The following is a 115,343-nucleotide window of genomic DNA, read 5'->3' as shown; positions in this document are numbered from 1 at the left end:
GGTATATATGGGAACAATACTAAGAGGTGGAACTATAATTACCTCTGATAAAACTTATATAAGTGATTTAAGGATAGAAGATGAGAAAATAGTTGAAATAGGAAATAATCTAGAAATAAATGATGATAAGGTTATTGATGCTACAGGGAGAATTGTAATTCCTGGAGGGATAGATACACATACTCATTTTGATATGAATGCAGGTTCTATTATTACTGCTGACAATTTTGAAACAGGAACAAGAGCAGCTATAGCTGGAGGAACTACCACTATACTAGATTTTGCAGAAGCTAGTGAAGGCGAAAATCTGTTGCAAGGGGTAGAAACATATCATAAAAAAGCAAGTGGAAATTGTTATTGTGATTATGGATTTCATATGACAATTACATGTCTGGATAAAGATACATTTGCTCATATGGAAAAGCTTATTTCAGATGGAATAGTATCTTTTAAGATGTATATGGCATATGATGGCATGAAAGTAGATGATGGAACTATATACAAAGTTTTAAAGAAAGCTAAAGACTTAGGTTGTATAGTTGAATTTCATTGTGAAAATGGTGATTTACTAGATGTATTGATAGAAGAAAACATACAAAATGGTAATTTAGAACCCAAATATCATCCGCTTACTAGACCTAATATAGTTGAAAAAGAATCTGTTTCAAGACTTGCTGATATAACTAAATTATCAAATTCAAAATCCTATGTAGTTCATTTAAGTTGTAAAGAGTCACTTGAGACTGTGAAAATTGCTAGAGAAAAAAATATAGATATGATAGTAGAAACATGTCCACAGTATCTACTATTAGAAGATGATTTATATGATAAGGCTGAATTTGAGGGTGCTAAATATGTAATGTCTCCTCCTTTAAGAAAAAAAGAAGATATAAGTTACCTTTGGGAAGGTTTAGCTAATGGAGACATACAAACAGTTGGTACCGACCATTGTTCGTTTAATTTTAAGGGTCAAAAAGATTTGGGAATTAATGATTTTAGTAAGATACCAAATGGGGCGCCTGGTGTTGAACATAGGTTATCTCTTTTATATACATATGGAGTTTTAGAAAATAAGATAAGTGCAAATAAATTTGTAGAAGTCACTTCAACAAATGCTGCAAAAATATTTGGGATGTATCCTAAAAAAGGCGAAATAGCTGTAGGAAGTGATGCAGATATAGTTATTTTGAATACTGATAAAGAAGAAACAATTAGCTATCAAACTCAAAAACAAAATGTAGATTATACTCCATATGAGGGGTTTAATATCAAATGTAAAGTAGAAGATGTGTTTTTGAGAGGAAACCATGTAGTACAAAGTTGTAATATTAAAGAACAAGCAATGGGTCAATACATTAAAAGAAAAATTACTAAATAATGCGGGGGGAAATAAGAATGATGGATATACTTATTAAGAATGCCATAATAGTAACTGTAAATAAAGAGAGAGAAGTTATTTTTGATGGGGCGTTAGTAGTAAAGGATAACAAGATTGCTGATATTGGGAATTCTAAGGAAATAGAAAGTAAATATACAGATGTTAAAAAGGTAATAGATGCTAAGGGTAAAGTTCTATTCCCAGGTTTTATAAATACACATAATCACTTATTCCAGACTTTATTAAAAGGATTGGGAGATGATATGGTACTTAAAGACTGGTTAGAAACTATGACTTTTCCAGCAGCTAACTATTTAGAACCAAAAGATACTTATGATGCTGCAATGCTTGGATGTATTGAAGGACTTAGAAGTGGTATAACAACTATGGTTGACTATATGTATCCTCACAGTAAACCAGGTCTTTGCGATGGAATAATAGATGCTTATAAAGAATTAGGAATAAGAGGAATACTTGGAAGAGGATGTATGAATACAGGTGCTCAATTTGGAGTTCATCCTGGAATAATGCAAGATGTAGAAACGGTTGAAAAAGATGTAAGAAGATTATTTGAAAAACACCATAATACAGAAAATGGAAGAATCAAAATAGGAGTAGCTCCCGCAGCAATATGGTCAAATTCTCAAGAAATGCTTGAGATGCTATGGAGAGTAGTAAAAGAATATGATGATGCTTTATTTACAGTACACATATCAGAAACTCCTTTTGATAGAGAAGCTGCAAAAGAATTGCATGGGCAATATGACATAGATGTTTTAGAAAAATTAGGAATACTTGGACCAAATGTACTTATGGTACATTGTGTGTATTTAACTGAAAAAGATATGGAACTTACTAAAAAATATGACATGAAAGTATCTCATAATACAGCAAGCAATATGTACTTATCTTCAGGTGTTGCACCAGTACCAGAAATGCTTAAAAAAGGAATAACAGTTAGTTTAGGAGTAGATGGAGCTGCTAGTAATAACTCTCAAGATATGCTTGAACTTATGAAATTAACAGCACTTCAACATAAAGTTAATAAGTGTGATCCATTGGCAATGTCAGCAGAAAAAGTTCTTGAGTTAGCAACTATAGATGGGGCAAGAGCTATTGGAATGGAAGATGAGATAGGGTCATTAGAAATAGGTAAGAAAGCAGATTTACTAATATTTAATCCAATGCTTTCACCAAAAGCAATACCTATGCATAATCCAGTATCTACATTAGTATATTCTTCTAGTATGAAAAATATAGAGGGAGTTATAGTAGATGGAAATATAATAATGGAAGATTCAAAAATATTAACAGCTAATGAAGAGAAAGCATTAAAAGATGCTCAAGATACAGCTGAGAGACTTTGTGTAAGAGGAACTATAAAGAATAGAATGGAAGGTCATAAATGGAATAGCCTTTATTAATAAATTTGATTTTATTCATAAAGAAGTAGAATAAAAACTTTGGCTTAAAAATATGAGTTTTGAGGTGATTTATTTGATTATCAAATGTACCATAAATAATAAAGAAAAAGAATTAAGTATAAGACCAGATGATTTTTTAGCAGATACACTAAGAGAAAATGGGTATGTAAGTGTTAAAAAAGGATGCGATACAGGTTCATGTGGACTATGTACAGTAATGGTAAATGACAAGGCAGTACTTTCTTGCAACTATCTTACTGCAAGAGTAGATGGTCAACATATAACAACGCTTGAAGGTGTTTTGGATGAAGCAAAGAAATTTGGGGATTTTCTTGCAGATGAAGGAGCTGACCAATGTGGATTTTGTGCTCCTGGATTTATAATGATGGTTTTGGCTATGAAAAGAGAACTTCAAAATCCAACTGAAGAAGAAGTTATAGATTATGTAAATGGCAACCTTTGTAGATGCACAGGATATAAAGGTCAATTAAGAGCAATACATAAATATTTGAACACTTAAGTTTTTAAGTGAAAATTAAATTGATATGGGGAGAGAATATGATAACTATAAAGGAATATGTAGTTCCAAAAAGTTTAGATGAAGCTTATGAACTGCTAATATCAAGAAAAAATAACATAATACTTGGAGGCTGCGGATTTTTAAAGTTAGGTAATAAAAATATTGGTTCAGCAATAGATTTAAAAGACTTGGCTTTGGATTATATAAATGAAACTGATGATAGCATATTAATTGGAGCAGATACAAGTTTAAGAACTTTAGAATTAAATAAGGTTATTAAAAATTACTGTAATGGAGTAATTTCAAATGCTGTTTCTAATATAGTAGGAGTTCAATTTAGAAGTGGAGCTAGAGTAGGAGCTAGCGTATTTGCTAAGTATGGATTTTCAGATTTAATACCTTCATTACTAGTAGTAGATGCAAAGGTTAGGTTATATAAAAAAGGGGTTATGAACTTAGCTGATTTTTTAGAAAGTGAACTTGAAAAAGATATATTAATAGAAATTATATTATCTAAAAAAGATGCTATAGGTGTATTTGATTCTATAAGAAAATGTACAGGTGATTTTGCAGTATTAAATGGAGCAATGTTAAAAGAAGGAAGTACTTATAAAATTGCAATAGGAGCTAGACCAAGAAGAGCAAAAATTGCCTATAAAGCAAGTGAAATATTAAGCTTAGAAAATGATATAGAAAAAGCTGGAGAAGTATCAAGTGAAGAACTTTCATTTGGAAGCAATATAAGAGGAAGTAAAGAGTATAGAAAAGACATGGCAAAAGCTTTAGTAGTAAGAATGTATAATAGTATTGGAGGTGAGTGTGATGGTAAATAAAGAAGTAAGAAAAATAGATAGTGAAGCCATTATTACTGGAAAACCAATATATACAGAAGATTTAATCTTTCATAAAGATGTTTTGACTATTAAACTTCTTAGAAGTCCACATGCTTTTGCAAAGATAAAAAACATCGATATAAAAAATGCATTAAAAGTAAAAGGTGTAGTAGATATATTCACTTACAAAGATGTGCCAAATTATAGATATTCAATGGTTGGTGAATCATATCCAGAAGCCTCACCTCATGACCAATTAATACTTGAAGATATAGTTAGATATGTAGGAGATGAGGTTGCTATAATAGCTGCTGAAGATGAAAGGTCTGCTATTAAAGCTATGAAACTTATAAAAGTAGAATATGAAGTAATGACTCCTATATTGGATGCAAGAGAATCAGAAGGAAATAAAACCTTAATCCATGAAGAAGATGATTTGTTTTGTCCATTTGATTTTGGATTAGATGCTACAAAAAACATTGTATCAAGAGAAAAAATGGGTAAAGGGGATGTAGAAAAAGAGTTTAAAGAAAGTGATGTAATAGTAGAACATTCTTATATGACTCAATCACAAGCCCATTGTATGATGGAAACTCATAGAGCTTATACGTATATAGATACGAATGGTAGATTAGTAGTAACTTCTGCAAATCAATCAGCTTATCATATGAGAAGACAGGTTTCTAGAGCATTGGGAATACCTCTTTCAAAAGTGAGAGTAATAAAACCAAGAATAGGTGGAGGTTTTGGTGGAAAAAATATAGCTGTAACGGAGATATATGCATCATTTGTGACTTGGATGACAAAAAGACCAGCAAAGCTTATTTATACTAGAGAAGAAACTTTTGCAATGACTAATACTAGACATCAGATGTTTTTTGATATAAAGATTGGGTCAGATAAAGAAGGAAATATAAAAGCTATAGATATGAAAGCCTTGAACAATACAGGTGCTTATGGAGATAATGGACCTTCAGTTTGTTCTGAATCAGGGCATAATGTACTTCCAACATATAACAATGTACCTGCAATAAAATTTGATGGAAGAACTGTCTATACTAATTTAGTTCCAGGGGGAGCATTAAGAGGATACGGAGCAACACAAGGTACATTCGCACTTGATTGTGCAATCGATGAATTAGCACATAAACTTAATATGGATCCAACAGAAATAAAATTGAAAAATATTATAAAAAAGCAAACTGAAGGCGGAATAATGAATTTTCCAATCAGAAGTTGTGCACTTGATGAATGTATAATTAGAGGAAAGAAACTTATTGGATGGGATGAAAAATATCCTGTCAGAGAGATTGGAAACAATAAAGTAAGAGCTGTTGGAATGTCTGTGGGAACTCATGGTTCTGGTATAGCTAACATAGATATGGCAATAGTAAATATGAGAATGGATGAAGATGGAACTTATAAGTTGTTTTCTGGGTCTTCAGACTTAGGAACTGGTTCTGACACAATACTTGCTCAAATAGCTGCAAAAGCATTGAATACATCTATTGATAGAATTTCTGTTTATACAGGAGATACAGATATGTGTCCATATGATACTGGTGCATATGCTTCTTGTACTACTTATGTAACTGGAAATGCTACAATAAAATCTGCTGAAAGTTTAAAACAAAAGATATTAAAAGTAGCACAGAAGAAACTAGATTTACCAATAGATGATTTAATACTATATGAGGATAGAGTTTGCTATAGTGAAGATGTAGATAAGTTTGTATTGTTAAGTGAATTAGGAAGAGAATCTGTTGGTGGTGGAAATCAAGAGGTTTTATATTCATCTGAATCATATGGAATACAAGAGAGTGCGAAACCATTCTTAGCAGGATTTGCTGAAATTGAGTTAGACAAAACGACAGGTGAGTTTAAAGTAATAAATTATGCCTGTTCTACTGATTGTGGTACAGTTATGAATCCTGCACTTGCTAGAATACAAGTTGAAGGTGGTGTAACTCAAGGTATAGGGCTTGCAATGTATGAAGACCCTAGACATGGTTCTGATGGAAAGCTTCAGACTTCTAATTTATTACAATACAAAGTTCCAACAAAAAAAGATATAGGAAATATATTTGTTGATTTTGTAGATAGTTATGATCCAACAGGTCCATATGGAGCTAAATCTTTAGGGGAAATAGTTATTCATACACCAGCACCAGCAATAGCAAATGCAATATATAATGCTACTGGAGTTCGTGTAAGAGAACTTCCTATAACTTCTGAGAAAGTTTATATGGCTATGAAAAAATTAAATCAGGGGGGGAAATAAATGATTGCTATAAAAAGTAAATACTTAATATCTTCTGCTGATGAAATATATACAAATTATGCTGTTGTAGTAGAAAATAACATTATAAAAGATATATTACCAAATGAAGAAGTTGAAATAAAGTACAAAAATATTGAACGAATAATAGATAAATCGGATGCTATAGTAATGCCAGGATTCATTAATGGTCATATGCACCAATATGGAGTGCTTTCTAGAGGAATACCTGCAAACGTACATTTTACTGATTTTGAAGGTTTTTTAAATGATTATTGGTGGCCATTTATAGAAAACAGAATAGGATTAAAAGAAGTAAAGGCAACAACTAAAGCATCAGCAATAGAGCTTATAGAATCTGGTGTAGTAGCTTTTTGTGATACTCTAGAGGCTCCAAATACAGAGGTAGGAACTTTAATTGAGCAAGGTAAAATATTAGAAGAGATAGGGATGAAAGCGGTTTTATCCCTAGAAAGTTGCGAGAGAATAAGTTATGAAAACGGGCTTAGATGTTTAGATGAAAATTCTAATTTGATAAAGTGGAGTAGAGAAAATAGTAAATTAATAAATGGAATAATGTGTACTCATACAAGTTTTACATGTTCAGATAAATTTATTAAGCAAGCTAAAGAAGATGCAAAGAAATTAGATGCGCCAATGCAATTCCATTTATGTGAGAGTATATATGAACCAAACTATGCTGAAAAACATTTTGGTAAAAAAGCTGTTGAATACTATAATGATTTAGAAATATTGGATGAAACTGTATTAGCTTCTCAGTGTGTAAAAGTAAATGATGAAGAGATAGAGATATTAAAAGAAAAAGGCGTAAAAGTGGTTCATATGCCTCTTAGCAACTGCGAAGTAGGTGGAGGTTTTTCTCCAGTACCAAAAATGATTAAAAAAGGTATAAAAGTAGCACTTGGTACAGATGGATATATAAATGATTTTTTTGAAGTTATGAGAGGTGCATTCTTAATGCACAAATCAGTCGAAGAAGATGCATCTGTAATGCCAGCAAATATGGTCTTTAAAATGGCAACAGAGTATGGTGCTCATGCACTAGGTCTTCAAAAATCTGGTAAAATAGTAGCTGGCAATAAGGCTGATATAATAGTTATGGAAGATGAATTCAAAACTCCTGTAACTCTTGATAACATATTTGACCAGATAGTAGTACAAGGTAAAAAAGAATTTATATCAAATGTATACATAGATGGTAGACATATTTTAAAAGAAAAACAATTAGTTGATTTAGATAAAAAAGCTATTGTTAAAGAGATGAAAGAAGTTGCTTGTGAATTTTGGAAATTTTAATGAATGTAAATATAAATGAATGTAAATATAAATGAAAAGGGGAAGCAGATAATGTACAATTTTTTAGGTAAAGAATTAAAATCACCACTTATAATAGGTTCAGGACCATTAACATATAGTGCAGCTGGATGTAAAATATTAAGTGATGCAGGAGCAGGGGCAGTTGTTACTAAGACTATAAGAAAAGAAAGAGCTATAAATCCAGCACCACATATGGTTAGAAATACAACTAATGCTCTTTTAAATAATGAGAAATGGACAGATTTTGAACCAGAACAATGGATAGATTTTGAAATACCACAAATGAAAAAAGATGGGACTGTCTGTATAGCTTCAATAGGTCATACAATCGAAGAAAGCAGTGAATTAGTAGAGAAAGTTGCAAATGCAGGAGCTGACTTTATTGAATTAGTATCTTATGACTATAGAGATTTGATACCAATGCTTAAAGATGCTAAAGAAAAAGTAAATATACCAGTAATAGTTAAACTTCCTCCTATGATAGATGAAATAGGAGCTTTTGCTAAAAAATTAGAAGAAGCAGGAGCAGATGCAATAACTGCTTGTGATTCTGTAGGACCAGCATTTAGAATAGACATAGAAACTGGTCAACCTTTATTAGGTGGAAATGGAATAGGATATCTAAGTGGAGAAACTATTAAGCCAATAACTTTACAAAGAATCTATGAAATAAAAAAAGAAGTCAATATACCAATAATTGGTTTAGGTGGATGTGTTAGTGGAGATGATGCATTAGAAATGATTATGGCAGGTGCTGACTTTGTTGGTATATGTTCAGTGGTAATTTTAAAAGGTGCACAAGTAATATCTAAAATACATGATGACTTAAAATCTAATCTTAATAGACTAGGGTATAATACTATAGAAAATGCTTGTGGTATAGTACATAAGCATATGGGCGACGTAAATGAAAGACTTAGCTTTGAATTTACTTATGATGAAGAAAAATGTACTAAATGTAAGATGTGTGAGAGAGTATGTGCATATCAAGCAAGAAAATTAAATGATAAGATGGAGTTAAATGAAGAAGAGTGTAGATACTGTGGTCTTTGCATATCAGTTTGTAAACCAAAAGCACTTGGAAGAAAAATTTCATGTTCAGAATTGAATGCATAGGTTATTTTGTAAAGAATAATTAAAAAATAAAACTTTATATAGAAATAAAAAGGTGTGTCTCAAGATGAACTTTTTAGTTCATGAGGCACCCTTTTTGTATGAAATTAAGTATATTTTCATCATTTCAACAATGAAAAATAGGTTTATTTGAAATTATTTTATATTTTGATTAATTATTAATAATTGTTTTATAGATATGTTAACATTGTATAGCATTTGTATAAAATGTTATAATAATTAATAGGGATGGTGATGTAAGTGCAAGATAAGATTTTAGAATTATTACATATTATAAATAAAGATGTAGTTAGTATAAAAGAAGATATGTCTGAAGTAAAACAAGAAATAACTGCATTAAAGAGCGATATGTCTGAAGTAAAACAAGAAATAACTGTGGTAAAAGACGATATGTCTGAAATGAAACAAGAGATAACAATGTTAAAGGACGATATGTCTGAAATGAAACAAGAGATAACTGTATTAAAGAGTGATATATCTGAAGTAAAACAAGAGATAACTGTTCTAAAAGAAGATATGTCTGAAGTGAAGCAAGAGATAACTGTTCTAAAAGAAGATATGTCCAAAGTAAAGCAAGAAATAAGTGTATTAAAAGAAGGCATGTCCGAAGTAAAACAAGAGATGAATATGTTAAAAGAAGATATATCTGAAGTAAAGCAAGAAGTAAATTTAATGAAAAAAGAAATAACTGGATTAAAACAGGAGATAAGTGTGGTAAAAGAAGATATGTCTGATGTAAAACAAGATATGATTGTGATGAAAGAAGATATATCTGGAGTTAAATCAGAGATGAACTCTATGCAAAGCAAAATAAATAATATTAGTGAAGATATGAGTGGAATTAAGGACGAAATATCTACAGCAAATGAGAAATTATATGGAATTGAAGTAAAGATTGATGTTCTAGAACGTGAAGAGAAATCAATGAAAGAGATACAGGAAGAGCAGAGCAATATTTTAGGAAGCTTATTACATAATTCTGAAATAAATAAAGCTACTCATGATAGTATGGAGCATAATATAGCATATATAAAAGGTGATACAAATGCCATAAAAGAAGATGTTTCTGAAATAAGAAGAGATTTAAATTTAGTAGAGTTAGCTACTAGTAAAAATTGGAGTGATATTGTTAAACTAAAATCAGTTAGATAATATCTTAATTCACTAATTTATCATCCACTAAATAAAAAATATTATATAAAAAAGGCTTATAATGTTACTGTTATTTATTATAAATTTTAGAAATGAAAATAAAAATTTGAGAAAAGACCGTTAAAATTTTATTTTAAGGTCTTTTTTTTATGTAGATATATTGAAATTATAAAAATAAAACTTAAAATTTAAATGCGAAAATTTGATAGAACGGTTGAAATAAGTAAAATTTTATCAATAAAATTACAAAAATTTTATAACAAATAAATATACGTAAATATTGGCATTAAAATTGCTCTATAAAAACTGTAAATAGTAATGTAAATAAAGCTCTTATTACACAAACAATATTACTATTTTAATTATAGATATTAATATATATCTATAAAATAGATAGAAACTTGTATGTTTTATGTTGCAGGTACAAATATAGTAAAGGAGAGTACATTGATACAACTGAGATACATAGCTTATTAAGTTTTTCTGTCTTATGAGAATTATATTATAAAATATTCATAAATATTTTGAGTTTAAATTAAAAAATTATTTTATGCTTAGATTAATTATTATTTAATTAATTTAATAACAAAAACAGTGAAAGAGTAAATAATATTATTTACAGGGGGTAAAGCAAAGTATATTAAATGAGTTGTACTTTTAGCCCCGTACATGGAGAAATCTATGTAGGACACAACTTTAAAACCAGTAAATCCTAAAGCCTTGCAACTACAATAAAAGATAGAAAGAAACTTTTATGAATGTGGTGAAAACCAGAAACAATAGTGAGGATGGTATATGGTGAGAGCCTAAGTACTTAATAATGGACATTTGGTCGCCAAGCCTAGAAATAGGAAGGTCAAACGACTATCTCGAGAGAGAGTACACTATAAGCTATTGATAGTGGAAACGGGTTGCTCTTAACAGGTAATGCTGAAGATGAAGAAATAGTCTACGCTCATATGAAAGTATGAGGTCACTGGGTTTAAAGTGGCATCTATAAAGTAGCGTTTATAGGTAAATGTTTAAAACTTACAAAATATAAATACTTATGAAAACTTATAACTTATAATTATTAAGATTGAAAGATTTAACTTGGATTAAATTTATTGTAAAAAATTAAAAATTCATAGCTGTAATATTCTTATGTTTGTAAGCTACTGTATAATAACATATACAAAATGATAGAATAAGTTTATTTGTTAATAATTAAATTTATTGTACGTATTCTTTAAGAGTAGAGACTTAAATGTATAAGTAAGTGTAATCAAAATTTATAAACGTCATTTAATTTAATATATTAGATTTTTAAGTATTTATATAATTCAATAAGTTTTATGTAACGGGAGTTTTTATTATGAAAGCAAAAAGTACATCAAAATTTGAATTAGACGGAATACCACCACTAAAGGAAGCCGTACCTTTAGGGTTACAACACTTAATGGCGATGGTAATAGGAAGTTGTTTACCAGCTATATTGGTTGCAAATGCAGCTGGGCTTGATCATAAAATGTCAACACTCTTGATTCAAGCAGCACTAGTTTTTGCAGGAATATCAACTTTATTACAATTATATCCAATACCTCTATTTAAAGGATTTAAATTAGGGGGAGGGATACCAGTTATAATGGGAGCTACAGCTATGTTTATAGGAGCTGGAGTCTCTGTTGCAGGAAAGTATGGGTTGCCAGTCTTATTTGGTTCTCAAATAATAGCTGGAATAGTAATAATTATAATTGGTTTTGGTCTTAAAAAAATACGATTTATATTTACTCCAGTTGTATCTGGAACAATAGTCGCATGTATGGGCCTTGGACTTTTTCCAATAGCTATAAAAAACTTAGCTGGAGGTATGGGAAATGAAACTTTTGGACAGCCAATTAATTTTATAGTTGGAATCGCTGTATCTCTTATGATATTAGGATTAAACAAGTATGGAAGAGGATTGTTTAAAGATGCATCAATATTAGTTAGTATAATTTTTGGATACATTTTATCACTAATGTTGGGTATTGTAAATTTTTCTTCGATTCAAGAGTTTACTTTGGTAGCGCTTCCAAAACCACTTATTTTTGGTCTAGATATAAGAATCGAAGTTGTAGTGATGTTTTCAATAATATATTTGGTTGAAATAGCAGATATTATGGGTGCATGTACGCTTTCTGCAGTAGGGGGACTCAATAGACAAGTAACAGATGAAGAACTTTCTTCTGCTGTTTTAGGAAATGGAGTACTATCTACGATAGGTGCATTATTTTCTGCAACTCCAATGGGGATGTTTGGTCAAAATTCTGCAATCGTTTCCAATACGAAAATTGTAAGTAAATTTGTATTGGCTATTGGGGGAATTGGGCTATTTTTGGCAGGAATATCACCTTTGCTAGCTAATTTAATAAGAACCATTCCTCCTTGTGTGGTTGGGGGAGCAACACTTGTTATATTTTCAACCCTTACAACATCTGGTTTAAGACTTGTTAGTATGGATGGGTTCAATCAAGAAAATAGCATGATATTAGGTCTTTCTATGGCTTCTGGCATAGGATTTATGGTGGCTCCTCAAGTTCTTGAAAAGTTTCCAAAGTTTATAGAAACCTTATTTGCAGATTCAAGTGTAGTTTCAGGAGCAATGGTAGCCATAATAGTTCAAGCTTTGTATATGGTAAAATTTCCTAAAAGTAGGAATAACAAAGTTGAAGATAAAAAGGAAAATTTATAATGTAAAGAGTTAATAAATGTGAATCAGACATATCACATTTATTGACATAAATTAAAAGATATATTTAAAAGTTTCAATTTTTAATAAGTATAATGACAGGGGGATAAGATGGTTACTATAAAAGAATATACAGTTCCAGAAAGCTTAGAAGAAGCATATAAAATTTTAACTTCTAAAAAGAATAATGTTATTCTAGGTGGGTGCGGATTTATAAAATTAAGTAATAAGAATATAGGAACAGCCATAGATTTAAAGGCGATAAATCTAAATTATATAAGGGAAGATGAGAAAAATATTCTTATAGGTGCAGATACATCTCTTAGAAGTTTAGAAATTGATAAAACTATTAAAAATTACTGTAGTGGAATAGTTTCAAGTGCTGTTTCTAATATAGTAGGAGTTCAATTTAGACAAGGTGCTAGAATTGGTGCTAGTGTATTTTCAAAGTACGGTTTTTCTGATTTAATACCAGCACTTTTAGTTGTTGGAGCAAAGGTAAGATTATACAAAGAAGGAGTCTTAGAATTAAATGAGTTTTTAGATAATAAGTTAAGTAAAGACATATTAGTTGAGGTAATACTTCCAAAAAGAGATGCAATAGCTGTTTTTGATTCAATAAGAAAATGTACAGGAGATTTTCCTGTACTAAACTCAGCCATGTTGAAAGAAAATAATACTTACAAAATAGCAATTGGAGCGAGACCTCAAAGGGCAAAAATAGCTCTTGGAGCAAGTACTATATTAAGTGAAGAAAAAGATATAGATAAGGCATCTATTATTGCAAGTGAGGAATTAACTTATGGAAGTAATATGAGAGCTAGTAAAGATTATAGAATAGACATGGCAAGTGCACTAGTTAAAAGGATGTATAATGTTATTGAGGGAGGAAACTAATAATGATTACTAAGGGGATAAGAAAGATAGATAGTACAGCCATTGTTACAGGGAAGCCTCTATATACTGAAGACCTCATCATGCATAAAGATGTTTTGACATTAAAATTACTTAGAAGTCCACATGCACATGCAAAAATAAAGAATATAGATACATCAAAAGCTGAAAAAATTCCAGGTGTTGTGGGCATTTATACTTATAAAGATGTACCACAAGTTAGATATTGTGTTCCAGGTCAAACAGAGCCAGAAGCATCTCCTTATGACAGAGTTTTGCTTGAAGATACAGTTAGATTTGTTGGTGATGAAGTGGCATTAGTGGCAGCAGAAGATGAAAAAACAGCACTTAAAGCGTTGAAGATGATAAAGGTAGATTATGAAATTTTAAAACCTGTGTTTAATGCAAAGGAAGCAGAAGGAAATGAGGTTGTTATACATCCAGAAGACGATATAGTAGAGCCATACCTTTTTGGATTGGATGCAAAAAATAATATAGTATCTAAAGAGTTTTTTGAATTTGGAGATGTTGAAGCAAAACTTGAAGAAAGTGACTTTGTGGTTGAAGCTTCATATAAAACTCAAAGTCAATCGCATTGTATGATGGAAACTCATAGGTCTTATTCGTACAAGGATATAAATGATAGGATTGTTGTAGTTTCATCATTACAATCACCACATAATGTAAAGAGAATACTTAGAAAAGTACTTGGCATACCATCTTCAAAAATAAGGGTGATAAAGCCTAGAATAGGTGGCGGCTTTGGAGGAAAGAATATAGCGGCTACAGATATATTCACTGCATTCGTTACTATGAAAACTGGTAGACCGGCAAAATTCGTTTTTACAAGAGGTGAAACTTTTGTAGGGTCTAATAGTAGACATGAAATGTTTTTTGATGTTAGAGTGGGTGCAGATAAAGAAGGAAATTTAAAGGCAATAGAATTAAAATCATTAAACAATACGGGTGCTTATGGTGGTAATGGTGTTTCTGTTTCTTCCGAATCTGGACATAATACATTACCAATATACAATGATATTGATGCTATTAGATTTGATGCTAGAACAGTTTATACTAATAGGTTACCAGCAGGAGCTCTTAGAGGATATGGTGCTACACAAGGAATATTTGCAATAGATAGTGCTATTGATGAATTAGCCAATAAGATTGGAATGGACCCGCTTGAATTTAGAGTTAAAAATATAATAGATAGATACACTACTGGAAAAGCAGCTGAAGAAGAAATATTAAGTTGTGAGTTAAAACAATGTATAGAAAAAGGTAAAAAATTAATAAATTGGGATGCTAAGTATCCATGTAAAGATATAGGAAATAACAAGGTAAGAGCAGTAGGTATGGCAGTTGCAAATCATGGTTCTGGTATACCACGTGTAGATATGGCAACAGTGACTATACGCATGGATGAAGATGGAACATACAAGTTGTTATCTGGTCTTGCTGATTTAGGTCAAGGAGCTGATACAATTCAAGCACAAATTGCTGCTGAAACTTTGAATACTACTGTAGATAGAATATCTGTTTATACGGGGGACTCAGATTTATGTCCATACGATACAGGAGCATTTGCTTCTTGTACAACAACAGTTACAGGAAATGCAACTATAAAGACAGCAAATAAATTAAAAGAAATATTACTTTCAGTGGCAGAATTAAAGCTAGGATTTAAAAAAGAAGATTTAGAGTTGGGAAAAGATAGAGTTTTTGTTAAAAATGATAATAGTAAATTTGTGTTATTGGAAGAATTAGGTAGGGAATCAGTAGGAGGCATAGGCTTTGCTAGTGATGATGTGCCAGTAGTCTTGGAAGCGACAGAGTCTTTTGGTATGTTAAAAAGAATAAAACCATTTATAGCAGGATTTGCAGAGATAGAATTAGATAAAAATACAGGTGAATATAAGGTAATAAATTTTGCATGTGTACCTGATTGTGGAACTGTTATAAATCCAACTTTAGCTAGAATACAAGTAGAAGGTGGAGTAATGATGGGTATAGGGTTTGCAATGTATGAAGACCCTAGATTTGATAAAGATGGAAGATTATTAACAGATAGTTTTTTACAATACAAAGTTCCTACAAAAAAAGAAGTAGGAAATATATTGGTAGATTTTGCTGATAATTTCGACCCAGGAGGCCCTTATGGTGCTAAATCATTAGGAGAGATAGTAATACACACACCAGCTCCAGCAATAGCAAATGCAATATTCAATGCTACTGGAGTTCGTATAAGAGAGCTTCCTATGACATTTGAAAAAGTTTATATGGGAATGAAAAACAATAACAAACCATTATAATATGTAATATAATATATAAAAATATGTAAATTTAAATTATTTTGTAAAATAAAGTAACTAAATAGACATTATATATGGCGTTTTGTAAAAATACCATATATAATGTCTAGTAGAGTATATTCTAAAGGAGGTGAGTTTATGCCAAGTAGAATAAAAAATATACACTATGGAACTCAAAGACAACAATTAAAAAACTTAACTAAAAAAGAATATCAAGCTCTACGAGAGATGTGTTTCTTAGCAAAAAATTTATATAATGTTGGGACATACAATGTTAGACAGCACTATTTTAATCAAGGAGAACATCTTAATTATGAAGCCAATTATCATGTATGTAAAGAAAACGAAAATTATAAACTTCTCAATAGTAATATAGCTCAACAGATATTAAAAGAAGTTGATAGTTCTTTTAGGTCCTTTTTTGGATTAATTAAATTAGCTAAAGAAGGTAAGTATGATTTTAGAGGAATAAAATCACCTAAATACCTTGATAAGGAAGGATTCTTTAGCATAATAATAGGTCAAATAAGAATTAAAGAAGATGGTACTCTAAATGTACCTATGTCTCCAGCATTTAAAAAATTATATGGGAAAGTAAGTATAAAAGTTCCTCAAAATATATTAGAAAAAAAGATTAAGGAAATAAGAATAATACCTAAACATAAGGCTAGGTTCTTTGAAATTCAGTATTGTTATGAGATACCAAAATCAGAGGAAGTTTCAAATCAAAAAAATGCACTAGCTATAGATTTAGGTTTAGAAAACTTATGTACATGTGTTACAAATTTAGGTGATAGTTTTATCATAGATGGAAAAAGGCTTAAATCTGTGAATCAATGGGCAAATAAACAGAATGATAAAATAGAAGCTTTAAAATTAAAAAAGAATGTAACAGCAATTACAAGAAAGCAATTTAAAGTCTGGAATAAAAGGAATAATCAAGTTAAAGATTATGTAAATAAAACTTGTTTTTACATAATTGATTACTGTATAAAAAATAATATTGGAAACTTAATAGTAGGATATAATGCTAAATTAGAGAAAAGTGATAATGTGGAGAGGAAAATATATAGAAATTTTATAAGAATTCCTTTTGGAGAGATAAAAGGAAAGTTAGAATATCTATGCAAAATAAAAAATATTAATTTTATTAGACAAGAAGAAAGTTATACTAGTAAATCTGACTTTTTTGCTGATGATTTTCTGCCTGATATCAATTTGGATAATGCACAAAAATATGATTTTAAGGGAGAAAGAATAACTCGAGGTCAATATAAATCCAGTGTTGGTATGATTATAAATGCAGATGTAAATGCTAGTCTTAATATATTAAAAAAATCACAAATAGTTGACTTATCCAAGTTGAAGGATAATCCTCAAATATTAAAACAACCACAAAGAATAAGAATATCTTAATTATATTTAAAAGATAAACTGATAGCGTAGGCTTACAGCTTAGCGGCGAATTGGATCCGCCTTGTTGTTTACAACAGAATCTATTTACTTTCGAGTTTATGGAATTTCAAAAATCACTTTTACTAAAAAAGTTTAATTATAAAAAATTAAGAGATTAAAAAATTAGTTACAAGAGGTGAAAGTGTGGAATTATCAAATATAATAGGAAAGAACGAAATAATAACTGTAGTTGGAGCAGGAGGTAAAACTTCATTTATAAACTATTTTGCAGATTTTTATAGATGTAAATTAAGAGTTCTTCTTACAACAACAACTAAAATATATGTACCAGATAATTATGAAAATATAATTATGACAATAGATGGAACTGTTATTCCATCTATTTGTCATGGAGTAACAGTATGTGGAAGCTATATAAATAATGAAAATAAAATAGTAGGTATTGATTCATCTATTTTGGATGAAATTGTAGATAAATTTGATATAGTATTAATAGAGGGAGATGGTTCAAAGAAAAAAAGACTTAAAGGTTGGAATGATAATGAACCAGTAGTATATCACAAAACTACAAAAACTGTAGGAATATTAGATATAACCTCATTTGGAATGAATATTAATGAAGAAAACATACACAGATTAGACCTATTTAAAAAAATAGTAAATTTAGATACATATAATACTAACAATGATTCTACAGTAAATCTCGAAAATTTAAAAAATATAGTATTAAATCCAAATGGTTTATTTAAAAACTATTGTGGAGAAAAAATATTATTCATCAATAAAGTTGAAGATGAAAAATATAAAAAATTAGCTATAGAATTAATAAAAAGTATTAAAGAAGATGAAAGTAAAATGGAGATATTTTATGGAAGTATAAAACAAAAGTTTTGTACAAGATATTGAAGTATTAAAATAGTTTATATGATATTATATATATAGATAATATCAATAGTGATATTATAAAATCATAGAACTATCAATACATTATAAATACTAAGGATGATATATATGATAAATGCAGTAATAATGGCATCGGGCTTTGCCAGAAGAATGGGAACGAATAAACTTTTATTAGATTATAAAGGATGTTCTATAATAGAACATGTATTAAAAGCAGTTAGTAAAATTAATTTTCATCAAGTTGTAGTTGTAAGTCAATACAAAGAAGTTTCATTGTTGTGTAATAAATATGGTTTTAAATATGTGGATAATAAAAATGCAAATATAGGTCAGAGCGAATCCATAAAATTAGGTATTTTAAACAGTTCAAAATGTGATGGCTACATGTTTTTTGTAGGAGACCAGCCATTTATTGATAGTTTATATATAGATAAAATTATAAATACTTTTAAATTAGATAGAGATTTTATAGTAATTCCACGATGTAAAGATGTATGTGGAAATCCAGTTATATTCCCATACAGCAAAAAAGAAGAATTATTGGCACTTAAAGAAGATGAAAAAGGTAAAACCGTTTTAAAAAATGCATCAAAAATAAAGTATGTAGAAGTTCCTAGAGAAATATTATTAGATATTGATACAAAAACGGACTATGAAAGAATTGGGGGTAAATTATGAAGTTAATAAAAACTATAGATGCTATTGGACAAGTTTTATGTCATGACATAACTCAAATAATACCTGGAGAATTTAAAGGAAGAAAGTTTAAAAAAGGTCATGTAGTAAAAGAAGAAGACATTCCAGTTTTATTATCTCTTGGTAAAGATAATTTGTATGTATGGGAAAAATCAGAAGGCATGATTCATGAAAATGAAGGTGCACTATTTTTAAAAGAATTAACTGCTGGAGAAAATTTAAATTTTAGTGAAATAAAAGAAGGAAAGATAGATTTTATAGCTGCCTGTGATGGGCTTTTAAAGATAGATGTTGATGCACTTTTTGATTTGAATTGTGTTGGTGAAATAATGATGGCTACTCTTCATAATAATTTTATAGTAAATAAAGGTCTGAAAGTAGCTGGAACAAGAGTTATACCTCTAGTCATAGATGAGAAAAAATTAGAAGAGGCAAGAAAAGTAGTTGGAAATAGAAAAATAGTAAATGTAGTGCCTTTTAAACCTAAGAAAGTAGGGATTGTTACTACTGGAAATGAAGTATTCTATAGCCGAATTGTTGACAAATTTGGACCAGTGATAGAAGAAAAAGTAAAGGGCTTTGGATGTGAGGTTATAGGACAAACTATATGTCCAGATGATAAAGAAATTATAAAAAATGCAATAAAAGAATTTATAAGTCAGGGGGCAGAACTTATCTGCTGTACTGGTGGTATGAGTGTAGACCCAGATGATGTCACACCAACAGCAATAAAAGAAACTGGAGCTGATTTGGTAACATATGGGTCACCAATATTGCCAGGAGCAATGTTTTTACTTGCTTACTATGAAGAAGTTCCAATTATGGGTATACCAGGGTGCGCAATGTATCATAAAACTACAGTATTCGACATAGTTCTATCTAGAGTCTTGATTGATGAAAAACTTGATAAGTATGATATAGCTAGATATGGTCATGGAGGACTTTGTATGAACTGTGATGTATGTACTTACCCTGCATGTAATTTTGCTAAAATATAAAGATATTAGAAAAGAGTATTTACAAATTAAGTACTCTTTTTAAATATGAAACAAAACAAACTAAAATACTTTATAAAAAGCATAATTGGTTTATAAGCTATAATAAAGTAATTACAGTATGTAAAAGAATGAATAAAGTTGCAATTTAATTTCTTTATAAGTATAATATAATAGATTGTTAATTTTTATAAATTTACAACTTGTAGTATACCTTAAATAAATATTTCACTAACTTAGTATAAAAAATATACGGTTTAAGTGATAATAGATAATAAAAGTGTTATCAAAATTTTATGATAAAATAAATTATGAGCAAAAAGAAAGGAAAATATATTAATGTTACAAGTTACAGGTGTTGGACTTAGATTTGGTGATAAGGAATTATTTAAAGATGTTAACTTAAAATTCACTAAAGGGAATTGCTACGGAATAATAGGAGCCAATGGTGCGGGAAAATCTACTTTTTTAAAAATATTATCAGGAGAGATAGAGCCAAATACAGGTAGTATATCTATAACTGATAAAGAAAGAATGTCAGTTTTAAAACAGGACCACTTCGAATATGAAGAAGAAACTGTGTTAAATGTTGTCATAAGAGGGCATGAGAGACTTTGGAACATAATGAAAGAAAAAGATGCCTTATATATGAAGGAAGATTTCAATGAAGAAGATGGAATCAAAGCTGCTGAACTTGAGGGAGAGTTTGCGGAACTTGATGGATGGGATGCAGAAACTAATGCTGAGAAAATACTTATGGGTCTTGGTATAACTAAAGAGATGCATTACAAGCAAATGAAAGAATTAGTTGGTGGGGAAAAGGTTAAGGTATTGTTAGCACAATCACTTTTTGGTAAGCCTGAAATACTATTAATGGACGAGCCTACTAACCACTTAGATTTTAAATCAATAAACTGGTTAAATAATTTTATTATGGATTTAGAAGAGTCTATAGTTATAATAGTATCGCATGATAGACATTTCTTAAATCAAATATGTACTAATATAGTTGATGTAGATTTTGGTAAAATACAAATGTATGTTGGAAACTATGACTTCTGGTATGAATCAAGTCAATTAGCTTTACAACTTGCTAAGGACCAAAATAAAAAGACTGAAGAAAAGATAGCTCAATTAAAGGAATTCATAGCTAGATTTAGCTCTAATGCTTCAAAGGCTAAGCAAGCTACATCAAGAAAGAAACAATTGGATAAATTAGAAGTTGAAGATATACAACCATCAAGAAGAAGATATCCATATGTAGGGTTTACACCTGCTAGAGAAATTGGTAATGAAGTTTTAGAAGTACACAATTTGACTAAAACTATAGATGGAGTAAAAGTTCTTGATGATGTATCATTTAGATTGGATAGAGATGACAAAGTAGTATTTATGGGTGATGAAATAGCTACTACTGCTCTTTTAAATATAGTTATGGGAGAACTTGAACCAGATAGTGGAGAGTATAAGTGGGGAGTAACTACTTCTCAAGATTATCTTCCAAAGAATCATAATAAGTTTTTTGATGGAGTAGAATATTCTTTAGTTGACTGGCTTAGACAATTCTCTGAAGAAAAAAGTGAGAGCTTTATAAGAGGATTTTTAGGTAGAATGTTATTCTCTGGAGAAGAAGCTTTAAAAGAAGCTCAAGTTATATCTGGAGGAGAAAAAGTTAGATGCATGCTTAGTAAGCTAATGCTTTCAAATGCAAACGTACTTGTTCTAGATGACCCTACTAACCACTTAGACCTAGAAAGTATAACTTCTGTTAACAAAGGACTTGAGAAGTTCCCTGGAGTGCTTTTATTTACTTCTCATGACCATGAGTTTATATCTACTATAGCAAATAGAATTATAGAGATAACTCCAAATGGAATAATGGATAGAAAGATGGACTTTGATGAGTATTTAGAAAGTAAAGAAATACAAGAACAATTAGCTAAAATGTATGGAAAAAGTAAATAAATTATTAATGTAAATATTATCATTTTACAAATTTAATTGTCAGTATAAAACCTTTTAATATTTGAGAACATGCTATGTACAAGTGTGTAAGTTTTTAATCAAATATTAGGAGGTTTTTTATGTTATTAAAATATATGAAACAATAAAAGTATAATGTCAGAAAGAGAAGTATGAACTCAATTAAATATATCTAAATGGATTATAAATTGTGTTTGTTATTAGAATAATGTATTTCTTTGTATCTTAAGAGTTTAAATATACTATAGTAGATGCTATAATAAAAATAAAAAATGTTTTAGGGGGGATATATTATGTTTAAAAAAAAATTAGTAACTATAGTAATGAGTTTAGCCATGATTAGTGTAGGTAATTTTTCATATGCTCACTCAGGAGGACATAGTTCATCAGGAAATCATCATAACAAAAATAAAGCTGAATTAAGACATTATTATTGCGGAGGACATTCAGCACACCTACATAATAATGGAGCATGTCCTTATGCCAGTATAGAAGGAAATTATGAAGCAACAACATCTTCAGTACATAATGGAAAAAATCATAAAAATTATGTTGCAGAAAAAGGGTATAATAAAGGTTATAAAGATGGGTGCAAGGGAAATTATAATTTAGGTCTTACAGGATTCAAACCTGATAATACATATGAAAAAGAGATTTTAAAAAATGCTTATGAAAAAGGATATTTAACTGGACATAATGAATACAAAGCGAAAAAGGTAGATGATGTAATGAAGAAGATGCTAGATATTCCAATGTTAACTAGCATATAATAAAATAGTATTTTAAAAGACATCTTTTATAAGAAAGTATATTTTTTGTTACAAAAATATAAACTTTTATAGAAAAAGTATTATTGATAATTTTAATAAAGTGAAACAAAAAAATTATTTAGATGTTGTCAATTAGAGATAGATACATTTAATATTATAAAAATGAAGACAATAAAACTTGTATTAGTTCATCAATTGATATTTTAATGAATCTATCTCAATAGACTAAGCTAATTTAATCTTAATTAGCATTAAATAAACTTTCAGAAATTTTATCAGAAGCTTCTTTATCCATTTCTTTAAGGACGTGAGAATAAACACTTAAGGTAGTATTTATGTTTGAATGTCCAACTCTTTCAGATATAACTTTTATAGGTACCTTAGAATTTATAAGTAAAGTAACATGTGAATGTCTTAAATCATGGAATCTAATATGAGGTAAATCATTTTTTTCTAAAAATCTTTTAAATCTTTTACTCATAGCATCTTCAGCAATAGGTTCACACTTCTTATTAAAAAATAACAAATTACTATTATTTCTAGTAGAAGATTTTAATAAATTTTTATTTTGCTTTATTTTATGCTCTCTTAACAAAGATATTAATTCTTTTGGAGCTGATATTTTTCTAACAGAGTTTTCTGTCTTTGGTTCTTTAAGAATTACAGAACCATTAATTCGAGATGTTATCTTGTTTACTGTTATTGTATTTTCTTCAAAATCAATATTGTCCCAAGTCAGACCTAAAACCTCTGAAATTCTCAGACCCAATCCAATTGCCAAATTAATAGGTAACTCCATATCTGTATCTTTTGCTAAATCTAATAATTTTATCATTTGTTCTCTATCATAAATTTCACTTTTAAATTTTTTATATCTTGGAGTCTCTATATTATCCATAATATTTTCTTTTATCAATTTGAGTCTATAAGCTCTCCTTATTGCAAGTTTCAATATATTTATATGAATCTTAATTGATTGAGGATTTAATTTATAAGATAGATTATCTATGTAATTTTGTATGTGAATAGGATGTAAGTCTTGTATTTTATATTTACCAATAGATGGATTAATGTAATTTTTACAAATACCAACGTAATTATTGTATGTAGCTAATGAAATATTTTCGTTGTATTTATTTAGAAAATCTAACATAAATTCTGAAACGGTAATCTCATTTGGAACTAAGAAACCATCTTTATATAAGCTTTCCTTTACCTCATTTAGTCTTTTACTTGCTTCTCTTTTTTTATCAAAGGTACCCATATTTTTTTGCTTCCTTTTGCCAGTATCTTCATCTGCAAATTCAAGGTAAACAATATAGTTCTTATTTCTTTTTCTAATAAATGCATTCATATATAACCCACCAATCAAAATTTTATACATTTATTATAACATATATATACTCAAAAATAGTTTCTGAAATAAAGTTACATTTATTATAAAATATCATGTATATTTATTATAAAATGTATATATTATGTCAAATATTAGAATTTTAATTTAATAATCTGTTATACTTATAGAGAAAAGATATTTAATTTTTATATTAATAGATTATATGTTTGATTTATACTGAAAATATAAATTTTTTATATTAATAAAATTGGATTGAATATTTTAAATAAAACCTTTGACTCTAAAAGTCTATTAATATAGTATTTAATTATATATAAGTTTGAGAGGAGTGTAAAATCATATGACTATTACTAAGATACCACCAGCAGAATTAAAAGTCATGAAATTTATTTGGAGTTCAGATTTTACAGTAACATCAAAAGATGTCATTGAAGCTATGGAAAAACTATATGATTGGAAACAAACTACAACATTAACACTTTTATCAAGATTAGTAAATAAGAAATTCTTAAGTGCAAGAAAAATTGATAGACATACACACTATACAGTTCTTATTGGTGAAGAAGAGTATTTGCATTTTGAAACAAAAACTTTTCTAGATAATATGCATGGTAGTTCTATTGAAAGCTTTATGAAATCATTGTTCAAAAAGGGGGTAAATGAGGATGAATTAAATTCTGTTGAAGAATGGGTTAAAAATATTAAAAAAGATGAATAATTTAATGTAGTTAATTATAATAATTTTGGGTATATATTTTTATTAAAAATAAGATTACATAATTTTAAGTAAATTACATATTTTATATATTTGAATATATAAAAATAAATGGGTTGATAATGTCATGACAGAATTTATATATTTTGTCTGCTTTTGATATGAATTTAATTGTCATAAAATAAATAGTTTTTATAATAATCAGTTAAATGAATATAATGTAAAGTGTTATGTGAAAAGTATAATTTTTTAGAAGTATTTTTATTTTGTTATTACAATGTTAATTTGATAAGTTTGGTGTAAAATCAAACCTATTAGAACTTAATTTTATACTAGACTTATAGTTAATATTAGCATAACTTGATACTAGGTATTAATTTATAAGTCAGAAGTTTTGTTCATTAATTGTGTAAATTAATTGTTTTAGATATATAAAAGGTATAATTTTATTTTTATTTTAATTACTTATAGAGCTTAAAGTATATATTGGGTTATATTAAATATATTTATATTTATAAATTTGAGATAAATATTTAGATACATATTAGAAATTGTTAAAATAAAAAGTTCCTAGTTTTAGGAACTTTTTTATTTATTTAATATAAAGTGTGCGTTTTTGCTTCAGCAATAGCTCTTGCTGTACTCTTTTGTTTTTCAGTATTTTCTTTTTTATAAAAGTTAATCACTTCCTCTAAATCTTTATTTTCAATGTTATCTTTCTTATTTTCAAGAATATAGTTTACAATTGATTCATTTATCAAATCTGTCAAAATCTTATTTTCATCATTAGTTATCTTAGATATTTCTTGTACTAGAATTTCATTAACTTCTACTGTAATTTGTTTTGTATTTTTTATCATATTATTCACCTCTTAAAAAAATTATATCATCTCAAAAAAATAAAATCAATATGTTTTAAAATTATAGAATTTTAATTCTTAAATTCTAAAAAATAGAATCATTAAATAAAACTGATTTTAGGTATTAAAAGATTAATAAAATATATTTAAGCATAAAAGCTCTATTCTATATAAACCTAAGATAGAGGATTTATAAGGAGTTAAGGTGAATTAAATAGAAGACAACTTCTTAAAGCAAATGGGTGTGGTATTTAAATCTAAATGTAGACATATAATATTAAATATGCTAATATATCAAAATAATAAGGGGGGAATTTATGAAGCTTAAAGAAGCATTGATTACATGTGTTGTATGTAGTGTATGTTTAAGTCCATTATTGGTAAATGGAGAAACGAAAATAGATGCAGATCATTGTAAAGAATCTATAGTAAATATTGATACTATAGTAAAGTCTGGTAAAAGCTTTAATTCCAAATATAATCAAGGTATGAAAGACTATAAAAATAGTGATGAGTATAAGTTAAAAGTACAAAAAGAGAAGCTACAGAATCAGTTAGGAATTAAAATAAAAAAGTTAGTACCCATAACTTTTGAAGTAAGTTATTATACAAGTCTTAACCAAGAAAATGGATATGGAGCTATAACAGCTACAGGAGATGATTTAGAAGATGGTTTTGTGGCAAATAATCACTTGAGTTTTGGAACTAAGATTATTGTAGATGGGAAATTAAAAACTGTTATGGATAGGGGGTCTAGTAAGTATTTTAGTAATTCTAATGCAATAGATGTATTTGTGCCCAAATGGAGTAATGAAAGTGAATCAGAGTACTATGATAGAGTTAATAATATGGGAAGACATTATAAAAAAGGCTACATTATTGTTGAAGAATGATGCTTCTTAAAGTAATATGTGTTGATTGTATCGCTTAATAAATATATAATGAATATAAAACTATTAATACAATGAAATATATTACTGGGAGGACAATATGGAAGAATCTTTTATAAATGGAAAAGCAAACTTATTAGTAGAAAATTATAAGGCATTAAATGAGGTTAAAGGTTCTTGGCAAATGGGGTTAATCCAACATAGTTGTGCACTTGCATTTACCCTTAAGAATAAAAGAATAAGCCCTAGATTAGTAGAAGAGAGAATAGAGCTTATTAAAAAGAATACTGGATTATTCTCTAATTTTAGAGGATATAATATATTTTATATGGCAACACTACTTTCGTTTGAATCAAATCCAGAAAGTAGTTTTAAGATGATTTTGGAAATATATAAGGAACTTAAAAATGAAAAGTTTTGGGGCGATACATATTTACCACTTACAGCATCAATAGTCTACGAGAATAGAGAAAAAATGGATTATGTTACATGTATATCAAAGATGAAAACAATATATGAATATATGAGAAAAAAACATCCATTTTTAACGTCTAGTGATGACTATTGTAATATAGCACTTATTGCAATTCATTCAAAAAATTTAGAAGAAGATTTGGAGTATATAGAACAATGTTACGAATTTCTAAATAAAAATGGTTTTTATAAAGGAAATGATTTACAAGCATTATCTCAAATTCTTTTATTTAGTGATGATAGAAGTATGGTTAAATGTAAAAAAACTATTGAACTTAAAAAAGCATTTAAAGAAAATGATTGTAAAATGAATTATTATGGATATCCAATAATAGGAGCAATTTCATTATTAGATTATAGAGAAGATGAAATAATAGAAAAGATAAAAAATGTATCAAATAAACTTAAAGAAGAAAAAGGTTTTGGAAATTGGTCTTTAGGAAAAAGTAATAGAGTGATGATTAGTTCTGCTATTGTAGCTTCTATTTATGCAGATTCTATACAAACTGAGAACAACATAGACTCTATAACTAATAATATATTTTTAAATATTGTTGTTGCTATACAAATTGCATGTGTAATGGCAGCAACAAGTGCAGCTATAGCATCTTCTTCATCAAATTAATAAAATATTGTTGGAGTTGAAGATTGTAAATTTAATAATACAATTTATATGTTTAAAAAAGAATATAATATTACTTTTAAACTAATTGTGATATTTGATGATATGAAACATATAATTAATATATAGATTTTAATAAATATATAATACTACATACAATATAGGGAAAGTGGAAGAAATGTATCTGCTTTCCTTTTTTGATTATAAATTTGAATAAATTTATGTAAAACTTATTCAAGTTTATATTGTATTTTTTTTTAGATGTACTAAAATAAACTTATAAAGAAAATAAAATTTATAACTAATTGATACTATTACAAACAAGGGGGAAGTTAAAATGGATCAAAATCTAAATTGGCTTAATGAAAAAAGAATAGAAAAAACGATAAAATCTCTAGAAAATAATAATATGAGAGGGCATTTAGTAAATAATAAAGAAGAGCTTCTAAAAAAAATTGAAGAAATAGTTAAAGCAGGTTCTCTAGTAGGATGTGGAGGATCTATGACCTTATTTGAAACAGGGGTAATTGATTTTATAAGAGAAAAGTATGATTTTCTTGATAGATATGCAAAAGACATTAAACCAGAAGAAATGAAGGAAATATATAGAAAATCTTTTTCTGCAGATGCTTATTTTACAAGTACTAATGCAATAACAGAGAATGGAGAGCTTTACAATGTAGATGGAAATGGAAATAGAGTAGCTGCTATGATATATGGACCTGACAAAGTAATAGTTATAGCAGGAGTAAATAAAATAGTTAAGGATGTAGATGAAGCTATAAAAAGAACAAAAACGATAGCTGCTCCAGCTAATTGCAAAAGATTAAATACAAATACTGGATGTAAGACTACTGGCATATGTATAGATTGTTCAAGCCCAGGAAGAATATGTTGTAATTATACACTTATAAAGAGACAATTAGCACCAGAAAGAATACATGTAATTTTCTTAAACGAAGATTTTGGATATTAAAAGAATAAAATAAGTAGGGAGAAATAATGAAAAAAGTAAAACTTATATACAATCCTAATTCAGGTGAAAAAAAGATATTATCAAATTTGGACACAATTATAGAATTATATCAGGAGAGAAATTATTTATTGATACCCTATAGATTGAATATTAAAGAACCTGTAAAGAATGCATTTAAGGAAGTGGATAGTTCTTATGATCATATACTAATAGCAGGTGGTGATGGTACCATAGATTTAGTGGTAAATGCAATGAAAGAATTAGACATAAGAATCCCAGTTGGAATTTTACCTACAGGAACTGCAAATGATTTTTCAAATGCTCTTCAAATTTCATTCGATATAAAAGAAGCTATAAAGAAAATCATAAATTTAAAGCCGAGAAAAATAGACATAGGGAAAGTTAATAATAAGTACTTTATAAATGTGGCAAGTGCTGGTATGTTTACAGATGTATCACAAAGGATAAACACAGACTTAAAAAATTCATTTGGAAGAATTTCTTATTATATAAAGGGAATAGAAGAAGCATTGTATATGAGGAAGTTTAAGATAAAAGTATCTTCTGAAGAAATGTATTATGATGGAGATATGTATCTTATGTTGATTTTTAATGGCAAAACAGCAGGAAATATAAATCTAGCATACAAAGCTGAAATAGATGATGGTTATTTGGATGTAATTATTTTTAAAGGAATGCCAATTCCAAAATCAATACCAGTTTTGATAAGTGTACTTAGAGGTGATTACTTAGATCAGTATAATGGAAATGAAATACTTTACTTTAAAACCAAAAAAGTATATATAGAATGTGAAGATTCCCTTATAACGGATATTGATGGAGAAAAGGGTCCAGATTTTCCTCTTAGCATAGAATGTATAAAAGATGGGATAGAGGTGATGGGAATTAGTAGTGAAAAAAGTTAATAATCTAGAGTAAATTGTGAAGACTCAAATAAAAAATTACTTCTAACTAAAGTTATATATAGTAGAAGTAATTTATATTTTAAGTCTTCATTTTTTTATTGTAGGATTATTTAGCTGGTTTAAAAGAACTTTTTAGAGGAACTATTCTATTAAATACAAGTTTTTCATCAGTTGTATACTTGTTATCTATACTAAAGAATCCATTTCTAACAAATTGGAATTTATCAAAAGGTTTAGCATTTTTTACTTGTGTAGGTTCAACAAAACCTTGTAATATTTCTAATGAATTAGGGTTTATTTGTTCTAGGAAATGTTTGCCTTCATTTTCAGGAACATCATCAAGAATTAATGGCTCAAATAATCTAAATTCACATGGTATAGCAGATTTAGCATCCACCCAATGTATTGTAGATTTTACCTTACGACCTGTAAAGCCAGAACCACTCTTAGTTTCAGGGTCATAAGTTCCATGTATTTCAATAACATTTCCATTTTCATCCTTAATTACATCAGTACATTTTACGAAATAAGCACCTTTTAAACGAACTTCATTTCCTGGGAAAAATCTGAAATATTTCTTAACAGGTTCTTCCATAAAATCATCCTGCTCTATATATAGCTCTCTAGAAAAAGGAACTAATCTCTTTCCTTGAGATTCATCTTTAGCATTATTTTCTATTTCAAGCATTTCAATTTTATCTTCTGGGTAATTAGTTATAACTAGTTTTAAAGGTCTTAAAATTCCCATAGCAAGAGGTGCTTTTGGTTGTAGATTTTCCCTTAGGAAATAATCAAGCATTTGGCTATCTACTGTAGAGTTAACTTTTGATACCCCTATTTCACTACAGAAATTGCGTAATGCTTCTGCAGTATATCCCTTACGCCTGATACCAGATATTGTAGGAACACGAGGGTCATCCCAACCATCAACAACACCTTCATCTACAAGTTGTTTTAATTTTCTTTTACTCATAACAGTATTGTTTATATTAAGTCTAGCAAATTCTATTTGTCTAGGTACATTTTCCATTTCACACTCTTTGACAAACCAATCATAAAGCGGTCTTTGGTCTTCAAATTCTAGAGTACATATAGAGTGAGTTATCCCTTCAATTGCATCTTCAATTGGATGAGCAAAAGCATACATAGGATATATGCACCATTTATCTCCTGTGTTGTGATGTGTTGAATGAGATATTCTATATATAATTGGGTCTCTAAGGTTTATATTTGGAGAACACATATCTATTTTAGCTCTTAATGTTTTTTCACCATCTTTAAATTCACCATTTTTCATTCTTTCAAATAAATCAAGGTTTTCTTCAATAGACCTATTTCTATAAGGACTTTCTTTTCCAGGCTCAGTTAAAGTACCACGATATTCTCTCATTTCTTCTTGTGTCAAGTCACATACATAAGCCTTACCTTTTTTTATTAATATTAAAGCTCTCTTGTACATTTCATCAAAGTAGTTAGATGCAAAATTTAACTCGTTCCAATCAAACCCTAACCACTTAACATCTTCTTTTATAGATTCTACATATTCAACATCTTCTTTTAATGGATTTGTATCATCAAATCTTAAATTAGCTTTTCCGTTAAACTCCTTAGCTAGTCCAAAGTTAAGACATATACTTTTTGCATGACCAATATGTAAATATCCGTTTGGCTCAGGTGGAAAACGAGTTATTATACTGTCGTGTTTTCCTGTTTCTAGGTCATTTATAATAATATTTTTTATAAAGTTAGATGAGTTCGTTTCATTTGACATATTTTATACCTCCTATTTAATTTGCTTATAATACAGGACACTACACTGTATTGCATAATATTAATTTTAATCCAAGATTAGAAAAAAATAAAGGTGTAATTAAGAGTATTATGCAAAATATTAACTTTTATACTAAAAACATGTTTTTTACAGTTTATTTACAAAAAATGAGATTTGTTGAATTAATCCTTAAAAGGCTGTATTATAATATGTATATTGTTAAGAATATTATGTGAAGTTAGTTATCTAAATTTATTTTAAATCTGTTGACAGATTTGTAAAGGAGACGATTATGGGAAAGGTTGCAAAAATTTTATTGAGTTTAATTGTTATTGTTCTAGTGTTTACAGGAATTGTTGTATACACTTTAACACCAAAAGAAAGATATGATGTCAGTTCACAAAATAATGAAATTATAGATGAAGAATACTTATCAAAAGGTTCATATATAAATTCCATGGAAGTAGTAAAAAATCCACTTAGAATGGTTGGGAAAGTGTCTGTTTCAGAGGATGAGTTTAGAAATTTAATATATACATTAATGCATAAGCATGGGATTAAAGAGCTTGAAAATAATTTTGTTGAAATGAAAGATGGAAAAATAAAAGTGGCAGGGCCATATAAGGTATTTGGATTAATAAATAGCCAATATGAACTTGAATTGAGACCTACTTTAAAAGGAGAGAATCTAATTGTAAGCCTTGAAAATGTAAAACTTGGTAAATTCAAGATAAGTGATAAGATGTTAGAGAAAATACTAAGTAACTATAATAAAAAAGTTCCATTTGAAGTTAATGGAAATAAGGTTACTTTAGAGAAAAGTTATCTTTATCCAGTAACTCTTAAAAATATATCTATAAAAAAAGGAAATATTGATTTGGATATGGAAGTAGAAATAGATTTGAAGTCACAAATAAATGGGGCATTAGGATATTTGAAGGATTCTGGAAAGGCTCAGGATATACTAAATCATTTGATTAATTTAAAGAAAACAGCTGTTGGTTAAAAATATAGAAAACTTATATTTATATTTTTATTATATTTCATACAATATTGGAGTACTTTAAAATCAAAATTTGTAAAATAACATTTATTGTGTTAGAATGTTTTATGATATTAAGTTGTAAATATGTAATATTATTTAGTTACTAGATTGGGGGGAAATGATGAATAAAGTCTATATTGTAACAACATATACAGGAACTTTATTATCTTACTTAATAAGGAATATAAGTAAAAAACTGTATACACATGTGTCAATATCACTAAATGAAAATTTAAAGCCAATGTATTCTTTTGGGAGATTAAATCCGAGAAATCCGTTTATTGGGGGATTTGTTGAAGAAAATATAAATCAAGGATTATATGCTATAAGAAAAAATACTGTGTGTAGAGTATATTCATTAGAAGTAGATAATTTACAATATGAAAATCTATTTAAAAATATAAAATTAATTAGTGATTATAGAGAAGATTACTATTATGATATAATGGCATTAATATATTTGCCAATGAATATTCATAGACAATCTGAATATAAATATGTATGTTCAAACTTTGTTGCTGATATGTTAGAAAAAAGTGAAATAGACATTTTAAATAAACAATCATTTGAAGTAACACCAAATGATTTTTATAATTTACCTGGTTTAACCTTAGAATATGAAGGTTTATTATCAGAATATAATTCTAGACAACATTCTTATGTATCAAAAATCGCAAACATCTAAAAATTTATTTTAGAGTTTATCATATAAAAACTATTGCTAGATAATTAGGCTGAAGATAGTAGTTTAACTTCGAGAGGATTAAGAATTCGTAAATCTTAGTTAGAACACTTTCTTCAGTTTTTAAATTTTAGTGATTATTTGTATTTTTACAGTATTTTTGGGGTATATAGATAAGATATAATTGAATAAAATATTTATATAAATGTATAAAGATATCTTAACACATAAATAAATATGATAAATATTTATTTTTTGTAAATATATGGATATAATAGTAATAATAACATTTTGTAGAGAGGAGTATTAAATGAAACGATATCTTAAAACATATGGAGTTGCAATAATAATTGTAGCAATTTATGCATTTATTAAATTACCTGTACTTAGATTAGATTTCACATCTTTATTTTCAGTAGGAATAATTTTCTTTGTTGTGGCAGGAATACTAGATATGATGTTAGATAGAAATGAAAGAACATCTAAACTTGCTAAATATAATTTTTCAATAGCAATAGCTTTACTTGTGTATATTGTAGTTGTACCTTTTATAGCTTCTACACCTGTGTTTCATGCAAAGGCATATAAAGAATTATTAGGAAAAGTAACTGAAAGTAAATTTACTGACGACATTAGTCCTGTCAGTGTAAATGACATTCGTCTTGTAGATGAAGATATGGCTATGAAATTGGGAGATAAAAAGCTTGGAGAAGTTCCAGCTATAGGTAGTGTGTCAAAATTAGGAAAATTCCATATACAAAATGTGGATGGAGAATTGTACTGGGTTGCACCTCTTGTTCATAGAGACATAATTAAGTGGGTAACATCTTTAAGTGGTTCAAGTGGTTATGTAAAAGTATCTGCAAGTAACCCTCAAGATGTTCAATTAGTTCAAGAAATAGATGGAAAACCAATAAAGATAGTATATCAACCAGAAGCTTACTTGCATCAAGATTTACAGAGACATTTATACATACATGGTGTGGTAAATGTTGGTATGACAGATTTTACCCTTGAAATAAATGATGAAGGTAAACCTTATTGGGTTGTAAGTTTATATGAGCATAAAATTGGTTATGGAGGAGCAAATGCTACAGGAATAGCTACTGTTGATGCAGAAACTGGAAAAATAAATGTTTACAATGTTAAAAATACACCTAAATGGGTGGATAGAATCCAGCCACAAGAATTTATAACAGACCAGATTAAAGACTGGGGAGTTTATGTTAATGGATTTTTAAATTCTGTTATATCAGAAAAAGGAGTACTAGTGCCAACAGAAGGAACATCATTAGTTTATGGAAATGATAATAGGTCTTATTGGTATACAGGTATAACATCTTCAGGAGGAGATGAATCTACAATTGGATTTATGTTAGTTGACTCTAGAACAAAAGAAGCTAAATTATATAAACAACCAGGAGCCACTGAGACAGCTGCAATGAAATCAGCTGAAGGTAATGTTCAAGAAAAGAATTATGAAGCAACATTCCCTGTAATGTATAATATATTAGGTCAACCAACATATGTATCATCGTTAAAAGATAAGGCTGGTCTTGTAAAGAGAGTTGCATTTGTATCTGTTGAAGATTATAATGTGCTTGGTTTAGGTGAAGATAAAAACGAAGCATTGAGAAACTATAAAGATTCATTAGAATCTAAGGGTAATGATTTAAAACTGGATAATGATTTAAAAGATGAAGTCATAGAAGGTACAGTGACAAGAATAAGTCCAGATGTACGAGGTGGAAATACTAATTATTATGTGACTTTAGATTCAAATAAAGAGATAATATTCAAAGCTACTTCAAAAGTATCTAGTGAATTGCCATTGACTCAAGTTGGAGATAAAGTCAAAATATCATATTCAAAAGAATTATCTGGTGTAATTGAAATGTCAGAATTTGATAACCTAAATATTGCAAACTTTGAAGATAAAAAAGCAAAAGAGGGAACAGGAACTGACGAAAATACAAACTCTCAAGGTTCTGAGAATCAAGATAATGTATAGTTTAACTTAAAAAAATCGAAAATAGTATTTAATATATTAATAGCTAGTTTTTATAAAATTTATTTTTATAAAAACTAGCTATTTTATTTTAATTCTTTGTAAATTTAATGTCATAAAATTAATATAATATTAGTACAACTTTGCAAATAATACTTCAAGGAGAATGTACTATGACTAATATGGAAAAAGAGATATTGCTTTTAATTAGCAGGGTTAGATGTGTTACAGAAGCTCAATTTAGAAAAATTTATGGAGACCAAAAGAGATATAATAAAAAAAACTTTAAAAAAACCTTGAGAAAAATGTGTAGTGAGTATACACTTAAAAAATATCCTTGTGATGTGGATTATTATAATTACAAAGACCTCTCATACGTATACTATTTGAATGGTAGTAAACTTTTTAAGGGAGATGATTTAATAAAGGCTCTAGTAGGGTCAGAATTAGTTGTTAGAATCAATACTGCAGGTTGTGATGTAAAAAGATTCTACCGAAATGTTAGTGTGGATGATATGAAATATGATTTATTTATTGAATATACAGACCAATTTGGTAATATAAAACAGGTTCTAGTAGATGTTGATTTAAATAATGAAATAGATATTTCTAAATATGAAAATCTTTCTAGAAAGATAGATAAATCTACAATTCCATTTTTTAAAGTGCCAAACGTTTTGGTAGTTACACCAGATAATCTATCTGAATTAAATGATTTAGAGAGATATGATAGTGAGTATAGTATAAATTTTATAGATTTAGGATTAAATAAACTATTTAATTGTATATAACCTAATTTTAAAAAAGAGAATTATAGATTTGCCACATTTTGTAAAATAATTGTTGCAATATTATATAGAATGTGATAAAACTATATTAATAAATTAATTAAAAATAATGAGCCTAGGGTAGAGGTAGCTATATTCAATAGTATTCAATAGGAGCTGGTAAGTGTTGATGATTGATGAAAGGGTCTATAGCCGAAGAAAATTTGTTGACGGATGGATTTTCTGGACTTATGCAGAATATGTATAAGGCTGTCACTTTTAAAGTGATGAGCTACAAGGTTACTTGGTCTATGAGATTTACACGTCCAAAGTATACCTTTGGGCGTTTTTATTTATCAAAATTTAACTTGAGGGGGAAAAAGCATGAGTATAATTGTTCAAAAATATGGTGGAAGTTCGGTGGCAGATACTGATAAAATAAAATCAATTGCAGAAAACATAATAGAACGAAGAAAAGAAAATCCACAAATGGTAATAGTTGTGTCTGCCATGGGTAAATCCACTGATGAATATATAAAGTTGGCTAAAGAATTGAGTAATGAACCTAGTAAAAGAGAATTGGATGCTTTGATGTCTACTGGAGAAATGATTTCAGCTTCTTTATTATCAATAGCATTAAATGCACTTGGATGTAAGGCTGTAAGTTATAATGCTTATCAGCTAAATATAAAAACAAGTGGTCTTCATGGGAAGTCTCAAATTGATGATATAAATGTAAATAGAATTAAAAATAGTTTAGATGAAGGAAATGTCGTAATAGTAACTGGATTTCAAGGAATCAATGAAGATGGTGATGTAACTACTCTTGGGAGAGGTGGTTCAGACACATCTGCTGTGGCTCTTGCAGTTAAATTAAATGGGAAATGTGAGATATATACAGATGTTGATGGAATCTATTTTACAGACCCAAGAAAATATTCAAAGGCTAGTAAACTTGATGAGATTGAATATGAAGAAATGCTTGAGTTAGCAAGTTTAGGAGCACAAGTAATGCATTCAAGAAGTATAGAACTTGCACAAAAATATGGTGTTGAAATTTATGTTGGACGTACATGTGGTACAGTAAAAGGAACATATATAAGAGGGGGAAAAGATATGAAATTAGAGGATAAAGTAATAACAGGATTAGCTACTAGTGATGACGATAGCTCTATAACAATCAAAGATTTTAAAGCAGAAAATATATCTAGTTTATTTGAAGATATAGCAACTATAGGGATAAGTGTAGATATGATAAGTCAGACTGCACCTATCTTAGATAAAATAAGTGTATCATTTACAGTTCCAAAAGAAGAATTAGGAGAATGTAAGAAGATAGTATCTAAGTACACAGATGAAGAACATGTAGTGGTTGATAATAATATCACTAAATTCTCTTTGGTAGGTCTTGGCATGAAAAATACTTCTGGAGTTGCTGCTAAGGTATTTAAGATATTCAATGAAAATGGTATAATGATAAAACTTATAACTACATCAGAAATTCGTATAACATGTGCTATAAATTCTGATGATAAGCAAATAGCTATAGAAAAAATAGCAGAAGTATTTAATATATAAAATTTGGGGAGGATATTATGAAACTTCATGGAACTATGACTGTAAATGATAATGAATTATATATTGGAGGAGTGAGTTGTTTAGAGCTTAGTGAAAAATATCAAACTCCACTTTATGTATTTGATGAAGCTTTGGTAAGACAAAACTGTAGAGAATATGTAGAATATTTTAAAGCCAAAGATGGAAAAAACAAGGTTGCTTATGCAGGTAAAGCTTTTTTACCTATTTATATGTGTAATCTTATAAATGAAGAACAAATGTGCCTAGATGTAGTTTCAGGAGGCGAATTATATACAGCCTACAAATCAAATTTCCCTATGGAAAAAGTTTTCTTCCATGGAAATAATAAGACTAAAGAAGAAATAAATATGGGGTTAGATTTAGGTGTAGGTAAGTTCGTAGTAGACAATTTTTATGAATTGGATTTGATTGAAAAGTTATGTGAAGAAAAAGGTAAAGTTCAAGAAATATATTTTAGAATAACACCTGGAATAGAGGCTCATACACACGATTATATAAAAACTGGACAGATAGATTCTAAATTTGGATTTGCCTTAGTGAATGGAGATTTATTTAGAGCAATAGAGAAATTGAGTGAATACAAGAATATAAGACTTGTGGGTCTTCATGCTCATATAGGCTCACAAATATTTGATGTAGAGCCGTACATAGATACAGTGGACATAATGATGAACTTAGTAAAAGAGATAAAAGAAAAATTCAATATACAGTTAACAGAAATTGACTTAGGTGGAGGTGTAGGGGTTTATTACAGTAAAGAAGATAAGCCTAAGACTATAAAAGAATTCTGTGAGACTATAATTGCTAAAGCGGAAAGTTCATGTAAAGAGCTTGGGATAGAAGTACCTATATTGGTAATAGAACCAGGAAGATCAATAGTTGCAAATGCAGGAAGCACATTGTATACAGTAGGTTCAATAAAAGATATAAAAGATGTTAGAGTTTATGTAAGTGTAGATGGAGGTATGACAGATAATGTAAGACCTTCTCTGTATCAAGCTAGTTATGAGTGTAGTATTGTAAATAAAATTAACCATGAGACTATGAATCATGTAACAATAGCTGGAAAATGTTGTGAAAGTGGAGATATATTGATTGGGGATATAGATATAATGGATATTAAAAGTGGAGACATACTTATAACGACATCAACAGGTGCATATGGGTATTCAATGTCTTCAAATTATAATAAAATACCAAGAGCAGCAGTAGTATCAGTATTTGATGGAAATGATAAGGTAATATGTAAGAGACAAAGTTATGAAGATTTATTAGCTTTAGAAGTATAGAATGAAAATTAAATATTAAGTTTATTATAAGTAGATTTACTAAGGTATATATGGCTCTAAATTAATTTTTAGTTTGTTGTAGTTATACATAGCATATCTACTTATTTTTTTCTTTTACTAACAAATTTCTTGTAATAAATATAAAATATTTTAAAAACTTCCTAATTATGATAAAATTTAAAGTATATAACAAGGAGGGGTTTAATGAGAGGAAGAGTAATTTTATTAATATCGATATTATCTATATTTCTTGTAGGATGTTCATTTAATAATAAAGATGAAATAAATTTAACTGAGCAAGGAAAAACATACTTAGAAAAACATGACTATAAAAAAGCTATGGAATCATTGTCCTCTGCATTAGAAGAAGATAATACTAATGAAAATGCAAGGGCTATGTATATGCAAGCTATGAGAATGTCAAATATGACTGAGTTTGAAGAATCGAAAAATTATGAGGATGCAATTAAGGAACTTAAGCTTATAGAGAAAATAAAAAATGGTTCATCTGTTATTAAAGAAGAAGCAACTAAAAAGAAAGAAGAATTAACTAAATTAGAAAAAGAACAAAATGAAGCAGAAGAGCAAAGAAAGAAAAAGGCAAAAGATACAGCAGGAGAAGATAGGTACAGAGTAGAATCAGACGCAAGAAAAACTTCTTATAGTAGAAATAGTAAAACTAATAAATCTAGTTCTAAAAATAACAGTAAAAAATCAGATGATGATAAATCTGATAATAATAGTAGCTCTTCTCAGAATCAAGAAAAACCAAATAATAATCCAGCACCAACACCACCTTCTCCAGATACTAGTGGTGGAGCAGAGAGTGGTGAAAATTCTCAAAGTTCAAATAATCAATAAATATAAAATGTGCATATATTTTTAATAAATAAAATATGCATTATAAAAAATTAGCTCTTAGCAAATTGTTTTTGCTAAGGGCTAATTTTTTATAAAATAGTTCAATAAAAAGCAACTAAATTTGAAATTAAAAATTTAAAAGTATATACAATAAATATAAGTTATTGTAGCCGATTATCTATATATTTATCAACATAAGTTTTTACAACAGCTGCTATTGGCACTGAAAGGAAAACACCTATAAAACCAAATAGAGATTGACCTATTAAAATTGCAGAAATTACCCATATAGCTCCTATACCAACTTGATTACCCATAACTTTTGGTTCTATAAAGTTTCCATCTAGTTGTTGTAATATAAATATGAATATAACAACCCAGATAGTTTTTTGTGGGCTATATAAGATTGTCATGGCTATTGGAGGTATTGCACCAATAAAAGGACCAAAATACGGTATTATATTACCTAAGAATATTATTGAAGCTAAAAATAAAGCATTTTCTATTCTGATAACAAATTGAAATCCTAAGAATGCAATTATACCAATAATAAGAGAGTCTAATATTCTACCAATCAAATAATCATAGAAAATGTCATGAGTAGTTCTAAAGAATTCTATAATATCATCTGCTTTGTTTCTATCAGTAGAAGAGTATAGTAATTTTTTAAACCCCAATGCAATTTTTTCTTTGTCATATATAATATATATAGACAGTATAAATCCCATTGTCATATTAAATAACATAGAAGATATACTAAGTGCATAGACTAATAAGTTTTTAGGAATTCTACTAATGGAATCATTTGCCTCTTTTAACACATTATCTAAGCTATGTTGTATGTGAGGAACTAAAGTCTTTAAAAAATCTATGTTTGACATATTTTTTTCTATAAAATTGTTTATATAATCAGTGTACATAGGCATTTCACTTATTAACCTGTTTAATGTATTGGCGATTGATGGAATTAACAATCTAATTCCAAAAGCTAAAATAAGACCTATAAATATATAAGCTATAAAAATAGCTAAAAGCCTATGTGCTTTAAATCTTATTTCAAAAAGCATTACTAATGGATTTAAAAGTAAAGCAAGCAAAATAGCTAGAAAAAATGGGCCAAAAAACTTTAAGAATCCTTCAATACTAGATATAAAATCTGATGGAGTATTAATAAATTTAAAAAATAAAATTCCAATAAACACGACTATTAAATAGTATTTTACATTTTCTTTTGAAATAATAATCACTTCCTTAAAATAGTGTTTAGTCAGCTATTACATATTAATAGTATGTGAAAAGAAATTACAATTATTTAGGAAAATTAAATAATTTTTTAGCTTGTTTTTAATCAAGGTCTAGTATAGTATAATAATGTAACAAAATTAACATTGATAAAAATATCAAATAACATATAATTTAAGATAAGAAAGGATTATGTATGAGAATTAATAAGTATATAGCTTCTTGTGGGATTGCATCTAGAAGAAAAGCAGAAGAAATTATTCTTGAAGGAAGAATAAAGGTAAATGGAAATGTAGTAAAAGAGTTATCATTTAATATTGAGGAAGATAAGGATATAGTGGAATTTGATAATAAAAAAGTAAAGCCAAGTGAAAAGCATGTATATATAGTGTTAAATAAGCCAGAAGGATATATAACTACAGTGAAAGACCAGTTTAATAGACCAAGTGTAATAGATATACTTAAAGATGTGAAAGAAAGAGTGTATCCAATAGGTAGACTAGATTATGAAACTAGTGGATTATTGATACTTACTAATGATGGAGACTTAACATATAAACTTACTCACCCAAAACATGAGGTTAACAAAACATATGTAGCAAGTGTGAAGGGAATTATAAGTAATGATGAAATAAGAAAGTTTGAAAGAGGATTAAACATAGAAGATTACACAACAGCACCTGCTAAAATAAGAGTAACTAAAGAAAATAAAGAAAAGAATTATTCTGTATGTGAAATAACTATACATGAGGGAAGAAATAGACAAGTGAGAAAAATGTGTAAGGCTATAAATCATCCAGTTTTAAATTTAAGAAGAATTTCTGTAGGTAAGATAGAATTAAAAGATATAAAAGTCGGAGAATATAGATACTTAACAGAAGATGAAATAAAATATTTAAAGTCAATAAAATAAGATAACAATGAAATAAGGTTAACAGTAGGGAGAGATAGTATTATGGCATATGCAAAATATTTAACTAAAATTACAGATATAAATAAATTTTATTTAGAAAAGGTTATAAGTAAAGGTGATATAGTAATTGATGCTACTATGGGAAATGGATATGATACAATGTATCTGGCTGAAAAGGTTGGAGAAAAAGGGTTTGTATATGCCTTTGATGTACAAGAAGAAGCAATAAAGTCTACAAGTAAAAAAATAGAAAAAGAAGGCTATGTAGACAGAGTAAAACTAATATTAGATGGTCATGAAAATATGAATAAATATATAAAAGAAGAAGTTTCATGTGTTTTATTTAATTTAGGATATCTTCCAAGAGCAAAACATTCAATTATAACCAAACCAGATACAACTTTAAAAGCTATAAAGTTGAGTTTAAAAATGTTAAAAGAAAATGGAGTAATAAGTATCGCTATATATACAGGGCATGATGGAGGTCAAGAGGAAAGAGATTGTATATATAATCTTATCAATAATTTAAGTCAGGATGAATTTAATGTTTTAGAATCTAAATTTTTAAATCAAGTCAATAACCCACCACAATTGATTTTAATTGAAAAGAAAAAATCACAATAAATACTAAAAAAAACTTGACAAGATTCTATTAAGAGTTAATATATATATTGTGACCTCTTAAAAATACTTTAAATAATAAGCATACGATAGTTTGCTTTTAAAATAAAATATATACTTAAATATGCAAAATAAGATAGGAAACTTTTAAATGAGTAAAAATTGAAAAATTTAAAAGAAATATTGGATAAATATTAAAAAATGCAAGGAAAGATGGTATAATAAATTTAATCGAAAATACTATGTGATGTATAAGGTACAGAAAAGTTAGAATTTTATGAGTTTAAGAAGTTATAATAAAAATTAATATGAAGTTGAGATAAAAACAAAATAATAGAATTTTTACAGAAAAAGACAATATTAACAAAAACAAAATAGTTTGTATAACTAAAAGGAGAAAAAAATGGAAGAAACAAATGAAATGAAGGACAGTAAACATTTGATATCAAATATACAATCTCAGTATACGAGATTGAGTAAAGGTCAAAAACTTATAGCACAATATATTTTAAATAATTATGATAAAGTTGCATTTATGACTGCATGTAAATTAGGTGAAACTGTAGGTGTAAGTGAGTCTACTGTTGTAAGATTTGCAAATGCCTTAGGTTATAGTGGATATCCTAAATTACAAGCAGCACTTCAAGAACTCATAAAAAATAAGCTAACTACAGTACAAAGAGTTGAAATGGCACATGATTATTCCGATGATTTTGCAATATTAAACAAAGTTTTAAAGAGTGATATAGATAATATAAGGTCCACATTAGAAGAAATTGATGAAAGAGCATTTAAAGAAGCTTCTAATAAACTTTTAAGAGCCAGAAAGATATATATACTTGGTATGAGAAGTTCTTTTGTAGTAGCTCAATATTTAGGTTTTTACTTAGATATAATACTTGACAATGTTCATATAATTAGAATGGATATGGGAGATGCTTTTGAGCAAATTGTAAGAATAAATGAAGAAGATGTTATAGTTGCAATTAGTTTCCCTCGTTATTCAAAAAAATCTTATCAAATTGTCGATTATGCTAAGGAAAAGGGAGCACATGTAATATCATTAACAGATAGCTTGTTTGCACCAGTAGCATCACTTGCAGATAATACTCTTTTAGTTAAAAGTAATATGGCTTCATTTGTAGATTCTTTAGTTCCAGCACTTAGTATTTCAAATGCTCTTGCTATATCTGTTGGAATGAAAGAGAAAGAAGATATTAAACAACACTTTGATGATTTAGAACAAATTTGGAAAAGATATTCTGTATATGAGTAAATTTTGTATATTAATAAATAGTTTCAAGGGTTAAAATGTTCAAATCTAGCCCTATTTAAACAAAGATATTATAAAAAAACTGACTGACACTTAACTGACAAATTCCTTTTTTTAGGTTTAACTGACATTTAATTGACAGTCAGTTTTTTGTTTATCTGAATAATGTTTTGCTTAAATTGTTAGAGACTTCTTTGGTCATTTCCTCTAAAACAAGAGAATATCTATTCATAGCTATTTTTATATATGTATAACCCAACCTTTCAGAAACCACTTTCATATTTAGAAGAGGAATTTAATACTCTAGGAAAAGATGTTTGGAATACAATACAAAATTTTCCTCTAAGGTATCTAAAACATATTTTGACTTATGCTTAGATTGTGGTGAAATAGTGAGAACTTATATAAAGGGTAAGACTGACAGGAATTGGTGTAAAGATGAGAAATAAAAATACATAGGATTTAGACTATCTTTATAGATGCTCTTTTTTTATACAATAAATTAAGAGGACAATGAAGTTATTAAATTTAAAGAAGTATATAAAAAGATTAAGGAATTAATAGAAATTATCTAAACTAATATTAGTACCTGTTGGCTAATAATTAGCTTTATTCTTTATTATATGATATAATGTAAAATAGAGATAAGGAAGTGGTTAGTATAGGAATATTAAAAAGTGCTGAATTAGTTAGAAAGATAGCACAAAGAATTGCTAGAGAAAAAGGAATAAGAGAGCAAGAAGCATGAAATGATGCTGTTACAGAGTATAAACAAAAACATAGATACTTAGTCTAGAGAATCATCTTTATAGATGGTCTTTTTTTATGTAAGAAGTTTGTGTAATAAATTAAAAATAAATGTAAAAAATATTATACAACTTATAATAAGATAAAGTAATGTTTTTAAGGAGAAAAAGATATGCTTAATCAGTTTAATGAATTTCTTGGTAACTATATAAATATAATTTCTGTAATTGCATCATTTGCATCAATAGCAGCCTTGATTATATCAATTATAGCTTTTATGGAATCTAATAAACAAGCCAAATTGATACTAAAATATAGAAGAAATAATGAGAATAATATAGCTGGTGATTATTATGAAAATGGTAATGGATATATTAGACTTGATTCTAATAAGATAGATGATAAACCTGGTATCTATACTAAGATTCGTAGTAATAACTTAGTTGATTTTGTAATAGAAAACAAAAGTACAATTGTTGCAAAAAGCCCTATATTAAGTTTGAAATTTATTAATATGGAAGTAGAGATTGAAGAAAATAATAACTTTGAACAAATAAATAGTGAGCTTAGATGGCATCCAAAAGATAATACTACAATCCATAAAGGAATAAATTTTAGAATAGAGCAATTTAATTTTAGAAACTGTGTTATGCTTAAAAAAGACGTTTACATAGAGGTAGTATTATCAGCTGATAATATGGAGACAAAGGAATTTAGAATACCAATAAAAGTATATTAAAGAACACTGGTAAGTGTTCTTTTTTTATTTAATGAATTGGAGGCAGTAAATGAATAAAAGAGAAGTTGTGTATTTAAATTTAGAATGTATAAAACCTTATGAAAATAATGCTTTAAAGATTCAATTAAACTCAAGTAAAATCTCTGTATAAATCTTATTATATATTTAAAATATTTTTTAAATAATTATAAATTTATATTAATAAATGACTGTAAGAGTACACTTGTTTTATAGTATAATAAATTAATATATTATTCAGGAAATTAAGGAGAGATACTTATGCAAACCTTAGATGTATACATGAAAAAATTATGTCCACAGTATCTAATAAAACATAGTGAAATCGTTGATGAAGTAACTGTTGATGTACGTACACCAACAGAATATGGTAGTATAACTAAATTAGAACATAATATCTCTGTTATTGATGAAAAAGAATATGACTTTCTGCATAGGAATAAACCTATTGCAGGAATTATTGTTTTATATGGTTTAATAAAAAATCGCAAAAATATAAAAGATAAACTCCTATCTATTAGTGATAACAATAGTAAAAAGATAATAATTGCTTGTTCTAAAGGTAGGATTCGTAGTCCAGTTGTTTGGATGTATTCTAGATATTTAAAAATAGATTCTAAAGTATTATTGGATGGAATAAACTCTATAAAAAATAATTCTTAAAAGCGAAAATTTGAGTATTTTGTAATTGTCGAATAGTTTTTGAAGGGTATTGACCTTTGAAGTTGAATTTTATACTTTGGAAGAAATTAATATGGATGAAGAGTATTTAAAAGAATATTTATTTTATTACGAGAAATTAAAAGGTAAGAAGAGTAAAGAAGAAACTATAATTTAATAATAATAGAAAAAATAAATATATAGGACAATATAACTGTAGTAGATTTAAATGCTAGAAATAATATGTTGATATGGTTTTATACAGAATTGACTTTGTTTATTGAAATAGATAGTTTATCCATACAAGTTTTAAACAAAGCTTCATTTTCCATACTTATAACAATAATAGTTTTGATTCTTATGATGTATTTGTTATGAAAAAATGGAAAAGAGCTTAAGAATTTAAGCAAAGGAATAGAAAAAGAAAATAGCTTTATGATTAAATAACATCTATATATGAAAGGTATGAGTCCTAAAAAGGGCTCTTTTTTTATTCTCAAAACAAACAAAAACGAGATGGTTATATGGCTAAATATGAATATTGGATAACGGAATGGTGAGTATTTGGATGAAGATATGGGCTTTACATGTGAGTATTGGAAATTAGTTAAAAAGTTCAATTTAATATCAGGTACAATATAAAATATACAATAAGAAGAGATTAAAATAATATGAGTAATTCAAGTGCTTTTTTAGTCTGAAATACGACAAAGATTGACAATGTGAAATATGTAGCAGATGATAGATTCTTAGATGAAGAAGGAAAACCAGTTGAATGGAAATTAAGATTTTTATCTTCTGAGGAATACGAAACCTTAAGAAGAAAGTGTCCTAAAAGGGTTAAAAGTTGTAGGCAATAATGGGAAAGCTACAGGGCAATATACAAGTGAAATTGACTACAATAGCTATGTAGCTGAATTATGTGTAGCATCAACAGTATTTCTTGATTTAAAGAATGATGATTTACAAAATAGTTATGGAGGAATGTGAGAATTTCAGCTATTAAAATAATGCTTACAACAGGAGAATATATAAATTACACAGTAAAAGTGAATGAGGTTAATGGATTTGACACTTCATTTAAAGATAACATAGAAAAAGCAAAAAACTAATTCGAGATGGAGAAGAATGTAGAACTTAAAACTAAAGATTAAATTGGCATAGTCACATTACTAATATATGAAAATGTTACAATTTTGGAAATAGATGGATATATATGTTGTATAAGTATAATGTAGATAATATATCACTAAGTAAAAAATAACAAAGAAATCTAAATTATAAGAGGTGTATTTATGGAAAATAAGGATATTAAACTTACAATATGTATATTTGCTTTTGTAATTGGAATAATAGTGTTATTTTGCTGTATAGGTTTAGGGCAATTTAATATAGAGATTTTCAATCAAAATACACAATCTGATGAAGATATAACCATCACTCAAGGTAATGCCAAGGACTTATCTATTTTTACTGACAATAAATATGATATGACGTTGCTATTAGGTCCACTATACCATCTTTATAGCATAGAAGATAAACAAAAAGCTCTTCGTGAAGCAATTCGTGTAACAAAACAAGGAGGAGTGATTTTCGCTGCATATGTCATATCTGATGGATGTCTTCTTGATGAAGGGTTTAAACGCAGTAATATTAATGTTGCTGAATATGTTGAAAAAGGATTAATCGATTCTCTGACATTTGACACCAAATCCGAGTCAAAGGATTTATTTGAACTTGTACGTAAAGAATATATTGATAATTTAATGTCCATATTTCCTGTAACCCGATTGCATTATGTAGCATCAGATGGATGTGCATTATTTATGCGTGAAGCAGTAGATGCAATGGACAATGACACATTTGAATTATATCTGAAATATCATTTTGCTACTTGTGAACGTGAAGATTTATTGGGGGTTACAAGTCATGCGATTGATATATTCAGAAAATAAGTATATGGATTTAAATTTAGAGATATTTTATAAATTGATGGTTGTTATTTATGAACTTATACCAACTAATGTAGTTTTGAAAGTATTATAAAAGTATAATTGTTTTTGTTGAAATACTACATAATTTAGACTACTATTAAAGAAAAGGTATTGGAGGATATAGATATGATTATAAGTACTGGAGATATTAAAGAAGAATATGGGGTTATAGATGCTATATTTGCAATAGACTCTCATAAGGAAGGAATTTTTAGAGGTGCAGACCCAAACTCAGCATTTAAAGGAGTAAAAGAACAATTAAAGAAAAAATGTGAACAATTAGGTGGAAATGCTGTAATTAATTGCCAATTTGAATATCGTATTGCTGTGGCAGATGGATTTGCAAGCAAAAAACAAGTTGTTGAAATATTTGCGTATGGAACAGCTGTAAAAACTTTATAATGAAATATAGATTAATTCAAAGGGTCACTTTAATCGATGGTCTATTTTATATATTATGGTAATATATAAAATAATTACTATGTAGTAAAGCATAAAGACATATTTACAAAATTAATAACAGAAGGAGCATTAAATAAAAATATAAATGATAATGTATAAGTAAAAAATATGCTTAAAGGCACTATAATGTACAGTGGTGATTATAAGTATACATATTAGGATTTATATTATAAAAATGACAAAAGAGAATAATTTAGTAATTGGTCTATCGAGTGATTTACTGGTTTGACAATACCAGCAAGAATAATAGGTAAGATTACATTTTTAACTAGAAAAGGGAACACTATAACAACGGGAAAAAAATTAACATTAAAAAAATATGAAAGTTTTACTTTAGAGCCAGAGTTAGGTAAGCAAATATTTGTACTTCAAGGTTCTTATTCAGTGCATAAATTTAAACCAGAATATAGCAAAAGATATTTAGATTGTTTAGGAGTCGCTTGCATGAAATAGTTATATGGGAGAAATTTTGAAAATTAAATTAGAAGTTTTTATTTAATATATATGATTAGAAGGTATCAGCTAGAGTTAGTTGTTACCTTCTTTTTTAATAAATTCAAAGTTTATAGAACGATATATCTTTTTCTAATTAAATAATACAATACGGCTGTTATAATTGCTACTACTATTATTACTATTATTGTACTCTCTGATTTTTTTATGAATAAACCCATTGTTATATATTCAAAGCTTATTAAATAGCTATAAAATATATCTAGTTTAACAGTTTTTTTTCTATCTATATTCCCATATTTTAATTCTAATTTATTGAAATATCTTTCACTACAAAAATTAGTTTTCCGTTTAATTAAATACCTTATTGTAGTCCCTATTATAATACCTATTCCAATAAGTATAAGATTGATATTATTAAAACTCATAGTAGGTACCTCCTTTAAAATTTAATAAAATAGAGCTGAGTTAAATTTTATTTTTTTTAGTAAATAAATGTGCCAAAAAATAAAATATACAAGCATCTGTTAGCATTCCAGCTATAGTGTGAATTTCTATTTTCTTTTTAAATATAGGAATAAGTATAAAATATGAAATAAGTATGCCTAATATGTAGTATAGGAAAAAAATTAAAAGTTTTCTTTTCATATAATCACCAGCTTGTATAAGATTTGTTTTTCTTAATTAAAGTATAGCAGTAGTATATAGATAAAAAGAGTCTAAAATATTACAAATATATACAGTGAAAATTAATAATGATATAATACATTTCAAAAAAATTAGTTGTAAAGATGACATACAATAAACATAATATACTTGATGGATATTCTGGATATAAAATAACTGATTGTCATATATTGAAAATCAGTTGTTTTTTATATTGCTCAAATTACTATATACTTCTTTGGTACTGCATGTTTTGTAAAAGAATACCTATATTGTTTAAAAACTTTAATATAATTTTATACTCTATAACATATTTGGATAAACTATGTAATGAGATAAAAGGAGGTATAAGCAAATGGAAAATTCTATGTTTTGCTACCAATGTGAACAGACAGTAGGTGGAAAAGGATGTACAAAGATAGGGGTTTGTGGTAAGACACCAGAAATAGCAGCACTTCAAGATTTATTAATTTATCAATTAAAAGGTATAAGTTGTTATGCTAAAGTTCTTATAGATAATGGAGAAGAAATAGATAAAGAAATAGTTTCTTTTGTAGAAAATAGTCTGTTTACGACTCTAACTAATGTTAATTTTGATGGTGATGCTCATGAAGAAATGCTTAGAAAATCACAAGAAATAAAGCAGAGATTAAGAGAAAGAATTAAAGAATCTATTAAAAGTAATGAATATACTGAATATAATTTGAGTGATACAAGAAGTCAAATGTTAGAAGATGCTAAGAGAGCTGGAATAATGTTTGATGAAAGTTTAAATCCTGACATACGTTCACTTAGAATGACAATACTTTATGGGTTAAAAGGTATAAGTGCCTATGGACATCAAGCTAGAGAACTTGGATATTATAATAATCAAGTAGATGAATTTTATTTTAGAGCACTATCAGCAATTACAGATGATGATATTTCTTTAGAAAATTTAATAACATTGACTCTTAAGACTGGAGATATGAGTGTCGCTGTAATGCAAAAACTAGATGAAGCTAATACTACTGTTTATAAAAATCCAGAACCTCATAAGGTAAATGTCAAAATAAAAAAAGGCCCTTTTATAATAGTATCGGGGCATGATTTAAAAGATTTAGAAATGTTACTCAAACAGACAGAAGGAAAAGGAATAAATATATATACTCATGGAGAAATGATTCCTTGTCATGGATATCCAGAATTAAATAAATACTCTCATTTAGTAGGTAATTTTGGTGGAGCGTGGCAAGACCAGCAAAAAGAGTTTGATTCTATACCAGGATGTATATTAATGACAACAAATTGTTTGATGAAACCTAGAGATTCTTATAAAGATAGAATTTTTACGACTAGTGTTGTTGGATGGGATGGAGTAAAGTATATAGGTAAAAATGAAAATGGAGAAAAAGATTTTAGTGAAATAATAAATAAAGCACTAGAATTAGGTGGATTTAAGGAAAGTGAAGAGCCGCACGAAATATTAGTTGGTTTTGGGCATAAAGCTACATTAAGTAATGCACCTGCAATAATAGATTCAGTTAAATCTGGAAAGATAAGACATTTTTTCCTGATTGGAGGATGTGATGGTGCAAGACCTGGTAGAAACTATTATACAGAATTTGCTAAACAAGTACCAGAAGATTGTATAATTCTAACTCTTGCATGTGGGAAATATAGATTTAATAAGTTGAATTTTGGGGAAGTAGCAGGATTACCTAGACTGTTAGATGTTGGTCAATGTAATGATGCTTACTCAGCAGTAAGAATAGCCTTAGCTTTAGCTGATGCATTTGACACAGATGTGAATAGCCTTCCTCTTTCAATAATATTGTCATGGTATGAACAAAAAGCAGTAGCAGATTTGTTGGCATTATTATCATTAGATATAAAAAATATATATTTAGGACCAAGTTTACCAGCATTTATAAGTCCAAATGTACTACAGTATTTAGTTGATACATTTAATTTAATACCTATTAGTACTCCTGAAAAGGACTTGGCAACATGCTTAAATATCCCAGCAAAGTAATAAAAATTTTAGATTATAATCAAAAAAGAGTGTTTTAAACACTCTTTTTTAATCATCTTCATCTTCTACATACTCAAGTATATCTCCTGGCTGACATTCTAAAGCTTTACAAATTTCATTTAAAGTAGTGAATCTAATGGCTTTTGCTTTTCCAGTTTTTAATATTGATAAATTAGCATTTGTAATATCTATTTTTTCAGCCAAATCTTTAAGTGATATTTTTCTTTTTGCCATCATTACATCTAGATTAACTATAATTGCCATAACATCACCTCTATATTGTCAAGTCATTATCTTCTTTTATTTTTATAGCTTTATCAAATGTTTCAGCAATTACAAAACACATTAGTGCGAATATAAAAGAAATAATCATAAGTGGTGAAATACCACCATTGTCGCTTCCAAAAATTATTAGATTGTTTGTATTCAAACTGTAACCATTGATACATTCAATCATGGTATTGACTAACAAGCAATATCCCATTATTTTAAATCTCTTTACATTTTCAAGTATAAAAGGTGAGTATTTAGTGCTATTAATTATAAATATTAAGAATAAAATGACTATAAAGTAGTCAGAAAAATATAGTATTCTTGCAATTAAAGTAATTAATTTATCAGAACTAAAATCATACAAAAACATAGGTATCATACACAAAAATGTTATACCAGCAACTCCCAAAATTGATAATATAAAATATAGAAAGATTGATAAAATGTTACTAAAAAATTTTGTAATCATAAAAAATATTCTCTCCTTAACATAGACTATATTATTGATTATAATATATAATTTATTGTTTTTCAATAATAAATTATTGACATAACATATAAAACTATTATAATATATATTAAAAATAAGAATGTATAAGGTGGTAAGTTTATATGAAAAAGAATTTAAGTTCTAAAATATTAAATAATATTGTATTGGTCGGAATAATTTTGACTTTATTATCACTTATTTTAGTGCCATTAGTATTGACTACATATTTTAAAAGTGGTGTGGGTATTACAGATACGAACATGCCAACTGTGATATCAGTAGCTATATATATATGTGCTATTCCATATATTGTGTCATTGTTTATATTAAAAAAATTATGCAAATTATTAGCAATCAATAAACCATTTTCAAAAGAAATACCTAAAGACTTAAAAAAAATATCTGTATGTGCATTTAGTGAGATTTTTATATTTAATTTTGTAGTGATAATATTATATTATTTTTATGATGTATATTTATATGCAATTACTATAATACCTTCAGTTATAGTGTCATTTGTTTCATTATCTATAGGGTTTTTGACTTTAGTTTTATCAATTTTATTTAAGAAGATTATTGAAATAAAAGAAGAAAATGATAAAACTATATAGTAGACTTAAAATTTGAGTGATAATATTTTATTATTATTTTTTTATAATTAATTTTATTAGATTTATTTAATATCATAACCTTAATGTCACAATAAATATGCATATATTAGTAAGAGATAAAAGATTGAGTTTTGTACATAAATACAGTTTATTGATAACAACAAGTAAAAACTGTACACTGTATAGAAGAGAGAGGGAAAGATAATATTTATCTTTCTTCTCTCTATGTCAATTAATTATTAGTGCTTGTTTAAGATTTTGTATACTTTTAAAGTTTTTAAATAACAATTAATTTATTGTCTATTTAATTACCTTAAATAACATCAAAATTAATTAAAGGCTTATAGACAATGTAATCATGAAAATAATATTGTTATTTTTTATTTAAATGAGGCATTTATCCATTCATCTAATGCGTTTAGTTCTTCTGGCGTGTTAAACCAATGTTTGCTATTTTCAAGAATAGTTAGACTACAACCAAATTTTTGTACGAATTTTTCTACCACACTGATTTCAGTAAGTTCATCATATCTGCCATATAATATTTTTGTTGGTACATTCCATTTAGTAATAGGATGTTTTTTTGCATATAATAGATATTCCCAAGAAAGAGTATGCCCAAATGAAGTTGGAATAACTAGTTCATGTTTAAGTTGCTCTTCTGATACATTTGCCCAAAGCATCATATTTGAAATGAGCTGTTGCATATCAAGAATTGGAGAAACAAAAATACATTCTTTTAATGTATCTCTTTCAAAGCTCAACATACTATACCATGCTCCAATACTATTTGCATATAAAGAAATTTGATTCCAATGACATTTTACATATTCCATAATGGTTGATAACTCTGGGACAACATGCCAGGGGTCAAATGAATTATTTTCTTTTTCACGCTCTCCATGTTCAGGTAAATCTATACTTAAAACCTGATATCCATGATAAACAGCGATATTGGCAAAAGCTTCAGCCTCCTCTTTATAACCTGATTGTCCATGTATGTAAATATACAATTGATTTGAAGGATTTCCCCAAAGAATTGAAGGAATCCCATGAATTTTAAAATATTTTTTTTGCATAAAAGTCTCCTCTCAGTTTGACATAGTAGTTATTTCTATAATTAAGCAAATTATAAAATAATATTGCAATGAAACAAATTAGTATAATACTAATTATATTAGCTTAAAAACTAATGTAATTAGTATTATATTGAATTGAAATCAAATTGTCAATACTTTATAACAGTATAAAATATTTTCTAAGTTTCAATTATTGACGTAACTAATTAGATTAGTTAAACTAATAAGGTAATTAATTTAAAATGAAAGAAGGAGAATTATGCGTGTTAGTAGAGAAATAGTTATACAAACTGCATCAGATATAGCTGATAAAGATGGTCTTAATAAGGTTTCTTTAAAAGTTGTTGCAGCAAAGCTAGGTATACGTACACCATCTTTATACAATCATATAGAAAGTTTAGATGACCTGCTACTTGAAGTGGCACATAATGGAATGCGAAAAATGAATAATCAGATGGAAAAGGTTGCTATTGGTAAGTCTGGAGACACAGCTATAAAATGTATAAGTATAGAATATTTTAATTTTGTAATTTCTCATCCTGGTGTCTATGAAACAATACAATGGGCTACTTGGCATGGAAATAATGAAACATTAGAGGTATTTGGTGAATATAAAACCTTATTAGAAAAACTTATTGTTTCTTGTAATTTAGAAATAAAAAACACAGATGAAGTGTTAAATTTGATAATGAGTGTACTGCATGGTTATTCGACTTTACAACTTGGAAAAGCACTTGTAAGTCAAGAAGAAGCTATAAAAGGTCTAGCTGATTCCATTGATACTGTTCTATTAGGTATTCATAAAAAGTATGATTAGTAGGAAACTATTAGGGCTGTATGTTAATACAATAGATGCTTGATATTATATATCTAGTGGGTAAATTGTAAAAATACAATAATAAAAAATATCTCTTGTTTATATAAAGTTAATAGTTTAATAATTAATTTGATTGATACATTAACAAAAAAGATATAAAAAAATAAATCAAAGCTCCATATTAGTAAGATTTTTAAAGTGTGTTATCAAAAATAAAAAAGGTATAATTACTTTTAAGCATTAATAAAAAGCAAAGCTACTATAAAATATTTAAGAGACTTTGCTTTTTATTTAAGTTATTATATTGTCAATTTCATAGGTGTAAAACGTATACCATCAACAGTTTGCTCAATATCAACATCTTTAAATCCTAATTTGTGGTAAACTTCAACTGCATAAGGTGATGAATTTACAGTGATTTCTGTTAGATTGGTTTTGTTATTAGTACAATATTCTATACCTGTATTCATTAATTTTCTTGCAATACCACGTTTATGATAATTTTTATCTACAAATAGCATACATATATGATTTAAATCTCTAATAGATAAGACTCCTATTAATTTTTTACAATCAAAACAACCCCAAAAGAAGAGTGTTTTTTCTTGGACTTTTTCAATAATAGAGTTATATTCTATAAATTCATGAAATGATTTGATTCCATCATCACAATAATCTGGAGACTCAAATTCTTCAAATACATTCCATATTAAATCTAATGCATTCATAATGTCCTGTTCTTTTAATTCTCTTATTAAATATTCTTTACTTATCACAAGCAACACCTCTATTATTAAAAAATTTTATTATAAGTATATATCTTAAATATATTTAAGTCAATACGATTTATTTTATAAATTTAGAATATTATGATAATATATAATTTATATACAATAGAGATATACTATAAAATTTACTTAAATATATATAATTTAGTAGTTTAAATAAGTCTAAAATGACATTATTTAAAAAATATAAATATGACATAATATTGTCGTATTTAAAATGTTAAAATAAAAATATATAAATGATATTTATAAACTATTATATAATTAGAAAAGGAGAAAAGTATGAAAATTATTGATATAAATATAAATAATATTGACAATGAACATATATGCTGTTCAATTTCTGAAAAAAAAGGAGAAAATTGTGCTCTTTCTAAAAAACTTTGGATGAAAAATCATTTTGATAAAGGTCTTGTTTTTAAACGACTTGATGTAAGAGGTAAAGCTTTTATAGAATATATTCCAGCAGAAAATGCATGGTCTCCTATTATTGCAGATAATTATATGTTTATTAACTGTTTTTGGTTATCTGGAAAATTCAAAGGTCAAGGATATTCTAATTTATTGCTACAGGAATGTATTGATGATGCAAAATCAAAAGGAAAATATGGATTAGTTGTGCTTTCATCCAGTAAAAAAATGCCGTTTTTATCTGATGCTAAATATCTAAAATATAAGGGATTTTGTTTAGCAGATACATCAGAACCCAATTATGAGTTATTATATCTTCCATTTACTGATAATGCTCCTATTCCATGTTTTAAGGATTGTGTGAAGCAAAGAAAATTAAATGGAAATAGCATCGTTTTATATTATAGTAACCAGTGTCCACACACAGAAAAATATGCTTCTATTTTGAAGAAAATTGCAGATTCTAGAAGTATAGATGTAAATCTCATAAAATTTGAAACAGCAAAAGAAGCTCAAAATGCTCCTGCACCATTTACTACATACAGTCTTTTTTTAAATGGTGAATTTATGACTAATGAGATACTTTCTGAGAAAAAGATTGAAAAATTTTTAGATAGTAAGGTTCAAAATATATAACTAAAAAATGATATAAATATTGCAATCTGAAATTGCAGTATTCTATAATTTAATATATTTTAGATGTCTCTTAAATTGATATATGATAATATAAAAGAATAGTATTAGGAGGTGATGAATATGAAAAGACTCTTTAAACAGATTAAAATATATATAAACAATAATAGAAGGATTGTTATTGTATCTGTTTAGGTGTTTTTTTGATAACAATTATAATCTTTCTCTTAAAAAGGAGAAAAAATGATATTAAAAACAAAAAGATTAACTTTAATTCCACTATCACTTCGTCAACTTGAGCTTTGGATTTTCGATAACTCAAAATTAGAAGGAGAATTAAATTGTACTTATTGTGCACAACCAGTAACTGGATTTTTCTATGATATTGTAAAAGGACAAATAAATATTGCTAATAAAGATAAAAAAAATATATTATTTTATACATTTTGGTTTATTATGTTAAATGAAAATCGTAAAGTTATAGGCCTAGTTGATTTTAAAGATGTACCAAATTTTCATGGTGAAATTGAGATTGGTTATGGTTTAGGTGATAATTACAGAAAAAAAGGATATATGACAGAAGCAGTTGAAAAAATATGTGACTGGGGATTAAATCAACCAAATGTATCTTTTGTAATAGCTGAAACTGATATTGAAAATATCGCTTCACAAAATGTTTTATTACGATGTGGATTTAAATTGTATCGAAATTCGAATACAAAATGGTGGAAATTAAGCATATAGAAAAAAATTCCAAAATTTTATAAATTATATTGACAAAGTTAAAAAAATAAACTATCATATAAAACAATAAGAAAATAAATTGAAATTCTATGAAAAAGAGAGTAGCATAAAAATAATTGATAGAGAGCTGGGGATGGTGGAAGCCTAGTAATGAATTTTATTGTGAATAGAGCTTTGGAGAAGATTACCAGAATTAATAGTATGGTAATTGGTGAGTCTCGCCTTAAGAGATTAGAGTGGGTAAGATTATCTTATCAATTAGAGTGGTAACGCGGGTGTATATTCGTCTCTTGGTCTTTGACCAAGAGGCTTTTTTAATTTTAAGAATTCATTTGCAGATACTTTTTGATTTGATTTGTAGAGATTGTTATAATTTTACCAATAAGAGTGGTACCGCGGAAATTCGCCTCTTAGTATTTATAATACTAAGGGGCTTTTATTTTAGTTAGAAGGTTTTAATCTATGTATTATCAAATGATTATTATATGATAAGAAATAAAAATAGAATTCTAATATTGCTTTAATATAAAATGGAGGGAATAAAATGAGTAAAATAAAAGCTGGGATTATTGGCGCAACTGGATATGTTGGAGTAGAATTACTAAGATTATTAATAAACCATGATAAAGTTGAAGTGACAGCAATAGGTTCAAATTCGTATGTAGGAAAAGATATAGTTGAACTATACCCGAGTATAGGCTATAAAAATAGCATGATATGTATAGAAAACGAAAAAGTTATTGATATGTGTGATGTTGTGTTCACTGCTCTCCCACATGGGGTTAGTGAAAAGTTTGCAATAAAAGCAATTGAATCTAAAAAGAAAGTTATAGATTTAGGTGCTGATTTTAGAATAAAAGATGAAGAAATATATAGCAAGTGGTATGGAGTATCATTTATAGATGAGACTTTACATAAAAAAGCTGTTTATGGATTAAGTGAAATATATGAGGATGATATAAAAGATGCAGATATAATTGCAAATCCAGGATGTTATCCTACTAGTATTTCTTTACCATTAATACCATTATTGAGTTCTAAGTTAATAAAATGCAATAATATAATCATTGACTCTAAATCAGGTCTTACAGGGGCTGGTAGAGAATTGTCATTTAGTAGCCACTTTACTGAGGTTAATGAAAATATAACTGCATATAAAATAGGCAAACATAGACATACTCCAGAGATAGAGCAAAATTTAAGTGAAGCATATAAAGAAAAAATAAATGTAGTTTTTACACCGAATCTAATTCCAGTAAATAGAGGGATATTATCAACTATATATTGTGCAAAAGAGGATAATATCTCTATAAATCAGATATATGAAAAATTGACTGATTATTATGAATATAAAGAATTTATAGAAGTTCTTCCATTGGGAAAAGTAGCCTCTTTAAAGAATGTTAAGTTATCAAATAAATGTGCAATATCATTACATGAAAATGGAGATACATTGATAATTTGCTCAGCTATAGACAATATGATTAAGGGAGCAGCAGGGCAAGCTATACAGAATATGAATATAATGTTCGGTATTGATGAAACTACAGGTTTAAAAAATATAGCACCATCATTTTAGGAATAAAAAATACTAAACTCATATAGGTAGGAGGATAAAGATGGAAATTATAAAGGGTGGAGTTACAGTTTCAGAAGGATTCTTTGCTTCTGGAATTCACTGTGGCTTGAGAAAAAATAAAGAAAAAAGAGATTTAGCCTTGGTTTATTCAGATGTTTTATGTGATGCAGCAGCGGTAGTTACTCAAAATAAGGTAAAAGGAAATCCTGTTTATGTAACACAGGAACATATTAAAAATGGAAAAGCACAGGCTATTATAGTAAACAGTGCCAATGCTAACACATTTAATGGAAAAGAAGGACTTATAAATGCTTATAAAATGGCTAAATTCACTAGTGATAAATTAAATATTAAGGAAAATGATGTTTTAGTTGCATCTACAGGTGTTATAGGAAAGCCATTAAATATAGACTTAATAGAAGAAAATATGGATGAATTAGTGAATAATCTAAGCAAGCAAGGTCATATTGGAGCAAGAGAAGCAATTATGACGACTGACATTATAAAAAAAGAAATAGCAGTAGCAATAATGTATGGGGATAAAAAGATAACTATTGGAGGTATGGCAAAAGGTTCAGGTATGATACACCCTAATATGGCTACAACTTTAGGATTTATAACTACTGATGCAAATATTGATGGAGTTTTGCTAAAAGAAGCTTTGAAGGTGGCTGTTGATAAAAGTTTCAATAGAGTTAGTGTAGATGGAGACACAAGTACTAATGATATGGTAATGATTCTAGCAAATGGAAAAGCAAAGAATGAGAAGATGAGTAAAAAGGATGAACATTATCAAGTATTCTTGAGTGCACTTACATATGTTTGTATAGAACTTGCTAAATTAGTTGCCAAAGATGGAGAAGGATGCACAAAATTAATTGAATGTTATATAAATGGAGCATTAAGTGAAGAACATGCAGTAAAATTAGCAAAAACAGTTATATCTTCTTCACTAGTAAAGACAGCTGTATTTGGAGCTGATGCAAACTGGGGAAGAATACTGTGTGCTTTAGGATATGCAGGTGAAGATATAGATATGGAAAAAGTGGATATTATTTTTGAGAGTATGAAGGGATATATTGAAGTATGTAAAAATGGAAATGGATTAGATTTTAATGAAGAAAAAGCAAAAAAAATTCTTGAAGATGATGAAATAAGTATATTAGTAAATTTAAATATGGGAAATGCTCGAGGAAATGCATGGGGATGTGACTTAAGCTATGATTATGTAAGAATAAATGGAAGCTATAGAAATTAGGAGGAAATATTTTAATGATTAATATAGAAAAAGCAAATACACTTATAGAAGCTTTACCTTATATAGAAAAACATCAAGGTAAGACTATTGTGGTTAAGTATGGTGGAAGTGCAATGAAAAAAGATGGTCTAAAAGAATCTGTTATGGAAGACCTTGTACTAATGAGTTATGTTGGAATCAATATAGTTCTAGTACATGGTGGAGGGGCAGAAATTAATAAGTTGCTCGCAAAAGTAGATATAGAAAGTAAATTTGTAAATGGACTTAGATATACAGATGAAGAGACTATGGAAATTGTAAAAATGGTGCTTGCTGGTAAAGTAAATAAAGACTTAGTGAATAAAATACATACGAAAGGTGGAAAAGCAGTGGGTCTTTGTGGAATAGATAATAATATGCTTTTATGCGACCCATATAAAAATTATGAACTAGGATTTGTAGGTGAAATCAAAAAAGTAAATGTGGAGCTTATAGAATCTTGTTTAAAGTCAGGTTATATTTCAGTAATTGCCACTATAGGTGTTGGAGAGGATGGCGAAACTTATAATATAAATGGAGATACAGCAGCTTCTGCTATAGCCAAGGAATTAAATGCAGATAAATTGATACTTCTTACAGATGTACCTGGCTTATTAAGAGATCCAGATGAAGAAAAATCATTAATAACAGAAGTTATATTAGAGAATGTTGATAAATTATTTGCAGAAGGAATAATTACTGGAGGTATGATACCTAAAATACGTGGTTGTGTAGATGCCTTAAATAATGGAGTAAATAGAGTGCATATTTTGGATGGAAGAGTTCCTCATTCTATAATAACAGAGTTATTTACTGATAGTGGTATAGGAACATTAATAAGAAAAGAAAATGAATAGAAACGAAAATAATATATAAGAAAATTATTAATTTAAGAAGGGATGATAAGAATGAATAAGAACAGTACAATCTCAAAATGGAATGAATATTTTATAGATACATATAATCAACCTAATTTTGTTATAGATTATGGTAAAGGAAGTTGCTTTTTTGATATTGATGGTAATAAGTATATAGATTTTACAAGTGGATATGGAGTATCTTCTCTTGGATATAGTAATAACAGTCTAAAAAATGCTTTAAAAGAACAAGTGGATAAACTACTTCATACTTCAAATCTATATTTTAATGAACCAGTATTATATGCTGGAGAGAAAATAATTAATATAAGTGGAATGGATAAAGTATATTTTTGTAATTCTGGAACAGAGGCAAATGAGACAGCATTTAAAATAGCAAGAAAGTATAGTAGTGATAAATATGGTGAAGGTAGAGGAACTATTATAAGTTTAAAAGACTCTTTTCATGGTAGAACAATGATGTCTTTAATGGCAACTGGTATGGATAAATATCATAAGTACTTTTATCCACTTCCTGAAGGTTTTAAGTATATAGAAAGAAATAATATTGAAGATTTAAAAAGTAACATAGATTCAAGTGTTTGTGCAATAATACTCGAAGCAATCCAAGGTGAAGGTGGAGTTAATGTACTTGAAAAAGATTATGTTTTAGAACTAGCAAAAATATGCAAAGAAAAAGATATAGTGTTGATTTTTGATGAAGTCCAATGTGGTATAGCAAGAAGTGGTAAGCTTTTTGGATATGAATACTTTGATGTAAAACCAGACATAGTTACAGTAGCAAAAGGATTAGGAGCAGGCATACCAATAGGTGGAGTACTAGTAAATGAAAAGCTTTCAAAAGTACTAGGAAAAGGAGACCAAGGTACAACCTTTGGAGGTAATTTATTGGCTATGGTGGCAGCTACAGTTGTATTAGAGGAGATATCTAAAGAAGGTTTTTATAATGATATAACAGAAAAAGGTGCTTATATAAGAAAATCTATTGAGGATTTTAATAGTGAAGTAGTACTAAACACAAAAGGTCTTGGTTTGATGATAGGAATTGAAACTAGTGTTGAATCTAGCATTATAGAAGAGAAAGCTAGAAAAAAAGGGTTGCTTATTTTGACTGCTGGTAAAAATGTATTAAGATTTTTACCACCATTAACAGTCAGTTACAAAGAAATAGATGAGGCTCTTAAAATTTTAAAAGACATACTACTAGAAATTAACTAAATATTCAAAAAAAATAATTAAAATAAAGAATTAAGATATATAAAATAAATAACTCGCAAATTTAACTGAATTTAAAAAGTTTACAAAAAGGGGAGAATGAATATGAATAATATAAGCTTAAAGGGAAAGAGTTTTTTAACATTAAAGGATTTTACAAAAGAGGAAATCAGATACTTATTAACTTTATCTAGTTATTTAAAAACTAAGAAAAAGGTTGGCATAAAAGGAGATTTACTACAAGGGAAAAATATAGCTTTATTATTTGAGAAAACATCAACAAGAACTAGATGTTCATTTGAAGTAGCTGCCCATGATGAAGGAGCACATGTAACTTATCTAGGCCCTAATGATTGCCATATGGGAAAAAAAGAGTCTGTATCTGATACAGCAAAAGTCTTAGGCAGATTTTATGATGGAATAGAGTTTAGAGGCTTTAAACAGGAAACAGTTGAAAGCTTGGCTAAATATTCTGGTGTACCTGTTTGGAATGGACTTACAGATGAATACCATCCAACGCAAATACTTGCAGATTTTTTAACAGTGATTGAAAATGTAGATAAGGATTTGAATAAAGTCAAATTCGTGTATGTTGGTGATGCTAGAAATAATATGGGAAATTCATTAATGATAGGATGTGCTAAAATGGGAATCCATTTTGTAGCACTTGCACCTAAAGAACTTTGGCCAAATGAAGAGTTAGTGAAGGATATGAAGGAGATAGCTAAGAAATCTAAGGGAGATATAATATTGACTGAGAATATTAATGATGTAAAAGGTGCAGATGTTATATATACAGATGTATGGGTTTCTATGGGAGAAGAAGAACAATATGAAACAAGAATAAATCAACTTAAGGATTATCAAGTAAATATGGAAATGATAAAGAAAACTGAAAATGAAAATGTTATATTTTTACACTGCCTTCCAGCATTCCATGACTTAGAAACTAAAGTTGCTCAAGAAATTTATGAAAAATTTGGATTATCAGAGCTAGAGGTTACAGATGAGGTATTTAATTCAAAATATTCAAAGGTATTTGAAGAAGCTGAAAATAGAATGCATACTATAAAAGCGGTTATGGTTTCTACTATGACTGATGTAGACATGAATAACAGTTTAGTATAGATATCCTTTATCCTAAGCCTTATTTTAAGGAAAATGCATAAATATTCTAAATATATTATTCAAAAACTCTTATTATATGTTAAAATAACTTATGTATCAACAAATTAAGAGGGAGGATTTGAGATATGAAAAAAATCATATTAGTTTTAACAACTTTTTTATTAGCAATATCTTTAACAGCATGTTCAAGTGCAAAACCAGAAGATACAATCGATAGTTTTTTTAACAGTGCAAAGAAGTTTGACTTTGAAGGCATGAATAAGGTAATGGAGAATAATGACGAAAAATATAAAGATGTATTAAAAGAACTAGATACAAAAGACCCAAATGCACAGTATGCTTTAGATTATCTAAAACAGAATGCATCTAAAATCACATATACAATAAAAGATAGTGAGATTAAAGATAATAAGGCGACAGTAAAAGTAGAGTGTAAGTTTGTAGATTCAACACCATTACTTAAAGAGATAGTAGCTGAAGCATTTACAAAGATGCTTGGTATGAGTTTTTCAGGACAAGACTTAACTGATGAAAAAACAACTGAAATGCTAGTATCAATTATGAAAGAAAAACAAAAAAGTGTTAAAGAGACTTATGTAACAAAAACTGTAGAGTTTGAGTGTTCTAAAAAAGATAACAAATGGATAATAAGTTCAGTTAATGATGCAGTAGCTGATGTATTATTATCTAATCTTGTTACAGCAGGACAAGAGTTATCTAATTCTATGGGTACTATTCAATAGTATAATCTTAAGTGTAATAAATAGAAAAATATTTAAAAAGGATACCAATCTTGGTATCCTTTTCTATTAAAATACTATAATATATAGCTAAATTTTATATCATCAAAGAACTAAAATATAAAACTATAGGTTTATATTTTTTTAACTAAACAAACAACTTGTATCTTTTCTAAAATATAGTATCTAAAAATTTATTTAGCTAGTTTTAGATATTTGTTGATAACTGCTTCAGCTAAACATTTTGATGAATCGATAATATTAATTGAAGAATCAGATTTTTCTAAAACTACATTTAAATCAGTACAAGCAATTATTATATTTTTAATAGATTCTTTTTTCACATCTTCAATAAGTTCATTCCAAATATCAATATTATATGGGTTTCCTTTATCTGTTTTTATATTTTGAATAAGAGTATTTAATTTTTTCTGCCATTCATCTTTAAATATAAACTCATGCCCATTATGTAGTATGCCATCTTGATAAATTGTAGATTCAAACGTTGATTTAGGTTGAAAAAAGGGTTACTTTTTGTGAGACAGTAGGAAGTTTCTTAATGGTTTCTTCTACAATGTTTAACAGTGGTATATTAATTGATTCTTTTAATTCTTTAAAGTATATATGTGCTGAATTACATGGCATAGCAATAAAATTTACTCCAATTGATTCAAGTTTTTGCAAACCATCAATAATAGTTTGTTTCATAAGTTCATGGTTTATTGAACGGTCAATGTAAAATGGAGTAGGTAAGGAATATATCATCATCTTTGGGAACTCATCATCATATTTTGCTCCATATTGTGATTGACATTCATCAATAACTAAATCCACAAATGGTGCAGTTGACCTTGGGCCCATTCCAGCTAAAATTCCAATTAATTTTTCATCCATAAAAATTATCTCCTTAATGTACAAATTTATCTTAGGTATAAAATATCAAAACTGGTTATATAATAGTATAAAAGTCTGCTTTTATAATAGATAATATAATACAATTATATAGCATAAGGTAAGTAATGATAATATGCTTTAATTGTGTATTTTTTCTGGTATAAAATTATTTTAAATCGAGATTATCTAATATTTTTAAAAATATTTTTACAGCAATATCTAAATCATCTACAGAAACACTTTCGTCAGGATTATGACTTATTCCTCCAGCGCATCTTATAAATACCATACCAATATCAGCTATATTGTCCATTTCTTGAGCATCATGACCAGCTCCACTGTAAATATAAAAAGGATTAAGATTTAAGTCTATAAAACTTTTTTCTATAGTTTTAGTTATTTTATCAGAACATGGTACAGGAACATTTTCAAAAGAAAGTTCACTTGTATAATTAAGCTTTCTATCCTCACATATATGAGATATTTCGTTGAATATCTTTTCTACTGAACTATCAAGAACTTCTTGAGAACAAGAACGTACATCAAGGGTAAATTCAACCCTTTCAGGTACTACATTTGATGAAGATGGATAGAAATTCATCTTTCCAACAGTAGCAACTAAATTAGTAGTCATTCTAGCTATATTTTCAATGGCTAACACACATTCGCAAGCACAACATCCAGCATCAAATCTCATATCCATTGGTAGCGTACCAGCATGTCCAGATTTACCGTTTACTGATATCTTAAAACTTTTAAATCCTGTAATACTTGATACAATTCCAGCAGGAAGAGATTCATTTTCTAAGACAGGTCCTTGTTCAATATGAAATTCTAAATACGCATCTATATCTTTTCTAGGATGTAAATTTATTAAGTTTTTAGTATTAAATCCAAACTTTGTTACAGCTTCTTCAAGTGTAATTCCATTTTCATCAACAGATTTAAGAAGATTCTCTTTAAAAGTGCCAGCAAAAACTTTACTTCCCATTAAAGATGTTTCAAATCTAGTTCCTTCCTCTTCGGCGAAGGCAACTAGCTTAATGTTGAAAGGATAAGATTTATTCTTGTTTTTTGACTCTTCAAATCCAATTAAAGGGACTATTATTCCTAGCATACCATCAAATATACCTCCACATTTTACACTATCTTGATGAGATGCAACTACTAATGTAGGGGCATTTGGAATATTAGATTTATATGTACCTATGACATTTCCAATATCATCAATTTCAATATCAAGATTCAAATCTTTCATCCATGAACTTATTAAATCAATAGATTTTTTATGTTCATCAGTTAATATAAGTCTTGTAAGACCATTTGTTGTTGAACTTATTTTTCCTAATGTTTGCAGATAATTCATACATTTTTGACCTAGCATGTGTACCTCCTAAATATGTATTTTTTTATTTTCAAGATTAGTAAGGTTATATTCTAATAATCCTTGAAAAATAACATCCTCATCTTGCTTTTCTACTTTTTCTGTAATTTCTAATTCCGTGTTTGAACTGTCTCCTTATACAATCTTTTATTTATTTTCATTTTTTATCTAGAACAATTGAAATACTCTAGTTTAACATTATTCTAATAGTCATTTATGCTGATGTCAAATTAAGAAAATTTATTTTTAACTTTATATTATCAAGATTAAAATTTTTAAAAACAAAATAGAGCTTTAATTCTATTAATAATGATTAATAAATTTAGTGATTTTGGGAATTAAGTATTAAAATAATTTAATTTACTGTGTATAAGAATTATTTTTAAACAGAGTCTTGTTTTTAGATTCAAGAATGTAATTAATAATTAAATTTATATGAACATCATGTTGAATGAATATACTGATAAAAGAGTAAAGTATTATTAAAGATAAATATTCAAAATATAATACCGAGTAGATATAAGACATAAAAATAAAATACTATCAAAACAAAATTGATAGTATTTTTAATAAAATCTTACTTAAACAGTTTAAATAAAAACCCATATAAAATATTTTATATTTCTTTTTTGCTATAAATTTTTGATGATATAAAATATGAAATTACAAATAGCAATATAGCAATAAATGGAAGAGAATATAATAGTGTATTAAATATAATTTCTAGTGAAAGAGGAGAACTAATAGTTTCTAGAATATTTTTAGAAACTAATAAAAGTAATGTTGGAACTAAAAAACATAAAATCATTAATACACGAGCTTTTTCTGTACCAAATTTATAAACAAGTGGTAAGATAAGACTACCAAAACATATTGAAATAGATAAGACTAATGCATTAATAAGTAGAGTTTCACTTAATATAAAATTATGTTTAAAATAACCAATAATGATACTAAGTATAAGTGAAACCAATACACCTACAAAGCTAAATATTAACATAGTCAAATATTTACTTAGTACAATATCATTACGCTTAATAGGCATTGTAAGTACATAACTATCCCATTTATTTAAATCATCATATGAGAATGTTGAAACAATCATTGTTGTACATAGGACTACAATAATACCCACAAGATTATTAGCATCTCCTCCTCCAAAAGAAGATATAAGCCCAAACATAATTACAAATAAAAGTAGAAATTTTATATTGCCTTTTAAATTAATTAAATCTTTTAAAATTAAGCCTTTCATTATTTATCACCTCTCACATAAAATAACATAATTTCTTCTATAGACGTATTATCAACTACAAAGTTTGGATGTTTTGCTATAAATCTATATTTATCATTAAGAAGTACTTCATATCCAAATTGGCTTTTACGATAATATGAGTAATCTTCTTTTGAAATATTATCAAAATCAGTAGGTTTGCATTTTAAAATTCCCATATTATTAATTAATTCATCCTTATTTTCACTAAAGACTATTTTACCTTTATGTATAAATGTAATATAGTCTGCTATTTTATCTAAATCACTTGTAATATGTGAAGATAAAATAATAGAGTGTTCTTCATCTTGTATAAAATCTAAAAATATATCCAATATTTCTTCACGAACAATAGGGTCAAGTGAACTAGTTGCTTCATCTAGAATTAATAATTTTGGATTATGTGATAAAGCTACAGCAATACTAAGTTTCATTTTGTTACCCTTTGAAAACTCCTTAATTAGCTTATTCTCTGGAACTCTCAACTTTTTTAAATAGTCTTTGAATAATGCATGATTCCAATTTTTATAGATTTTACTCATAATTTTTGATACATTATCTAGATTTAAATTTTCATGAAAATTACTTCCTTCAAATACGACACCAATTTGTTCCTTAATTTCTTTTTCATTTTTTTTGTTATCAAGACCAAATATTTCTATATTTCCACTATCATAAGAAATTAAATTTAAAATTGCTTTTAATGTAGTAGTTTTTCCTGCACCATTTTCACCTACAAATCCCATTATGCTTCCTTTTGGTACTGAAAAAGATACATTTTGTAGACTAAAATCTTTATAAGTTTTATTTAAGTTTTTTATAGTTATTGCATCCATAATTATCATTCTCCCTTATATAATAAAAGTAAAATATCTTTTAGTTCGTCATATGTAATACCACTACTTTTAGCTGTATCAACTGCTTTTTGTAGATACTCTTCAATTAAACGAAATTGCTCTTCTTTCACAAAATCCATGTTTTTACTAGATACAAAGCTACCTTTACCAGTAACTGTCTCAATAAATCCATCACGTTCTAAATCACTATATGCTCGTTTTGTAGTAATCACGCTTATTCTAAGTTCCTTTGCCAATAGTCTCATACTTGGAAGAGCTGACCCTTCTGGTAATTCTCCACTTATAATCATACTTTTAATTTGTGTAGTAATTTGTTCATATATTGGCTTTCCACTTGAATTACTAATAACTATATTCAACAAAACACCTCCTTAAAGTGTATATATAGTATATATACATTATATAAATATATATATATAATATGTCAACTGTTTTTAGAAAAAAAGGAATTTGAAATATATATATTTGAAAAAAGTATTTTATAAGATACTAGTTTTTTTGATGTATTAAAATTTTAAAAAAAATTTATAAATATTGTTCTAAAATGTTACCAATAAATTGGAAATGCTAATTTAAAAACGTAATAAAGTTTAGCTTATAGGTAAACAAAAGTTTAGTCTAGAGCTAAACTTCTTGCATTCTTACTTTTGACATACATATTTTTTTGTAATATATTTATATTATCAATTAGAGGTAAGGAGAGTGATAAGAGATATTTAATTTAGATAAGACATTAAAAAAAGACCTAAATCAGGAATATACAGAGAGTAAAGATTTAGTTATGAATAAAAGTAAATATATGAATATTTGCTTTAAAAATTATATTAAAGTAGTAGAAGGAATGTATACTAAAAGAGATTTAATTCCATTAAAATTAATAAACTCTATGGATAAAAATAATAAGATTAGAAAAACACTACATGAATTATCTTGTGAACTTGAATATCCAAAAACTTCTTTATCTTCATTGTTTACAGAATTGAAAAAAATGGATTTTTTACAGAGAGTGAAAAATGGGGAGTATATGATAAATCCACATATAGCTTATAAAGGTAGTAGAGCTGATAAAGAAAGTTTATTAGCAGAATATAATGAGATAAAAAGACCTAGTAAGGTTAGTAAATAAGGAAGAAGGTTTTTATATGAGTTTAAAACTTGATAGAAATGTTCTACAGTGGTTTGATTATGTATTTGAGAATGAAAAAACTAGTTTAAGACACTACAATTTTGATTGTACACTAAAAGAGATTAGTCGTGCTAGTTTAAATAGAGTAGCTTTTATATTAGAAAAAAATAATTCTAGGTACTGGAAGCTTTATTTTGAAATACCAGCCGAAGTCACTTTAAAACTTAAACAAAACATTCATCCTTTATTTAGGGAGTATATATATGAACAAATATCACTGTATAACGATAATCAAATTTACAATTTTGTAAATTCAAATATATTAAAAGTGTTTAACAATATTGCTATTTATCAATATAATATTTTAGAAAATCTATATACTATTGATTTTAGAAAGAGTTTTATAGATAAATGTCAATATTTATTAATTGGTGAAAAAAGACTTATAGATGAAGATTTATACTTAAGGGCAAAATCAAAAGAAGTATTTGATTTTTTTAATTCAGATGAAACTTTTAATCTAACGTTAAGTTTTGACATGCAAAAAAATGAGAATTTACTCGATAGTCTTTTGGAGCTTAGGAAATCAATAATCATAAATGAGAGAATTTAATTTATTTGGATATAATATTAAAATGGAGGGATTTATATGGACGTAGAAAAAATGACTTTAAGAGTTCAAAAAAGTTTAAATGAGGCTTATAATGAAGCAGTAAAAAATCACAACCAACAAGTAGATGTAATTCATCTTTTCTCAGCACTTATTAACCAAGAAGATGGATTAATACCAAATATAATCGAAAAAATGAATATATCAATTGATTCTTTGAGAAATACTGTAAATTCTGAACTGGATAAGCTTCCAAAAGTATATGGAGAAGGCGCTGACTCACAAGGAGTATCAACTACTAGAAAAATAAATGAAGTACTTATAAAGGCAGAGAGTATTTCTAAAGAATTTAAAGATTCATATATAAGTGTAGAGCATGTCATGCTTGCAATGATGGAAACAGAATCAAAATCAATTGTTGGTAAAATATTAAAACAATATAATATAAATAAAAATGACTTTTTAAATGTTTTATCACAAGTTAGAGGGAGCCAAAGAGTAGAAACACAAGACCCAGAAGGGACATATGATGCACTTGCTAGATATGGAACAAACTTAGTAGATTTAGCTAAGAAAAATAAATTAGACCCTGTAATTGGAAGAGATGAAGAAATAAGAAGAATTATAAGAATTTTATCAAGAAGAACTAAAAATAATCCTGTATTAATTGGTGAGCCAGGTGTAGGTAAGACTGCAATTGTTGAAGGATTAGCAGAGAGAATTGTAAGAGGCGATGTACCAGAAGGATTAAAAGACAAAATTGTATTTTCCCTTGATATGGGAGCATTAATTGCTGGTGCAAAGTATAGAGGTGAATTTGAAGAAAGATTAAAGGCAGTTTTAAAAGAAGTTCAAAGTTCTGATGGAAAGATTATATTATTTATAGATGAAATTCATACTATAGTTGGAGCTGGTAAAACAGAAGGTTCAATGGATGCAGGTAATCTTATTAAGCCTATGCTTGCAAGAGGTGAATTAAATTGTATTGGTGCAACTACTTTTGATGAATATAGAAAATATATAGAAAAAGATAAGGCACTTGAAAGACGTTTTCAGCCTGTAATTGCAGAAGAACCTACTGTTGAAGATACAATATCTATACTTAGAGGTTTAAAAGAAAGATTTGAGATACACCATGGAGTAAGAATACATGATAATGCTATTGTAGCAGCAGCAAAACTTTCTCATAGATATATACAAGATAGATTTTTACCAGACAAAGCAATTGATTTAATTGATGAAGCAGGAGCTATGATTCGTAGTGAAATAGATTCGTTACCAACAGAATTGGATGTTGTAAGAAGAAAGTTATTTATGCTAGAAACTGAAAGAGAAGCATTACTTAAAGAAAATGATGATAAGAGTAAATCAAGATTGGATGATATTCAAAAGGAAATAGCGGAATTAAAATCTAAAAATGATGAAATGACTGCTAAATACGAAAAAGAAAAGAGTCAAATATTAGATATTAAAAACTTAAAATCTCAATTGGATGAAGCTAAAGGTAAAGCTGAAAAATATGAGAGAGAATATGATTTCAATAAAGCAGCAGAGGTTAAGTATGGTGAAATACCTAAATTAGAAGAACAAATAAAGAACTATGAAGAAAGTATGAAAGATGGTTCTGAAAATTCACTTTTAAAGGAAGAAGTTACTGAAGAAGAAATATCTAGTATTGTATCAAAATGGACAGGTATACCAGTAACTAAACTAGTTGAAGGTGAAAGAGAAAAATTACTTAAATTAGAAGAAGAGCTTCACAAAAGGGTTATAGGGCAAGATGAAGCAGTTACAGCGGTTTCAAATGCAGTAATACGTGCAAGAGCTGGTCTAAAAGATGAAAGAAAGCCAATTGGTTCATTTATTTTCTTAGGACCTACAGGTGTTGGTAAAACTGAGCTTGCAAAAACTCTTGCTAGAAATTTATTTGATAGTGAAGATAATATAATTAGAATTGATATGTCTGAATACATGGAAAAACATGCTGTATCGAGATTAGTTGGACCTCCTCCAGGATATGTAGGATATGAGGAAGGAGGACAACTTACAGAAGCAGTTAGACGTGATCCTTATTCTGTAATACTATTTGATGAGATAGAAAAAGCACATGAGGATGTATTTAATATGTTTTTACAAATATTGGATGATGGTAGACTTACTGATAATAAGGGTAAAACTGTGGACTTCAAAAATACTCTTATAATAATGACTTCTAATATAGGAAGCAATTATCTATTAGAAGCAGGAGGAAATATAACAGAGACTACTAACAGCTTAGTAATGAATGAAATGAAACACAGATTTAAACCTGAGTTTTTAAACAGAGTAGATGACATTATAATGTTCAAGCCTCTAGACCAAGAAAATATCAAGAAAATTATAGATATATTTATGACAGATTTAAAAAATAGATTAAAAGAAAAAGATATTACTATTGAGGTTACAGATTTAGCTAAAGATGTTATGGTGAGAGAGGGTTATGACCCTGTATATGGAGCAAGACCACTTAAGAGATATATAGGAAATACATTAGAAACTGTAATTGCAAAGAAACTTATTGCTGGAGAAGTATATGATGGATGTACTATAGTTATAGATGGAAAAGATGAAAATATTGAAGTTTTAGTTAAATAATTAAAAAAGAAGCAGGGTATAATTATGTTAAAGATTTTACCCTGTTTCTTTTTGATTTATAAACTATAATAAAATATATGTTTTGTCAAACTAATAAAAATACTTTTAAATCAATATATTAAAACTAATCTGATTCAAAGTCAGTATTTTAATAAGTTCTCCATGATATATTCATAGTTCTAAGATACTTATAACTTTAAAATAATTGTAAAAAACTATTATTCATTTTTATTATACTTAAATAAATAAAAGCCAATTAATACTGCCCCTATTAGGCAAAGAAGTGTAATAATAATATAAACATTTCTCATTCCAAATACAAATATTTTATCATTATCAATTATATAGTCGTTAACCCTATACCCAGCCTTAATACTCATAAAATTATATAAAAGTGTTGTAGAAATGGTAATACCTATAACTTGACCTAAATTTCTTACAAGAGAATTTATACTTCCGACAACTCCCAACTTACTTTTGGGACAATTTGACATTATCAAAGCATTATTGGCAGGTTGAAACACAGATTGTCCTATTGATATTATTGATACAGAAATCACGAATAAAATAAGGATAGAACTCTCTTTTAATCTTGACATTAAGAAAAATCCAAAGCTCATAACAATAAGACCAATTAAAATAATTTTTTCTGACTTAATTTTATCTGATATATTCCCAAATATCGGTGAAAAAATGGCTAAAATCAAAGGGGATAATATCATAAATAAACCTGCTTGAATTGGGGAAAGTTTCATAGTATTTTGTAAATAAAATGGAATTAAAATACTAGATGATGCAATACAAATGAATGATGTAAGAGCACAAACTAAATTCAATGAAAATTTTAAGTTTCTAAAAATTTCAAGGTCAAGAAGTGGTTGAGGATGATTTTTTTCTAATATCAAAAATAATATAATAAAAATAATTGATAGTAATAGTGTAATTAATATATATGGATTTAGTAATCCCGTTTGTTGAGCAATAATTAGAGCGCTAAAAAATAATGTTGTTCCTGAGAATTGAAGTATAGCACCAGCCTTATCCATTTTTTCTGAAGTTATTTTACTGTCTGGGAGAAATTTTGTATTTAAAAATATTACAATAATACCTATTGGAATGTTTATAAAGAATATAAAGTTCCAATTAAACATTGATAAAATAAATCCTCCTATAGATGGTCCGACCATATTGCCAATAGCAACAGCAGTAACTAAAATTCCTAGAGCTTTACCTCTACTTTCTTTTGGAAATAACTCTGTAATGATTCCATGATTGTTTGCCATGTAAGCAGAAGCACCTATTCCTTGAATAAAACGGCAAATTATAAGTAAAGTTAAAGAATTACTTAATCCACACAATAATGAAGCTGTTGTAAAAAGAATAGTGCCTGCTTGAAATATTCTAGGTTTACCAATGATATCTCCAAGTCTTCCGAAAAATAATAGTGTTGAACAAATAATAATTGAATAACTTGCTACTATCCATTCAATGGATGATAGAGAGACATTTAATTCACTTGCAAGAACAGGAAGTGCTACATTTATAATACTAGAATCTAATGTTGCCATAAAAGTCATTGCAATAACTACAAATAAAACTGTTATACTTTTTTTATTTTCACTTTCTTTAAAAAATTTTGTCATTTTTATTACCTCCTTATTATAATGACTAGTATTATTTTAATGTTTACAATAATAATTACATTTTATATAATATCGATATGAAATAATGAATACAACAACGATATTGCTTATAATTAGCACTATTTTGATAAGAGGTAAATAATGAATGATAAAAACAAATATTTTGACAGAAAAAGTCAAGAAAGTTTCATAGATATTTTTTTAAAAGAGGATATTAAAAAGGGAGAAAATTTTAAAAGACATTGGCATGAGCATCTACAAATATATTATTTTGTTGATGGTATAGCATACTTAGAATGTGGCTTGAGTAATTTTAAAGTAGTATCTGGAAATATTGCAATAGCAAATAGTAATGAATTACATTATTTAGAAAGTCTATCAGATAATCTGAAATTTTATACTATTCGTATTGAACCTAGTTTTCTTTTTAGTAATCAAGTTGATTTGTTACAAACTAAGTACTTAGCACCAATAACTCTAAATCGTATTGTATTTAAGAATTTAATTCAAAACGATTCTTTTATTTTAAAATATATTAAAGATATACTTGACGAATATGATAATAAAGAAATTGGATATGAGTTATCTATAAAAGCTAATATTTATCAATTTATAGTATTTTTGTTAAGAAATCATGTTGACAAAATCTTTTCTGAAGAAGAATTTATAGAAAGAAAATATTCTTTAGAAAAATTTGAAGGTGTATTTGATTTGATAGAAGAAAAATACATGGATAAAATCACATTAAAAGAACTTGCTGGCAATATGAATTTGAGCACACATCATTTTTGTAGAACATTCAAACAAATAACTGGTAAGACTACAACTGATTATATAAATGGAGTAAGACTTGATAAGGCTATATATTATTTAAAACAAACAGATTTAAATATGACGGAAATTGCTATGAGATGTGGTTTTGATAGTATAAATTATTTTAGTCGTTTATTTAAAAAGAATTATGATATATCTCCAACTAAATATAGACATGAACATAGAGATGCTTGCAGTATTCTCTTAAAAAATAATAACGAATAACTTATAAATATACTTTATAGAAAGTGTAGTATTTCAAGTTTTTGAGTTTTTATAAAGATTGATAAAATATATGATATAAAAGAGTAAAATTATTAATAAAATTAAAGTTGTAAATGAATATGAAAGGATATTGTACCTAATGAAAAATATTTTTTATTATGAAACTAAAATTGGTAAAATAGGAATAGCAGAAAAAAATAGTTGTATTACAAATCTGTTTTTTGACACATCTAGCTTAGATTCTAAAGAATATTTAGTCAAAGAAACCAAAATTATAATAGAAGCAAATAAACAACTAAAAGAATATTTAGATGGAAATAGAAAAGAGTTTGATTTACCTTTAGAGTTGTCTGGAAGTGAGTTTATGAGAAAAGTTTGGAATGAACTTTGTAAAATTCCATATGGAGAAACAATGACTTATATAGAACTAGCAAACATGATTAATAATCCTAAAGCATACAGAGCAGTAGGGATGGCAAATAGCAAAAATCCTATTTCTATCTTTATACCTTGTCATAGACTAATAGGTTCTAATGGCAGTTTGAGAGGTTATCTAGGAGGAATAAAGGTAAAGGAATATTTGTTGAAACTTGAAAAAGATAATAAATAATATATGCAAAGTAAAAGTTTAAAGACAATGATTATTAGAGAAAAGTTAAATTCTATCTAAAAAACTACAATAAGTTAAATGAATATAAAAATTTTATATATTTATAAAAAGTTTTATAATAAAAATTATCTTAAAAAATATATAAAAATGTAAAAAATATACAAGATTCTACAATAATAGATTTTTTTGTTATTATTACGAGTTTTTTATTGCATCTGTAGAATAAAAGTATTATTATATAGTTAAGATAATTATCTAGGAAAATTTTGGATGATTATAACATATTTTATAAAATATAAATACATAAACTTTATTAAAAAATTGTTGGAATTTCTGACTAACATTAAGAACGTAAGTTTGCTGGGGGATGGTGTATGTGGAAAAATCAAATACTACTGTTACAAGAAAAGAAAAAATTGAAGATACAGGAATGAAATTAGATTATTTATTGAGTGAAGATATTACTTTTTATGAATTATTACTTGAGGTTTTGAATAAAGAAAAAGAAGAGAATTAATTCTCTTCTTTGAGAAATCTTTTTAGATAAGCATTATCAATCATTTTTTCTATAGCTTCTCTATCTTCTTTTTCAAGTGAATATATTTTTTCTAATAGTTTTTTTGTTTTTTCACTGACTGATAAGTTTTCTATGATTAATTTATCTTCTTTACTCATCTTTGTACTTTCATTTACACCCAGTAAATAATCAGTGGATGTTTTCAGTTCTTTTGCCAATCTTACTATAATTTCACTTTTAGGTTCTCGTAAATTATTTTCATAACGTGATAAACTCGCCTCAGTTATACCGACTTTAGTAGCAAGTTCTTTTTGATTTATATCCAATTCTTTTCGTAAATTTGCTATTCTATCTCCTAAACTTTCCATATGTACATCACTCCTTACCGAAATTATAAGTTATTTTTATAAAAAGTAAAATAAAATTACCAAAAATATAAAAAAAAAAGATTAAAATAATAAAATATATTGAAAATTACCATTTGTATATGTATAATATGAATTATACAAATGGTAATTGATAAAGAGGTGATATTCTGAAAATAGAACATAAATAAGTAATAAATATATACTATCTAGATACATTTTATTTAAATATAAATAAATATTTTAACAATGAAATTACCAAATGTATAAAACGATGCTATAGTATAAATAGTTTGATGTTTCAATAAATTTAAATGTTTAAATATACTAGAAATAAATTATATGATATTGCTTCTTATAAATTAAAATAAGTTGAGTAGATGGAGGAATTAATGTGATAATAATTAGAAGTCAAGATAAAACTGATTTAATGCAAGTTAATCAAATTAAAATAAATGATAGTCGAATTTATGTAGTATTTGAAAACCTTAATACTAAAAAAATAGGAACTTATGAAAGCAATGCAAGAGCTATACAAGTGTTGGATAATATACAAAGTTTTATTGAGAATGGAACAAAATATGATTATATAACATCTAACAAAGTTAGATATAATATTAATAAAATATTTCAGATGCCAATTAAATAGTGAATGTGTATTTTATGTTTAAGAATGGAAGCCTTCTTTCCTTATATAGAATATAGAAAAGAAGGCTTTACATCTTTATGAATATTGAAATATTTTTGTTTTTTTATTTAGATTATTCAATAGTATATTAAGGACCAATTAAATAACAAGAATTCTCCTAAAACAGTCAATATTAAATATATGATAGCTTCATTTTTATAAAGAGGGGTAGTTTTTTTATTTATTTCATCATCAATTGTAATAGCAATTTCATCTTGAATGATATTTTTACATATCAGTGCTAAAATAGTATTTTTCTTCATCAAATTAAATAACTTATTTACACATATCCATATTAAATATCCTGAAATAGCTCCTAATGTATTCATCATTAAATCGTCAATATCTGTAGTTCTAAGATTAAATAATTGACAAAATTCAATTGATAATGAGAAACCTAATCCAGTTATTGACACATTAATAATATTTCTAAATTCCTTCCAAATTAAAGGAAGTAAAAATCCTAAAGGCATAAACATAATTATATTTAAAATATATGTTAAAGCACCAACTGAGCTAAATGGTATTAGATTTATTTCATTAAATCTAATAATTTCTCTATACCTTCCTATATCCCAGATGCTACCAATACCAGCTTTACTAAGTGCTAAGTAAATATATAGTAAAAAAATATATACCCATACTAAATGTATTACTACATTCTTTTCACATTTCAAGTTTTTTCTTTTGATAACAATTATTTGATATATCAAGCATGGTAGTATAGCGCAAAGAAATGAATAAAGTATCCACATAATTGTATTTTATCTCCTTTCAAAATTTATGTTTTAGCTATATAACTACTATATTTATATTAAGCTTTAAGTTTTAAAAATCTTTTAATAAAATCTTACAAATTTATTAATTTATAAAAATATCTTATTAATCTTAATAAAGCATAGAAAACCAAAGTTCCTATACTTATATATGGATGTTTAAAAAATTTTATCATATGCATAAATATTATAAATATATGGAAATAATAATAGTATATTTTGGTAAAATAGGAGGGATTCTATGAAATGGATTAAATGGTATAGTATTACATGTATATGTATTTTTATATTTGTAGCTTTTTGGATGCTAATATTTCCTAGTGAAGTAAAATCGATTGACACTTCATCTGCATATAATTTTGTTGAAAAAAAGGTTCCAAAAAGTGCAGTATATCAAGGATATAAGCAGAACCCAATCAATGGTACTACTACAATTTATTATAATTATAATGATTCAACACATATAGTTAAATTGTCACATCCAGAAGATTATTCAAGAGAGATTAATTGGAATAAAGTTTCAAATATTAGATTTGATTAATAAAAAAGTATCTAAAAAATACAAATACTAAAGAGTTTAAATATGCAAAACAAAAAGATTTTTTAGAGTGCATATATTTAATATACTTAAAGTAATTCAGTCAATCAAAATGATTGGCTGTTTTCTTTATATGATAAAAGAAGTATAAATCTAATTGGATAACATGATTGTCAGTTTCTTATACTAGAAAAATAAAAATTGTCATCAAAACACATAAAAGCGAAAGTATATATATTCATAGCTTGTAAACAATTGAATTTACTAGATTCTAATAAAACAGAAAATACTGATATTTATCTATTAAGATTATTTATTCTGTTTCATAGAATAAATAATCTTACTCTATGATTTTCAAAATTTATTAAAAATATAATTATATAATCCAATTGTGTAATATATTTATAGTAAATTGTAATAATTTTGCATTAGTAGATACTAATATTTTTTAGATTTTTCGTAATTAATTAATAGAAAAATGTATTATAATAATATTATGAAAATTTAAAAAAGTGGGAAAGAGGTAATATTATGAGAAGTGATATAAAAAAAGGAATAGAGGGAGCTCCAAAGAGAGCATTAATGTATGGAATGGGTCTTACTATAGAAGAAATTGAAAGACCTTTAATAGGTATAGTAAATGCACAAAATGAGGTGATTCCTGGTCATCTCCACCTTGATGAAATAGCAGAAGCAGCAAAAACTGGTGTTAGAATGAGTGGTGGGTTACCATTAGAATTTCCAGCCATAGGAGTATGTGATGGTATAGCCATGGGACATGTTGGAATGAATTATTCACTTGCTTCAAGAGAATTAATAGCAGATTCAATAGAAGCTATGGCTATGGCACATGGTTTTGATGCTTTAGTACTTATACCTAATTGTGATAAGATAGTTCCAGGAATGTTAATGGCTGCTGCAAGACTTAATATACCAAGCGTTGTTGTGAGTGGAGGCCCTATGCTTTCAGGCAGAAAAAATGGAAAAGTGTACGATTTTAACTCTGCTATGGAAGGTGTTGGAGCATGTAAAGATGGAGCAATGAGTGAAGAAGAATTAGAAGAATTAGCTATGAACTCTTGTCCTGGATGTGGTTCATGTTCTGGGCTTTTTACAGCAAATAGCATGAATTGTTTAACAGAAGCATTAGGTATGGGTATTCCATATAATGGTACTGCCGCATCACATTCTGGAGAAAGAAAAAGAATAGCAAAATATGCAGGTATGTATGTTATGGAACTACTTAAAAATGATATAAAACCTAGAGATATTTTAACAGTAGATGCATTTAAAAATGCAATAACTGTGGATATGGCAATGGCTGGTTCTACAAATACAGTACTTCACTTACCTGCAATAGCTTATGAAGCAGGAATAGAACTTAACTTAGACTTTTTTGATGAAATAAGTGAGAAAACTCCTTGTCTAACAAAATTGAGTCCAAGTGGGAAACATCATATTGAAGATTTACATATGGCAGGAGGAATTCCAGCTATAATGAATGAACTTTCTAAGATAGAAGGAATAAACTTAAATTGTAAAACTGTGACAGGTAAGACTATAGGAGAAAATATAAGAAATTGTAAAATAGAAAATGAGGAAGTAATACATACATTAAAAAACCCATATAGTGAACAAGGTGGACTTGCAATCTTGAGAGGAAATCTTGCTACAAACGGAGCTGTTGTAAAAAAATCAGCAGTTGCAGAGGAAATGTTAGTTCATGAAGGGCCAGCAAGAGTTTTTAATTCAGAAGAAGGAGCTGTAAGTGCTATATTTAATAAAAAAATAAATAAAGGCGATGTTATAGTTATAAGATATGAAGGACCAAAAGGAGGTCCAGGAATGAAAGAAATGTTATCTCCTACTTCAGCAGTTGCAGGAATGGGACTTGATAAACATGTTGCACTTCTTACTGATGGTCGTTTTTCAGGAGCAACTAGAGGAGCATCCATAGGTCATATTTCTCCAGAAGCTATGGAAGGAGGTTTAATTGGAATAGTTGAGGAAGGTGATATAATTTCTATCAATATACCAGAAAAAAAATTAGAGTTAAAAGTAAATGAAATAGAAATAGAAAATAGAAGATTAAAATTTATACCTTTAGAGCCTAAAATAAAACATGGGTACTTAAGTAGATATGCTAAACTGGTAACATCAGCAAATACAGGGGCAGTGTTGAAGTAGTAGATTATGTATAAGAGAGTTAAGTAAAAATATAAAAAGGATATCTAAATGTTCCAGTACTAATAAGATATCCTTTTTATCTGATATATAAAAGATTTAAATCATTATAAATATATATATTGAATTTCTTACGCTTTAGAATATAAGTATAAGTAAATTTTTACTTTTAATATAATTGTCTAAATATTATTTTATATACAATAAAATATGACTCCTAAAAATAAAAAATACATCATAAATATAAATAAGTAGATATAAGTTGTTAATTTGATTTATAAACTTATCATGAAAGCAAATTTATAATATTTATAAGTAATAAAATTTTTAGGAGGATATATAATGAATAAAAGAATGAAACTAATTCCTTATGAAATAAATGAAAATCTAAGAGGAGCAAAGAATAAGTTTCCCTATGGAATAAAACAAATGAATGCCAGAGGAATGTGGGATGAAGGATATACTGGGAAAAATATTTTAATTGGGATAATCGATACAGGCTGTGACAGCTCTCATCCGCTTTTAAAAGGTAAAATAATTGGTGGCGCAAACTTTAGTGATGATAGTAATGGAAATAAAAATATATATGAGGATTTTAATGGACATGGAACTCATGTAGCAGGAATTATAGCTGCATCTAATTATAATAATGAGGTTATGGGTGTAGCTCCAGACTGTAAATTATTAATAGCAAAGGCGTTAAATAAAGATGGTGTTGGAACATATCAAAGTATAATTAATGCTATTAATTTTGCTATAAATAACAAAGTTGATATTATATCTATGTCTCTTGGAGGAAATAAAGATGACAAAAACTTAAGAAATGCAGTTTTACAAGCAGTAAAGAATAATATTTCTGTAGTGTGTGCAGCAGGAAATAATGGAGATGGAGATTCTAGTACAAGTGAGTATAGTTATCCAGCCAGTTATGCTGAGGTAATAGAAGTAGGTGCAATAAATGAAAACTATTTAGTTGAAAAGTTTAGTAATTCAAATACCACAATAGATTTGGTAGCTCCAGGAAGAAATATTATATCAACTTATATGGATAATAAACTTGCTATTATGAGTGGCACTAGTATGAGTGCACCATATGTATCAGGGTCACTAGCACTAATTAAAGAATGGGCTAGAGAAGAATTTGAGAGAGATTTAGATGAAGCTGAGTTATATGCACAATTAATAAAATGTACAAGAGCACTTGGAATACCTAGAACAGAACAGGGGAATGGGTACCTATATTTAAATCTTTATAAATACAAGAATACTGGAAAAAGATAATTTATAATTTGACAGTAAAATACAGATATTCTATGTAGTTAATGTAAATGTTGACGAGTTTTTAAGTATAGAATTTCATAGAGATAGACGAAAATATAGAGTAATAAAATTTATAGATATGCCAGAGAACTAATAATTATAAAAAATATACAGTATTATAGATAGCGCATCTTAGAAAAGGTGTGTTTTTCTATATATCTGTATAGTCAAAAATTTGAATATAGGAAATACAAGCTAAATTAAGGCTAATATATATGAATATATAAGATGATTTGTAATATAAATAAAATGATATGAAAAATATCCTCATTAAAGATTTAGGTATAAGGAGTAATTTTAAACATAAAAAAATATACAAAATTTAAATGATAAATATTATCAATAACTATTGAATTTCAAACTCAATTATGCTATTCTATATTTAAGAAAATGAAGAGATTTCAAATAAAGAAATCTTTTATTTTTTAGATTCTAGTTAGCTATAGGTAACTATTAATTAAAGATATTATAGGAGGTAAGGATGAGTAAAATATATATTGTTTATTGGAGTGGAACAGGAAATACTGAAAAAATGGCAAATTTTGTAGCTGAAGGAGTGAAGTTAAAAGGTAAAACACCAGAAGTTATAGATGTAAGCTTATTAAAACCAAGTGACTTAAAAGAAGAAAATAAATTTGCATTAGGTTGCCCATCTATGGGAGCAGAACAATTAGAAGAGGGTTATATGGAGCCATTTGTGGCAGAATTAGAATCTATTGTATCAGGTAAGCAGATTGGATTATTTGGTTCATATGGTTGGGGAAATTGTGAATGGATGAGAGAATGGGAAGAACGTATGCAAAATGCTGGTGCTACAATTATAGGTGGTGAAGGAATTACTTCAATGGAAGAACCCGATGAAGAAGCAAAAGATGAATGTGTACAATTAGGTAAAATGTTAGCTGAATAAGTTTATATACTATAGTAATTATATATAACTAATAATAACAACATTATATAATACTAAAAGAGACTAATATTACAATACATAAGAAAATATCCTTAATAAAAATAGATAAAATATTAGTCTCTTTTAGAATAAATCAAATTTATAAATTAATGTCGTTTTTTATCTGGTACAATCTCATCATAGAAAGACAATAATTGTTTGATAACATAAGTTATAAATGTTGTATATTGTGCAAAACAGAGCATACTTGCTCCTGTATTAATCCATGTTTCAATACTTTTCTTTTCTATTGAAGGAAAGGTAATAAAGGGCATATTGTATTTTTTACATACTTTAGCAGCTTGAGAAATCATATCTTTTATTTCAATTCTATTCATATCTCCAGAAAATCCCATGTCTAAAGATAAATCACCAGAGCCTAATGCTATAATATCGACACTTTTGACTTGTACTATTTCTTCAATGTTATCATAACCTGCTTTCTGTTCAATTAACATTATTTTTAATGTTTCGTTATTTGCATTTTTAACATAGTCTAAATAACTCATATTTTCATAATAGGAAGCTCTCTGAGGATTGCATCCTCTTATACCATCTGGAGGATAAGTACAAGCTGATAATGCTTTTTCTGCATCCTGTGCTGTATTAATAAATGGAAAACCTATAATATCTGTTCCCATATCCATTATAGGTTTAACAAGGTCAGGATTACTGTTTGCTAATCTAATTAAAGAAGCAGCGCCACCAGCATGTGCAGCTATCATATGTTGCTGAATATCTTTACGGTCCAAAGCACCATGTTCACCTTCAATCCAAACAAAATCATATCCTGATAGACCAATTAATTCACTTACAGATGAATCAGATAGTGAAACTGCCACTCCACACAATACCTTTCCTTTATTTAATTTTTCTTTAATCATAGTTGTGTATTTTTCCATTTATATTATTCCTTTCTTTCGGTAATTTATTTTTACACTTCAAAGAATACAACTTCAACCTAGCTTGAAGTCAATACTTTTTTATTGACTATTGTATAATGGATTTTTATAATGTTCTTATTCATATAAAATTTTAGGGAGGAAAAAATATGAAATATTCCATGACTGATGTATCAAAAATAACGAACATTTCTTCATCGGCTATTCGATTTTATGAAGAAAAAGATTTACTACTTCCTATTAGTAGAAAACCAAGTGGTGTTCGTTATTTCTGTGAAGAAGATATGGAGCGTTTGACATTTATAAAAGATTTAAAAAATGCTGGTTTATCTATTAAAGATATCCATGAATGTTTTCATTTTTGTGATATGGGAGACGATACTATAGATAAAAGAATCCAATTGTTCCAACAGTACAAGAAAAACATTAAAAATAAAATACAGGAACTAGAAGATTGTATGGATAAAATAGATGAGAAGATATGTTATTTAAATGAAAAAAAGATGTGTAAAAAATAATTCTTATAAAATAATTAAACTTTTAATTTCTTTAATATAAAGAATAAGTTAGAACTATTTAAGTTTATTGTTTTCAAGACGTATTTTTACATATAATAGAACTATGTTCTATATAGTTATTTCTCTATGTAATAAAAAAGAAAATTATGATAATATATATTAATGTAAGTGGCAAAATATCCTAATTTATAAATATTAGTATTTTTAAATACTATAAGTTTTTGAATATATAGTTATATTTTTCTAATTATTATAATTGAAATATTATAATAGAGTTGTTAAATTTGGAGGCTATTGGAATGTATGAATCAAGAGAAAATTATTTGGAGACAATACTTATTTTAGAAAAGAAGAATGGACTTGTAAAATCTGTTGATATAGCTAAAAAGCTAAATTATAGTAAAGCAAGTGTAAGTAGAGCTATGGGAATCCTAAAAGAACATAGCCTTATTATAATGGAAATTGATGGTGGCATTATTTTAACTAAAGAAGGTAGAAAAAAAGCAGAGGAAATTTATGAAAAACATATTTTAATCACTAAATTTTTAGCAAATACATTGGGAATTTCATTTGATATAGCTGAGAAAGATGCATGTAGGATAGAACATATTATAAGCAAAGAGACATTTGAAGGGATAAAAAAATATTTAGACAAAAACTAAGAGGTGAGTTTATGGAGTATTTTAGTGAGTCGAATAATGAAGTACAAAAATTTGATTGGGGAGAAGTTACATGGATACATGAACCATCAAAAACACAATTTAATAGGCTTAGTGCTGGAATTGTAAGATTTTTTCCAAAAAACTGCCAAGAAAAACATTTTCATTTAAGTGAAGAACAGCTTTTATATGTAATTCAGGGGGAAGGATTACAAGTTATTGATGGTAAAAAGGTCAATATAAAGGAAAAATCAATAGTTTATTGCCCACCATATTCAGAACACGAAATTATAAATACTGGTAAAATTGATTTAGTAATATTAATCACTTATGTCCCTCATAAATTTTCGAGCTTGAAACAACTACCTATAGTATTTTCTGAAAATACTATACAAGAGCTAATTAATGTAAATATAATTGAAAATATTGCAAATCAAATATCTAATATATTGAAACTTAGAATATCTGTATATGATTCAAAACATAAAGAAATATTTGATACTAAAAAAGAAACTAGATTTTGTGATATTTGTAAAAGTATAAAAGTGTGCAATAGAAAACTTGATAAGAGTATAAATGGTGATAATTTTGAAAAAATGTATGAATGTGAGTATGGTATTTCTAGTTTGGAAATACCGATAGTATTAGAAGAAAATATAGTTGGCTTTATAGAGTGTGGTAATTTTATAATATATAAATCTAGTGATACAGATAAAAATTTATCTAAATTGTCAAGTAGTTCAGATATTGATGTAAAATACATAAGTAAAATCTACAATGAACTTTCATTAATTCCAAAGAGTAGACTATATGTGTTAAAAGAAAATTTATTAATGATGTCTGAATTTATTCAGGAAATAGCTAAGAGAAACTTTTTTGAAAATCAACTTAGTATAAAAGATGAGGAGATATTGAAGAATAGAAAGGAAAATATAAAGCTTGAAGAAGCACTTAAAAAAGCAAATATTAAATTGTTAGAAGAAAAGTATATTATCAATCCAATCGATTTATTCAATAATGTTTTACGAGAATATCCTTTTGAATTAGAACTTTCTATAGAGAAAGAAATAAAAGAAATGAATTTAGAAGGTATTTATAATCTGATAGATGCTAATAAATTAATGTATAATGATGTTAGAGATATTATTCAAGAAATGATATTTGTATTATCTAGAACAGTGCTTAGAGATTTAGAAGATTTAAAGCTTATATCTTATCTAAGAAATAAATACAATAAAAAAATATCACTTACAAATAGTAATGAAGATTTATGGGATATATTATTACAATTTTCTGAAGAGTGTATTGATAAGAATAGAGAATTTTGGAAACAAGATAAGAGAGATTTGATTGAAAATGTGAATGAATATATACAAAAATATTATAAAGATAATATAAACTTAAATAGTATAGCGAAGGTATTTTTTATAAGTCCAAATTATTTGAGCTCTATTTTTAATGAAAAAAATCAAGTATCAATAACTGAGTATATAAATCTTCTTAGGATAGAAGAATCTAAGAAATATCTATTAAATATAAATATGAGTATTAGTGAGGTTTGTAAGAAAGTAGGTTTTAATAATAGTAGTTATTTTTCACAAATATTTAAGAAGTTCAATAATATGAGTCCAAATGAGTATAGAAAAAATATGCTAGACGATAGAGATTAGATAGTATTATGTAAGATATATGTTTTATTGGTTAGATTTATAATTAATATCTTGTATGAATGATATATATTATAAATTCTAAAGCATTGAAATTGCAAAGGTATAGCTGATTATATAAAATTGATTATATTAGCTTTTAAAATAGGTAAATTAGATTTTGCCACCCGTTTGCCACCGTATTATAGTTTTGGGTGGCAAACTAGTTTGTAATTCTTTCAAATATATCTACAGTTTCATTTTTCATTTTTTCAGTTACATGTGAATAGGTATCCATTGTAGTTGATAACTGACTATGACCTAAGCGATTTTGTATATCTTTAATGTTAGCTCCATTTTCTAATAATAGGGTAGCATGTGTATGTCTTAAACAATGAAAATGGAAGTCGTTGTTTAAAGCTTTTCGAATTTGTTTTACTATAGTGTCTAAAGTGTGGGTGTTTACTTGTTGACCATTTTCTTTCGTACATACCCAGTTACTATCAAAGTAAAATTCACCATATTTTAATTTCATTTTCTTTTGATGTAGTTTATGTTCTTTTAATAGCCTTATTAAAGTATCTCCTGTAAAGATAGTTCTACAAGAACTTTCTGTTTTTGGTTGGCTTAATTCAAATATTCCATTCTTCTTTTTAATCAGTGTATGTTTTACTGTAATAGTTTTGTTATCAAGATCTATATCATCCCATGTTAATGCAATAATTTCTCCTCTTCTCATGCCAGTATAAAATCCAATTAGTAGGACTACACGCTGAAATGAATCTTGAGGAAATATATTCAGTATTTGATTAAATTCATCTAATGTAATAGTTTTAACTTTGTTAGATTCTGTTTTGGTCTTAGTTTTTGGTATACTTACATATTGCATAGGATTTTCTCGTATATGTTTGTAAGGATAGACTGCTGATTTTAATGACCTATGTAATATGTTTTTTAATACTTGTAATGTATTTTGAGAATAATTCTCTTTGTATTTTTTATTTATGAAGCTTTGTAGTATCGCAGGTGTTAAAGCTTTTACTTTGTAAACTCCTAGTTTTGGTTTTATATGTTTTTCTATGTTTATTCGGTAACTTTCTTGAGTGTTGTATTTACAGTTAAGTAAGACATATTCTTTGTACCAAAAATCTAGGTAGTCTGATAAGCTGATGTTGCTTTCTTCAAATACTATGCCAGAGTTTTCATATTCATTTAGTGCTTCTCTTAGTGCTTTTTCTGCTTCCTTTTTTGTATTGCCACCAACTCTTTCTACTTTTTTTCTTTTTCCATCTACTATGCCTAGGTCAAAGTAGTAATACCATTTGTTACTTCTTTTTCTTACTCCACCTTTCATAATAGTACCCCCTTTTTTTAGAATGTATGTTTGTTTTATGTTTATATAAAAGAGCAGTTAGTCTGCTCTTTATATACTTTTGTTGTGTACAATATTATTTTAATTTTGTTTATCTTGTTTGCAATGAGCTATTTTCTTAATATTCTTACAATTTTTTTGATTTTATATGCGATTTATTATAGTGATATTGAAATATATATTTATTAAATGGAAATCTATAAAAGTAGAATGAAATAGTTTAAAAAATATCCTCATATATGTAGAAATTTGGTAAATTAGTTAATACTAGAAATCTATTGTTTCCCAAGTCTAACATATTTTTCTTTCTTGATAGAAATTCTAATCTTTTTAATAAGAATTCAACACTAACTTGTAATTCTTCAGCTATTTCATATACATTTGTTGCATGTGAATTAATAACATGTATTATTTCTTCTTCTGTTATAAGAAATTCACCTGCCCATCTTAGGGCTTTGTCCTCAGTTTTATCTACCAATATTTTGTTTTTGTAACTGTTTTTTGAGGATACATAATTTCCGACACTGGTAAAATGATGTCCTAATTCTTCTGTTAGTATCTCTATTAGCTTAGTATTATTTTGTTTTAATGAATTAAGCAATGATATAATTTTTAACCCTTGCTTGTTTATATACAATCCTTTTATGTCATCTGCTATTTTGTCAGTGTAGTAAATTTCTATTTCTTCATTTTTTGCTAAGTCTAAAAGTACGTCTAGTTTTTTCATGGAAATCCCCCTATAAAAAGAATGTATTTTTGATTTTTTTATATATAAAGAGCAGGTGTGAACTGCTCTAAATATTTATTTTTTATATCTATCAACTAAAAACTCTATGTAACTATTAATATGTTCTTGAGCTTCTTTAGGTAAACTTTCATAAGATTTAATTATTTTGGATATTTCATCAGTAGTTGTGTAATTTTCAATTGAGGTTTTACCAAGTAGATAATCAACTGACACATTATAGTAATTTGACAGAGAATCTAACATTTCAATTTTAGGTTCTCTAGTTCCATTTTCATATCTACTAATGGATACTTTTGTTGTCATTAAATCTTTAGCAACTTGTTCTTGAGTGAGACCTTTTTTTATTCTTAAATCTTTAAGATTTTTAGAGAGAACTAAATTTAACAGGTGATTTGTAGAATTAGATTTTTCAGATTCTATTCGATTTTCATTTTCTTTTATTTTTCCTAATTTAACTAATAGTTCCTCTAGTGTTAAATTTAATCCAAAACTTATTTTTTCTAGGGAATCCAGTGTAGGTTCAATTGGATTCCCATTTCTAGGGTCTTTACCTTTTTCTATCTTATCAATATAAGTGTGGCTAAGGTCACATAAATCTGAAAAATCTCTAAGAGATAATTTGTTTAGTTTCCTATATTCTTTTATAATTTCTTTTAATGTTTGCATTTAACTTACCTCTTTTAAAATATCTAGTATTATAAAATTATTAAGGTATAAACACTTATTTTTTGTATTTATTAATTAAAAACTCAATATAATCATTAAGTTGTTCTTGAGCTTCTTCTGGTAAATCCTCATGTGGATTAGCTTTATGTGCAGCTACAGTATCTATATCATTTTTTACAATAGACCTACCTAATAAATAATCAGTAGTCACATTAAATATTTCAGCAAGGCTAGATAACATATAAGCATCAGGAACTGTCTTTCCTTGTTCATAATAACCATAAGCACTTTTGGTTAAGTTTAATTTATTTGCAACATCTTCTTGAGTCATATTTTTTTCAGCTCTAAGTTCTTTTAATCTTTTTTGAAATAATGTATTATTACAAGAAGTTTTACTAGAAATACTACTTGCTTTATTATCATACCTACCTATTAAATAATCAACAGTAGTGCCAAAATATTCAGCTAAACTAGATAACATTTCTGGAGTAGGTGTCCTTTTACCCTGTTCATAAAATCCATATGCACTAGTAGTTATGTTAAGATAGTTGGCAATTTCTTTTTGCATTACACCTTTTTCTTTCCTAAGAAATTTCAATCTATCTGATAAAATGCTCATATAATCACTCCTCTTAATAAAGTTGCCTTTATTAAATAATACAACAAATAGTTGTAAAATGAAATAAAAAAATAAAAAAACTATTTACAAACAACAAATAGTTGTGTATTATATAAATATAAACAACAAAACGTTGGCAGGGAGGATATAGCTTGAACAATCTAAAGGAACTTAGGACAGAAAGGAATTTAAAGCAAAAAGATGTTGCATTAAAGGTAGGTATAACTACTAGTTATTATGGAATGATTGAAAGTGGAACAAGAGTACCAAGTTTAGCAATAGCAATAAAATTATCTAAATATTTTGGAGTATCAATAGAAAAAATTTTTTTAAATACAAATACAACAAAATGTTGTTTGAAAGAGAGGAATTAAATATGAAAGATTTAAAAATAGTAAAAGTTAATAATAAATTAACAACTGACAGTAGAGATATAGCTCTAATGGTTGAAAAAGAACACAAGATTTTACTAAGGGATATAAGAAATTATATAAATCAGATGGAAGAAGCCAATAAAAACATGAGTACAGATTTGTACCCATCTGATTATTTTATTGAAAATACTTATTTAGATGATTATAAAAGAGATAAACCATGTTATGCAATAACAAAGATAGGTTGTGACTTTATAGCAAATAAAATGACAGGAATAAAAGGTACAGCATTTACAGGAATATATACAAAAAAATTTGATGAAATGGAAAGATATTCAAAAGATGAACAACCTAAATTACCAACTACATATAAAGAAGCATTACAACATCTTATAGACCAAGTAGAAGTAAATGAGAAATTACAACTAGAAGGTAAAATGAAAGACCAAGTAATAAAAGAGTTAAAACCAAAAGCAGATTACACAGATATGATATTAAAAAACAAAGGTCTTGTCACTATAACTCAAATAGCAAAAGACTATGGAATGAGTGGAAAAGAAATGAATAAAATACTTCATGAAAGAGGAATCCAATACAAACAAAGTGGGCAATGGCTTTTATATAAACAGTATCAAGGCAAGGGATACACTCATTCAGAAACGATAGATATAACTAGAAGTGATGGAATGACTGATGTAAAAATGACAACTAAATGGACTCAAAAAGGAAGATTGTTTTTATATGATTTATTAAAAGTAAATAATATATTGCCAGATATAGAAAAAGAGTATAGTTATCAAACTTCAATGTTGGGTTAGTACTTTGAAAAATAAATACAGAATATTCAAAAAGAGGTGATTAGGTAGAAATGAAAAATAAAAAAACTCCAAAGGTAGTACCTAAGGAGCTATCAAATTTAACTGTGATGGTTGTACCTAAAAATGAAGATAGTTTAATTATTAAAATAAATAAAATTAAATTCTTAGTAGATGAATTAAACAAAGAGATTAGTACAATACCATCTGAGTTTAAATCATATTTAAAACTTTAGATTAGATTTTAAATATTCTTCTGTAGCAGTACTAAGCATTTTATCCCATGTAGAAAACTTAGTGTTTTTGGAAATGTAAATATCAAACTCATCTTTTGGAATAGCTTCAAAATCTTTTGAAGAATTAACATTGTAATTTCCAAATTTCAATAATTCATCAAAAGAAGTAAAGTTTGTATATTTGGTCATGAATTTAGAGTTACATATTTTATCAATAGGAACTTGTCCAGTTGATTCTTTAATATTTTTTTCTAAGTTTTTTAGAGATTTTTCTAAATCTTTAAATCCATTTTTACTCATTATTTTGTATCCTTTCCATGATATTTGGAATATATTCCATATTTATATTATACCATGTAGAACTGAGGTGAATCCAATGTTGATAGGCGACAATATAAGTCAAATCCTAAGAAAAAGAGATATAAAACCTTATAAATTGGCAAAAGAATTGAATATAGATATAAGTGGTCTATATAAATTACTGAGAAATAAAAGTTCTAATCCAACTATATATACTCTAATAAAATTAGCTGACTATTTAGATATTACATTAGACGAACTGGTTGGAAGATAAATAATTGAAAAGAGGGGAGAGAATTTTCACATGGATATTTCTGAAAGTATAGCAAAACAATTTAGTGATAGTTTAAAAAGTTTAATAGAAGTAGAGATAAATAAACAAGAAACAAATAGAGTTAAGAGCCAAACAGTTGAACAAAAGGTAAAAGTACTAGAGCCTAAGGATATAGTTGTTTTAATAAAAAGAGGCTATCCAAATTACTTGATAACAGTAGAAGAAGCAAGGGGAATTTTAAAATTAGATACAGTTTTTATGCGTAGGTTAGTGAGCACAGGTTTGATAAAATCACTGGCTAGAGGTGATGGTAGAAAAATTTCAAGATATGAAGTTGATGATTTTATTGAAAGAAATCAAGGTAAAAATTTGGATGAACTTTTAAAAGCAGTAGAGAGGGGGGATGAAATTGTTAAGCCTTAATACTAATAAGAATAATATAGTAACTCTTAAAAAAGATGGAAAAGTTATAGCAGATATAGTATTTAAAGATATTAAAACTGGTAAGAAAATATCAGTTGGAATATTAAATAAAAAAGTGCTGGTCAAATAACCAACACACAAAAAAATAAAAAATAAAATATAACACAAACAAATTATAGCACAAAAAGAATGGATTTAGAATAGGTAATGTAACATTCTAAAAGGTTTAATGTGTAATATAGAAATTTAGAATGTAGTTTATATAGGTAGTAATAAATTGGGAGGGGTTTAAATGGAAACAGCCAGATTAATTGCAATAGGTCAAATTAGACAAGCAGAAAAGGAAATAAATAAATTAAAGGAATTAGGAGAATTTGAAACTGGTAGTTTGGATTGGTGGGAAGCTGTAAAGTTTGCCAGTCAAAATATCTTAGAAGGACTAGAATTTGATATTAAATTAGAAGCTTCTATTGACTTTAGAGAAGCTATGATGTATCAAGAAGAACTTGAAAGAGATAGACCAATAGATGTTCAAATATAAGAAAAGAGCCTTTGCAGAGGTTCAATTCAAAAACTACTTAAAGTAAACATAAAGTTACTTTAAGTATATATCAAAATGGAGATATTATGCAAATAAAAAATTTAGAAGAAAGATTATTTTTATTAAAGTTTATGACAGTGGATGAAGTAGATTGGGATGTAAAGTTTGGACAAATATCAGCATTAGAATCTTGCATAGATAAACATAAAAAAGGGTGGACTTTGAAACAATTTGAAGAGCATTTGGAAGAATACAAATTACAAGGGGGTTGTGGTGATTACATAGATGGATTTATGTCTGTTTTAGAAAGAAATATTAGAGAAATGGAGAGTGAGATTATTGGAAGTAAATAATATTTATATTAAATTAATGGATGTAAGAATTAAGTTTAATAAATTAGATATAAAAAAGAGTGGTCAAAATAAGTTTGCTAATTTTAAGTATTTTGAGCTGGCAGACTTTCTCCCTCAAGCTACAGAATTATTAGAAAAAGCCAAATTATGCCCTATAGTGACCTTTACAAATGACTATGCAACACTAACATTGATTAATGGAGAAAATCCAGCAGAAGAGATAATATTTACTTCTCCAATGAGAGAGTTACAACTAAAAGGTTCTAATGAGTTACAAGCATTGGGAGGAATTGAAACTTATCAAACAAGATATTTATACATACAATTATTAAACATTACAGAGAATGATACTTTTGATGCAACAAGTGGAAAAGAGGATTATAAGAGAAATGATTTAGGGAACTTTTCTAGTAAAGGAAATGAAAATAGTCAAATAAAAATAAATCAAAATCAAATAAAAAGGCTCTTTTCAATAGCAAATACTATAGGAAAAGATGCAGATAGAGTAAAAAGTGAAGTATATTATAAGTTTAATAAAGAAGTTAAGGACTTAAGTAAGCAAGAATATGACCAGATATGTGTTGGATATGAAAAATTACAAAGAGAAAAAGGGTTAATTAAGTAGGTGAGCTTCTTGAAGGACAGAGACAAAATAACTATAGAAAAAGGAAATATACTAAGTGATGGATATGGTCTTTCACCACAATTAGTAGCTAGAGACTCATGGCTAACAACAGGAGCAAGAGCTTTATATTTTTATCTAAGTAGTTTTGCAGGGGCAAGTGGAACATGCTATCCATCAAGAGATATTATGACTCATGAACTTGGTATAAATAAAGATACTTTTAGTAAATATCTAAATGAATTAAAGATGAGTGGCTATATAAAAGTATATAAAAATAAAACTAGAGAAGGAAGAATGCAAAATAACATATATGAAGTAGTGTTTGATAGAAGTTATATAGAAAATCATATATCCATTAGATGCAAGAAAGAAAATAAAAAAAAACCATGTCCGAAAAAAGCAGACATGGAACCATGTCCGAATTTACCGGACATGGTTCAACCGGACATGGAAAAGTCGGACACTATAAGTAACAGTATTATAAATAACAGTCTTAAAAGTAGTATGTATATAGAGCAAGCTGTGGATAACTCTTTAAAAGAATTTAAGAAGCTATATGAAGAAAACATAGGAGTAGTATATCCAGTTACAGCAGAATGGTTATTAGAAGTATCTAATGAAGTAGATGTAAAAGTATTTAAAAGAGCTATAGAGATATGTGCTGAAAGAATGAGTATGAATTTATCATATTTAAAAGGCATTCTTAAAAAGTGGAAAGATGCAAACATAACTACATATGAGCAATTAGAATTATATAAATTACAACATGAAAATAAAAAATCAAGAAAATCCAGTAATCAAACAAATAAAAATAAGTTTGCTAATTTTGAACAAACATTTACTCAATATAGTAACAAAGAACTAGATGAAATTATAAAGAAAAGCCAAAAGGCTAAATTTAAATAATAATAGTGGAGGTATTAAAATGAATCAAGTTGTATTAGTTGGGAGATTAACTAGAGACCCAGAGCTAAAATACATACCAGGAACAGGCACAGCAGTAGCATCATTTACAATAGCTGTAGACAGAAATTATATAAAAAAAGATGGGAAAAGGGATACTGACTTTATACCAATAGAGGTAATAGGTAAATCAGCTGAATACTGTGCAAATTACATAACAAAAGGGAAGCTAGTAGCATTAGAAGGAAATATAAGAGTTGATAATTATCAAACTCAATCAGGAGAAAAGAGAACATTTACAAAAGTAAGTACAAAATCAGTACAGTCATTAGAAAGTAAGAGTAAATCAAGTAATTCATATAAAGAGAGTGTACAAGATGGAACAATAGGACTAGACCCTCAAGGATTTGAAATTATAGATGATGATGAGTTACCATTTTAATCTGAAAAATTAAATATGAGGTGAAATAAATGTTTAAAGTAGAAAGGTATTTTAGTGGCTCAGTAGTGGACAACCTTATTGAAGATGACCTTACATGTAGAAACTACTTAGCATTATATTGTTGCTTGTTAGGTATTACAAAAAATGGAAAAAGAGTATATCCTAAGCCAGAAAAAATGTTAGCTGAGTTTGGAGTGAAGAAGGATAGAAAAATAAAAAAAGAGTTACCAGTAAGAATTAGAAATGTTAATACAGGAGAAGTAAAGGAATTTGAGTCTATAGATGGTGCAGCCTGTTTTTTAAGATTAAAATATCAAGCAGTTTATCAAGCTATTAAAAAGAAAAGCAAAACTAGAAGTGGCTGGAAGGCTGAATATATTGAGGAGGAATAATGGAAGTTTCAAGGACAGAATACACAATTAAAAGAGCAAAAGAATTATATGACACTGGAGAGGATATATTTACTGCAATAGACAAAGCTAGAGATGAATATGAGGAGATGTTAAGAAATGAGTATTTTAACTAGTATTGTACTCATAATAAGCAGCTTTATAGTTGGTAGAGTTTATGAGTATAGATTAAATCTAAAAGAGTGCGAAAACTGTGAGAATAAGTATCATGAAAAATAAGAAAGAAGTGGTTTTATGAATAAAAGGATAATTTGCAATTGGTGTGGTAAGTTATTTTACATTCCAAAAGAGTCTAAAAGAATTTACTGTTGTAAAAAATGCGAGAAAAAGGCTAATAAAAGCAATAGAGGGCATCAAAATTAATTTTAAATCAATAAAACTATGGAGGAATAGCAATGAATAAGTTTCAAAAAGCAGTTTCTCAAATGGTAAAGCAAGAGGAAAAAGAGAATTTATGGCAAGGATATGAAAATTGTAGGGTAGGTAGAAGTATACCAAGCTCAATAAGAATATATGTAAAAGGATTTAAAAGGTTTGGATATAGTGTACATGAGGTTTATAACTTTATAAATGATATTAATAAGTATTAGTAATTTTTAAGAGATAAAGGAATTATTTAATTGAGTAAATACAATAATAAGAAAATTATAATAGATGGAATTAAATTTGATAGCAAAGATGAATCAGAATATTATCTATATTTAAAAGAAAAGAAAGAAAATGGAGAAATAAAAGATTTTGGACTTCAACAAAAGTTTGAATTACAGCCTAAATTTAAGAAGGATGGAAAGAACTATAGGGCTATTACATATACAGTTGATTTTGCCATATACAAATGGGATGGTGAAGTTGTTTATATAGATGTGAAAGGATACAGCACACAGCAAGGTGAACTTAGAAAAAAGCTTTTTGATTACAAATATCAAGATAAAAAATTGATATGGATTGCTAAGAGTAAAAAATATGGAGTAGATGGTTGGATAGAATATAGTGAACTTAAGAAAAAGAGAAAAGAAAATAAGAAAAAGGTAGCTTAAGTAAATAGGGGTGATGTTATGGCAAGTAAAGTTAAAAAGGAGTTTTTTATGGCAACTAAAAAGCACCTTGAGAACTACAAACAATTACATATTAATATTGAAAGTCTAAAACTTCAAATAAAAAATCTTAAAGAGTGCCATTTAGGTGATTTTATGCAAGGTTTAAGCTATGACAGCATTCCTATAAGTAAGACTAATTCAATAAGTAATCAAGTTGAAAATGAGTTAATTATCCTTGAAGAAAAGATAATAGAAAAACAGATAGAACTATATGAAATGGAAGCACTAAAATATACAATAGATGTATCCATAAGCAATTTAAAACCTATACATAAACAAATTATAAGGTATAGGTATATTGAAGGCTTAGAATGGAGTTTAATAGTTGATAAAGTATACTTAGAAGAAAGACAATTAAGGGAAAGAGCTAATCAAGCTATTAGTTCAATATCGATAGCTTTATTTGGTAAAAAAGCACTAATAGAGCAAGAACCATTATTTAAAATGTTAGATTTATAGGCAGTTAACAACTGTCTATTTTTTTTACTAAAAAAAGGAAAAATGTATTGATTATATCGGTACGACATGATATACTATAAATATAGAAAGGAGGTGAAAGAAGTGGTCAAAAAAATAAAAGAGTTCGGCAAAGTTATCAAAGCCCTTACCGAACTTGTTCTTGAAATAGGTACACTAATAGCCGTTATAAAAATGGTATTAGATAGCCTATAAGACTTTAGAAGGGAAGTCAGCACCTTCCCTTCTAATTAAATAATAATACATGACCACTCAAAATACAATGGGAAAATATAATGAATTAATTACAGAATTAGGGAAATTAAGTTTTGGCATAGTTAAATTAATTGGTGCAATAGCATTATTAATATTTGCTATAAAATATTTATTTTCCTAGAGGGAGAGAAAGAAATGGAGAAAAGAATATTGAAAGTACTTTTATCAAAAAGTGGCTCTGGTTCACTAAGCCCTAAAATAAGTTTACCAGCCACATGGATTAAAGAAATGAATATAACACAAGAGGAAAGAGAAGTTGAAGTTTATTTTGAAAATAATGAAATTAGGATTAAAAAGAAAGACCTAGATTAAATTCTAGGTCTTTCTTTTGCCGTTTTTCTGCCGATTTTACAATTTAAAATATGAGATAATAGTATTGTGGAAATGAATATTTCTCTCTCAAAACTAAATACATATGTGGGCTAGGTTAAGGGATTCACCTAGCTTATATGAACAGACTAGGCAGGGCATGAGGATGCTGTAAGTTCAATTCTTACTATGTTCAAACTTATTAATACACTATATGTAGATATTTTGGATTAAGTCCGAATTTAATTCAAATGTCTAAAAGGGTGGGGCTTGGTAACCTCACTCAATTTGCAAGAACTGGTGTGTAATCTTAGGTTCGATTCCTAAAACTTGCTCCCTTAAATATAATATGTATCCCCTAAAAATAAGACTTTAGATTAATTTTAAAGTCTTATTTTTTTATTTATAAAGCAAATAAAGAGGTGGTGGTATGGCAAATTTGACTGAAAAACAAAAAAGGTTCTGTGATTATTATATTGAAACTGGTAATGCAACAGAAGCATACAAAAAAGCATACAAAAATAACAATCAAAGAACATCAGAAAGTAATGGAAGTAGACTGCTGAGTAATGATAAGGTTAAAAATTACATTGATGAAAGATTAAAGCAAATTGAATCAAAGAGGATAGCAGATGCAAAAGAAGTTATGGAGTATTTAACAAAAATATTAAGAAATCAAGAGAAAGAAGAAGTTATAGTAGTATCTGAAAATGGTCCTGAAATAATAAAAAAAGATGTAAGTATAAAAGACAGAAATAAAGCAGCTGAATTATTAGGGAAAAGATATGCTTTATGGACTGAAAAAGTTGACCTAGATGGAAATGTTGGAGTAACCATAATTGATGATATAGGTAATGTAGAAGATGAATAAAAAATTATCTGAAATAATAAATAAAAATTTCTATGAATTTTGGAAAGTAAGTAATAGCAATAAATATTTATATCATGTATTAAAAGGTGGAAGAGCTTCAGCAAAGTCAACTCATATAGCCTTTTGGCTAACTTTAGCTATGGTTAAATATCCTGTAAATACTGTTTGCTTTAGAAAGGTTGGTAATACAATCATGGATAGTGTTTATGAGCAATTAAAAGAAACTATAGAGATATTTGGTTTAACACATTTATTTCAGTTTAAAAAATCTCCAATGGAAATTATTTTTATTCCAAGAGGAAATAAATTTATATTTAGAGGTCTTGATGACCCACAAAAGATAAAATCTATAAAGTCAGCTAAATATCCAATTGCTTTTGCATGGTTTGAAGAGGTAGCAGAAATAAAAACAGAAGATGAGCTATCTATGGTAATTAATTCAGTGTTACGTGGAGAATTACCAGATAAATTGAATTATAAAATATTTTTATCATACAATCCTCCAAAAAGAAAGCAATCATGGGTTAATAAGAAATTTGAAACACATACATTACCTAAAAATACGTATGTTCATCACAGTATTTATTTAGATAATCCTCATATATCAAAAGCTTTTATTGAAGAAGCTAATGAAATTAAAATAAGAAATGAGTTTAAATATAGATGGGAGTACTTAGGAGAGCCTATTGGTTCTGGAGTAGTCCCTTTTTCTAATTTAGAGTTTAAAACAATAACAAATGAAGAAATACTTCACTTTGATAACATAAGGCAAGGTAATGACTTTGGATATGCAACAGACCCTATGGCATTTGTAAGGCTTCATTATGATAAAAAGAAAAGAATTATATATTTTATAGATGAAATATTTGGAGTGAAAATGTCTATAAGAGAACTAGCTTCTAAGATTAAATCAAAAGGGTATGACGATTTTAATGTTGTTTGTGATAGTGCAGAACCAAGAAGTATTGCAGAACTTAGAGAGTATGGAATAAGAGCATTAAAAGCTAAAAAAGGATCTGGTTCAATAGAATTTGGAGAGAACTGGTTAGATGATTTGCAAGCAATAGTAATAGACCCAAATAGAACTCCAAATGTCGCTAGAGAATTTGAAAATATAGATTATCAAACAGATAAAGATGGAAATGTAAGAGCTAAGTTAGAAGATAAAGACAATCATTCAATTGATGCAACAAGATATGCACTAGAGTTAGATATGAAAACACATGGAAGAGAAAGACAATATAACAGTAGATAGGGGGTGTAACATGTTAGATTTGATAGATATAATTCAGATGGAACTTACAGGCTTATATGGTCAAGAAGTAATACGAGAAATGGGTGAAATTATAAGGCTGTATGATAAGTATGAAGGTACAGGACAACATTGGATAGAAGAGGAACAAGATTATAAGCAAACAAGAAAAAGAACAAATTACATTAAGAAGCTAATTAAAGAAGAAGCAAGGTTTTTATTTGGAAAGACACCAATATTTACAATTAGCCCAGAAAATGACTTAGATAAAGAAAAAGCAGAAGAAATAAACAAATGTATTAACAAAATTCTAAAGAGAAATTTATTTTCAGATAAATTAATTAAGGCAGCTAGAGATTGTTTTATTGGTAAAAGGATAGCTATAAAACTACATGCAGATAAAGAAAGCAAGAGTTTAAAGATAATGTTTGTACCCAGTTTAGAGTTTATATATGAGCCTTTTGATAACCAATTTGATGAACTTAAGAAAATCGTATTTTTCCATCAAACAAATCAAGAAGTGGAAAAAGATAAACAGAGAATTTGGAAACAAAAATATGAAATGGTTAATGGGAAATGTATATTAAGTGAAGGTATATATAATGGTTATGGATTATGTATAGAAGAAATAGTAAGTGATACAGATTTAAAACTTAGTGGAATACCTTGTTATGTAATTCTTAATGATGGTTTACTTGGTGATTTAAAAGGTGAGAGTGATATAGAAGAGATATTTGATAATCAGATGGCTTATAATAAGCTTGCTTCTGAGGATATAGATACTCTTAAAAAAGGAATGAATCGTATTATATATGGTGTTGATGTTGAAGAAGAGTCAAGTAAACATTTTAAAATAAAGCCAGGTGCTTATTGGGATGTAGAAACATCTCAAACTGCTGACCAAAAACAAGCACAAATTAATACAATTCCTACTGACTTTGGATATGATAACAGAATAGAAAATTCACTTAATAGAATTAAATCAGATATGCATGAGGTATTGAATATACCACTTATAAATAATCAAGACCTTAAAGGTATGATGACATCAGGCAAATCAATGAAGGCTTTGTATTGGCAACTAATAACTAGATGTGAAGAAAAAATGAAATCATGGGGTCCAGCTCTTGAATGGTTAATACGAGCTATGATAGAGATGATAGAAGTATATAACATAGCTCAAATACCTAAATTAGATGCAGATTCCTATGAAGTGCTAGTTGAAAATCAGTATCCATTACAAGAGGATGAGGATTCTGAGAAATTACTTGATATTCAACAAGTAAATGCTCAAGCAATGTCTAGGAAAACTTTCATTAAGAAGTGGACTGATACTAATGATGATATAGCAGATGAAGAATTACAACAAATGTCAATAGAAAGACAAATATTAGAAGAAAGCTTCAATCTGGAAGAAGAATCAGAGGAAGAAACTGCTGAAAAAGAACCAAAAGAAGTAGTTGATGACTAATGACAAATAAGTTTAATAAGGCTATGAAGAATGCTGAAAGAGTCAGAGATATATCTTCAAATAAAACTACTAAGAAGATAAGACAATTATATAAAGATATAGCTAATGAATATGCAAAAAAATTAAATAAAGTTAACTCTAACACATTAACTGAACAATATTTAAGAGAAAGTATAATTTATTTAAGTAAAGAGTATGATAGGTTAGGAAAGAGGCTAAAAAAAGATATTGAAAGTGAAATATCAAAAGTAATAAAAACTACTACAGATGAACAATTAAGCTTTTTCAATAACATATGTGATAACTATTCAGTTAATTTAAAGCCACAATTCACTGATATGTTTAGTAAAGTTCATGAAGATGTACTAAGACAAGTTATATCTGGTAGCATGTACAAAGATAAAATTAAATTAAGTGATAGAATTTGGAGTAATATAGATAAAACTAAGAAGGATTTAGACTACATTGTAAGTAGAGGATTAGCAGAAAAAAGAGGTAGTTATGATATAGCAAAAGATTTAGAAAAGTATGTTAATCCAAAGGTAAAGAAAGATTATGATTGGTCAAAGGTATACCCTAAAAGTAATAAAAAGATAGATTTTAATGCCTATAGACTGGCATCCACATATATAACTCATGCGTATCAAAAGACAGCTAAAGAAAGCTGTAAGAAGAATCCATTTGTTAAAGGGATTAAATGGATGTCATCACATCATCCTAGAATGTGTAAGGTTTGTGCAGATAGAAATGGGAAAACATATATTCCAGAAGAATTACCATTAGAACATCCTCTAGGAAAGTGTACTTTTGAATATGATATTCCAATGAGTATGGAGGACATAGGGAAAGAGTTAAGAAGCTGGATAGATGGAGAAAAGAACTCTAAACTTGATGAATGGTTTGATGAATATGGATTAGAGTTTGCAGGAATAGAAGGAAAAGTTAATAAGAGTAAAGAGCCAACTGAAGATGAAATGTTAGCTTTATATAAATATATGGGTGGAGATGCCTATAAAATTAATGAGAAGTTAAGAAGAAATATTAAATTGACAGAAGAAGATGAATGGTTTATAAATAACTTAGATAGAGTTTTAGATAAAATACCAAATTATGAAGGGGATGTTACAAGGTCATTATATTTTTATAATCAGGAAGACTTAATTAAATTTTTAGAGGAGCACAAGCTTAGAAAAGTTAAAGAATATAGAGAATTTTTATCAACTACAAAAGGAGACACTTATAATCCTAATGCACAAGTGGAAATTTATATATTTGACTCTAAAAATGGGAAGAATATAAGCATGTATAATGATAAAGAAAAAGAAATTTTGTACAAGAGAAACTCTAAATTTGAAGTAATGGAAATTGAAGAAATAAATGGAAAATACTTTGTATTATTGGAGGAGAGAGATGAGTAAAGATGATAACTATAAAGAACCTTTTAGTCATCCAAGGTGGAAAGATGTACCATGGGGCGAAACTATTAGAGAAGTAGAACGAACTGAAGAGGAACAAGCAGAAATTAGGAAAAAATTTAGAAAAAAATTAAAAGAAATTGGAGTATTAAAAGAAGATTAAAGACACTTACTTAAATTAAAAATTAGTAGGTGTTTTTTTATTGCCTTTTTTAGCTATATGTAGGCGTAAAAGAAATAAATAGCAAACTATACTAGAGAAGCAAAACTCGTATAAAAGCGTAGTGTAGGAGGTAATAATGGAAGAATTATTAAAAAAATTAGGATACCAAGATACAGACATAAAAAACATAATTGAGGGTATGAAAAAAGATAAAATTTACACTTCTAAGGAAGAAAACATAGATGAAAGATACAATAAGTTGAAAGAACAAAAAATAGCCTTAGAAGAGCAAATAAAAGGTGCAAATGATACTATATCAGATTTGAAGAAAAATAGTAAAAACAGTGAAGATATAGAAGCAAAAGTGAAAGAATGGGAAAATAAATATAACGAACTTGATAGCACGAGTAAAGCCAAAATAAAAAATATGACTATAGACTATGCCATAAATTCTAAATTATCTGGAGTAAATGAAAAATATAAGAAGCTCTTATGCAAAGAATTTGATATTGATAAGATTGAAGTAAAAGATACTGGAGAAATTATAGGCTTAGATGAACAATTTAAAAACATATCAGAAACATATAAAGAATGGTTTGAAAGTTCTACTCCAAGTAATACTGGTTCACCAGGTAATTTCCCGAGAAAATCAAATGTAGTCAATAATCCTTTTATAAAAGAAACATTCAATTTAACAGAACAAGGAAAATTATTAAAAGAAAACCCTGATAAAGCTAAAGAATTTGCAGCTCAAGCAGGAATAAATTTATAAGAAAGAGAGTGATTTAAATGGCAGTAACAAAATTAAGTGATGTAATAGTACCAGAATTATTTAACCCATATGTAATAAACAAGAGCATGGAGTTATCAGCTCTATATCAAAGTGGAATAATTACAAATGATGCAAGTTTGAATGCTTTAGCTTCTCAAGCTGCACCAGTTGTAAATATGCCTTTCTTTGAAGATTTAAGTGGAGAATCAGAACAAATAATAGAAGATGCTGATTTAACACCAAATAAAATTACTTCAAGTCAAGATGCAGCAGCTATATTAAGAAGAGCGAAAATGTGGGCAGCTACTGATTTATCAGCAGCTATGGCAGGAAAAGACCCAATGGCAGCAATAGCAAGTTTAGTTGGAAGCTTCTGGGCTAGAGATATGCAAAAAGAACTTATAGCAGTTTTAAATGGTATATTCTTATCTGCAAATATGACAACAAATAAATTAGATATATCAGCCGCAACAGGAAATGCAGCAAAATGGTCACCAGCAGCTTTTATAGATGCACAACAGTTATTAGGTGATGCACAAGAACAATTAAAGGCTATAGCAATGCATTCAGCTACAAAATCAGCACTTAAAAAGCAAAATTTAATAGAAACTATTAGACCAGATGCAGGTCCAGACTTTGACGTTTATCAAGATAAATTAGTTATAGTTGATGATGGTTGTCCTGTAACAAAAGAAGGTGTTTATACTTCCTATCTATTTGGTAGTGGAGCAATAGCTTTAGGAAATGGTAATCCAGTAGGATTTGTAGCTACTGAGATAGATAGAGATAAGAAAAAAGGTTCTGGAGTAGATTATTTAATTAATAGAAAAACATATATACTACATCCAAGAGGTATAAAATTTACTAATGCAAGTGTAGCTAAAACAGAAGGACCTTCAAGATTAGAGTTAGCAAAAGGTGAAAACTGGACAAGAGTTTATGAACCTAAACAAATAAGAATAGTTGAATTTAAGCATAAATTATAAAATGTAGATTTAGTAGGTGATAGTATGGATTTAGAAGTTTTAAAAAATATAAAAATAGAACTTAGAGAAGAACAATCACCTTTTTTTTCTGATGATGAAATTACTTATTACTATAATAAAAACAATCAAGATTTTAAAAGTACTATGTATGAGTTATGTATATTAAAGGCTGAAAATGATAGTATCACTTTACCTGGAGGATTAAGCATGCCAGAAAATAAATTATACTGGTTAAATTTAGCAAAAAAATATAAGACAAATGGAAGTAGATGTCTATGATAGCTCAGAAAGTAAAGCCAAAGATAATTAAGGCTATAAATAAGATGCCAACAGAAGGTATAGTAAAAAGAGTTGGAGTAAATGAGTTTGGAGAGCCTTCAGATGAAGAGAATATAATTTGTAATGTAATAGGCTTATATCATGAAGGAAGTAGCTCCATAAGTCAAATAACAAAGGATAAAGGTGTTGTTATAAAAGATAAAGAGCAATATTTAATGGTTGTTTATGATGAAGATACAATAAAAATAAAACAAGGTGATTTTATGTATTTGGATAATAATAAGTTTGTTATACAGGACCTTGGAAATCAAAATAGAATGAATATTTATTTTGATTTAAAGTTAGGAAAGGTGAGATAGTATGAGCAATGGATTTAAATTTGATGCTAACAAACTACTTAATGCCTTAGTAAGTAGAGAAATGAAAACCAAAGCTGCACTAGGAGCTTATGCAGATACTTCATCTCAGTTACTAGAAAGTAATGCTAAAAATGATAGACCATGGAAAGACCATACTCATGAGGCTAAAAACAGGCTACATGGTAGTTGGGAATGGCAAGGAGATACTATAAGGATAGCACTTAGTCATGGAGTTGACTATGGATTATACTTAGAAAAAGGTACAAGACCACATGTTATAGAAGCAAGACCAGGAAGTTACTTATTTTGGGATGGAGCATCACATCCTGTTAAAAAAGTTAATCATCCAGGAAGTAGACCATATCCAATTATAATGCCAACTATAGAGAAATGTGGACCAAGTATTATAAGGGGTCTTGATGTGATTTTAAAGTAGGTGAAACATGTTTAAAAAAATATATAAATATTTAAAAAATAAAGGTTTTAATGTGTATTCAATTGGGCAACATCAAGGATTATGCATAGAGCCTTTTTTAGTTATATTTGAAAAAGGTTCACTACAAACAACAGAAAAAAATATAATAAAAGATTTATTTGAGATATATGTATTTTATCCAATTGGACAGTATTCTAAAGTAAGTGAATACAAGACAAATATTGAAAATGTAATGGATGAAATAGTAGGAATAAAACAAGCTTATGAAGCTTTACCTATTCTTATAGATGATGAGAAACAAGCTTATTTTACAAGATTAAGTTATTATGAAAACAAACAAATTAGGAGGTAATAAATATGGCAGTACAAATATTAAATCAATACCCACTTACAGATGTTGTATTAGTTCAAATTGAAACAGTTGAACAAAATCCAGTTACATATACATTTGATACATCTGATGAGATAGGGACAGAGGAAATCATTTCTGAAGGTGAAGAATTAACATTAAAAATAAAGAAAAAAATAATAGCAAATAGAGCAGCAGAAGATACAAGCTTAGGATATGATTTAACATTAAAAGACAATGTGTTTTGTCCAGAAATACTTCAAATAATGCAAGGTGGAACAATAGAAAAAGAGGAAGATGGTAGCTTTAAGAGATACTTAGCTCCTGAAGTAGGAAAGACTTTTTCTAAAAAATCTTTTAAAACAATAATATATAGTTCTGTTGTTGGACCAGGAGGAGATACTGGACAATTTGCTAAGACTACTTTCCCAAATTGTAAAGGAAAATCTGTTCCACTTAACTTTAAAGATGGAGAATATTATTCAAATGAATATGTTATAAATAGTAGACCTAATACAGGGCAATCTCCTTATGAGGTTGAAATAGTAGAAGAGTTGCCTAATGGTTATGAAGCTACAAAAGTATTTTTAGATAGTGCATCTGTATCAGGAGCAACAGCAGGAGATAAAAAGATAACAGGATTAACAGCAGGTAAAATATATAAGGTTACAGTTAATAGTAATATAAAATATACTTTAGCAGATGGAACATTAACAGATACTGAGTCTGATAAAGCAGCATTAACAGGAACAGAGATAATAGGATTAACAAATGGAGAAACATATAAAGTTGAAGAAGTTAGTGTAAGTATATAAATAGATTAAAGCTCTAGTAATTAACTAGAGCTTTTTTAGAAAGGGGACACAAATATGAATGAACTTAAAGTAACAAGTTTAGAAGAATTAAAGAAAATAAAATTGACTGAGGTAATAGAGGTTGGAAGATTTTTAGATGGAACTATGTTAGTTGCAGAAGTAAAGCAACCTGACTTAATGGCTCTTGCAATGGCTGGTAAGATACCAAACAGCCTAATGTCAGCATCAATGAGTTTAGTTGAAGAGAAGGAAAGTAAAGATAGTACAGGTGAAAAAGTACTAAAGAAGATGAATGATGAGTCTAATTTCTCAAAAGAAATGTTTGAAATGATGGATATAGTGGCTAAAGAAGTGTTAGTTAACCCTACATATGCTCAGATTAAAAAAATAGGACTGGAACTTTCTATTGAACAAAGATTAACATTATTTAATCGTATTCAAGGAGGTACAAAGTCACTAGAAAACTTTCATCAAGAGTCCACAGATATTGAGGATTCTAAATCAAGTGATAATGTACAACAAGATGCCTAGTGAGATATTAAGAATTAAAGATGAATATACCTCTTTTTGTTTCGATGAAGCTTGTATGTTTTTAGTAGATGCTATAAAAAATGATAAAAAGCTTAAATTTGAAAATGATGAAAAGAAAACTATAGATAAAAATGAGAGAAAAACTTTTGTCCAAATAGCATTAGAGAAAAAGAAAAAAGTTAATAGGTAAAATATTCTAAATGAATAGAGTGAATTAATGTTAATTTATGATATAATGATAATATAGATATTTTACAGTGTTCAATTTCTTATATACATTGGATGTAATCATTGAAAGTACTATGATATAAGCATATTTTGTGATATATCAAAAACACTACTGGTTACTCACTGCAATTTTAATATGGTTTTATATGTGTAAGGATTTAAAATGCTCAATTTATTTTGGGGTATTATATTAACTATGTGGTATGTAAAGCTTTATCAGACAAAGAAAAAGAAGCTTTAATAAAAAGTATTATATTAACTAAGTGGTATGTAAAGTTGCAGAAATATAATTTTGTTGTTCTAAATTTAATTTGTATTATATTAACTAAGTGGTATGTAAAGAGGTATGGATTCTACAGCAGCTACAGAAAAATTTTCAGGTATCATATTAACTAAGTGGTATGTAAAGGCTTCTCTAGCTATCGCTGCTATAAGCAATTGCTCATGTATTATATTAACTATGTGGTCTAAAAATTGAATAAGCGCACAAAACACCTACTTAAACATATAGGTGTTTTTAGTATGTTTAAAATATTTTTAAATAATTGGATAAATCTGCTAAATCAATAGACTAAATTATTAATTTTAGATAGAATTATATTTGAATAAATAATTTAATAGGGGAGATTATATTATGAAATTAACAAAAAAAGTATTAGTTTTGAGCATAATAGCCTGTTTTTCTGTAATGATGTTTGTGACAGGATGTACTAGTGCACCAGCATCTAAAATGGAGGAAGTAGGTCAAGAAGTACCAAAGGAAGAAGAGGAAGAAGTATCAACAGAAGATAAGGTTGACCTAAATAAATTTAATCCAGATGAACTTCTAGATTATCAGATGAATGAGTTTAAAAAGAGCTGGGATTCATTAGCATATGTAGAAAAAAGTGTAAGTAATGGTGAAATGCCTGAAAAAGGATTAAAAACTGCTGCTGATTTATATGAATGGCGTTTTGGAGATTTATATAAAGAAACTCAAAAATATAAAGAAAGTCATGATTTGACTGATATCCAATCAAAGGCTTTTGAGGAATTAAAAACAGTAACATTCTCAGCGAATTTATATTGCAAAGGGATATTAGGTGATAGCGAAGACTTAAAGAGTAGTAAGGACCTTTTAAATGAAGCACTTGAAAGATATGATAATTTACGTAATCCAAAGTAATAGTATAAATGAAGCACTTACTTTAACATGAGTAAGTGTTTTTTTTATACAAAAAATTAAGTGAAGGGAGGGAAAAATATGTCCTTAGAATTAGGAACAGCAGTTGGTTATTTAGACCTAGATGGAGGGAAGTTTTTTAAAGCTCTTGCAGATGCAGCTAAACAACTTAGTCAATTTAATTCACACACAAGAACTACAGGAAGTGCTATGACAGCAATGGGAAAACAAATTTCTGATACAGCAAATTCTTTGACACAAATAGGTAGACAATCAGCATTAGCAGCATCAGAATTAAATAAAATAGCATCAACTTCAAGTGGACCATTTTCATCACTAAAAAACTCTATAAAACAGACTGAGAATGAACTAAAAACAGCTAGAAACACAATAGATGTATATGCTCAGGGTATAACTAAGCTTACAAGTGAAATAGATAAGTCGAAGCAAAAGTACACTGAAATAGGAAACAAAATAGAAAGATATGAGCAACAATTAGAACGTTGCAATAGTATGTATGGAGAAAGTTCAGAACAGTCACAAAGATATAGAGAAGCTATTGAAAGACTTAAAAATTCTCAAACTCAGTTAGGCAATGAAATCGAAAATGGAGAAGATTCTTTAACTGATATGAGAACAGCCATGAATAATGCAGAGGCAGAAGCTAATAGACTTAGTGATTCATTAAGAAGCATGCCATTTGATGCTATTGGAACTAAAATGAAAGATATTGGGCAAACACTAACTTCTACAGTTACAACTGGACTAGTTGCAATGGGAACAGCAGCAGTAACAGCAGCTACAAACACAGAACAAGCAATGTCAGTTGTTAACTCTATATTACAACTAAATACAGAAAAGGTTCAAGGTGGTAAAAGTGAATGGGATGCTTATGCAAGCACATTAAAAGAAGGTGCTAATGAAATTGGAATGGCTTACGATGAATATGCTAACTCTGCATATAATGCGATATCTGCGAGTGTAAAGCAAGCAGATGTAACTGAATTCTTAGCACAAGCAGATAAACTAGCAACAGCAGGTTTAACAGATTTAGCAAAAGCTACAGATGTGTTGACAACTATTCAAAATGCGTATGGGATGTCCCAAAAGGATATGGCTCATGTAAGTGATGTTCTTATACAGACCCAAAATAAAGGCAAAATTACGGTGGATGAGCTAGCAAGTTCTATGGGTAAAATAATTCCAACAGCAAAAAGTTTGAATGTATCAGTTGAGCAACTAGGAGCTGGATATGCTATATTAACTGCAAAAGGAATTGCTGGCGCAGAAGCAACAACTTACATGAATGCGATGTTCAATGAACTTGGGAAAAGTGGGAGTAAGGCAGATAAAATACTTAAAAAATTAACAGATAAAGGATTTGCTGATTTGCAAAAAGAAGGAAAATCAACAGCAGATGTATTATTAATATTAAATGATTATGCAAAGAAAAATAGCTTATCTCTATCAGACCTATTTGGCTCGGCAGAAGGTGCAAAGGCAGCTAATGTTTTACTAGGTGATGCAGTTAATGAAACTACAGGAGAAATAATTGAAGGTACAAAGAGTGCTGATTCATTTAATCAAATGCTTAATGATATGAAAAATTCTACTGGACTTTGTGATAAAGCGTTTGAGCAACTGGACAATACTACAAAGACTAAACTTGAAGATGCATTGAATTCAGCGAAAAATATGATGTCTGATTTGGGTGAAGTTATGATGCCTGTGGTTGCTAAAGTAGCTGAGATGGCAACTGCTTTTATGAAAAGTGTCAGCGAAATGGCAAAGAGTAATCCTAGTTTCGCTAGAATAATTGTATCGATAGGAACTGTAATAGCAGCAATAGGACCTTTGCTAGTGATTCTTGGAACTATGGCAATTACAATACCAAGAGGAATAGATGCAATCAAAAATTTGGGTGGCACATTTACATTTCTATCAAGAACATTAGCTGTGGTAAGAGGAGCAACAATACCTACATCAGCTGGTATGGCTACCTTAGCTAAAGCTATAGCATTTTTGAGCACACCTGTAGGAACCTTGACACTAGCACTCGGAGCATTAGCTGTAGTAATTGGAACTAACCTAGTAAAAGAAATGAGCAAACCAGCTGTCGAGATAGATAACTTTGGAAAAGATGTTGATAAAAGTACTAAGAAAATAGTGGGTTCATACCTTGAAATGAGTGAAGAAATAACTAAGTCAGCCATGCAAATGCAGTTAGGAACTGTTACAAAAGAAATGGTTGATGATATGAGTAAAAATTTAGATGGATTAAAAGATAAGGTGCTTCCAAAGTTTGAAGAATTCAAATCAAGTGCTCAGGAAACTCTTAATGGATTGTGGAACCAATCAAGCGAGCTTAGTGCTAAAAGAGAAATAGAGATAACTGGAATAGTTTTGAAGTCTTTAGATGAACGAAAGAAACAATATGAAGAAAATTGTGACAGAATAATTGAAATAGGGGAAAAAGCAAGGAAAGAAAGAAGAGAAGCTACAGAAGCGGAAGGTAAAGAACTTGCAAGACTACATCAAGAAAACAATGAAATAGCTATTACTCTATTATCCAAAAGTGCATCTGATGCACTTATAATAAAAGAAAGAGTTCATGCTAACGATAAAAAAATGACAGTTAAGCAGGGGGCAGAGCTAAGAGCAGAAGAAAATAAAAACTATAAAGCTCGAAAGGAAGATATAGAAAAAGCTTATGAAGAACAGCTATTTTACGCAGCAATAGCAAGAGAAGCAGGTACAGAAGAAGCAAATAAGGGTGCTGATGAACTTGTAGCAGTGGCAAAGAAACAAAGAGAAGATTCTTTAAAAGAACTAGAAGGTCAGCATAAAGAAACTGTAACTGAAATAGAAAAAATGGTTGGAGATGGCATAAAAGCCTACAATGGTGATGGAACAGTCAAAAGTAAATGGAAACTATTTCAAGAAGGTACAAAAGAAGATATTAACAATGCTCAGAAAAACTTAGACCAATGGTGTAAGGATATAGATTCTAAATTTTCAACTTGGTGGAACGATTTAGTTGAGGAACTTTCTACTTTTTTACCTAAATTTGTCGAAGATTGGAATAAAGATATGGAAGTCATATCTAATAACTTAAGTACATGGTGGGAAAACATAAAAACTGGTTTTTTAGATTGGTGGAATGGTATATGTGAGGATTGTAATAATGGTTGGCAAAAATTAAAAGAGGATGCATCTACATGGTGGGAAGATATCAAACAAGGTATATCTGATTGGTGGAATAGTATATGTGAGGATTGGAAAACTGGATGGCAGAACTTAGGTGATAACTTCAACTCATGGTGGCAAGATTTAAAGGACAAATGGTTATCAAGTATGGAAGAACTAGGAATAGATACTTCATCAGTTTGGGGATTTATTACTTCTTCAATTGAAGAATCTTGGAATTTCATTAAAGATAAAGCAGAAGAAATATGGGATAATATAAAAGATTATATATCAGACAAATGGGACGAATTGAGAGACAAAGTGCCTATATTCGATACAATATCTAATAAAATTTCTACTGCATGGGATTTTATAAGTGGAAAAAAATCAATTTGGGGTTCTATAACTTCATTTATAACTGGTAAATGGAATGAGCTTAAATCAAAGTCTTCTATTTTTAACATAATAAGTAGTGTTATATCAAAAGCCTGGGACGTTATTAAAGGAAAAACTTCTATTTGGGATGCAATAAAAGACCTTATTAAGAAAGCCTGGGATGCTATAAAAACTGGAATAGATGATAAAATAACACTTATAAAATCAGCTATAAAAACTGGATTTGATAAAATGAAAGGGTTTATGACTAAGCCATTTTCAGATGCAAAATCAACTATAGATAGTATTATTGGTGGAATTTCTTCTGCTGTTGGTAAAGTTAAAAATATGGTGAGCAGTATCTTTAGGAGTGGTTCTATGATTCCTCAAAATAGTAATGGTTTTATTCAAAAAGATATGTTGCCAACACCAATGATGTTGAAAACCTCAGCCATAGGTTTTGCACCAAGTAGAGGAAGTATGCTAGATTCTATCAGCAAACTTTCTAATACCATGGCGAAAGGCATGGGCAGTTCGTCAGGAATAGTTTCACAATTTGGTAATGCAGGAAAAAATTCAGCAAAAGCATATTTAGATGGATTATCAAACATAGAAGAAGGATTAACAAATACACTTAGAACAGTCCAAGCAATAATAGGTAATGGAAACATAAAAGAAGCACAAGAAATTAAAAAGTTTAATAAGGAAGTTCAAAAGCTACAAGAAGAAAAAGCTGAAGAAATAGCAGAGTTAGATAAAGAACATAAGAAGAAACAAAAAGAAAGAAATGAAAAAGAAAACGAAGATATAAAGGAAGCAGAAGCAAAGAAATATAAGAATAAAAAAGAAAAGTTAGCAGCCTTAAAGAAAATAAAAGATAAGTATAATAAGGAATCTGTAAAAGACCAAGAAGAATATAGAGAAAAACTTGAAAAAATTAATAAAAAGTATGATAAAAAAGAAAAAGAAGATACTGAAAAGCATCAAGAAGAACTACAAAAACTTAGAGAAGAAAAAATAAAAGCTGAAAGAGATTTCAATAAAAAATATAATGATATTAAAGAAGATTATGCTGAAAAAGTAGCAAACTTAGATAAGAAATATATTGAGGACCAAAAGAAACTAAATGAAGAATATCAAAAGATATATGACTCAAGAGTAAAATCTTTAATGGATTATACAGACTTATTTTCTTCTGTAACATTTGAAGAAATTGACAATGATGAGTTAATGGAAAACTTAGAAGAGCAAGTTGATGTACTTAGAAAATGGGACACTGATATGGCAGATTTATCTACAAAAGTAGGTAAAGATTTGTATGAGGAACTATTAGCTAAAGGACCACAAGCCCATAATGAAATAGAAGCTATTAACAAGATGTCAAAAGATCAACTAGAAGAATACGAAAGATTATATCAAGAAAAGAAGAAAATAGCTGAAAGAAGAGCTAAAGAAGATACAGAAGATGAAAAATATAGAATAGAAAAAGAAATTGAAGAATTGAAAAAAACTTATGATGCAGAATATAGAAAACTAGGTCAAGAAATGCAAAAAAGTATAGAGGAACAAATTGAAAGTTTTAAGGATAAATTTGGAGTAGTGCCAGCTATGTTTATGGAAACTGGTAAAGATTCTATGCAGGGCATGATAGATGGTATTAAATCTATGCAAGGAGCATTGGGTAAGGTTTTAAGTGACATAGTTAATTCTATAAATAAACAACTTTCTAATATAGGATTTAAAGATGTAAATATACCTATAGGAGGAAGAAAAGAAGCAGCAAGGTTTAGAAATGAAATAGAAAACTTACAAAGTATAGCATACTCAGATACTCTGGCAAGAGGGATAGCCTCAAATAATTTACTGAAGGATGCAACTGTTAATATAAATAATAATAATAAAGTTGATAATGAAAAAAGTAGTGATAAGAGAGTTGAGTTGACTTTACATATAGAAAAATTTATAAATAATACTAAACAAGATGTAGAGCAAATAGGTTCTGAAATAGCATTTATTACAAATCGAAAATTAAAGTTTTAGTGTGACAAATATATTTTGAATATCCAGATTATGGTATAATGATTTTAGCAAGAAGATGTAACCTATAATCTAAGAGTGGAATTCATACAAACAAAGGTTATCCTCCCAACATTAAGAAGGGAGGTGATTATGTATGGATAATTTTTTACAAGGTGTACTAGCTAGTATTTTAGCTAGCTATATAGTTTACTTGATAAGTAAGTTATTTAGAAAATGTAAAAAACCACTCAAAGCTGGCACT

General features: G+C 27.8%; 125 protein-coding genes, 1 riboswitch and 1 other annotated feature. Of the genes, 100 read left to right on the top strand and 25 right to left on the bottom strand.

The genetic code is table 11. The features are described 5' to 3' along the window. The first annotated feature begins 7 nt into the window (after positions 1–7). The 17 genes from hydA to Q3304_RS15350 all read left to right on the top strand — a co-directional run bounded on the left by hydA (position 8) and on the right by Q3304_RS15350 (position 22,736). Positions 8–1,378: a dihydropyrimidinase gene (hydA, locus tag Q3304_RS15430; RefSeq protein ID WP_074178240.1), complete on the top strand. Its 1,371-nt coding sequence runs from the start codon at positions 8–10 to the stop codon at positions 1,376–1,378. 17 nt (positions 1,379–1,395) lie between these two features. Further along, entirely contained in the window at positions 1,396–2,802 is a 1,407-nt protein-coding gene (locus Q3304_RS15425) for an amidohydrolase family protein (protein WP_054270537.1), read from the top strand. Between the two features lie 73 nt (positions 2,803–2,875). Continuing rightward, the gene (locus tag Q3304_RS15420; protein ID WP_009890210.1) at positions 2,876–3,322 is read left to right on the top strand and encodes a (2Fe-2S)-binding protein; all 447 of its coding nucleotides are present in this window, start codon (positions 2,876–2,878) and stop codon (positions 3,320–3,322) included. 38 nt (positions 3,323–3,360) lie between these two features. Continuing rightward, positions 3,361–4,155, top strand: coding sequence for an FAD binding domain-containing protein (locus Q3304_RS15415; RefSeq protein WP_407815178.1), 795 nt, complete (start codon positions 3,361–3,363; stop codon positions 4,153–4,155). Beyond that, a complete protein-coding gene (locus Q3304_RS15410) occupies positions 4,145–6,436 on the top strand; it encodes a xanthine dehydrogenase family protein molybdopterin-binding subunit (protein ID WP_054276880.1) in 2,292 nt (763 codons plus the stop codon). The genes Q3304_RS15415 and Q3304_RS15410 overlap by 11 nt, the downstream gene beginning before the upstream one ends. Next, complete coding sequence (locus Q3304_RS15405) at positions 6,437–7,750, top strand: amidohydrolase family protein (protein WP_407815177.1); 1,314 nt, start codon at positions 6,437–6,439, stop codon at positions 7,748–7,750. A gap of 51 nt (positions 7,751–7,801) precedes the next feature. Continuing rightward, entirely contained in the window at positions 7,802–8,887 is a 1,086-nt protein-coding gene (locus Q3304_RS15400; RefSeq protein ID WP_054276878.1) for a dihydroorotate dehydrogenase, read from the top strand. A gap of 258 nt (positions 8,888–9,145) precedes the next feature. After that, a complete protein-coding gene (locus Q3304_RS15395) occupies positions 9,146–10,057 on the top strand; it encodes a hypothetical protein (RefSeq protein ID WP_231300814.1) in 912 nt (303 codons plus the stop codon). A 1,354-nt stretch (positions 10,058–11,411) separates the two neighbouring features. Further along, positions 11,412–12,770, top strand: coding sequence for a uracil-xanthine permease family protein (locus Q3304_RS15390; RefSeq protein WP_407815147.1), 1,359 nt, complete (start codon positions 11,412–11,414; stop codon positions 12,768–12,770). Positions 12,771–12,878: 108 nt separating this feature from the next. Then, complete coding sequence (locus Q3304_RS15385) at positions 12,879–13,664, top strand: FAD binding domain-containing protein (RefSeq protein ID WP_167640948.1); 786 nt, start codon at positions 12,879–12,881, stop codon at positions 13,662–13,664. Between the two features lie 2 nt (positions 13,665–13,666). Next, positions 13,667–15,973: a xanthine dehydrogenase family protein molybdopterin-binding subunit gene (locus Q3304_RS15380; RefSeq protein WP_407815146.1), complete on the top strand. Its 2,307-nt coding sequence runs from the start codon at positions 13,667–13,669 to the stop codon at positions 15,971–15,973. Positions 15,974–16,111: 138 nt separating this feature from the next. Continuing rightward, entirely contained in the window at positions 16,112–17,389 is a 1,278-nt protein-coding gene (locus Q3304_RS15375; RefSeq protein ID WP_167640947.1) for an RNA-guided endonuclease TnpB family protein, read from the top strand. A gap of 183 nt (positions 17,390–17,572) precedes the next feature. Beyond that, the gene (gene yqeC, locus Q3304_RS15370; RefSeq protein ID WP_054270526.1) at positions 17,573–18,295 is read left to right on the top strand and encodes a selenium cofactor biosynthesis protein YqeC; all 723 of its coding nucleotides are present in this window, start codon (positions 17,573–17,575) and stop codon (positions 18,293–18,295) included. Positions 18,296–18,400: 105 nt separating this feature from the next. Then, complete coding sequence (gene mocA, locus Q3304_RS15365) at positions 18,401–18,970, top strand: molybdenum cofactor cytidylyltransferase (RefSeq protein WP_054270525.1); 570 nt, start codon at positions 18,401–18,403, stop codon at positions 18,968–18,970. After that, positions 18,967–19,986: a molybdopterin-binding protein gene (locus tag Q3304_RS15360; protein WP_407815145.1), complete on the top strand. Its 1,020-nt coding sequence runs from the start codon at positions 18,967–18,969 to the stop codon at positions 19,984–19,986. Before mocA ends, Q3304_RS15360 begins: the two co-directional genes overlap by 4 nt. A gap of 336 nt (positions 19,987–20,322) precedes the next feature. Further along, positions 20,323–21,948, top strand: coding sequence for an ABC-F family ATP-binding cassette domain-containing protein (locus Q3304_RS15355; RefSeq protein ID WP_054276872.1), 1,626 nt, complete (start codon positions 20,323–20,325; stop codon positions 21,946–21,948). A gap of 311 nt (positions 21,949–22,259) precedes the next feature. Next, on the top strand, positions 22,260–22,736 hold the full coding sequence (locus Q3304_RS15350) for a hypothetical protein (RefSeq protein WP_054270522.1): 477 nt from the start codon (positions 22,260–22,262) through the stop codon (positions 22,734–22,736). Between the two features lie 241 nt (positions 22,737–22,977). Here Q3304_RS15350 and Q3304_RS15345 read toward each other — a convergent pair whose 3' ends face one another. Next, positions 22,978–24,090 carry a tyrosine-type recombinase/integrase gene (locus Q3304_RS15345; protein WP_407815144.1) on the bottom strand — a complete coding sequence of 371 codons (1,113 nt, stop codon included), beginning with the start codon at positions 24,088–24,090 and terminating at the stop codon, positions 22,978–22,980. 343 nt (positions 24,091–24,433) lie between these two features. On the opposite strand from Q3304_RS15345, the gene Q3304_RS15340 reads away from it, so the two are divergent. Beyond that, complete coding sequence (locus tag Q3304_RS15340) at positions 24,434–24,811, top strand: BlaI/MecI/CopY family transcriptional regulator (protein ID WP_054270520.1); 378 nt, start codon at positions 24,434–24,436, stop codon at positions 24,809–24,811. A gap of 593 nt (positions 24,812–25,404) precedes the next feature. Here the strand turns inward: Q3304_RS15340 and Q3304_RS15335 are convergent. Continuing rightward, the gene (locus tag Q3304_RS15335) at positions 25,405–25,668 is read right to left on the bottom strand and encodes a hypothetical protein (protein ID WP_054270519.1); all 264 of its coding nucleotides are present in this window, start codon (positions 25,666–25,668) and stop codon (positions 25,405–25,407) included. A gap of 317 nt (positions 25,669–25,985) precedes the next feature. Between Q3304_RS15335 and Q3304_RS15330 the strand changes: the two genes are divergently transcribed. The 4 genes from Q3304_RS15330 (at position 25,986) to Q3304_RS15315 (ending at position 29,556) form a co-directional block, all read left to right on the top strand. Further along, positions 25,986–26,561, top strand: coding sequence for a hypothetical protein (locus tag Q3304_RS15330; RefSeq protein WP_054270518.1), 576 nt, complete (start codon positions 25,986–25,988; stop codon positions 26,559–26,561). A gap of 97 nt (positions 26,562–26,658) precedes the next feature. Further along, positions 26,659–27,657 carry a DUF4003 domain-containing protein gene (locus tag Q3304_RS15325; protein ID WP_054270517.1) on the top strand — a complete coding sequence of 333 codons (999 nt, stop codon included), beginning with the start codon at positions 26,659–26,661 and terminating at the stop codon, positions 27,655–27,657. A gap of 334 nt (positions 27,658–27,991) precedes the next feature. Then, positions 27,992–28,630, top strand: a complete 639-nt coding sequence (locus tag Q3304_RS15320; protein WP_054270516.1) for a lactate utilization protein — start codon at positions 27,992–27,994, stop codon at positions 28,628–28,630. A 26-nt stretch (positions 28,631–28,656) separates the two neighbouring features. After that, the gene (locus Q3304_RS15315; RefSeq protein ID WP_054276867.1) at positions 28,657–29,556 is read left to right on the top strand and encodes a YegS/Rv2252/BmrU family lipid kinase; all 900 of its coding nucleotides are present in this window, start codon (positions 28,657–28,659) and stop codon (positions 29,554–29,556) included. 106 nt (positions 29,557–29,662) lie between these two features. Here Q3304_RS15315 and Q3304_RS15310 read toward each other — a convergent pair whose 3' ends face one another. Continuing rightward, entirely contained in the window at positions 29,663–31,327 is a 1,665-nt protein-coding gene (locus tag Q3304_RS15310; RefSeq protein ID WP_054270514.1) for a glutamine--tRNA ligase/YqeY domain fusion protein, read from the bottom strand. 292 nt (positions 31,328–31,619) lie between these two features. Here Q3304_RS15310 and Q3304_RS15305 point away from each other — a divergent pair, with 292 nt between their 5' ends. The 7 genes from Q3304_RS15305 (at position 31,620) to Q3304_RS15275 (ending at position 39,578) form a co-directional block, all read left to right on the top strand. Continuing rightward, positions 31,620–32,333 carry a DUF2140 domain-containing protein gene (locus Q3304_RS15305; RefSeq protein WP_074178230.1) on the top strand — a complete coding sequence of 238 codons (714 nt, stop codon included), beginning with the start codon at positions 31,620–31,622 and terminating at the stop codon, positions 32,331–32,333. A gap of 160 nt (positions 32,334–32,493) precedes the next feature. Then, positions 32,494–33,057, top strand: a complete 564-nt coding sequence (locus Q3304_RS15300; protein WP_054270512.1) for a hypothetical protein — start codon at positions 32,494–32,496, stop codon at positions 33,055–33,057. 307 nt (positions 33,058–33,364) lie between these two features. Further along, positions 33,365–35,065, top strand: coding sequence for a hypothetical protein (locus Q3304_RS15295; protein WP_054270511.1), 1,701 nt, complete (start codon positions 33,365–33,367; stop codon positions 35,063–35,065). Between the two features lie 170 nt (positions 35,066–35,235). Continuing rightward, positions 35,236–35,853, top strand: a complete 618-nt coding sequence (locus Q3304_RS15290; RefSeq protein ID WP_054270510.1) for a hypothetical protein — start codon at positions 35,236–35,238, stop codon at positions 35,851–35,853. A 110-nt stretch (positions 35,854–35,963) separates the two neighbouring features. Continuing rightward, a riboswitch (Lysine riboswitch) is annotated at positions 35,964–36,132 on the top strand. A gap of 81 nt (positions 36,133–36,213) precedes the next feature. Further along, positions 36,214–37,407: an aspartate kinase gene (locus tag Q3304_RS15285; protein WP_054270508.1), complete on the top strand. Its 1,194-nt coding sequence runs from the start codon at positions 36,214–36,216 to the stop codon at positions 37,405–37,407. Positions 37,408–37,424: 17 nt separating this feature from the next. Continuing rightward, complete coding sequence (gene lysA / locus Q3304_RS15280; protein WP_054270507.1) at positions 37,425–38,717, top strand: diaminopimelate decarboxylase; 1,293 nt, start codon at positions 37,425–37,427, stop codon at positions 38,715–38,717. A 204-nt stretch (positions 38,718–38,921) separates the two neighbouring features. After that, a complete protein-coding gene (locus Q3304_RS15275) occupies positions 38,922–39,578 on the top strand; it encodes a hypothetical protein (RefSeq protein ID WP_407814907.1) in 657 nt (218 codons plus the stop codon). A 161-nt stretch (positions 39,579–39,739) separates the two neighbouring features. Here the strand turns inward: Q3304_RS15275 and Q3304_RS15270 are convergent, their stop codons facing one another. Continuing rightward, positions 39,740–40,825: an AI-2E family transporter gene (locus Q3304_RS15270; protein ID WP_407814906.1), complete on the bottom strand. Its 1,086-nt coding sequence runs from the start codon at positions 40,823–40,825 to the stop codon at positions 39,740–39,742. A gap of 191 nt (positions 40,826–41,016) precedes the next feature. Between Q3304_RS15270 and Q3304_RS15265 the strand changes: the two genes are divergently transcribed. The 11 genes from Q3304_RS15265 to Q3304_RS15215 all read left to right on the top strand — a co-directional run bounded on the left by Q3304_RS15265 (position 41,017) and on the right by Q3304_RS15215 (position 48,700). Then, entirely contained in the window at positions 41,017–41,733 is a 717-nt protein-coding gene (locus tag Q3304_RS15265; protein ID WP_074178226.1) for a pseudouridine synthase, read from the top strand. Positions 41,734–41,775: 42 nt separating this feature from the next. Next, positions 41,776–42,357 (top strand): class I SAM-dependent methyltransferase, encoded by a 582-nt coding sequence (locus tag Q3304_RS15260; protein WP_054276862.1) that lies wholly within the window; start codon positions 41,776–41,778, stop codon positions 42,355–42,357. A gap of 400 nt (positions 42,358–42,757) precedes the next feature. Next, positions 42,758–43,630: a MurR/RpiR family transcriptional regulator gene (locus Q3304_RS15255; protein ID WP_021384902.1), complete on the top strand. Its 873-nt coding sequence runs from the start codon at positions 42,758–42,760 to the stop codon at positions 43,628–43,630. A gap of 916 nt (positions 43,631–44,546) precedes the next feature. Next, complete coding sequence (locus Q3304_RS15250) at positions 44,547–45,113, top strand: hypothetical protein (protein WP_407814904.1); 567 nt, start codon at positions 44,547–44,549, stop codon at positions 45,111–45,113. Between the two features lie 279 nt (positions 45,114–45,392). Then, a complete protein-coding gene (locus Q3304_RS15245; protein WP_219673933.1) occupies positions 45,393–45,794 on the top strand; it encodes a hypothetical protein in 402 nt (133 codons plus the stop codon). Positions 45,795–46,504: 710 nt separating this feature from the next. Beyond that, on the top strand, positions 46,505–46,651 hold the full coding sequence (locus tag Q3304_RS15240) for a phage tail assembly chaperone (protein ID WP_407814908.1): 147 nt from the start codon (positions 46,505–46,507) through the stop codon (positions 46,649–46,651). 31 nt (positions 46,652–46,682) lie between these two features. After that, positions 46,683–46,781 (top strand): phage tail assembly chaperone, encoded by a 99-nt coding sequence (locus tag Q3304_RS15235; protein WP_265340536.1) that lies wholly within the window; start codon positions 46,683–46,685, stop codon positions 46,779–46,781. Then, positions 46,778–46,903, top strand: a complete 126-nt coding sequence (locus tag Q3304_RS15230; RefSeq protein WP_265340534.1) for a phage tail assembly chaperone — start codon at positions 46,778–46,780, stop codon at positions 46,901–46,903. The genes Q3304_RS15235 and Q3304_RS15230 overlap by 4 nt, the downstream gene beginning before the upstream one ends. Before the next feature lie 183 nt (positions 46,904–47,086). After that, the gene (locus Q3304_RS15225; protein WP_407814903.1) at positions 47,087–47,746 is read left to right on the top strand and encodes a class I SAM-dependent methyltransferase; all 660 of its coding nucleotides are present in this window, start codon (positions 47,087–47,089) and stop codon (positions 47,744–47,746) included. A gap of 165 nt (positions 47,747–47,911) precedes the next feature. Then, positions 47,912–48,187, top strand: a complete 276-nt coding sequence (locus Q3304_RS15220; protein ID WP_021384859.1) for a heavy metal-binding domain-containing protein — start codon at positions 47,912–47,914, stop codon at positions 48,185–48,187. Positions 48,188–48,472: 285 nt separating this feature from the next. Then, positions 48,473–48,700 carry a hypothetical protein gene (locus tag Q3304_RS15215; protein WP_054270496.1) on the top strand — a complete coding sequence of 76 codons (228 nt, stop codon included), beginning with the start codon at positions 48,473–48,475 and terminating at the stop codon, positions 48,698–48,700. 110 nt (positions 48,701–48,810) lie between these two features. Here Q3304_RS15215 and Q3304_RS15210 read toward each other — a convergent pair whose 3' ends face one another. Then, complete coding sequence (locus Q3304_RS15210; protein WP_074178221.1) at positions 48,811–49,128, bottom strand: hypothetical protein; 318 nt, start codon at positions 49,126–49,128, stop codon at positions 48,811–48,813. Between the two features lie 593 nt (positions 49,129–49,721). Between Q3304_RS15210 and hcp the strand changes: the two genes are divergently transcribed. After that, on the top strand, positions 49,722–51,380 hold the full coding sequence (gene hcp, locus Q3304_RS15205; protein ID WP_074178220.1) for a hydroxylamine reductase: 1,659 nt from the start codon (positions 49,722–49,724) through the stop codon (positions 51,378–51,380). A 48-nt stretch (positions 51,381–51,428) separates the two neighbouring features. Here hcp and Q3304_RS15200 read toward each other — a convergent pair whose 3' ends face one another. Then, entirely contained in the window at positions 51,429–51,644 is a 216-nt protein-coding gene (locus Q3304_RS15200) for a helix-turn-helix transcriptional regulator (RefSeq protein ID WP_054270493.1), read from the bottom strand. 10 nt (positions 51,645–51,654) lie between these two features. Continuing rightward, positions 51,655–52,122 carry a DUF2975 domain-containing protein gene (locus Q3304_RS15195; RefSeq protein WP_219673937.1) on the bottom strand — a complete coding sequence of 156 codons (468 nt, stop codon included), beginning with the start codon at positions 52,120–52,122 and terminating at the stop codon, positions 51,655–51,657. A 143-nt stretch (positions 52,123–52,265) separates the two neighbouring features. Between Q3304_RS15195 and Q3304_RS15190 the strand changes: the two genes are divergently transcribed. Beyond that, the gene (locus Q3304_RS15190) at positions 52,266–52,754 is read left to right on the top strand and encodes a DUF2975 domain-containing protein (protein ID WP_407814902.1); all 489 of its coding nucleotides are present in this window, start codon (positions 52,266–52,268) and stop codon (positions 52,752–52,754) included. Between the two features lie 380 nt (positions 52,755–53,134). On the opposite strand, the gene Q3304_RS15185 is transcribed toward Q3304_RS15190, so the two are convergent. Then, positions 53,135–53,767 carry an alpha/beta hydrolase gene (locus tag Q3304_RS15185; protein ID WP_227832538.1) on the bottom strand — a complete coding sequence of 211 codons (633 nt, stop codon included), beginning with the start codon at positions 53,765–53,767 and terminating at the stop codon, positions 53,135–53,137. 325 nt (positions 53,768–54,092) lie between these two features. Between Q3304_RS15185 and Q3304_RS15180 the strand changes: the two genes are divergently transcribed. Beyond that, the gene (locus Q3304_RS15180) at positions 54,093–54,650 is read left to right on the top strand and encodes a TetR/AcrR family transcriptional regulator (protein ID WP_074178219.1); all 558 of its coding nucleotides are present in this window, start codon (positions 54,093–54,095) and stop codon (positions 54,648–54,650) included. A gap of 299 nt (positions 54,651–54,949) precedes the next feature. Here the strand turns inward: Q3304_RS15180 and Q3304_RS15175 are convergent, their stop codons facing one another. After that, complete coding sequence (locus tag Q3304_RS15175) at positions 54,950–55,426, bottom strand: GNAT family N-acetyltransferase (RefSeq protein WP_407811674.1); 477 nt, start codon at positions 55,424–55,426, stop codon at positions 54,950–54,952. 294 nt (positions 55,427–55,720) lie between these two features. Here Q3304_RS15175 and Q3304_RS15170 point away from each other — a divergent pair, with 294 nt between their 5' ends. The 8 genes from Q3304_RS15170 to Q3304_RS15135 all read left to right on the top strand — a co-directional run bounded on the left by Q3304_RS15170 (position 55,721) and on the right by Q3304_RS15135 (position 64,045). Further along, positions 55,721–56,485, top strand: coding sequence for an N-acetyltransferase (locus tag Q3304_RS15170; RefSeq protein WP_074178218.1), 765 nt, complete (start codon positions 55,721–55,723; stop codon positions 56,483–56,485). Positions 56,486–56,725: 240 nt separating this feature from the next. Beyond that, positions 56,726–57,226: a GNAT family N-acetyltransferase gene (locus tag Q3304_RS15165; RefSeq protein WP_054270487.1), complete on the top strand. Its 501-nt coding sequence runs from the start codon at positions 56,726–56,728 to the stop codon at positions 57,224–57,226. 80 nt (positions 57,227–57,306) lie between these two features. Then, positions 57,307–57,520 (top strand) — a binding site (T-box leader). Positions 57,521–57,770: 250 nt separating this feature from the next. After that, positions 57,771–58,805, top strand: coding sequence for an N-acetyl-gamma-glutamyl-phosphate reductase (argC, locus tag Q3304_RS15160; RefSeq protein ID WP_054270486.1), 1,035 nt, complete (start codon positions 57,771–57,773; stop codon positions 58,803–58,805). Between the two features lie 40 nt (positions 58,806–58,845). Then, on the top strand, positions 58,846–60,063 hold the full coding sequence (gene argJ / locus Q3304_RS15155) for a bifunctional glutamate N-acetyltransferase/amino-acid acetyltransferase ArgJ (protein ID WP_074178217.1): 1,218 nt from the start codon (positions 58,846–58,848) through the stop codon (positions 60,061–60,063). A 14-nt stretch (positions 60,064–60,077) separates the two neighbouring features. Continuing rightward, complete coding sequence (gene argB / locus Q3304_RS15150; RefSeq protein WP_074178216.1) at positions 60,078–60,938, top strand: acetylglutamate kinase; 861 nt, start codon at positions 60,078–60,080, stop codon at positions 60,936–60,938. A 51-nt stretch (positions 60,939–60,989) separates the two neighbouring features. Further along, positions 60,990–62,177, top strand: a complete 1,188-nt coding sequence (locus Q3304_RS15145; RefSeq protein ID WP_407813553.1) for an aspartate aminotransferase family protein — start codon at positions 60,990–60,992, stop codon at positions 62,175–62,177. Positions 62,178–62,279: 102 nt separating this feature from the next. Beyond that, entirely contained in the window at positions 62,280–63,302 is a 1,023-nt protein-coding gene (argF, locus tag Q3304_RS15140; protein WP_231300828.1) for an ornithine carbamoyltransferase, read from the top strand. 125 nt (positions 63,303–63,427) lie between these two features. Continuing rightward, positions 63,428–64,045, top strand: coding sequence for a DUF4878 domain-containing protein (locus Q3304_RS15135; RefSeq protein ID WP_054270481.1), 618 nt, complete (start codon positions 63,428–63,430; stop codon positions 64,043–64,045). A gap of 191 nt (positions 64,046–64,236) precedes the next feature. On the opposite strand, the gene Q3304_RS15130 is transcribed toward Q3304_RS15135, so the two are convergent. From Q3304_RS15130 to Q3304_RS15105, 6 genes are all read right to left on the bottom strand, one after another. Continuing rightward, positions 64,237–64,386, bottom strand: a complete 150-nt coding sequence (locus Q3304_RS15130) for a hypothetical protein (RefSeq protein WP_407813554.1) — start codon at positions 64,384–64,386, stop codon at positions 64,237–64,239. A gap of 166 nt (positions 64,387–64,552) precedes the next feature. Beyond that, positions 64,553–64,936: an aspartate/glutamate racemase family protein gene (locus tag Q3304_RS15125; protein ID WP_407813555.1), complete on the bottom strand. Its 384-nt coding sequence runs from the start codon at positions 64,934–64,936 to the stop codon at positions 64,553–64,555. 166 nt (positions 64,937–65,102) lie between these two features. Beyond that, positions 65,103–66,320 carry a M20 family metallo-hydrolase gene (locus Q3304_RS15120; protein WP_407813556.1) on the bottom strand — a complete coding sequence of 406 codons (1,218 nt, stop codon included), beginning with the start codon at positions 66,318–66,320 and terminating at the stop codon, positions 65,103–65,105. A 616-nt stretch (positions 66,321–66,936) separates the two neighbouring features. Then, positions 66,937–67,575: an ABC-2 transporter permease gene (locus tag Q3304_RS15115; protein WP_054270479.1), complete on the bottom strand. Its 639-nt coding sequence runs from the start codon at positions 67,573–67,575 to the stop codon at positions 66,937–66,939. After that, complete coding sequence (locus Q3304_RS15110) at positions 67,575–68,438, bottom strand: ABC transporter ATP-binding protein (protein ID WP_079739729.1); 864 nt, start codon at positions 68,436–68,438, stop codon at positions 67,575–67,577. Before Q3304_RS15110 ends, Q3304_RS15115 begins: the two co-directional genes overlap by 1 nt. Further along, positions 68,435–68,809, bottom strand: coding sequence for a GntR family transcriptional regulator (locus Q3304_RS15105; RefSeq protein WP_021384840.1), 375 nt, complete (start codon positions 68,807–68,809; stop codon positions 68,435–68,437). Before Q3304_RS15105 ends, Q3304_RS15110 begins: the two co-directional genes overlap by 4 nt. A 422-nt stretch (positions 68,810–69,231) precedes the next feature. Here Q3304_RS15105 and Q3304_RS15100 point away from each other — a divergent pair, with 422 nt between their 5' ends. Genes Q3304_RS15100 through clpB form a run of 3 tightly spaced genes read left to right on the top strand, consistent with a single transcriptional unit; the run spans position 69,232 to position 72,820 of the window. Next, on the top strand, positions 69,232–69,576 hold the full coding sequence (locus tag Q3304_RS15100) for a replication/maintenance protein RepL (protein WP_054270477.1): 345 nt from the start codon (positions 69,232–69,234) through the stop codon (positions 69,574–69,576). Positions 69,577–69,592: 16 nt separating this feature from the next. After that, a complete protein-coding gene (locus Q3304_RS15095) occupies positions 69,593–70,189 on the top strand; it encodes a hypothetical protein (RefSeq protein ID WP_054270476.1) in 597 nt (198 codons plus the stop codon). Positions 70,190–70,225: 36 nt separating this feature from the next. After that, positions 70,226–72,820 (top strand): ATP-dependent chaperone ClpB, encoded by a 2,595-nt coding sequence (gene clpB / locus Q3304_RS15090; protein ID WP_407813557.1) that lies wholly within the window; start codon positions 70,226–70,228, stop codon positions 72,818–72,820. 218 nt (positions 72,821–73,038) lie between these two features. Here the strand turns inward: clpB and Q3304_RS15085 are convergent, their stop codons facing one another. Then, entirely contained in the window at positions 73,039–74,463 is a 1,425-nt protein-coding gene (locus Q3304_RS15085) for an MFS transporter (protein ID WP_407813558.1), read from the bottom strand. 141 nt (positions 74,464–74,604) lie between these two features. On the opposite strand from Q3304_RS15085, the gene Q3304_RS15080 reads away from it, so the two are divergent. The 3 genes from Q3304_RS15080 to Q3304_RS15070 all read left to right on the top strand — a co-directional run bounded on the left by Q3304_RS15080 (position 74,605) and on the right by Q3304_RS15070 (position 76,628). After that, entirely contained in the window at positions 74,605–75,501 is an 897-nt protein-coding gene (locus Q3304_RS15080; protein WP_219673941.1) for an AraC family transcriptional regulator, read from the top strand. Between the two features lie 139 nt (positions 75,502–75,640). Then, positions 75,641–76,111 (top strand): methylated-DNA--[protein]-cysteine S-methyltransferase, encoded by a 471-nt coding sequence (locus Q3304_RS15075; protein WP_407813559.1) that lies wholly within the window; start codon positions 75,641–75,643, stop codon positions 76,109–76,111. Positions 76,112–76,487: 376 nt separating this feature from the next. Then, positions 76,488–76,628: a hypothetical protein gene (locus Q3304_RS15070; protein ID WP_065388392.1), complete on the top strand. Its 141-nt coding sequence runs from the start codon at positions 76,488–76,490 to the stop codon at positions 76,626–76,628. Here Q3304_RS15070 and Q3304_RS15065 read toward each other — a convergent pair. Continuing rightward, positions 76,625–76,996, bottom strand: a complete 372-nt coding sequence (locus tag Q3304_RS15065) for a helix-turn-helix domain-containing protein (protein WP_054270470.1) — start codon at positions 76,994–76,996, stop codon at positions 76,625–76,627. The genes Q3304_RS15070 and Q3304_RS15065 overlap by 4 nt on opposite strands. Before the next feature lie 391 nt (positions 76,997–77,387). On the opposite strand from Q3304_RS15065, the gene Q3304_RS15060 reads away from it, so the two are divergent. Then, positions 77,388–77,642 carry a hypothetical protein gene (locus tag Q3304_RS15060; RefSeq protein WP_054270469.1) on the top strand — a complete coding sequence of 85 codons (255 nt, stop codon included), beginning with the start codon at positions 77,388–77,390 and terminating at the stop codon, positions 77,640–77,642. Between the two features lie 116 nt (positions 77,643–77,758). Here Q3304_RS15060 and Q3304_RS15055 read toward each other — a convergent pair whose 3' ends face one another. After that, positions 77,759–78,436, bottom strand: coding sequence for a VanZ family protein (locus Q3304_RS15055; protein WP_407813560.1), 678 nt, complete (start codon positions 78,434–78,436; stop codon positions 77,759–77,761). Positions 78,437–78,698: 262 nt separating this feature from the next. Here Q3304_RS15055 and Q3304_RS15050 point away from each other — a divergent pair, with 262 nt between their 5' ends. The 4 genes from Q3304_RS15050 to Q3304_RS15035 all read left to right on the top strand — a co-directional run bounded on the left by Q3304_RS15050 (position 78,699) and on the right by Q3304_RS15035 (position 83,409). Further along, positions 78,699–78,998: a hypothetical protein gene (locus Q3304_RS15050; protein ID WP_054270467.1), complete on the top strand. Its 300-nt coding sequence runs from the start codon at positions 78,699–78,701 to the stop codon at positions 78,996–78,998. A 528-nt stretch (positions 78,999–79,526) separates the two neighbouring features. Beyond that, entirely contained in the window at positions 79,527–81,182 is a 1,656-nt protein-coding gene (ilvD, locus tag Q3304_RS15045) for a dihydroxy-acid dehydratase (protein WP_407813561.1), read from the top strand. Positions 81,183–81,521: 339 nt separating this feature from the next. Beyond that, complete coding sequence (locus tag Q3304_RS15040; RefSeq protein WP_407813562.1) at positions 81,522–82,460, top strand: S8 family peptidase; 939 nt, start codon at positions 81,522–81,524, stop codon at positions 82,458–82,460. Between the two features lie 520 nt (positions 82,461–82,980). After that, the gene (locus tag Q3304_RS15035) at positions 82,981–83,409 is read left to right on the top strand and encodes a flavodoxin (RefSeq protein ID WP_054270464.1); all 429 of its coding nucleotides are present in this window, start codon (positions 82,981–82,983) and stop codon (positions 83,407–83,409) included. 146 nt (positions 83,410–83,555) lie between these two features. On the opposite strand, the gene Q3304_RS15030 is transcribed toward Q3304_RS15035, so the two are convergent. Continuing rightward, positions 83,556–84,350: an HpcH/HpaI aldolase family protein gene (locus tag Q3304_RS15030; protein ID WP_407813563.1), complete on the bottom strand. Its 795-nt coding sequence runs from the start codon at positions 84,348–84,350 to the stop codon at positions 83,556–83,558. A gap of 149 nt (positions 84,351–84,499) precedes the next feature. Between Q3304_RS15030 and Q3304_RS15025 the strand changes: the two genes are divergently transcribed. The 3 genes from Q3304_RS15025 to Q3304_RS15015 all read left to right on the top strand — a co-directional run bounded on the left by Q3304_RS15025 (position 84,500) and on the right by Q3304_RS15015 (position 87,197). Next, positions 84,500–84,868 (top strand): MerR family transcriptional regulator, encoded by a 369-nt coding sequence (locus Q3304_RS15025; RefSeq protein ID WP_167641049.1) that lies wholly within the window; start codon positions 84,500–84,502, stop codon positions 84,866–84,868. 299 nt (positions 84,869–85,167) lie between these two features. Then, positions 85,168–85,530: a metal-dependent transcriptional regulator gene (locus Q3304_RS15020; protein WP_167641021.1), complete on the top strand. Its 363-nt coding sequence runs from the start codon at positions 85,168–85,170 to the stop codon at positions 85,528–85,530. Positions 85,531–85,541: 11 nt separating this feature from the next. Further along, positions 85,542–87,197 carry a helix-turn-helix domain-containing protein gene (locus tag Q3304_RS15015; RefSeq protein WP_407813564.1) on the top strand — a complete coding sequence of 552 codons (1,656 nt, stop codon included), beginning with the start codon at positions 85,542–85,544 and terminating at the stop codon, positions 87,195–87,197. 199 nt (positions 87,198–87,396) lie between these two features. Here the strand turns inward: Q3304_RS15015 and Q3304_RS15010 are convergent, their stop codons facing one another. From Q3304_RS15010 to Q3304_RS14995, 4 genes are all read right to left on the bottom strand, one after another. Continuing rightward, on the bottom strand, positions 87,397–88,527 hold the full coding sequence (locus Q3304_RS15010; protein ID WP_407813565.1) for a tyrosine-type recombinase/integrase: 1,131 nt from the start codon (positions 88,525–88,527) through the stop codon (positions 87,397–87,399). Positions 88,528–88,765: 238 nt separating this feature from the next. Continuing rightward, entirely contained in the window at positions 88,766–89,272 is a 507-nt protein-coding gene (locus tag Q3304_RS15005; RefSeq protein WP_407813566.1) for an ImmA/IrrE family metallo-endopeptidase, read from the bottom strand. Positions 89,273–89,347: 75 nt separating this feature from the next. Next, on the bottom strand, positions 89,348–89,959 hold the full coding sequence (locus tag Q3304_RS15000) for a helix-turn-helix domain-containing protein (RefSeq protein ID WP_407811682.1): 612 nt from the start codon (positions 89,957–89,959) through the stop codon (positions 89,348–89,350). A 55-nt stretch (positions 89,960–90,014) separates the two neighbouring features. After that, positions 90,015–90,578, bottom strand: coding sequence for a helix-turn-helix domain-containing protein (locus tag Q3304_RS14995; RefSeq protein WP_407813567.1), 564 nt, complete (start codon positions 90,576–90,578; stop codon positions 90,015–90,017). A 152-nt stretch (positions 90,579–90,730) separates the two neighbouring features. Here Q3304_RS14995 and Q3304_RS14990 point away from each other — a divergent pair, with 152 nt between their 5' ends. Genes Q3304_RS14990 through Q3304_RS14980 form a run of 3 tightly spaced genes read left to right on the top strand, consistent with a single transcriptional unit; the run spans position 90,731 to position 92,003 of the window. Then, on the top strand, positions 90,731–90,952 hold the full coding sequence (locus Q3304_RS14990; RefSeq protein WP_407813568.1) for a helix-turn-helix transcriptional regulator: 222 nt from the start codon (positions 90,731–90,733) through the stop codon (positions 90,950–90,952). Between the two features lie 2 nt (positions 90,953–90,954). After that, the gene (locus Q3304_RS14985) at positions 90,955–91,770 is read left to right on the top strand and encodes a phage antirepressor KilAC domain-containing protein (RefSeq protein ID WP_407813569.1); all 816 of its coding nucleotides are present in this window, start codon (positions 90,955–90,957) and stop codon (positions 91,768–91,770) included. Between the two features lie 50 nt (positions 91,771–91,820). Next, on the top strand, positions 91,821–92,003 hold the full coding sequence (locus Q3304_RS14980) for a hypothetical protein (protein ID WP_243193367.1): 183 nt from the start codon (positions 91,821–91,823) through the stop codon (positions 92,001–92,003). Here Q3304_RS14980 and Q3304_RS14975 read toward each other — a convergent pair. Beyond that, positions 91,992–92,303 carry a hypothetical protein gene (locus Q3304_RS14975; protein WP_021372451.1) on the bottom strand — a complete coding sequence of 104 codons (312 nt, stop codon included), beginning with the start codon at positions 92,301–92,303 and terminating at the stop codon, positions 91,992–91,994. The two genes, Q3304_RS14980 and Q3304_RS14975, sit on opposite strands and share 12 nt — an antisense overlap. A gap of 76 nt (positions 92,304–92,379) precedes the next feature. On the opposite strand from Q3304_RS14975, the gene Q3304_RS14970 reads away from it, so the two are divergent. From Q3304_RS14970 to Q3304_RS14830, 29 genes are all read left to right on the top strand, one after another. Further along, positions 92,380–92,577, top strand: a complete 198-nt coding sequence (locus Q3304_RS14970) for a helix-turn-helix transcriptional regulator (protein WP_243193366.1) — start codon at positions 92,380–92,382, stop codon at positions 92,575–92,577. 30 nt (positions 92,578–92,607) lie between these two features. Further along, positions 92,608–93,000 (top strand): helix-turn-helix domain-containing protein, encoded by a 393-nt coding sequence (locus Q3304_RS14965; protein WP_054276825.1) that lies wholly within the window; start codon positions 92,608–92,610, stop codon positions 92,998–93,000. Continuing rightward, on the top strand, positions 92,987–93,130 hold the full coding sequence (locus tag Q3304_RS14960; RefSeq protein ID WP_021419503.1) for a hypothetical protein: 144 nt from the start codon (positions 92,987–92,989) through the stop codon (positions 93,128–93,130). The genes Q3304_RS14965 and Q3304_RS14960 overlap by 14 nt, the downstream gene beginning before the upstream one ends. A gap of 162 nt (positions 93,131–93,292) precedes the next feature. Next, entirely contained in the window at positions 93,293–93,541 is a 249-nt protein-coding gene (locus Q3304_RS14955) for a hypothetical protein (protein ID WP_407811686.1), read from the top strand. An 86-nt stretch (positions 93,542–93,627) separates the two neighbouring features. Beyond that, complete coding sequence (locus Q3304_RS14950; RefSeq protein WP_407811687.1) at positions 93,628–93,894, top strand: hypothetical protein; 267 nt, start codon at positions 93,628–93,630, stop codon at positions 93,892–93,894. Positions 93,895–93,910: 16 nt separating this feature from the next. Further along, positions 93,911–94,519, top strand: coding sequence for an ERF family protein (locus Q3304_RS14945; RefSeq protein WP_407815449.1), 609 nt, complete (start codon positions 93,911–93,913; stop codon positions 94,517–94,519). Next, positions 94,520–95,425: a DnaD domain protein gene (locus tag Q3304_RS14940; RefSeq protein ID WP_407815448.1), complete on the top strand. Its 906-nt coding sequence runs from the start codon at positions 94,520–94,522 to the stop codon at positions 95,423–95,425. A gap of 19 nt (positions 95,426–95,444) precedes the next feature. Next, complete coding sequence (locus Q3304_RS14935; protein ID WP_243193362.1) at positions 95,445–95,864, top strand: single-stranded DNA-binding protein; 420 nt, start codon at positions 95,445–95,447, stop codon at positions 95,862–95,864. Positions 95,865–95,893: 29 nt separating this feature from the next. Further along, positions 95,894–96,256, top strand: a complete 363-nt coding sequence (locus Q3304_RS14930; RefSeq protein WP_169469002.1) for a hypothetical protein — start codon at positions 95,894–95,896, stop codon at positions 96,254–96,256. Next, the gene (locus Q3304_RS14925; protein ID WP_255612772.1) at positions 96,256–96,390 is read left to right on the top strand and encodes a hypothetical protein; all 135 of its coding nucleotides are present in this window, start codon (positions 96,256–96,258) and stop codon (positions 96,388–96,390) included. Before Q3304_RS14930 ends, Q3304_RS14925 begins: the two co-directional genes overlap by 1 nt. Positions 96,391–96,669: 279 nt before the next feature. After that, positions 96,670–96,864 (top strand): hypothetical protein, encoded by a 195-nt coding sequence (locus Q3304_RS14920; RefSeq protein ID WP_021426507.1) that lies wholly within the window; start codon positions 96,670–96,672, stop codon positions 96,862–96,864. 30 nt (positions 96,865–96,894) lie between these two features. After that, positions 96,895–97,311 (top strand): DUF1064 domain-containing protein, encoded by a 417-nt coding sequence (locus tag Q3304_RS14915; protein ID WP_021426506.1) that lies wholly within the window; start codon positions 96,895–96,897, stop codon positions 97,309–97,311. A gap of 18 nt (positions 97,312–97,329) precedes the next feature. Then, positions 97,330–97,830, top strand: coding sequence for a hypothetical protein (locus Q3304_RS14910; protein WP_054276817.1), 501 nt, complete (start codon positions 97,330–97,332; stop codon positions 97,828–97,830). Positions 97,831–98,092: 262 nt separating this feature from the next. Further along, complete coding sequence (locus Q3304_RS14905) at positions 98,093–98,224, top strand: hypothetical protein (RefSeq protein WP_407813570.1); 132 nt, start codon at positions 98,093–98,095, stop codon at positions 98,222–98,224. A gap of 14 nt (positions 98,225–98,238) precedes the next feature. Further along, entirely contained in the window at positions 98,239–98,415 is a 177-nt protein-coding gene (locus Q3304_RS14900; protein ID WP_021365388.1) for a hypothetical protein, read from the top strand. 427 nt (positions 98,416–98,842) lie between these two features. Further along, complete coding sequence (locus tag Q3304_RS14895; RefSeq protein WP_407813571.1) at positions 98,843–99,283, top strand: terminase small subunit; 441 nt, start codon at positions 98,843–98,845, stop codon at positions 99,281–99,283. Beyond that, complete coding sequence (locus Q3304_RS14890; protein ID WP_407813572.1) at positions 99,276–100,538, top strand: PBSX family phage terminase large subunit; 1,263 nt, start codon at positions 99,276–99,278, stop codon at positions 100,536–100,538. The genes Q3304_RS14895 and Q3304_RS14890 overlap by 8 nt, the downstream gene beginning before the upstream one ends. A 10-nt stretch (positions 100,539–100,548) precedes the next feature. Next, entirely contained in the window at positions 100,549–102,006 is a 1,458-nt protein-coding gene (locus Q3304_RS14885; RefSeq protein ID WP_407813573.1) for a phage portal protein, read from the top strand. After that, the gene (locus Q3304_RS14880; RefSeq protein ID WP_407813574.1) at positions 102,006–103,424 is read left to right on the top strand and encodes an ADP-ribosyltransferase; all 1,419 of its coding nucleotides are present in this window, start codon (positions 102,006–102,008) and stop codon (positions 103,422–103,424) included. Before Q3304_RS14885 ends, Q3304_RS14880 begins: the two co-directional genes overlap by 1 nt. After that, a complete protein-coding gene (locus Q3304_RS14875; protein ID WP_021408085.1) occupies positions 103,417–103,584 on the top strand; it encodes a hypothetical protein in 168 nt (55 codons plus the stop codon). Before Q3304_RS14880 ends, Q3304_RS14875 begins: the two co-directional genes overlap by 8 nt. 136 nt (positions 103,585–103,720) lie before the next feature. Beyond that, complete coding sequence (locus Q3304_RS14870; RefSeq protein ID WP_054276809.1) at positions 103,721–104,356, top strand: phage scaffolding protein; 636 nt, start codon at positions 103,721–103,723, stop codon at positions 104,354–104,356. 17 nt (positions 104,357–104,373) lie between these two features. Next, a complete protein-coding gene (locus Q3304_RS14865) occupies positions 104,374–105,342 on the top strand; it encodes a major capsid protein (protein ID WP_021408108.1) in 969 nt (322 codons plus the stop codon). A 24-nt stretch (positions 105,343–105,366) separates the two neighbouring features. Next, positions 105,367–105,621: a hypothetical protein gene (locus tag Q3304_RS14860; protein WP_021408084.1), complete on the top strand. Its 255-nt coding sequence runs from the start codon at positions 105,367–105,369 to the stop codon at positions 105,619–105,621. Further along, positions 105,618–105,980 carry a hypothetical protein gene (locus tag Q3304_RS14855; protein WP_021426495.1) on the top strand — a complete coding sequence of 121 codons (363 nt, stop codon included), beginning with the start codon at positions 105,618–105,620 and terminating at the stop codon, positions 105,978–105,980. Before Q3304_RS14860 ends, Q3304_RS14855 begins: the two co-directional genes overlap by 4 nt. A gap of 1 nt (position 105,981) precedes the next feature. Continuing rightward, on the top strand, positions 105,982–106,416 hold the full coding sequence (locus Q3304_RS14850) for a hypothetical protein (protein WP_407813575.1): 435 nt from the start codon (positions 105,982–105,984) through the stop codon (positions 106,414–106,416). Between the two features lie 7 nt (positions 106,417–106,423). Next, the gene (locus Q3304_RS14845; RefSeq protein WP_407813576.1) at positions 106,424–106,768 is read left to right on the top strand and encodes a hypothetical protein; all 345 of its coding nucleotides are present in this window, start codon (positions 106,424–106,426) and stop codon (positions 106,766–106,768) included. A gap of 5 nt (positions 106,769–106,773) precedes the next feature. After that, positions 106,774–107,580: a hypothetical protein gene (locus Q3304_RS14840; protein WP_021365403.1), complete on the top strand. Its 807-nt coding sequence runs from the start codon at positions 106,774–106,776 to the stop codon at positions 107,578–107,580. Positions 107,581–107,634: 54 nt separating this feature from the next. Next, the gene (locus Q3304_RS14835; RefSeq protein ID WP_054276806.1) at positions 107,635–108,111 is read left to right on the top strand and encodes a hypothetical protein; all 477 of its coding nucleotides are present in this window, start codon (positions 107,635–107,637) and stop codon (positions 108,109–108,111) included. Then, positions 108,092–108,301, top strand: a complete 210-nt coding sequence (locus Q3304_RS14830; RefSeq protein ID WP_107576397.1) for a hypothetical protein — start codon at positions 108,092–108,094, stop codon at positions 108,299–108,301. Before Q3304_RS14835 ends, Q3304_RS14830 begins: the two co-directional genes overlap by 20 nt. Before the next feature lie 359 nt (positions 108,302–108,660). Here the strand turns inward: Q3304_RS14830 and Q3304_RS14825 are convergent, their stop codons facing one another. Further along, positions 108,661–108,834: a hypothetical protein gene (locus Q3304_RS14825; RefSeq protein ID WP_407815447.1), complete on the bottom strand. Its 174-nt coding sequence runs from the start codon at positions 108,832–108,834 to the stop codon at positions 108,661–108,663. Between the two features lie 139 nt (positions 108,835–108,973). Here Q3304_RS14825 and Q3304_RS14820 point away from each other — a divergent pair, with 139 nt between their 5' ends. From Q3304_RS14820 to Q3304_RS14810, 3 genes are all read left to right on the top strand, one after another. After that, on the top strand, positions 108,974–109,504 hold the full coding sequence (locus tag Q3304_RS14820) for a hypothetical protein (protein WP_407813578.1): 531 nt from the start codon (positions 108,974–108,976) through the stop codon (positions 109,502–109,504). A gap of 78 nt (positions 109,505–109,582) precedes the next feature. After that, on the top strand, positions 109,583–115,102 hold the full coding sequence (locus Q3304_RS14815; RefSeq protein WP_407813579.1) for a phage tail tape measure protein: 5,520 nt from the start codon (positions 109,583–109,585) through the stop codon (positions 115,100–115,102). A gap of 133 nt (positions 115,103–115,235) precedes the next feature. Next, positions 115,236–115,343: type I toxin-antitoxin system toxin (locus Q3304_RS14810; RefSeq protein WP_407815450.1), on the top strand; the 108-nt coding region annotated here is incomplete at its 3' end.

The organism is Clostridioides sp. GD02377 (assembly GCF_045899875.1).
Classification (GTDB): Bacteria; Bacillota; Clostridia; order Peptostreptococcales; family Peptostreptococcaceae; genus Clostridioides; species Clostridioides difficile_A.
This window is presented reverse-complemented; position numbering and strand designations above follow the sequence as displayed.

What these genes read in the sequence shown, in the direction of transcription:
- hydA (WP_074178240.1), top strand. Translation starts at nt 8, where the DNA reads ATGGGAACAATACTAAGAGGTGGAACTATAATTACCTCTGATAAAACT.
- Q3304_RS15425 (WP_054270537.1), top strand. Translation starts at nt 1,396, where the DNA reads ATGATGGATATACTTATTAAGAATGCCATAATAGTAACTGTAAATAAA.
- Q3304_RS15415 (WP_407815178.1), top strand. Translation starts at nt 3,361, where the DNA reads ATGATAACTATAAAGGAATATGTAGTTCCAAAAAGTTTAGATGAAGCT.
- Q3304_RS15410 (WP_054276880.1), top strand. Translation starts at nt 4,145, where the DNA reads ATGGTAAATAAAGAAGTAAGAAAAATAGATAGTGAAGCCATTATTACT.
- Q3304_RS15405 (WP_407815177.1), top strand. Translation starts at nt 6,437, where the DNA reads ATGATTGCTATAAAAAGTAAATACTTAATATCTTCTGCTGATGAAATA.
- Q3304_RS15400 (WP_054276878.1), top strand. Translation starts at nt 7,802, where the DNA reads ATGTACAATTTTTTAGGTAAAGAATTAAAATCACCACTTATAATAGGT.
- Q3304_RS15390 (WP_407815147.1), top strand. Translation starts at nt 11,412, where the DNA reads ATGAAAGCAAAAAGTACATCAAAATTTGAATTAGACGGAATACCACCA.
- Q3304_RS15385 (WP_167640948.1), top strand. Translation starts at nt 12,879, where the DNA reads ATGGTTACTATAAAAGAATATACAGTTCCAGAAAGCTTAGAAGAAGCA.
- Q3304_RS15380 (WP_407815146.1), top strand. Translation starts at nt 13,667, where the DNA reads ATGATTACTAAGGGGATAAGAAAGATAGATAGTACAGCCATTGTTACA.
- Q3304_RS15375 (WP_167640947.1), top strand. Translation starts at nt 16,112, where the DNA reads ATGCCAAGTAGAATAAAAAATATACACTATGGAACTCAAAGACAACAA.
- mocA (WP_054270525.1), top strand. Translation starts at nt 18,401, where the DNA reads ATGATAAATGCAGTAATAATGGCATCGGGCTTTGCCAGAAGAATGGGA.
- Q3304_RS15360 (WP_407815145.1), top strand. Translation starts at nt 18,967, where the DNA reads ATGAAGTTAATAAAAACTATAGATGCTATTGGACAAGTTTTATGTCAT.
- Q3304_RS15355 (WP_054276872.1), top strand. Translation starts at nt 20,323, where the DNA reads ATGTTACAAGTTACAGGTGTTGGACTTAGATTTGGTGATAAGGAATTA.
- Q3304_RS15350 (WP_054270522.1), top strand. Translation starts at nt 22,260, where the DNA reads ATGTTTAAAAAAAAATTAGTAACTATAGTAATGAGTTTAGCCATGATT.
- Q3304_RS15345 (WP_407815144.1), bottom strand. Translation starts at nt 24,090, where the DNA reads ATGAATGCATTTATTAGAAAAAGAAATAAGAACTATATTGTTTACCTT.
- Q3304_RS15340 (WP_054270520.1), top strand. Translation starts at nt 24,434, where the DNA reads ATGACTATTACTAAGATACCACCAGCAGAATTAAAAGTCATGAAATTT.
- Q3304_RS15335 (WP_054270519.1), bottom strand. Translation starts at nt 25,668, where the DNA reads ATGATAAAAAATACAAAACAAATTACAGTAGAAGTTAATGAAATTCTA.
- Q3304_RS15330 (WP_054270518.1), top strand. Translation starts at nt 25,986, where the DNA reads ATGAAGCTTAAAGAAGCATTGATTACATGTGTTGTATGTAGTGTATGT.
- Q3304_RS15325 (WP_054270517.1), top strand. Translation starts at nt 26,659, where the DNA reads ATGGAAGAATCTTTTATAAATGGAAAAGCAAACTTATTAGTAGAAAAT.
- Q3304_RS15320 (WP_054270516.1), top strand. Translation starts at nt 27,992, where the DNA reads ATGGATCAAAATCTAAATTGGCTTAATGAAAAAAGAATAGAAAAAACG.
- Q3304_RS15315 (WP_054276867.1), top strand. Translation starts at nt 28,657, where the DNA reads ATGAAAAAAGTAAAACTTATATACAATCCTAATTCAGGTGAAAAAAAG.
- Q3304_RS15310 (WP_054270514.1), bottom strand. Translation starts at nt 31,327, where the DNA reads ATGTCAAATGAAACGAACTCATCTAACTTTATAAAAAATATTATTATA.
- Q3304_RS15305 (WP_074178230.1), top strand. Translation starts at nt 31,620, where the DNA reads ATGGGAAAGGTTGCAAAAATTTTATTGAGTTTAATTGTTATTGTTCTA.
- Q3304_RS15300 (WP_054270512.1), top strand. Translation starts at nt 32,494, where the DNA reads ATGAATAAAGTCTATATTGTAACAACATATACAGGAACTTTATTATCT.
- Q3304_RS15295 (WP_054270511.1), top strand. Translation starts at nt 33,365, where the DNA reads ATGAAACGATATCTTAAAACATATGGAGTTGCAATAATAATTGTAGCA.
- Q3304_RS15290 (WP_054270510.1), top strand. Translation starts at nt 35,236, where the DNA reads ATGACTAATATGGAAAAAGAGATATTGCTTTTAATTAGCAGGGTTAGA.
- Q3304_RS15285 (WP_054270508.1), top strand. Translation starts at nt 36,214, where the DNA reads ATGAGTATAATTGTTCAAAAATATGGTGGAAGTTCGGTGGCAGATACT.
- lysA (WP_054270507.1), top strand. Translation starts at nt 37,425, where the DNA reads ATGAAACTTCATGGAACTATGACTGTAAATGATAATGAATTATATATT.
- Q3304_RS15275 (WP_407814907.1), top strand. Translation starts at nt 38,922, where the DNA reads ATGAGAGGAAGAGTAATTTTATTAATATCGATATTATCTATATTTCTT.
- Q3304_RS15265 (WP_074178226.1), top strand. Translation starts at nt 41,017, where the DNA reads ATGAGAATTAATAAGTATATAGCTTCTTGTGGGATTGCATCTAGAAGA.
- Q3304_RS15260 (WP_054276862.1), top strand. Translation starts at nt 41,776, where the DNA reads ATGGCATATGCAAAATATTTAACTAAAATTACAGATATAAATAAATTT.
- Q3304_RS15255 (WP_021384902.1), top strand. Translation starts at nt 42,758, where the DNA reads ATGGAAGAAACAAATGAAATGAAGGACAGTAAACATTTGATATCAAAT.
- Q3304_RS15250 (WP_407814904.1), top strand. Translation starts at nt 44,547, where the DNA reads ATGCTTAATCAGTTTAATGAATTTCTTGGTAACTATATAAATATAATT.
- Q3304_RS15245 (WP_219673933.1), top strand. Translation starts at nt 45,393, where the DNA reads ATGCAAACCTTAGATGTATACATGAAAAAATTATGTCCACAGTATCTA.
- Q3304_RS15225 (WP_407814903.1), top strand. Translation starts at nt 47,087, where the DNA reads ATGGAAAATAAGGATATTAAACTTACAATATGTATATTTGCTTTTGTA.
- Q3304_RS15220 (WP_021384859.1), top strand. Translation starts at nt 47,912, where the DNA reads ATGATTATAAGTACTGGAGATATTAAAGAAGAATATGGGGTTATAGAT.
- Q3304_RS15210 (WP_074178221.1), bottom strand. Translation starts at nt 49,128, where the DNA reads ATGAGTTTTAATAATATCAATCTTATACTTATTGGAATAGGTATTATA.
- hcp (WP_074178220.1), top strand. Translation starts at nt 49,722, where the DNA reads ATGGAAAATTCTATGTTTTGCTACCAATGTGAACAGACAGTAGGTGGA.
- Q3304_RS15200 (WP_054270493.1), bottom strand. Translation starts at nt 51,644, where the DNA reads ATGGCAATTATAGTTAATCTAGATGTAATGATGGCAAAAAGAAAAATA.
- Q3304_RS15195 (WP_219673937.1), bottom strand. Translation starts at nt 52,122, where the DNA reads ATGATTACAAAATTTTTTAGTAACATTTTATCAATCTTTCTATATTTT.
- Q3304_RS15190 (WP_407814902.1), top strand. Translation starts at nt 52,266, where the DNA reads ATGAAAAAGAATTTAAGTTCTAAAATATTAAATAATATTGTATTGGTC.
- Q3304_RS15180 (WP_074178219.1), top strand. Translation starts at nt 54,093, where the DNA reads ATGCGTGTTAGTAGAGAAATAGTTATACAAACTGCATCAGATATAGCT.
- Q3304_RS15170 (WP_074178218.1), top strand. Translation starts at nt 55,721, where the DNA reads ATGAAAATTATTGATATAAATATAAATAATATTGACAATGAACATATA.
- Q3304_RS15165 (WP_054270487.1), top strand. Translation starts at nt 56,726, where the DNA reads ATGATATTAAAAACAAAAAGATTAACTTTAATTCCACTATCACTTCGT.
- argC (WP_054270486.1), top strand. Translation starts at nt 57,771, where the DNA reads ATGAGTAAAATAAAAGCTGGGATTATTGGCGCAACTGGATATGTTGGA.
- argJ (WP_074178217.1), top strand. Translation starts at nt 58,846, where the DNA reads ATGGAAATTATAAAGGGTGGAGTTACAGTTTCAGAAGGATTCTTTGCT.
- argB (WP_074178216.1), top strand. Translation starts at nt 60,078, where the DNA reads ATGATTAATATAGAAAAAGCAAATACACTTATAGAAGCTTTACCTTAT.
- Q3304_RS15145 (WP_407813553.1), top strand. Translation starts at nt 60,990, where the DNA reads ATGAATAAGAACAGTACAATCTCAAAATGGAATGAATATTTTATAGAT.
- argF (WP_231300828.1), top strand. Translation starts at nt 62,280, where the DNA reads ATGAATAATATAAGCTTAAAGGGAAAGAGTTTTTTAACATTAAAGGAT.
- Q3304_RS15135 (WP_054270481.1), top strand. Translation starts at nt 63,428, where the DNA reads ATGAAAAAAATCATATTAGTTTTAACAACTTTTTTATTAGCAATATCT.
- Q3304_RS15125 (WP_407813555.1), bottom strand. Translation starts at nt 64,936, where the DNA reads ATGGATGAAAAATTAATTGGAATTTTAGCTGGAATGGGCCCAAGGTCA.
- Q3304_RS15120 (WP_407813556.1), bottom strand. Translation starts at nt 66,320, where the DNA reads ATGCTAGGTCAAAAATGTATGAATTATCTGCAAACATTAGGAAAAATA.
- Q3304_RS15115 (WP_054270479.1), bottom strand. Translation starts at nt 67,575, where the DNA reads ATGAAAGGCTTAATTTTAAAAGATTTAATTAATTTAAAAGGCAATATA.
- Q3304_RS15110 (WP_079739729.1), bottom strand. Translation starts at nt 68,438, where the DNA reads ATGATAATTATGGATGCAATAACTATAAAAAACTTAAATAAAACTTAT.
- Q3304_RS15100 (WP_054270477.1), top strand. Translation starts at nt 69,232, where the DNA reads ATGAATAAAAGTAAATATATGAATATTTGCTTTAAAAATTATATTAAA.
- Q3304_RS15095 (WP_054270476.1), top strand. Translation starts at nt 69,593, where the DNA reads ATGAGTTTAAAACTTGATAGAAATGTTCTACAGTGGTTTGATTATGTA.
- clpB (WP_407813557.1), top strand. Translation starts at nt 70,226, where the DNA reads ATGGACGTAGAAAAAATGACTTTAAGAGTTCAAAAAAGTTTAAATGAG.
- Q3304_RS15085 (WP_407813558.1), bottom strand. Translation starts at nt 74,463, where the DNA reads ATGACAAAATTTTTTAAAGAAAGTGAAAATAAAAAAAGTATAACAGTT.
- Q3304_RS15080 (WP_219673941.1), top strand. Translation starts at nt 74,605, where the DNA reads ATGAATGATAAAAACAAATATTTTGACAGAAAAAGTCAAGAAAGTTTC.
- Q3304_RS15075 (WP_407813559.1), top strand. Translation starts at nt 75,641, where the DNA reads ATGAAAAATATTTTTTATTATGAAACTAAAATTGGTAAAATAGGAATA.
- Q3304_RS15065 (WP_054270470.1), bottom strand. Translation starts at nt 76,996, where the DNA reads ATGGAAAGTTTAGGAGATAGAATAGCAAATTTACGAAAAGAATTGGAT.
- Q3304_RS15055 (WP_407813560.1), bottom strand. Translation starts at nt 78,436, where the DNA reads ATGTGGATACTTTATTCATTTCTTTGCGCTATACTACCATGCTTGATA.
- Q3304_RS15050 (WP_054270467.1), top strand. Translation starts at nt 78,699, where the DNA reads ATGAAATGGATTAAATGGTATAGTATTACATGTATATGTATTTTTATA.
- ilvD (WP_407813561.1), top strand. Translation starts at nt 79,527, where the DNA reads ATGAGAAGTGATATAAAAAAAGGAATAGAGGGAGCTCCAAAGAGAGCA.
- Q3304_RS15040 (WP_407813562.1), top strand. Translation starts at nt 81,522, where the DNA reads ATGAATAAAAGAATGAAACTAATTCCTTATGAAATAAATGAAAATCTA.
- Q3304_RS15035 (WP_054270464.1), top strand. Translation starts at nt 82,981, where the DNA reads ATGAGTAAAATATATATTGTTTATTGGAGTGGAACAGGAAATACTGAA.
- Q3304_RS15030 (WP_407813563.1), bottom strand. Translation starts at nt 84,350, where the DNA reads ATGGAAAAATACACAACTATGATTAAAGAAAAATTAAATAAAGGAAAG.
- Q3304_RS15025 (WP_167641049.1), top strand. Translation starts at nt 84,500, where the DNA reads ATGAAATATTCCATGACTGATGTATCAAAAATAACGAACATTTCTTCA.
- Q3304_RS15020 (WP_167641021.1), top strand. Translation starts at nt 85,168, where the DNA reads ATGTATGAATCAAGAGAAAATTATTTGGAGACAATACTTATTTTAGAA.
- Q3304_RS15015 (WP_407813564.1), top strand. Translation starts at nt 85,542, where the DNA reads ATGGAGTATTTTAGTGAGTCGAATAATGAAGTACAAAAATTTGATTGG.
- Q3304_RS15010 (WP_407813565.1), bottom strand. Translation starts at nt 88,527, where the DNA reads ATGAAAGGTGGAGTAAGAAAAAGAAGTAACAAATGGTATTACTACTTT.
- Q3304_RS15005 (WP_407813566.1), bottom strand. Translation starts at nt 89,272, where the DNA reads ATGAAAAAACTAGACGTACTTTTAGACTTAGCAAAAAATGAAGAAATA.
- Q3304_RS15000 (WP_407811682.1), bottom strand. Translation starts at nt 89,959, where the DNA reads ATGCAAACATTAAAAGAAATTATAAAAGAATATAGGAAACTAAACAAA.
- Q3304_RS14995 (WP_407813567.1), bottom strand. Translation starts at nt 90,578, where the DNA reads ATGAGCATTTTATCAGATAGATTGAAATTTCTTAGGAAAGAAAAAGGT.
- Q3304_RS14985 (WP_407813569.1), top strand. Translation starts at nt 90,955, where the DNA reads ATGAAAGATTTAAAAATAGTAAAAGTTAATAATAAATTAACAACTGAC.
- Q3304_RS14980 (WP_243193367.1), top strand. Translation starts at nt 91,821, where the DNA reads ATGAAAAATAAAAAAACTCCAAAGGTAGTACCTAAGGAGCTATCAAAT.
- Q3304_RS14975 (WP_021372451.1), bottom strand. Translation starts at nt 92,303, where the DNA reads ATGAGTAAAAATGGATTTAAAGATTTAGAAAAATCTCTAAAAAACTTA.
- Q3304_RS14970 (WP_243193366.1), top strand. Translation starts at nt 92,380, where the DNA reads ATGTTGATAGGCGACAATATAAGTCAAATCCTAAGAAAAAGAGATATA.
- Q3304_RS14965 (WP_054276825.1), top strand. Translation starts at nt 92,608, where the DNA reads ATGGATATTTCTGAAAGTATAGCAAAACAATTTAGTGATAGTTTAAAA.
- Q3304_RS14955 (WP_407811686.1), top strand. Translation starts at nt 93,293, where the DNA reads ATGGAAACAGCCAGATTAATTGCAATAGGTCAAATTAGACAAGCAGAA.
- Q3304_RS14950 (WP_407811687.1), top strand. Translation starts at nt 93,628, where the DNA reads ATGCAAATAAAAAATTTAGAAGAAAGATTATTTTTATTAAAGTTTATG.
- Q3304_RS14945 (WP_407815449.1), top strand. Translation starts at nt 93,911, where the DNA reads ATGGATGTAAGAATTAAGTTTAATAAATTAGATATAAAAAAGAGTGGT.
- Q3304_RS14935 (WP_243193362.1), top strand. Translation starts at nt 95,445, where the DNA reads ATGAATCAAGTTGTATTAGTTGGGAGATTAACTAGAGACCCAGAGCTA.
- Q3304_RS14930 (WP_169469002.1), top strand. Translation starts at nt 95,894, where the DNA reads ATGTTTAAAGTAGAAAGGTATTTTAGTGGCTCAGTAGTGGACAACCTT.
- Q3304_RS14925 (WP_255612772.1), top strand. Translation starts at nt 96,256, where the DNA reads ATGGAAGTTTCAAGGACAGAATACACAATTAAAAGAGCAAAAGAATTA.
- Q3304_RS14920 (WP_021426507.1), top strand. Translation starts at nt 96,670, where the DNA reads ATGAATAAGTTTCAAAAAGCAGTTTCTCAAATGGTAAAGCAAGAGGAA.
- Q3304_RS14910 (WP_054276817.1), top strand. Translation starts at nt 97,330, where the DNA reads ATGGCAAGTAAAGTTAAAAAGGAGTTTTTTATGGCAACTAAAAAGCAC.
- Q3304_RS14905 (WP_407813570.1), top strand. Translation starts at nt 98,093, where the DNA reads ATGACCACTCAAAATACAATGGGAAAATATAATGAATTAATTACAGAA.
- Q3304_RS14900 (WP_021365388.1), top strand. Translation starts at nt 98,239, where the DNA reads ATGGAGAAAAGAATATTGAAAGTACTTTTATCAAAAAGTGGCTCTGGT.
- Q3304_RS14895 (WP_407813571.1), top strand. Translation starts at nt 98,843, where the DNA reads ATGGCAAATTTGACTGAAAAACAAAAAAGGTTCTGTGATTATTATATT.
- Q3304_RS14890 (WP_407813572.1), top strand. Translation starts at nt 99,276, where the DNA reads ATGAATAAAAAATTATCTGAAATAATAAATAAAAATTTCTATGAATTT.
- Q3304_RS14885 (WP_407813573.1), top strand. Translation starts at nt 100,549, where the DNA reads ATGTTAGATTTGATAGATATAATTCAGATGGAACTTACAGGCTTATAT.
- Q3304_RS14880 (WP_407813574.1), top strand. Translation starts at nt 102,006, where the DNA reads ATGACAAATAAGTTTAATAAGGCTATGAAGAATGCTGAAAGAGTCAGA.
- Q3304_RS14875 (WP_021408085.1), top strand. Translation starts at nt 103,417, where the DNA reads ATGAGTAAAGATGATAACTATAAAGAACCTTTTAGTCATCCAAGGTGG.
- Q3304_RS14870 (WP_054276809.1), top strand. Translation starts at nt 103,721, where the DNA reads ATGGAAGAATTATTAAAAAAATTAGGATACCAAGATACAGACATAAAA.
- Q3304_RS14865 (WP_021408108.1), top strand. Translation starts at nt 104,374, where the DNA reads ATGGCAGTAACAAAATTAAGTGATGTAATAGTACCAGAATTATTTAAC.
- Q3304_RS14860 (WP_021408084.1), top strand. Translation starts at nt 105,367, where the DNA reads ATGGATTTAGAAGTTTTAAAAAATATAAAAATAGAACTTAGAGAAGAA.
- Q3304_RS14855 (WP_021426495.1), top strand. Translation starts at nt 105,618, where the DNA reads ATGATAGCTCAGAAAGTAAAGCCAAAGATAATTAAGGCTATAAATAAG.
- Q3304_RS14850 (WP_407813575.1), top strand. Translation starts at nt 105,982, where the DNA reads ATGAGCAATGGATTTAAATTTGATGCTAACAAACTACTTAATGCCTTA.
- Q3304_RS14845 (WP_407813576.1), top strand. Translation starts at nt 106,424, where the DNA reads ATGTTTAAAAAAATATATAAATATTTAAAAAATAAAGGTTTTAATGTG.
- Q3304_RS14840 (WP_021365403.1), top strand. Translation starts at nt 106,774, where the DNA reads ATGGCAGTACAAATATTAAATCAATACCCACTTACAGATGTTGTATTA.
- Q3304_RS14835 (WP_054276806.1), top strand. Translation starts at nt 107,635, where the DNA reads ATGAATGAACTTAAAGTAACAAGTTTAGAAGAATTAAAGAAAATAAAA.
- Q3304_RS14830 (WP_107576397.1), top strand. Translation starts at nt 108,092, where the DNA reads ATGTACAACAAGATGCCTAGTGAGATATTAAGAATTAAAGATGAATAT.
- Q3304_RS14820 (WP_407813578.1), top strand. Translation starts at nt 108,974, where the DNA reads ATGAAATTAACAAAAAAAGTATTAGTTTTGAGCATAATAGCCTGTTTT.
- Q3304_RS14815 (WP_407813579.1), top strand. Translation starts at nt 109,583, where the DNA reads ATGTCCTTAGAATTAGGAACAGCAGTTGGTTATTTAGACCTAGATGGA.